This is a genomic window from Paramagnetospirillum marisnigri (genome assembly GCF_001650715.1).
Classification (GTDB): Bacteria; Pseudomonadota; Alphaproteobacteria; order Rhodospirillales; family Magnetospirillaceae; genus Phaeospirillum; species Phaeospirillum marisnigri.
This window is the reverse complement of the sequence record NZ_LWQT01000028.1, coordinates 1-114,319: the sequence shown is the minus strand read 5'-3', so window position 1 is coordinate 114,319 and position 114,319 is coordinate 1. Positions and strand designations below refer to the sequence as shown.

107 protein-coding genes and 1 tRNA gene (1 of these 108 cut by a window edge) are annotated in these 114,319 nt (G+C 65.7%); 55 read left to right on the top strand and 53 right to left on the bottom strand.

The genetic code is table 11. The features are described from left to right. The 13 genes from A6A04_RS02110 to A6A04_RS02050 all read right to left on the bottom strand — a co-directional run. Positions 1-1,929 carry the 5' end (the start) of an autotransporter domain-containing protein gene (locus A6A04_RS02110; RefSeq protein WP_068489597.1) on the bottom strand. The gene continues 3,540 nt to the left of window position 1, outside the view, so only the first 1,929 of its 5,469 coding nucleotides appear in the window; it begins with the start codon at positions 1,927-1,929; its stop codon lies off the left edge, out of view. 188 nt (positions 1,930-2,117) lie between these two features. Beyond that, positions 2,118-2,948 (bottom strand): dienelactone hydrolase family protein, encoded by an 831-nt coding sequence (locus A6A04_RS02105; protein ID WP_068489629.1) that lies wholly within the window; start codon positions 2,946-2,948, stop codon positions 2,118-2,120. 75 nt (positions 2,949-3,023) lie between these two features. After that, complete coding sequence (locus A6A04_RS02100) at positions 3,024-5,114, bottom strand: O-linked N-acetylglucosamine transferase, SPINDLY family protein (RefSeq protein WP_082914631.1); 2,091 nt, start codon at positions 5,112-5,114, stop codon at positions 3,024-3,026. Continuing rightward, positions 5,111-7,063, bottom strand: a complete 1,953-nt coding sequence (locus A6A04_RS02095; protein ID WP_082914630.1) for an O-linked N-acetylglucosamine transferase, SPINDLY family protein — start codon at positions 7,061-7,063, stop codon at positions 5,111-5,113. Before A6A04_RS02095 ends, A6A04_RS02100 begins: the two co-directional genes overlap by 4 nt. Further along, positions 7,045-9,312 carry a tetratricopeptide repeat protein gene (locus A6A04_RS02090; protein ID WP_082914629.1) on the bottom strand — a complete coding sequence of 756 codons (2,268 nt, stop codon included), beginning with the start codon at positions 9,310-9,312 and terminating at the stop codon, positions 7,045-7,047. Before A6A04_RS02090 ends, A6A04_RS02095 begins: the two co-directional genes overlap by 19 nt. Further along, positions 9,290-11,497 carry a tetratricopeptide repeat protein gene (locus A6A04_RS02085; RefSeq protein ID WP_068489593.1) on the bottom strand — a complete coding sequence of 736 codons (2,208 nt, stop codon included), beginning with the start codon at positions 11,495-11,497 and terminating at the stop codon, positions 9,290-9,292. Before A6A04_RS02085 ends, A6A04_RS02090 begins: the two co-directional genes overlap by 23 nt. Continuing rightward, a complete protein-coding gene (locus A6A04_RS02080; RefSeq protein ID WP_082914628.1) occupies positions 11,494-13,560 on the bottom strand; it encodes a tetratricopeptide repeat protein in 2,067 nt (688 codons plus the stop codon). The genes A6A04_RS02085 and A6A04_RS02080 overlap by 4 nt, the downstream gene beginning before the upstream one ends. After that, positions 13,557-15,620, bottom strand: coding sequence for an O-linked N-acetylglucosamine transferase, SPINDLY family protein (locus tag A6A04_RS02075; protein WP_068489591.1), 2,064 nt, complete (start codon positions 15,618-15,620; stop codon positions 13,557-13,559). The genes A6A04_RS02080 and A6A04_RS02075 overlap by 4 nt, the downstream gene beginning before the upstream one ends. A gap of 29 nt (positions 15,621-15,649) precedes the next feature. Further along, on the bottom strand, positions 15,650-16,876 hold the full coding sequence (locus tag A6A04_RS02070) for a tetratricopeptide repeat protein (protein ID WP_082914627.1): 1,227 nt from the start codon (positions 16,874-16,876) through the stop codon (positions 15,650-15,652). Further along, a complete protein-coding gene (gene rfbA / locus A6A04_RS02065) occupies positions 16,873-17,781 on the bottom strand; it encodes a glucose-1-phosphate thymidylyltransferase RfbA (RefSeq protein ID WP_068489589.1) in 909 nt (302 codons plus the stop codon). The genes A6A04_RS02070 and rfbA overlap by 4 nt, the downstream gene beginning before the upstream one ends. Then, positions 17,778-19,904: an O-linked N-acetylglucosamine transferase, SPINDLY family protein gene (locus A6A04_RS02060; RefSeq protein WP_156612427.1), complete on the bottom strand. Its 2,127-nt coding sequence runs from the start codon at positions 19,902-19,904 to the stop codon at positions 17,778-17,780. The genes rfbA and A6A04_RS02060 overlap by 4 nt, the downstream gene beginning before the upstream one ends. 39 nt (positions 19,905-19,943) lie before the next feature. Beyond that, complete coding sequence (locus A6A04_RS02055; RefSeq protein WP_156612426.1) at positions 19,944-20,492, bottom strand: hypothetical protein; 549 nt, start codon at positions 20,490-20,492, stop codon at positions 19,944-19,946. Positions 20,493-20,557: 65 nt separating this feature from the next. Continuing rightward, positions 20,558-22,681, bottom strand: a complete 2,124-nt coding sequence (locus A6A04_RS02050; RefSeq protein WP_082914626.1) for an O-linked N-acetylglucosamine transferase family protein — start codon at positions 22,679-22,681, stop codon at positions 20,558-20,560. 3 nt (positions 22,682-22,684) lie between these two features. On the opposite strand from A6A04_RS02050, the gene rfbC reads away from it, so the two are divergent. The 3 genes from rfbC to A6A04_RS02030 are packed head-to-tail and all read left to right on the top strand — an operon-like array spanning position 22,685 to position 26,295. Further along, positions 22,685-23,239, top strand: coding sequence for a dTDP-4-dehydrorhamnose 3,5-epimerase (rfbC, locus tag A6A04_RS02040; RefSeq protein ID WP_068489584.1), 555 nt, complete (start codon positions 22,685-22,687; stop codon positions 23,237-23,239). Then, complete coding sequence (locus tag A6A04_RS02035) at positions 23,236-24,213, top strand: NAD-dependent epimerase/dehydratase family protein (protein WP_068489583.1); 978 nt, start codon at positions 23,236-23,238, stop codon at positions 24,211-24,213. Before rfbC ends, A6A04_RS02035 begins: the two co-directional genes overlap by 4 nt. A 9-nt stretch (positions 24,214-24,222) precedes the next feature. Next, a complete protein-coding gene (locus A6A04_RS02030) occupies positions 24,223-26,295 on the top strand; it encodes an O-linked N-acetylglucosamine transferase, SPINDLY family protein (protein WP_068489582.1) in 2,073 nt (690 codons plus the stop codon). A 31-nt stretch (positions 26,296-26,326) separates the two neighbouring features. On the opposite strand, the gene A6A04_RS02025 is transcribed toward A6A04_RS02030, so the two are convergent. From A6A04_RS02025 to A6A04_RS23365, 8 genes are all read right to left on the bottom strand, one after another. Then, complete coding sequence (locus A6A04_RS02025) at positions 26,327-28,105, bottom strand: O-linked N-acetylglucosamine transferase, SPINDLY family protein (RefSeq protein WP_068489581.1); 1,779 nt, start codon at positions 28,103-28,105, stop codon at positions 26,327-26,329. 12 nt (positions 28,106-28,117) lie between these two features. Further along, positions 28,118-29,164, bottom strand: a complete 1,047-nt coding sequence (gene rfbB / locus A6A04_RS02020) for a dTDP-glucose 4,6-dehydratase (protein WP_068489580.1) — start codon at positions 29,162-29,164, stop codon at positions 28,118-28,120. Further along, complete coding sequence (locus A6A04_RS02015) at positions 29,164-30,108, bottom strand: NAD-dependent epimerase/dehydratase family protein (RefSeq protein WP_068489579.1); 945 nt, start codon at positions 30,106-30,108, stop codon at positions 29,164-29,166. The genes rfbB and A6A04_RS02015 overlap by 1 nt, the downstream gene beginning before the upstream one ends. A 1-nt stretch (position 30,109) precedes the next feature. Then, on the bottom strand, positions 30,110-30,547 hold the full coding sequence (locus A6A04_RS02010; protein ID WP_082914625.1) for a sugar 3,4-ketoisomerase: 438 nt from the start codon (positions 30,545-30,547) through the stop codon (positions 30,110-30,112). A gap of 36 nt (positions 30,548-30,583) precedes the next feature. Next, positions 30,584-32,581 (bottom strand): O-linked N-acetylglucosamine transferase, SPINDLY family protein, encoded by a 1,998-nt coding sequence (locus A6A04_RS02005; RefSeq protein WP_068489578.1) that lies wholly within the window; start codon positions 32,579-32,581, stop codon positions 30,584-30,586. An 8-nt stretch (positions 32,582-32,589) separates the two neighbouring features. Continuing rightward, on the bottom strand, positions 32,590-33,384 hold the full coding sequence (locus A6A04_RS02000; RefSeq protein WP_068489577.1) for a methyltransferase, TIGR04325 family: 795 nt from the start codon (positions 33,382-33,384) through the stop codon (positions 32,590-32,592). Positions 33,385-33,390: 6 nt separating this feature from the next. Next, on the bottom strand, positions 33,391-33,858 hold the full coding sequence (locus A6A04_RS01995) for an invasion associated locus B family protein (protein WP_068489576.1): 468 nt from the start codon (positions 33,856-33,858) through the stop codon (positions 33,391-33,393). Between the two features lie 101 nt (positions 33,859-33,959). Then, positions 33,960-34,088, bottom strand: coding sequence for a hypothetical protein (locus tag A6A04_RS23365; RefSeq protein ID WP_281196633.1), 129 nt, complete (start codon positions 34,086-34,088; stop codon positions 33,960-33,962). Positions 34,089-34,209: 121 nt separating this feature from the next. Here A6A04_RS23365 and A6A04_RS01990 point away from each other — a divergent pair, with 121 nt between their 5' ends. Next, the gene (locus tag A6A04_RS01990) at positions 34,210-36,021 is read left to right on the top strand and encodes an ABC transporter ATP-binding protein (protein ID WP_216636072.1); all 1,812 of its coding nucleotides are present in this window, start codon (positions 34,210-34,212) and stop codon (positions 36,019-36,021) included. A gap of 27 nt (positions 36,022-36,048) precedes the next feature. Here the strand turns inward: A6A04_RS01990 and A6A04_RS01985 are convergent, their stop codons facing one another. Beyond that, complete coding sequence (locus A6A04_RS01985) at positions 36,049-37,305, bottom strand: glycosyltransferase family 4 protein (protein WP_068489574.1); 1,257 nt, start codon at positions 37,303-37,305, stop codon at positions 36,049-36,051. A 109-nt stretch (positions 37,306-37,414) separates the two neighbouring features. Between A6A04_RS01985 and A6A04_RS01980 the strand changes: the two genes are divergently transcribed. From A6A04_RS01980 to A6A04_RS01950, 7 genes are all read left to right on the top strand, one after another. Then, a complete protein-coding gene (locus A6A04_RS01980; protein ID WP_082914622.1) occupies positions 37,415-38,443 on the top strand; it encodes a DNA-binding response regulator in 1,029 nt (342 codons plus the stop codon). Positions 38,444-38,497: 54 nt separating this feature from the next. Continuing rightward, positions 38,498-40,777: a CHASE domain-containing protein gene (locus A6A04_RS01975; RefSeq protein ID WP_068489572.1), complete on the top strand. Its 2,280-nt coding sequence runs from the start codon at positions 38,498-38,500 to the stop codon at positions 40,775-40,777. Between the two features lies 1 nt (position 40,778). Further along, the gene (locus A6A04_RS01970; RefSeq protein WP_068489571.1) at positions 40,779-42,011 is read left to right on the top strand and encodes an HDOD domain-containing protein; all 1,233 of its coding nucleotides are present in this window, start codon (positions 40,779-40,781) and stop codon (positions 42,009-42,011) included. After that, positions 42,011-43,177, top strand: a complete 1,167-nt coding sequence (locus tag A6A04_RS01965) for an HD domain-containing phosphohydrolase (protein ID WP_068489570.1) — start codon at positions 42,011-42,013, stop codon at positions 43,175-43,177. The genes A6A04_RS01970 and A6A04_RS01965 overlap by 1 nt, the downstream gene beginning before the upstream one ends. A gap of 123 nt (positions 43,178-43,300) precedes the next feature. After that, the gene (locus tag A6A04_RS01960; protein ID WP_068489569.1) at positions 43,301-43,603 is read left to right on the top strand and encodes a DUF1476 domain-containing protein; all 303 of its coding nucleotides are present in this window, start codon (positions 43,301-43,303) and stop codon (positions 43,601-43,603) included. Positions 43,604-43,636: 33 nt separating this feature from the next. Beyond that, positions 43,637-44,641 (top strand): TerC family protein, encoded by a 1,005-nt coding sequence (locus tag A6A04_RS01955; protein WP_068489568.1) that lies wholly within the window; start codon positions 43,637-43,639, stop codon positions 44,639-44,641. Then, on the top strand, positions 44,638-45,225 hold the full coding sequence (locus tag A6A04_RS01950; RefSeq protein ID WP_068489567.1) for an exopolysaccharide biosynthesis protein: 588 nt from the start codon (positions 44,638-44,640) through the stop codon (positions 45,223-45,225). Before A6A04_RS01955 ends, A6A04_RS01950 begins: the two co-directional genes overlap by 4 nt. Before the next feature lie 94 nt (positions 45,226-45,319). Here the strand turns inward: A6A04_RS01950 and A6A04_RS01945 are convergent. Further along, positions 45,320-45,396: transfer RNA gene (locus A6A04_RS01945), tRNA-Arg, on the bottom strand. A 284-nt stretch (positions 45,397-45,680) separates the two neighbouring features. Between A6A04_RS01945 and A6A04_RS01940 the strand changes: the two genes are divergently transcribed. Then, a complete protein-coding gene (locus A6A04_RS01940) occupies positions 45,681-46,781 on the top strand; it encodes a hypothetical protein (RefSeq protein WP_068489566.1) in 1,101 nt (366 codons plus the stop codon). 70 nt (positions 46,782-46,851) lie between these two features. On the opposite strand, the gene A6A04_RS01935 is transcribed toward A6A04_RS01940, so the two are convergent. Next, on the bottom strand, positions 46,852-47,334 hold the full coding sequence (locus A6A04_RS01935; protein WP_068489565.1) for a hypothetical protein: 483 nt from the start codon (positions 47,332-47,334) through the stop codon (positions 46,852-46,854). A gap of 164 nt (positions 47,335-47,498) precedes the next feature. Between A6A04_RS01935 and A6A04_RS01930 the strand changes: the two genes are divergently transcribed. The 8 genes from A6A04_RS01930 to A6A04_RS01895 all read left to right on the top strand — a co-directional run bounded on the left by A6A04_RS01930 (position 47,499) and on the right by A6A04_RS01895 (position 52,342). Beyond that, on the top strand, positions 47,499-47,837 hold the full coding sequence (locus A6A04_RS01930; RefSeq protein ID WP_068489564.1) for a cyclic nucleotide-binding domain-containing protein: 339 nt from the start codon (positions 47,499-47,501) through the stop codon (positions 47,835-47,837). 10 nt (positions 47,838-47,847) lie between these two features. Next, positions 47,848-48,291 (top strand): type II toxin-antitoxin system RatA family toxin, encoded by a 444-nt coding sequence (locus A6A04_RS01925; protein WP_068489563.1) that lies wholly within the window; start codon positions 47,848-47,850, stop codon positions 48,289-48,291. A gap of 33 nt (positions 48,292-48,324) precedes the next feature. Further along, positions 48,325-50,109 (top strand): DNA polymerase III subunit gamma/tau, encoded by a 1,785-nt coding sequence (locus A6A04_RS01920; protein ID WP_068489627.1) that lies wholly within the window; start codon positions 48,325-48,327, stop codon positions 50,107-50,109. Next, on the top strand, positions 50,106-50,429 hold the full coding sequence (locus A6A04_RS01915; RefSeq protein ID WP_068489562.1) for a YbaB/EbfC family nucleoid-associated protein: 324 nt from the start codon (positions 50,106-50,108) through the stop codon (positions 50,427-50,429). The genes A6A04_RS01920 and A6A04_RS01915 overlap by 4 nt, the downstream gene beginning before the upstream one ends. 168 nt (positions 50,430-50,597) lie before the next feature. Beyond that, complete coding sequence (gene recR, locus A6A04_RS01910; RefSeq protein ID WP_068489561.1) at positions 50,598-51,191, top strand: recombination mediator RecR; 594 nt, start codon at positions 50,598-50,600, stop codon at positions 51,189-51,191. A 104-nt stretch (positions 51,192-51,295) separates the two neighbouring features. After that, positions 51,296-51,802 (top strand): hypothetical protein, encoded by a 507-nt coding sequence (locus A6A04_RS01905; protein ID WP_068489560.1) that lies wholly within the window; start codon positions 51,296-51,298, stop codon positions 51,800-51,802. 43 nt (positions 51,803-51,845) lie between these two features. Next, a complete protein-coding gene (locus tag A6A04_RS22625) occupies positions 51,846-52,115 on the top strand; it encodes a hypothetical protein (protein WP_068489559.1) in 270 nt (89 codons plus the stop codon). Then, on the top strand, positions 52,112-52,342 hold the full coding sequence (locus A6A04_RS01895; protein WP_172822718.1) for a DUF2283 domain-containing protein: 231 nt from the start codon (positions 52,112-52,114) through the stop codon (positions 52,340-52,342). The genes A6A04_RS22625 and A6A04_RS01895 overlap by 4 nt, the downstream gene beginning before the upstream one ends. An 11-nt stretch (positions 52,343-52,353) precedes the next feature. On the opposite strand, the gene A6A04_RS01890 is transcribed toward A6A04_RS01895, so the two are convergent. Continuing rightward, entirely contained in the window at positions 52,354-52,986 is a 633-nt protein-coding gene (locus tag A6A04_RS01890) for a glutathione S-transferase family protein (RefSeq protein ID WP_068489557.1), read from the bottom strand. A 71-nt stretch (positions 52,987-53,057) separates the two neighbouring features. Between A6A04_RS01890 and A6A04_RS01885 the strand changes: the two genes are divergently transcribed. From A6A04_RS01885 to A6A04_RS01875, 3 genes are all read left to right on the top strand, one after another. Continuing rightward, entirely contained in the window at positions 53,058-54,446 is a 1,389-nt protein-coding gene (locus A6A04_RS01885) for a leucyl aminopeptidase family protein (protein ID WP_068489556.1), read from the top strand. Between the two features lie 95 nt (positions 54,447-54,541). Next, positions 54,542-54,913 carry a MarR family transcriptional regulator gene (locus tag A6A04_RS01880; RefSeq protein ID WP_068489626.1) on the top strand — a complete coding sequence of 124 codons (372 nt, stop codon included), beginning with the start codon at positions 54,542-54,544 and terminating at the stop codon, positions 54,911-54,913. Positions 54,914-54,997: 84 nt separating this feature from the next. Next, positions 54,998-56,047: an HpcH/HpaI aldolase/citrate lyase family protein gene (locus A6A04_RS01875; RefSeq protein WP_068489555.1), complete on the top strand. Its 1,050-nt coding sequence runs from the start codon at positions 54,998-55,000 to the stop codon at positions 56,045-56,047. A gap of 38 nt (positions 56,048-56,085) precedes the next feature. Here A6A04_RS01875 and A6A04_RS01870 read toward each other — a convergent pair whose 3' ends face one another. Then, positions 56,086-57,054, bottom strand: coding sequence for an NADPH:quinone oxidoreductase family protein (locus tag A6A04_RS01870; RefSeq protein ID WP_068489554.1), 969 nt, complete (start codon positions 57,052-57,054; stop codon positions 56,086-56,088). 132 nt (positions 57,055-57,186) lie between these two features. Next, positions 57,187-58,017: a hypothetical protein gene (locus A6A04_RS01865; RefSeq protein WP_068489625.1), complete on the bottom strand. Its 831-nt coding sequence runs from the start codon at positions 58,015-58,017 to the stop codon at positions 57,187-57,189. A gap of 118 nt (positions 58,018-58,135) precedes the next feature. On the opposite strand from A6A04_RS01865, the gene A6A04_RS01860 reads away from it, so the two are divergent. Continuing rightward, entirely contained in the window at positions 58,136-58,372 is a 237-nt protein-coding gene (locus A6A04_RS01860; RefSeq protein WP_068489553.1) for a hypothetical protein, read from the top strand. Positions 58,373-58,384: 12 nt separating this feature from the next. Here A6A04_RS01860 and A6A04_RS01855 read toward each other — a convergent pair whose 3' ends face one another. Then, complete coding sequence (locus tag A6A04_RS01855) at positions 58,385-59,416, bottom strand: hypothetical protein (protein ID WP_068489552.1); 1,032 nt, start codon at positions 59,414-59,416, stop codon at positions 58,385-58,387. 204 nt (positions 59,417-59,620) lie between these two features. Here A6A04_RS01855 and A6A04_RS01850 point away from each other — a divergent pair, with 204 nt between their 5' ends. Both A6A04_RS01850 and A6A04_RS01845 read left to right on the top strand, forming a co-directional pair. Further along, positions 59,621-60,649 carry a TAXI family TRAP transporter solute-binding subunit gene (locus A6A04_RS01850; RefSeq protein WP_245651055.1) on the top strand — a complete coding sequence of 343 codons (1,029 nt, stop codon included), beginning with the start codon at positions 59,621-59,623 and terminating at the stop codon, positions 60,647-60,649. 93 nt (positions 60,650-60,742) lie between these two features. After that, positions 60,743-61,822, top strand: a complete 1,080-nt coding sequence (locus A6A04_RS01845) for a hypothetical protein (RefSeq protein ID WP_156612425.1) — start codon at positions 60,743-60,745, stop codon at positions 61,820-61,822. Between the two features lie 29 nt (positions 61,823-61,851). On the opposite strand, the gene arsC is transcribed toward A6A04_RS01845, so the two are convergent. After that, positions 61,852-62,199, bottom strand: coding sequence for an arsenate reductase (glutaredoxin) (arsC, locus tag A6A04_RS01840; RefSeq protein WP_068489550.1), 348 nt, complete (start codon positions 62,197-62,199; stop codon positions 61,852-61,854). Positions 62,200-62,269: 70 nt separating this feature from the next. On the opposite strand from arsC, the gene A6A04_RS01835 reads away from it, so the two are divergent. Next, positions 62,270-63,604, top strand: a complete 1,335-nt coding sequence (locus A6A04_RS01835; RefSeq protein ID WP_068489549.1) for a mechanosensitive ion channel family protein — start codon at positions 62,270-62,272, stop codon at positions 63,602-63,604. Here A6A04_RS01835 and A6A04_RS01830 read toward each other — a convergent pair. Then, the gene (locus A6A04_RS01830; RefSeq protein ID WP_068489548.1) at positions 63,590-64,147 is read right to left on the bottom strand and encodes a regulatory protein RecX; all 558 of its coding nucleotides are present in this window, start codon (positions 64,145-64,147) and stop codon (positions 63,590-63,592) included. The genes A6A04_RS01835 and A6A04_RS01830 overlap by 15 nt on opposite strands. A 15-nt stretch (positions 64,148-64,162) precedes the next feature. Between A6A04_RS01830 and A6A04_RS01825 the strand changes: the two genes are divergently transcribed. Beyond that, entirely contained in the window at positions 64,163-64,975 is an 813-nt protein-coding gene (locus A6A04_RS01825; protein ID WP_068489547.1) for an ABC transporter permease, read from the top strand. On the opposite strand, the gene A6A04_RS01820 is transcribed toward A6A04_RS01825, so the two are convergent. Both A6A04_RS01820 and A6A04_RS01815 read right to left on the bottom strand, forming a co-directional pair. Then, entirely contained in the window at positions 64,957-65,631 is a 675-nt protein-coding gene (locus A6A04_RS01820) for a Crp/Fnr family transcriptional regulator (RefSeq protein WP_068489546.1), read from the bottom strand. The genes A6A04_RS01825 and A6A04_RS01820 overlap by 19 nt on opposite strands. A 13-nt stretch (positions 65,632-65,644) precedes the next feature. Next, the gene (locus tag A6A04_RS01815) at positions 65,645-66,979 is read right to left on the bottom strand and encodes a cytochrome-c peroxidase (protein ID WP_156612423.1); all 1,335 of its coding nucleotides are present in this window, start codon (positions 66,977-66,979) and stop codon (positions 65,645-65,647) included. A 141-nt stretch (positions 66,980-67,120) separates the two neighbouring features. On the opposite strand from A6A04_RS01815, the gene A6A04_RS01810 reads away from it, so the two are divergent. The 4 genes from A6A04_RS01810 to hslO all read left to right on the top strand — a co-directional run bounded on the left by A6A04_RS01810 (position 67,121) and on the right by hslO (position 70,553). Beyond that, positions 67,121-67,426 carry a nickel-binding protein gene (locus tag A6A04_RS01810; protein ID WP_068489544.1) on the top strand — a complete coding sequence of 102 codons (306 nt, stop codon included), beginning with the start codon at positions 67,121-67,123 and terminating at the stop codon, positions 67,424-67,426. Between the two features lie 153 nt (positions 67,427-67,579). Continuing rightward, a complete protein-coding gene (locus A6A04_RS01805) occupies positions 67,580-68,752 on the top strand; it encodes an aspartate aminotransferase family protein (RefSeq protein ID WP_068489543.1) in 1,173 nt (390 codons plus the stop codon). Beyond that, positions 68,749-69,651 carry an ornithine carbamoyltransferase gene (gene argF, locus A6A04_RS01800; RefSeq protein ID WP_068489542.1) on the top strand — a complete coding sequence of 301 codons (903 nt, stop codon included), beginning with the start codon at positions 68,749-68,751 and terminating at the stop codon, positions 69,649-69,651. Before A6A04_RS01805 ends, argF begins: the two co-directional genes overlap by 4 nt. Then, the gene (gene hslO, locus A6A04_RS01795; protein ID WP_245651054.1) at positions 69,648-70,553 is read left to right on the top strand and encodes an Hsp33 family molecular chaperone HslO; all 906 of its coding nucleotides are present in this window, start codon (positions 69,648-69,650) and stop codon (positions 70,551-70,553) included. The genes argF and hslO overlap by 4 nt, the downstream gene beginning before the upstream one ends. A 79-nt stretch (positions 70,554-70,632) precedes the next feature. Here hslO and ddpX read toward each other — a convergent pair whose 3' ends face one another. Then, positions 70,633-71,250 (bottom strand): D-alanyl-D-alanine dipeptidase, encoded by a 618-nt coding sequence (ddpX, locus tag A6A04_RS01790; RefSeq protein ID WP_068489540.1) that lies wholly within the window; start codon positions 71,248-71,250, stop codon positions 70,633-70,635. Between the two features lie 43 nt (positions 71,251-71,293). Here ddpX and tsaB point away from each other — a divergent pair, with 43 nt between their 5' ends. Continuing rightward, positions 71,294-71,938, top strand: coding sequence for a tRNA (adenosine(37)-N6)-threonylcarbamoyltransferase complex dimerization subunit type 1 TsaB (gene tsaB, locus A6A04_RS01785; RefSeq protein ID WP_068489539.1), 645 nt, complete (start codon positions 71,294-71,296; stop codon positions 71,936-71,938). Beyond that, positions 71,935-72,402 (top strand): GNAT family N-acetyltransferase, encoded by a 468-nt coding sequence (locus tag A6A04_RS01780; protein ID WP_245651053.1) that lies wholly within the window; start codon positions 71,935-71,937, stop codon positions 72,400-72,402. The genes tsaB and A6A04_RS01780 overlap by 4 nt, the downstream gene beginning before the upstream one ends. Positions 72,403-72,452: 50 nt before the next feature. Here the strand turns inward: A6A04_RS01780 and A6A04_RS01775 are convergent, their stop codons facing one another. Further along, positions 72,453-72,701 (bottom strand): sulfurtransferase TusA family protein, encoded by a 249-nt coding sequence (locus tag A6A04_RS01775; RefSeq protein WP_068489622.1) that lies wholly within the window; start codon positions 72,699-72,701, stop codon positions 72,453-72,455. Positions 72,702-72,798: 97 nt separating this feature from the next. Between A6A04_RS01775 and A6A04_RS01770 the strand changes: the two genes are divergently transcribed. The 4 genes from A6A04_RS01770 to A6A04_RS01755 all read left to right on the top strand — a co-directional run bounded on the left by A6A04_RS01770 (position 72,799) and on the right by A6A04_RS01755 (position 75,396). Beyond that, on the top strand, positions 72,799-73,218 hold the full coding sequence (locus A6A04_RS01770) for a MucR family transcriptional regulator (RefSeq protein WP_068489538.1): 420 nt from the start codon (positions 72,799-72,801) through the stop codon (positions 73,216-73,218). Positions 73,219-73,304: 86 nt separating this feature from the next. After that, positions 73,305-73,736 carry a Fur family transcriptional regulator gene (locus A6A04_RS01765; RefSeq protein WP_068489537.1) on the top strand — a complete coding sequence of 144 codons (432 nt, stop codon included), beginning with the start codon at positions 73,305-73,307 and terminating at the stop codon, positions 73,734-73,736. A gap of 47 nt (positions 73,737-73,783) precedes the next feature. Further along, complete coding sequence (locus tag A6A04_RS01760; RefSeq protein WP_068489536.1) at positions 73,784-74,605, top strand: GNAT family N-acetyltransferase; 822 nt, start codon at positions 73,784-73,786, stop codon at positions 74,603-74,605. Continuing rightward, complete coding sequence (locus tag A6A04_RS01755) at positions 74,602-75,396, top strand: lysophospholipid acyltransferase family protein (RefSeq protein ID WP_068489535.1); 795 nt, start codon at positions 74,602-74,604, stop codon at positions 75,394-75,396. The genes A6A04_RS01760 and A6A04_RS01755 overlap by 4 nt, the downstream gene beginning before the upstream one ends. A gap of 10 nt (positions 75,397-75,406) precedes the next feature. On the opposite strand, the gene A6A04_RS01750 is transcribed toward A6A04_RS01755, so the two are convergent. Next, positions 75,407-78,175 carry a [protein-PII] uridylyltransferase gene (locus tag A6A04_RS01750; protein ID WP_068489621.1) on the bottom strand — a complete coding sequence of 923 codons (2,769 nt, stop codon included), beginning with the start codon at positions 78,173-78,175 and terminating at the stop codon, positions 75,407-75,409. Between the two features lie 122 nt (positions 78,176-78,297). After that, positions 78,298-78,903 carry a cob(I)yrinic acid a,c-diamide adenosyltransferase gene (gene cobO / locus A6A04_RS01745; RefSeq protein ID WP_068489534.1) on the bottom strand — a complete coding sequence of 202 codons (606 nt, stop codon included), beginning with the start codon at positions 78,901-78,903 and terminating at the stop codon, positions 78,298-78,300. 148 nt (positions 78,904-79,051) lie between these two features. Between cobO and pstB the strand changes: the two genes are divergently transcribed. Both pstB and phoU read left to right on the top strand, forming a co-directional pair. After that, positions 79,052-79,816, top strand: a complete 765-nt coding sequence (gene pstB, locus A6A04_RS01740; protein ID WP_068489533.1) for a phosphate ABC transporter ATP-binding protein PstB — start codon at positions 79,052-79,054, stop codon at positions 79,814-79,816. Positions 79,817-79,836: 20 nt separating this feature from the next. After that, positions 79,837-80,547, top strand: a complete 711-nt coding sequence (gene phoU / locus A6A04_RS01735; RefSeq protein WP_068489532.1) for a phosphate signaling complex protein PhoU — start codon at positions 79,837-79,839, stop codon at positions 80,545-80,547. A gap of 9 nt (positions 80,548-80,556) precedes the next feature. Here phoU and A6A04_RS01730 read toward each other — a convergent pair whose 3' ends face one another. The 13 genes from A6A04_RS01730 to A6A04_RS01670 all read right to left on the bottom strand — a co-directional run bounded on the left by A6A04_RS01730 (position 80,557) and on the right by A6A04_RS01670 (position 94,355). Beyond that, on the bottom strand, positions 80,557-81,561 hold the full coding sequence (locus A6A04_RS01730) for an inorganic phosphate transporter (RefSeq protein WP_068489531.1): 1,005 nt from the start codon (positions 81,559-81,561) through the stop codon (positions 80,557-80,559). Between the two features lie 12 nt (positions 81,562-81,573). Continuing rightward, positions 81,574-82,188, bottom strand: a complete 615-nt coding sequence (locus A6A04_RS01725; protein WP_281196634.1) for a DUF47 domain-containing protein — start codon at positions 82,186-82,188, stop codon at positions 81,574-81,576. Between the two features lie 170 nt (positions 82,189-82,358). After that, positions 82,359-83,072, bottom strand: a complete 714-nt coding sequence (gene trmB / locus A6A04_RS01720) for a tRNA (guanosine(46)-N7)-methyltransferase TrmB (protein ID WP_068489529.1) — start codon at positions 83,070-83,072, stop codon at positions 82,359-82,361. A 6-nt stretch (positions 83,073-83,078) separates the two neighbouring features. After that, positions 83,079-84,245: a methionine adenosyltransferase gene (metK, locus tag A6A04_RS01715; protein ID WP_068489528.1), complete on the bottom strand. Its 1,167-nt coding sequence runs from the start codon at positions 84,243-84,245 to the stop codon at positions 83,079-83,081. 219 nt (positions 84,246-84,464) lie between these two features. Next, complete coding sequence (locus tag A6A04_RS01710; protein ID WP_407670235.1) at positions 84,465-84,983, bottom strand: helix-turn-helix domain-containing protein; 519 nt, start codon at positions 84,981-84,983, stop codon at positions 84,465-84,467. Between the two features lie 147 nt (positions 84,984-85,130). Beyond that, on the bottom strand, positions 85,131-86,693 hold the full coding sequence (gene lnt, locus A6A04_RS01705; protein ID WP_068489526.1) for an apolipoprotein N-acyltransferase: 1,563 nt from the start codon (positions 86,691-86,693) through the stop codon (positions 85,131-85,133). Next, entirely contained in the window at positions 86,690-87,616 is a 927-nt protein-coding gene (locus tag A6A04_RS01700; RefSeq protein WP_068489525.1) for a hemolysin family protein, read from the bottom strand. The genes lnt and A6A04_RS01700 overlap by 4 nt, the downstream gene beginning before the upstream one ends. Beyond that, positions 87,613-88,125 (bottom strand): rRNA maturation RNase YbeY, encoded by a 513-nt coding sequence (ybeY, locus tag A6A04_RS01695; protein WP_068489524.1) that lies wholly within the window; start codon positions 88,123-88,125, stop codon positions 87,613-87,615. Before ybeY ends, A6A04_RS01700 begins: the two co-directional genes overlap by 4 nt. Next, positions 88,122-89,099, bottom strand: coding sequence for a PhoH family protein (locus A6A04_RS01690; protein WP_068489523.1), 978 nt, complete (start codon positions 89,097-89,099; stop codon positions 88,122-88,124). The genes ybeY and A6A04_RS01690 overlap by 4 nt, the downstream gene beginning before the upstream one ends. Further along, on the bottom strand, positions 89,096-90,412 hold the full coding sequence (gene miaB / locus A6A04_RS01685; protein ID WP_068489522.1) for a tRNA (N6-isopentenyl adenosine(37)-C2)-methylthiotransferase MiaB: 1,317 nt from the start codon (positions 90,410-90,412) through the stop codon (positions 89,096-89,098). The genes A6A04_RS01690 and miaB overlap by 4 nt, the downstream gene beginning before the upstream one ends. A gap of 67 nt (positions 90,413-90,479) precedes the next feature. Continuing rightward, positions 90,480-90,866, bottom strand: coding sequence for a hypothetical protein (locus tag A6A04_RS01680; protein WP_156612422.1), 387 nt, complete (start codon positions 90,864-90,866; stop codon positions 90,480-90,482). A gap of 42 nt (positions 90,867-90,908) precedes the next feature. After that, positions 90,909-91,160, bottom strand: a complete 252-nt coding sequence (locus tag A6A04_RS01675) for a helix-turn-helix domain-containing protein (protein ID WP_068489520.1) — start codon at positions 91,158-91,160, stop codon at positions 90,909-90,911. Between the two features lie 318 nt (positions 91,161-91,478). Further along, complete coding sequence (locus tag A6A04_RS01670; RefSeq protein WP_068489519.1) at positions 91,479-94,355, bottom strand: DUF748 domain-containing protein; 2,877 nt, start codon at positions 94,353-94,355, stop codon at positions 91,479-91,481. 201 nt (positions 94,356-94,556) lie between these two features. Here A6A04_RS01670 and A6A04_RS01665 point away from each other — a divergent pair, with 201 nt between their 5' ends. From A6A04_RS01665 to dmeF, 7 genes are all read left to right on the top strand, one after another. Further along, complete coding sequence (locus A6A04_RS01665) at positions 94,557-95,126, top strand: HNH endonuclease (protein WP_068489518.1); 570 nt, start codon at positions 94,557-94,559, stop codon at positions 95,124-95,126. A 236-nt stretch (positions 95,127-95,362) separates the two neighbouring features. After that, positions 95,363-96,799 carry an Asp-tRNA(Asn)/Glu-tRNA(Gln) amidotransferase subunit GatA gene (gatA, locus tag A6A04_RS01660; RefSeq protein WP_068489517.1) on the top strand — a complete coding sequence of 479 codons (1,437 nt, stop codon included), beginning with the start codon at positions 95,363-95,365 and terminating at the stop codon, positions 96,797-96,799. Between the two features lie 13 nt (positions 96,800-96,812). Continuing rightward, positions 96,813-97,874: an asparaginase gene (locus A6A04_RS01655; RefSeq protein WP_068489516.1), complete on the top strand. Its 1,062-nt coding sequence runs from the start codon at positions 96,813-96,815 to the stop codon at positions 97,872-97,874. Next, positions 97,871-98,944 carry a serine hydrolase domain-containing protein gene (locus tag A6A04_RS01650; RefSeq protein ID WP_172822717.1) on the top strand — a complete coding sequence of 358 codons (1,074 nt, stop codon included), beginning with the start codon at positions 97,871-97,873 and terminating at the stop codon, positions 98,942-98,944. The genes A6A04_RS01655 and A6A04_RS01650 overlap by 4 nt, the downstream gene beginning before the upstream one ends. An 84-nt stretch (positions 98,945-99,028) precedes the next feature. Continuing rightward, a complete protein-coding gene (locus A6A04_RS01645; protein ID WP_068489514.1) occupies positions 99,029-99,526 on the top strand; it encodes a chemotaxis protein CheW in 498 nt (165 codons plus the stop codon). Between the two features lie 27 nt (positions 99,527-99,553). Continuing rightward, positions 99,554-101,974, top strand: a complete 2,421-nt coding sequence (locus A6A04_RS01640) for a methyl-accepting chemotaxis protein (protein WP_068489513.1) — start codon at positions 99,554-99,556, stop codon at positions 101,972-101,974. Positions 101,975-102,096: 122 nt separating this feature from the next. Then, a complete protein-coding gene (gene dmeF / locus A6A04_RS01635) occupies positions 102,097-103,068 on the top strand; it encodes a CDF family Co(II)/Ni(II) efflux transporter DmeF (protein ID WP_068489512.1) in 972 nt (323 codons plus the stop codon). Here dmeF and A6A04_RS01630 read toward each other — a convergent pair. The 4 genes from A6A04_RS01630 to A6A04_RS01615 form a co-directional block, all read right to left on the bottom strand. Beyond that, positions 103,052-103,318, bottom strand: a complete 267-nt coding sequence (locus A6A04_RS01630) for a FeoC-like transcriptional regulator (protein ID WP_082914616.1) — start codon at positions 103,316-103,318, stop codon at positions 103,052-103,054. The two genes, dmeF and A6A04_RS01630, sit on opposite strands and share 17 nt — an antisense overlap. Then, positions 103,315-105,636, bottom strand: a complete 2,322-nt coding sequence (gene feoB, locus A6A04_RS01625) for a Fe(2+) transporter permease subunit FeoB (protein WP_068489511.1) — start codon at positions 105,634-105,636, stop codon at positions 103,315-103,317. Before feoB ends, A6A04_RS01630 begins: the two co-directional genes overlap by 4 nt. A gap of 2 nt (positions 105,637-105,638) precedes the next feature. After that, positions 105,639-105,872 carry a FeoA family protein gene (locus A6A04_RS01620; protein ID WP_068489510.1) on the bottom strand — a complete coding sequence of 78 codons (234 nt, stop codon included), beginning with the start codon at positions 105,870-105,872 and terminating at the stop codon, positions 105,639-105,641. A 137-nt stretch (positions 105,873-106,009) separates the two neighbouring features. Beyond that, entirely contained in the window at positions 106,010-107,503 is a 1,494-nt protein-coding gene (locus tag A6A04_RS01615; protein ID WP_068489509.1) for a glycosyltransferase, read from the bottom strand. 103 nt (positions 107,504-107,606) lie between these two features. Here A6A04_RS01615 and A6A04_RS01610 point away from each other — a divergent pair, with 103 nt between their 5' ends. From A6A04_RS01610 to A6A04_RS01575, 8 genes are all read left to right on the top strand, one after another. After that, positions 107,607-108,455, top strand: coding sequence for an FkbM family methyltransferase (locus A6A04_RS01610; RefSeq protein WP_082914639.1), 849 nt, complete (start codon positions 107,607-107,609; stop codon positions 108,453-108,455). A 106-nt stretch (positions 108,456-108,561) separates the two neighbouring features. Then, positions 108,562-109,413, top strand: coding sequence for an aldo/keto reductase family protein (locus A6A04_RS01605; RefSeq protein WP_068489508.1), 852 nt, complete (start codon positions 108,562-108,564; stop codon positions 109,411-109,413). A gap of 262 nt (positions 109,414-109,675) precedes the next feature. Further along, complete coding sequence (locus tag A6A04_RS01600) at positions 109,676-110,155, top strand: 4Fe-4S dicluster domain-containing protein (RefSeq protein WP_068489507.1); 480 nt, start codon at positions 109,676-109,678, stop codon at positions 110,153-110,155. 13 nt (positions 110,156-110,168) lie between these two features. Beyond that, the gene (locus A6A04_RS01595; RefSeq protein ID WP_068489506.1) at positions 110,169-112,016 is read left to right on the top strand and encodes an aldehyde ferredoxin oxidoreductase family protein; all 1,848 of its coding nucleotides are present in this window, start codon (positions 110,169-110,171) and stop codon (positions 112,014-112,016) included. Between the two features lie 12 nt (positions 112,017-112,028). Beyond that, a complete protein-coding gene (locus A6A04_RS01590) occupies positions 112,029-113,282 on the top strand; it encodes an NAD(P)/FAD-dependent oxidoreductase (protein ID WP_068489505.1) in 1,254 nt (417 codons plus the stop codon). Positions 113,283-113,289: 7 nt separating this feature from the next. Then, on the top strand, positions 113,290-113,544 hold the full coding sequence (gene thiS, locus A6A04_RS01585) for a sulfur carrier protein ThiS (protein ID WP_172822716.1): 255 nt from the start codon (positions 113,290-113,292) through the stop codon (positions 113,542-113,544). Then, a complete protein-coding gene (locus A6A04_RS01580; RefSeq protein WP_068489503.1) occupies positions 113,541-113,834 on the top strand; it encodes a hypothetical protein in 294 nt (97 codons plus the stop codon). Before thiS ends, A6A04_RS01580 begins: the two co-directional genes overlap by 4 nt. A 183-nt stretch (positions 113,835-114,017) precedes the next feature. Further along, positions 114,018-114,319 (top strand): DUF485 domain-containing protein (locus A6A04_RS01575; RefSeq protein WP_068489502.1); only part of this gene is annotated, 302 nt, incomplete at its 3' end.

The following is a 114,319-nucleotide window of genomic DNA, read 5'->3' as shown; positions in this document are numbered from 1 at the left end:
CACGGTACCATCGGACGTGAAGGCCAATTCGCCAGCGCCGACATTGCCGCTGAACTGGACCTCGGCATTGTTGGCACCCGCCGAGACGGTGGCCAGGGTGGCGGTGGTGCCGATGGCGCCGCCGACCGTGCTGTTGCCCGCGAAGGTCACGTCGCCCTTGGACGCGGTGCCCGAGGTGTTGTCGACGTTGCCGCTAATGGTCGCGGCATCGGAGAGGCTGACGGTGCCATCAGAGGACAGCTGCAGCTCACCGGCGTTGACATTGCCGCTGAACTGGACTTCGGAATTGTTGGCGCCCGCCGAGACGGTGCCCACGGTGGCGGTGGTGCCGATGGCGCCGCCGACCGTGCTGCTGCCCGCGAAGGTCACGGCGCCGGACGAGGCGGTGCCCGACAGGTTGTCGATGTTGCCGGTCAGGGTGGCGGCATCGCTCAGGATGATCGATCCGTCGGAGGACAGGACCACTTCACCGGCGCTGATGTTGCCGTCGAACTGCACCGTGCTGTTGTTGGCGCCCGCCGAGACGGTGGCCAAGGTGGCGGTGGTGCCGATGGCGCCGCCAACGGTGCTGCTGCCCGCGAAAACCACATCGCCGCGTGAGGCGGTACCCGACAGGTTGTCGATGTTGCCCGACAGGGTCGCGGCATCGCTGAAGGTCACGGTGCCATCGGACGTGAAGGCCAATTCGCCAGCGCCGACATTGCCGCTGAACTGGACCTCGGCGTTGTTGGCGCCCGCCGAGACGGTGGCCAGGGTGTTGGTGGTGCCGATGGCGCCGCCGACGGTGCTGTTGCCGGCAAAGTTCAGGTCACCCCTGGACGCGGTGCCCGACAGGTTGTCGACGTTGCCGCTGATGGTCGCGGCATCAGCGATGCTGACGGTACCATCCGAGGACAGCTGCAGCTCACCGGCGTTGACATTGCCGCCGAACTGGACCTCGGCATTGTTGGCGCCCGCCGAGACGGTGGCCAGGGTGTTGGTGGTGCCGATGGCGCCGCCGACGGTGCTGTTGCCCGCGAAGGTCACGGCACCGGACGAGGCGGTCCCGGAGATGTTGTCGATGTTGCCGGTCAGGGTGGCGGCATCGCTCAGGATGATCGACCCATCGGAGGACAGGGCCAGCTCACCGGCGTTGATGTTGCCATCGAACTGAACCGTGCTGTTGTTGGCGCCCGCCGAGACGGTGGCCAGGGTGGCGGTGGTGCCGATGGCACCGGCGATGGTGCTGTCACCCGCGAAGACCACATCGCCGCGCGAGGCGGTACCCGACAGATTGTCGATATTGCCCGACAGGGTAGCCGACGCGCCGATGGTCACGGTGCCGTCGGACGAGAAGGCCAGCTCACCGGCGTTGACGTTTCCGTCAAACTGAACTTCCGAGTTGTTGGCGCCGGCCGAGACGGTGGCCAGGGAAGCGGAGGTGCCGATGGCGCCGCCGATGGTGCCCGAGCCCGCGAAGGTCAGGTCGCCGCGCGAAGCGGTGCCGGAGGTGTTGTCGACATTGCCGCTGACGGTGACGCCGCTGCTCAGCGAGATCGTGCCATCGGAGGAGAAGTTGGTGTTGATGGCGTTGATATTGCCGTCGAACTGAACCTCGGCGTTGTTGGCACCCGCCGAAACGGTATTCAGCGAATTGGTGGTGCCGATAGCGCCACCAACGGTGCTGTTGCCGTCGAACACCAGGTAACCGGTGCCGTCTGCTCCGGAACCGTTGTCAACGTTACCGGCGATGGTGAAGGTATCGGCCATGGTGAACGAATGATCGGTCGAGAATGTGATCGACCCAGCTTCGTTCGCACCACCAGCCACATCGCTGCCGTTGACCGTCTGATCCGCCGCTGCCGGCTTGGATGCGAACAGGGCGACCGCCGAAACACCAAACAGCAGGGCTTCCTTGCGCCCCAGAACGCTCATCCAACTGGCCTTCATCTCTCAAACTCCCCTTGAAAATTCCGTTATGGCGCCAGAGCGCGCAAAGGTACCAACAAAACTGATTACAGCTCATCTACCAGGACGAGCACCAGATGGCGAGCGGTTTTTTACAAAAATGCGCCGCAATGCGCCATGTGTTGCCGATCCGCCACACTCCGAGCCTCCAGGGTCATATCTTCGCAATATCAGGGGCATCGGGGACGATCCTTAACCACCATCCTCCATTGCTCGACCCAACCTTCGGTATGGGTGGCGCCGGAAAAGGTTTCGGATTTGACGCAAGAATCCGCCCCTGCCCGCACGGCGTAGCGGGACGCGACGAAGGGCGGCACCCATGGATCACGGCCACCGCTGTAATGGACTTGCGGCACCCGCGCCAGGGCCGGAGCCACGTCGATTGCATTGAGGGACTGGGGCATCTGCGACACACCATGATTGGCATGCAGGGCCACATGATCCAGATTGCCCGCCACGGTACGGATGCTGGCGACGTCGGTACGGCGGCTGGCCACCAGCACGGCGATGGCACCGCCGCCGGAATAGCCCACCAGATCGACTGCGGAAGCGCGCGAGCGGGCCTTGAGGTGGTCCACCGCCCGATTCATGGCGTCGACGACCTCGGGAGCGTAGCGCCGCCCGGTCCAATAGGACTCGTCGCAGCGGGCCTCGCGGTCCAGATCCACGAACTGGCACGGCCGGGCCACATAGGCCACGTTGCCGGAACCATCCTGGGCCGCCAGACGCAGTGCCAGGGGATCGGTGGGCGTAGGATTGATGGGCGGCCGTCCGCCGACCCAGCCCTTGCCGTCACCTTCGAAATACACGGTCAGCGATTGGCCGGGCGACTGGGCACGGATATAGGCGAGCAGGTTGAATCGCTCGGCGGCGACCACGGTTCGCGCCATGCCCGCCCTTGCGCCGATGGAATCGGCCAAACCGTTGCGATCCTCCACGGAACTGCAACCGGACAACGCGGCCAATACCACCGTGACAAGCGCTTTGGCGCTGGACCTCATGCTCACCTCGTACCAGGAAAGGGCCCAATCATCCGGCACCGCCACCACCACCGTCAAGAGTCGAATCCGGCCGGATCATGAATCTTTCCGTGTGCCGCACCACCGCTGCCATAGGCTCCGATAGGCCAGTTCAAGATTTGCCACCCCACCCGGCTCATCCATCAAAGGACTGCAAGACAGAATTTGTCTAAGAGTCTTCCGATAGCGCTGAAGTTTAGCTCGATTGGAAGCCAACTCGACGGCGATTCTGACATAGTCATCCATGGTGGTCGCCACCAGCTCGGAAAGATTAGCGTTTGACAACATGGACACACCGAAGCGCTGCCCGGGATGGTGCCCGGCCAATGACACCACCGGCACCCCCATCCACAAGGGAATCACGGTGGATGTCGCCCCGGTCACCGGAAAGCTGTCCAGGATCACCGACACCCGGCCATAGACCGGCCAGTGCAGGTTCCATCCGCCCCCCACATCCTCGAAGTCCACGCGCTTCCCCAGCGACGCAAGGCTCCGTCGATAATGTGCCAAAGCCTGGCGGTTACCGAAGCGGGGGTGCTTGAGCAGCAACCGCGAACCGGGAACCGCATCCAACATCCTCCCCCAGGCCGCCAGCACTGGTGCCGAATACCGCAAAGGCTCGGCAAAACAGGCAAACACTGGTGGCCCGTCCTCGCGCGGGGGAACCTCTGGCCAGTCGGCACGGGCACGAAACGGCATGAATGGCCCGGGTAGCCGCACCACCGACTCGGTGAAGAAGGCGTCGGTGCCCTCCGGAGCAATGTGACGGTCTGTAATGAAATGGCGGATGGCGGGCACCCCCAGGGTTCCGGCCATCCCGAGATGGTTGCCCAGTTGCACGGGCGCCGGCTCCAGCGAGAACATGGACAGACGATTGCCCCGGGAATGCCCGGCGCAATCCACCAGGATGTCGATGCCATCGATCCGGATCTGCTCAGCCAGGGCGGCATCATCCAAATGCTCGACCTCCCGCCACGTCAGGTCCAGCCCGCGAAGGCGCTCGCTGACCGCGTCGCGTATGCCTCCCAGCGCGTAGCAGAATACCGCGTATCGATTTCTGTCGTGCCCCTCCAGAACTGGTTCCAGGAAATAGTTGGCGGCGTGATCGCGAAGATCGGGCGACAGATACCCGACCCGGAGCATCCGCTCGGGATCGCGATCATTGGCGTGACGCGGAGGAACAACGGCCAACGGGGCATGCCGTTCGCCCCATTTGCGGCTTTCCTCCGCGATCTCCTCCCCCGAAACCTCGGGCAGGTAGTACAGGTTGAACAGCAGATTGCTGTTTGCCTTCGCATAGCCGGGATGGATTTCCACCGCTCGACGGAAGAAAGCCACGGCTTCCGCCGGACGTCCCAGGTCGGCGACGATATGGCCGAGATTGTTGCAGGCGTCGGCGTAGTCGGGATTGACCTCGAGGGCCCGACGATAGGAGGATTCCGCCTCGTCCAGCCGCCCCAGTTCAGCCAGGGCGCAAGCGGCATTGTAGTAAGCGGGAGCATGGGTGGGAAATGCTTCCATGCACCGACGATAGGCGGCCAAGGCTGCGGCACGCCGCCCCAGATCGGCAAGCGCGGCCCCCAGATTGCATAGCCCTGATGCAGTTTGACGTCGGGCCAGGGCCCGCTCGAACAGTTCGACGGCACATTCAAGGTTCCCACGGCGATAGGCCACGACCCCGTAGTCGTGCATGGCCGCAGCATCCGCAGGATTAAGCAGCAAGATGTGATCCAGAAGCGCTTCCGCCCGGTCGATCTGCCCGTCCGCCATGGCGGCCCGCGCTCCCCACAACAACAGGCTCAGTTCCCCCAGCAGCAGATGCGCCACGTCGGGATCATCGGGAACCAGGACAAAGGCGGACCAGACCGCGCTGGCGGCCCCCCGGGCTTCGCCGGTTCGGCGGCGGGCTAAGGCCAGGGCCAGCCACAGGACCACGTCCGTATCCAGGGCGCGGGCGACATTCTCCAGGACGCCCAGGGCGGCAGCGTCCTGCCCGGCCGCCAGATAGGCGATCCCCAGATTGATCGGGCAATTGGCGGGAGCCATCCCCTGGCTCAACTGATCACTATATGCCGCGATTAATGCCTCGGGCTCTCCCCCGCCCAAAGCAGCGAAAGCGTCACCCAGCCAGGACTCGAGATCACTCATTTCCGGTCTCCACCGGTATTGGCACAGGCATCGCGCCAGATGGTCCGCAAGGCCTTTTCCACCGCCCGTGCATGGCCCGGCCCGTCCAGCAATGGCGATTCCCGCAGCCGGTCGCGCAGGCTGCGCCGCAACTCCGCCAGCCGCTCCCGGTCATTCGCCAGTTCGGCCACCAAGCGCACATAGTCCCGGGGGGTTGCCGCCGACAGTTCCGGCAGGCCCGCGGCTGTCACCACCGCGGTCCCGAATCGTTGGCCCGCATGCCCCCCAGACAGCGTCACCACCGGCACTCCCATCCAGAGCGGGATCAACGCCGAGGTCGCGCCACTCACCGGCCAGGTGTCCAGCACAAGCCTCACCCGGCCATAGACCCCCATATGCGCCCCCCAGCCGCCCTTGACGCCCTCGAAATCCGCCCGATCCGCCACCAGGCCGAACAGGCCCCGCCAATAGGCCGCCATCTTGGGGTCGTCATAGGTTCCGTGCTTGAACAGCAGCCGCGACCCCGGCACCGCGTCCAATACCGAGCGCCACAGCTCCACCTGGGCGCCATCCACCCGCGACGGGTCGGAAAAGCAGCCCAGAACCGGCGGCCCGGTCGGCGCAGGCGCAACCTCGGGCCAGTCGGTACGCGGCAGGAAGGCACCGAAGCTCCCCTCTAGCCGCATCACCCGCTCGCTGAACTGGTCCTCGAAGCCCGGCGGCGTCAGGACCCCATCGGTCAGAACCCAGTCCATCCACGACAAACCGGTGCTGCCGCCATAGCCCAAAACCGCCGACACCTGCACCGGCGCCGGGCGCTCGGACATGGCCAGAAGCCGGTTGCCCTGGGTATGTCCGGCCAGATCGATCAGGATATCGATGCCATCGGCGCGGATGCGCTCCGCCAGGGTCCGGTCCCCCATGCGGTGAATATCCACCCAGCCATCGGCCAACGACCGAAGCCGTTCCGTCGTCTTGTCGGGACGCGCCGTCCCGGAATAGCAGATCACCTCCACCGCAGAACGGTCATGGCCCCGCAGCAGCGGCTCGCTGAAATAAGCAACCGCGTGTTCCTTGAAGTCCGGCGAGACATAACCCAGACGCAGCCGCTTGTCCGGGTCCCGCGCCAAGGGCCGCGCGCCCAGCGCCAAGGCCCTCGTCGCCTCCCAGCGACGCCCCTCGGCCAGCATTGCCCCACCGGTTGTCGCAGGGTCGAACAGCATGGTGAACATCACATTGCTGTGCGCCACGAACAGACCAGGCTCCAACTCCAGCGCCCTCCGGTAATGCGCTTGCGCCGACGGCCAATTCCCAAGGTCGCGGAGCAAATTGCCCAGGTTGTTATGCACCGCCGCCGACGCTGGATCGGCCGCATCCAGGGTTTCCACCGCCTCCAGCCTGCGGCCGAGGCGGCCCAGCGCCGAGGCCCGATTCACCAGGACAGTCGTATCGCTGGCGATGCCACCATCGGACATGGCTGTAACCTCCAAGACGTCGTCCCAGGCGTCAGCATCCACCAACAACTTCGACAGGGCCGCCCGGGCGGGCACGAACCAGGGATCGGCGGTTATGGCCCGTCGCAATAGGGACTCGGCCTCGACGATGCCACCTGTCTCCATTAGCAGGCTGCCTAGATTGGCCAGGGCGATGACATCGCCGCCATCTAGACGGAGTACCCGACGTAGTTCCGTCTCGGCATCGCTAAGCCGCCCCAGCGCCCGCAGCACCTGTGCGCGATTGACGCCATAAGGCAGGGATCCGGGCGCGGCCGCCACCGCCCGTTCGATCAGGACCAACCCATCGGCGTGCCACCCCCTCTGGTGGAGACAGACCCCCATCAGGTGCAGCAGCTCGGCATCCTCCGGCCACTTTTGCAGCAGACGGCGATAGATGGCCTCCGCCTCGGCGAGACGGCCAGCTCCATGGGCCGCCATAGCCGCTTCGCGTCCCCTCAATTCGCTGGCGTCCATGCCGTCAGGGTCTCCCCCCGTTGCGCGGCGTCCACCGCCGCCGCGATGAAGTCCTCGAACTCGCGCACCATGGCGACATTGTCGAACAGAATGACGGAACGCTCGCGGATGGTAGCGCGAACCGACTCTCGCCAGTCGGCGTCGCGGGCCAGTCGCAAGGCCTTGTCCACGTAATCGTCCACGTCACGGGCGACCAGATCCTCGAATCCCATGCGGCGGTACAGGCCCAACGACACTCGACCGCGCATGTAGTCACCCGGAAGGGTCACCACCGGCGAGCCCAGGGCCAGCGCCTCGTGGGTGGAATTGCCGCCGCTGAAATGGAAGGGGTCCAGGTTGACATCGGCCACCTTCAGCAGACTCATGAAATCCAGCCGTGACATCTGGGGCAAGAAGACGATGCGTTGCGCCACCGCCTCGCCGCAAGCCTTGGCCAGGCGCAGCTGCAGGGCCGGTCGCCAGGCTTCCATGGCCGAAGTGGTGATGTACAGCCAGCCATCGGGGTCCTGCGTCAGGATGCGCGCCACCGCCACGTCGAAATCGGGATGGAACTTCATCAGGTTCTGCGGGCAGACATAGATGTGTGCGTCATCGGGCAGTCCCAGCCGGGTGCGATCGCCCGGGGCCTCGTCCACCGGCGGGCGGGGATAGCAGGTGGGCAGATGGGCCAGCCGGATCAGGGTCTCGCTGTAATGGGCCTCGGCGCCGTCCGGCTCCAGCAAGCTGGAGGACAGGAAATAGTCCATGTTGGGGATGCCGGTGGTGTCGGGATGGCCCCAGGTGACGCACTGCACCGGCGCCAGTCGCGAGAAGGCCAGGAAATAGGTCAGCCCCACCATGCCGATCTCGAAATAGAACAAGGCGTCCAGTTCTTCTTCCATCACTGCTTGGCGGGCGCCGTCAAGGTTATTGGACAGGTAACGCACCTTGTCCGCCAACTGATCCATGGCGTCGGAGCGAGAGTCAGCGACACCACCCGGCCGGAAGAACACCAGTTCGAAACGGTCGCGGGACAGGTTGCGGATCAGGCCTTCGTTTAGATTGTCCAGGGTGCGGTTATGCAGATAGGAGCCGACGACACCCAGCCGGATTTTCTGCCCCTTCCCGCGCCGACGCGGCCGGGCGCAATGGGGCGCCACCGCATCAAGGCCAGGAACTGAATCGAGATAGAACCGAGCGAGATGCTGCTGAATCTCCACGTCATTGAAGTTGTGATAGCCCAGTCCAAAGCCGGTTTCACCCACCGTGGCCAAGGGATCGCGAATGACCACACCCTCGGCCCGAAGACGATCCAGACCGTCCTCGAGATTTCCGCGGTATTCAAGCATGGCCTGGACAGACGGATAAACCCGCGGGGCCAGCATCAGCGCCCTCAGTCCGTAGCCGCTGGGGCCTTCAATCGCCTCGGCGCGACGGCAGCAATCGCGAGCCTCCTCGATCATGCCACCCCGCTTATAGGCACTGGCCAGATTAAACAGGGTGGTGGTCGAGTCGGGCTCCAGTTCTAGTGCGCGCAGGTACAGGCCAATGCACTGCTGGACCCGATCAAGATTCTGGCTGGTGTTGGCAGCGTCCAGGGCCATGGCCAATTTGCCGAGGGCATCGGCATTCTCGGGATCAAGCGCCAGGGCGTTGACAAAGGCGTCGGTGGCCTCCGCCAGTCTTCCCAGGTCCATGTAGCCAATACCCAGGTTGCAGTGCATCTGGCAATCATAGGGGGCTGCCGCCACGGCATTGATGAAGCAGCGCAGCGCCTCGTCTGGACGGTGGCCGCGCGCCGCCGCGGCCAGTTGTGTCCAGGCGTCACTGCGACTCGGATCGGTGTCGGCGAGCGCAGCCCATACCGGCAAGAGATCACCGCCATATTGCGACCTCAGCGCCAAGAGAAGCTCCATGGCAGCCGAAAGTGCCTTGGTCGGCCGGGTCAGGGCCGGAGTCAATATCCGCTCCGCCTCCTGGTGACGTCCGCTGTCAACCAGAAGGGATGCCAAGTTGAGCATGGCCCCAGGATGGAGAGGATCGGCGGCCAGAGCCCGGCCATAGGCCAGTTCGGCATCGGTCCGCTTGTCGGCTTCATGCTGCAGCGCACCCAGTTCGAAGGCCAGACGCACATCGGAAGGCCGCCCCTCCGAGGCGCTTCGCAGCAGGCTTTCGGCATCGGCCCACTGCCCCTGCCCGACCAATTCCTGCGCCCTGGCAACAATGGTCGCAGCTTCTGCTTCCGGATCAGATGCCAGTTTCCAAGCCATGCTCCGCCTCGTTCACGCTGCCGCACCATTGCCGCCACATCCGGCGATATTCATCCTCGATGGCCCTGGTCACGGCAGTGGAATCCACGATCGGGCTGGAACGTACGGTGTTGCGCAAGCATTCCCGATAACGCTTCAGCCTGCCGCGATCCTCCGCCAACCCGGCTGCCAATTCCACATAGCCGTCATGGTCGACAGCGATCAGTTCCGGCACTCCAGCATTGGTCAGCATGCTGACACCGTAGCGTTGGCCCGAATGATGCCCCGCCAGTGTTACAACCGGCGCCCCCATCCAAAGCGGAATCAGGCTCGAGGTCGCCCCCGTCAGGGGAAAACTGTCCAATACCACCGAAACACGGCGATAGACGGACTCCATGTTGGCTGCCCAGCTCCCAGGAACGCCTTCCATTTCCAGGCGGTTTCCCAGGATGGAGAAGCGCTCCCGCCAGTACCGGGCCTGATCTGGATATTCGTAGGTCTTATGCTTCAGCAGCAGCCGCGATCCCGGTACCCGATCCAAAATCCGCCGCCACAACTCCAGGCTTACATCACCGATGCGGCTGGGTTCGGCGAAGCAGCCAAACAGCGGCGCGCCCTCGGGCAACGGCGAGACATCGGGCCAGTCCCCCCGCGGCAGGAAAGGCGCCACCACCGTGGGCAGACGGATCAGGGTCTCGGTGAAATGGTCGTCGTAACCGTCCGGAGTCAGATAGGGGTCGCTGAGAATGTAGTCCATGGCCGCAACGCCGGTAGTGGTGTCGTGCCCGACCAGGGTCGAAACTTGGATTGGAGCAGGCTTGCGCGCGAAGACATGCATGCGCATGCCGATGGTATGCCCAGCGCAGTCCACCAGGATGTCGATGCCATCGGCCTGGATCATGGCGGCGACATCATCGTCGCTCTTCTTCAGGGTGACCCGCCAGTGATCGGCCAAGGCCTCGAACCGCCGGGTAACAGCGTCCTCGTCCTCCACTTGTGAATAGCAGAACACCTCGAATCGGCTCCTGTCATGGGCCTGCAACAGCGGTTCCAGGAAATAGGCGACGGCATGGTTGCGGAAATCAGGGGACAGATAGCCGATGCGCAGGCGGCGTTCGAGGTCGGGAGTATTGGCGTGGGACAGCCGGGCGATATGGCCCAAGTGGCGGAGATCCCATTCGCGGTAGGAGTCGCGAAACACCCGTCCCTCCACTCGCCAGTCAGTCCGCAGACAGGCGATGATGTTATGGTGCAAGCCATAGTCATCCGGCGCCAGGGCCGAGCCACGGCGAAACGCCTCCAATGCTCGTTCCATCTCGCCAGCACCGTGATAAGCATTGCCCAATGCCTGGTAGGCTAGGGCGAAGTCAGACTTCAACTCCACTGCTCGCTCGGCGGCGCGGATGGCGGCGGAAATTCGCCCCATCAGCCGATATAGGCGGCTTAGATTGTAGAAGACATAGGGATTGTCGGGTGCCAGATCTGCGGCCCATTTCAGCATGGTCTCAGCCGGCCCCAACTGCTTGGCGTCCTGATAGACCAGACCAAGATGCAAGGCCGCATCGGAATGCATGGGCGCTTGGTCGAGAACCTCCTTGTAACCTTGGATGGCATCCTGGGTGCGGCCAACCTCGTGCAAGGAGCGAGCGCGCAAGAACAGCAGGTCTGTGTCGGCCGGGCTTAAGGCCACCGCCTTATTCAACGGCCCCAAAGCCTCGCTGAACTTGCCGCCGCGGACCAGCAACGCCCCCAGCCAGCCATTGAGATCAGCCGAATCTCCCTGGTCCGCCAACATCTGTGCACAACATTCCGCCGCCTCCGCCAGTCGGCCCTGCCCTTCCAGGCAGCGAGTCAAATTTCGGCGGGCCTCCAGCATTGCGGGATTCAGCCCAAGGGCTGTCAGAGCCGCAGACTCGGCCTCGGCCAGGCGGCCAAGCGCCAACAAAGCTGCGGCGAGATTGGACCAGCAGGTCGCCGAGGAAGCCAGAGCCAGGGAGCGCCGCATCAACTCGGCCGCCGACTCGGAATGGCCACACTGATGAGCCAGCATTCCCAGCATGTGCAAGGTGTCAGCATGCTCAGGAACCGCGTCCAGAATACGCCGATAGAGGACTTCCGCCTGGGCCAGCGCTCCATTCCGATGCCAGCCAAGTGCCCGGTCGTAGGCCTGGTCGATGGTCAGCGGATCGTCGCCGCTTCCACTCATTTCCGGTCTCCACCGGTATTGGCACAGGCATCGCGCCAGATGGTCCGCAAGGCCTTTTCCACCGCCCGGGCATGCCCCGGCCCGTCCAGCAATGGCGATTCCCGCAGCCGGTCGCGCAGGCTGCGCCGCAACTCCGCCAGCCGCTCCCGGTCATTCGCCAGTTCGGCCACCAAGCGCACATAGTCCCGGGGGGTTGCCGCCGACAGTTCCGGCAGGCCCGCGGCTGTCACCACCGCGGTCCCGAATCGTTGGCCCGCATGCCCCCCAGACAGCGTCACCACCGGCACTCCCATCCAGAGCGGGATCAACGCCGAGGTCGCGCCACTCACCGGCCAGGTGTCCAGCACAAGCCTCACCCGGCCATAGACCCCCATATGCGCCCCCCAGCCGCCCTTGACGCCCTCGAAATCCGCCCGATCCGCCACCAGGCCGAACAGGCCCCGCCAATAGGCCGCCATCTTGGGGTCGTCATAGGTTCCGTGCTTGAACAGCAGCCGCGACCCCGGCACCGCGTCCAATACCGAGCGCCACAGCTCCACCTGGGCGCCATCCACCCGCGACGGGTCGGAAAAGCAGCCCAGAACCGGCGGCCCGGTCGGCGCAGGCGCAACCTCGGGCCAGTCGGTACGCGGCAGGAAGGCACCGAAGCTCCCCTCTAGCCGCATCACCCGCTCGCTGAACTGGTCCTCGAAGCCCGGCGGCGTCAGGACCCCATCGGTCAGAACCCAGTCCATCCACGACAAACCGGTGCTGCCGCCATAGCCCAAAACCGCCGACACCTGCACCGGCGCCGGGCGCTCGGACATGGCCAGAAGCCGGTTGCCCTGGGTATGTCCGGCCAGATCGATCAGGATATCGATGCCATCGGCGCGGATGCGCTCCGCCAGGGTCCGGTCCCCCATGCGGTGAATATCCACCCAGCCATCGGCCAACGACCGAAGCCGTTCCGTCGTCTTGTCGGGACGCGCCGTCCCGGAATAGCAGATCACCTCCACCGCAGAACGGTCATGGCCCCGCAGCAGCGGCTCGCTGAAATAAGCAACCGCGTGTTCCTTGAAGTCCGGCGAGACATAACCCAGACGCAGCCGCTTGTCCGGGTCCCGCGCCAAGGGCCGCGCGCCCAGCGCCAAGGCCCTCGTCGCCTCCCAGCGACGCCCCTCGGCCAGCATTGCCCCACCGGTTGTCGCAGGGTCGAACAGCATGGTGAACATCACATTGCTGTGCGCCACGAACAGACCAGGCTCCAACTCCAGCGCCCTCCGGTAATGCGCTTGCGCCGACGGCCAATCCCCAAGATTGCGGAGCGTATTCCCCAGGTTGTTGTGGAGATGCCCTGCGACCGGGTCGGCGACGATGGCCGCCTTGTAAGCCTCCACCGCTTCCAGCTTGCGGCCGATACTGTCGAGAATGATGGCAAGGCTGTTGAGAACACCGGCATGGCCCGACCGCAGCCGTAGGGATCGCTGATAGGCTTGCACCGCCTCAAGCGGACGGTTTGCTCCCACCCAGGCGCGGCCAACATCATGGAGCCGCGAGGGGTCGCCTTGTGCCAACCGATCCGCTTCGGCCAAAGCCGCATCGGCCGAACGCCCCATATCTGCAAGAACGCTCCCCAAAGCTAGCCAGCAGCGCCACGGGTCATCGTCAAGCCGTGTAGCGGCGGCAAAGGAGTCGGCCGCAGCGGCCGGGTCGCCGCTTTCCCGGAGCAGTAGTCCTAGATTGTAATGGTAGGTGCCGTTATGGGGATCGGCACCGATGGCAGCGCGCCCGGCCTTGATTCCCTCGGCATGACGGCCGAACTGACGGCAAATTTCGGCGAAATTAGCCAAATGGCGCGCCGAAGGTGCCTCACTCATCTCCATCGAGCGCCGCACCAGACGGTAGGCAGTCGAGGAATCCCCCTCGAGATGACGGAGCAACCCAAGAGTATGCATGGCGTCGGCATGCCCTGGCCATCGGGCCAGCACAGCCCCCGCCACCGAAGCCGCCTCCCGGAAATGCCCTTCCCTTTGCAGGGCAAAGGCCGTCTGCAACTGTTCGTCTGCCGATGGCTCGTCGCTCATCTCCCTGCCTCGGCCAACCAGGCATGCCACACGTGGCGAAATGCCGCCTCCCACTGGCGGGCGGCCCCCTGGGCATCGCACAGGGCAGAGTCCCGCAGGGTCGGCCGCAGCGACGCGCGCAGCCGGGCCAGCCGGGTATCGTCGGCGATCAGGGCAGATCCCGCCGACACGAAGGCGTCGTCGCTCTCGGCTGCCAGATCGGCCAGCCCCAGGTTATGAAGGATGGGAGCCCCAAACCGCTGCAGTGTATGAGTTCCGACCCGAGACAACACCGGCACCCCCATCCAAAGCGGAATCAGACTCGAGGTCGCCCCCGCCGCGGGAAAGGTATCCAACATCACCCGAACTCGGCCATAAACATCCATGTTGCCGACCCAGCCACCGGGCAGCCCTTCGAATATCGCGCGATCGGCTATTGGGGCGAAGCGAACCGCCCAGTGCTCGGCCATGGCGTCGCTGCCATAGGCCTTATGCTTGAACAAGATGCGTGCCCCGGGAACCGCATCGAGCAGGCGGCGCCAAAGCAGCAGGGTCTGGCGGCTGATACGGGCGGGGTCACCGAAACAGCCGAACAGAGGCTGTTCCGGTACCGAGGCCACTGGTTCCGGCCAGAAGTCCTTGGGCTCGAACGGAGCGAAGACCTTGTCGAGCCTGATCACAGTCTCACTGAACTGACTGTCGCTTCCGGCCGGGGTCAGAAACGGATCGCCGATGAAGTAGTCCATCTCCCTCACGCCGGTCGTGCCGCCGTGGCCTAGGGGCGTGGTTATCTGGATGGGGGCCGGGCGACGCTTGAAGGCGGTCAAGCGATTGCCTCCGGAATGGCCGCCGCAGTCGACCAGGATGTCGATGGCGTCGGCGCGGCACATCTCTGTCAGCCCTTGGTCGTGGATGCCCTTGCTGTCACGCCAGCAATCGACACTGTCGCGAAACCAGCCGGTCACCACATCCTCGTTGCGGACCTCGTTGTAGCAGACGAGCTCAACGCGCGAGCGGTCGAACGCCCGGAACAGCGGCAGTAGGAAGTAACTGACGGCATGGTCCTTGAAATCGGCCGATACAAACCCGACGCGCAGCCGCCGGTCTGGATCCCGATCGTTGGCGAAGCTATGCTGGATAATGGGGGTGCGCATGGACTGGGCGCGATCCCATTCCCCACATTGGCGCAGCAGGGTTTCCCCGGTGGCGTCATGCATGTGGATCATCGCGAAAATGAGATTGCTGTGTGCGACGGCCTGCCCGGGGTTGACCTCGACAGCGCGACGAAAAATGTCCGCCGCCTCCTCGGCTCTGCCTTGCATCTGATAAATATTGCCGAGATTGCTGAGCGCGGCATCGTTGGCTGGCCGCAAGGCCAAGCACCGCTGGAGAATCGCCGTCGCCTCGAACAACTGGCCTCGGGAGGAATATGCCAGTCCCAGATTGTTCAGGGCCTCCACGAAATCAGCACGTAAGGCCAGTGCGCGCTGATAACAGGCGACCGCCTCGTCCACGCGCCCTGCCTTGCGATGCAGTTCGCCCAGACCGTTCAGCCCCTCGGGAAAGTTCGGGTCGAGCTTGAGCGCCTGATAATGGAAGGCTTCCGCCTCCTCCAATCGCCCAAACCTTTCCAGGGTGATGGCGTAATTATAGCTGTAGAGATGGTTGTCGGGCGTCAGCTCATAAGCCTTCTGGCGACAGATCAGGGCTTCATCCATGCGCCCCATTTCCTGAAGCAGATTGCCCAGGTTGTTGAAGGTTTCGCTTTGGTCGGGGTTCAGGGCCATCGCTTGCATCGCGGCACGCTCGGCTTCGACACCGCGCCCCACCCCGACCAAACTCAACGCCAGATGCTCGTGATAGGCGGCGTCGGTGTTCTTAATGGCGATGGCCTGGGTGATCAGATCGACGGCCGCGTGACAGTTGCCGGTCTGGAAGGCCACCAGCCCTAGAAGGTGAAGTGCGTCAGGCTGGCGCGGATCAATATCGAGTATCTGGCGATACAGATCCTCCGCCTCGCGCAACCCCCCGCTGTTATGATGTCGGATGGCAAGGGCCAATACTTCGGAAATGGACGGCATGGACGGATGATCCGCTAGGAGCTTGCCCGCTACGGGTTCGGGCTTTGTTGGGTAGGAGCGATATCCTCGACCATCAGGCGCCAGCGACCATCAGGCGAGGAGACAATCTGGCCTGTGGCATTGTCGCGAAGACTGACCCCCCCCATGTTCCAGGCTTTGAGCCACAACGAGGTATCCGCGCCCAGGCGGTCCTGGATATGGGCGCGCATCTTGTTGCCGACAATCTTTCGACCGAACAGATAATACAGTGCCGCCGAGCCCAGGCCCACGCCCAGCGCCCAAAGCTGTGGCAGCAGCCAGAACGATACCCCCCAGATGGTCACATTCATGAGCAACGCCCAGTTGGCATAGAATTCGACCTTAAGGGGTGAATGCGGCATGCGGAATGCTTCCACATCAATGAACATCTCCACATCGCCGCGTCGCACCGCCGTCAGCAGTTGCTCAAGCAAGACGGCGTCGCTCGGCTTGCGGGCCTCTGCCTCTTTGCGATACCCCTGGGTCTCGACCAGTTTTGGTTCTCCACGCTCGGCCCGTTCAAAATAGTCCAGCGCGCGGATAGGCTGCCCCAACTCCAGGCGGGCCAACCCGCAGGCAGTCAAAAGAGTGGATGATGATGGGGAACGCTCCAGCGCAGCCTTGGCCAGGGCTAAGGCTTCTTCAGCGCGTCCCCGCTTCAAGACAACCTGGGACAACCTAGCGACGGCGTCCGGGTTTCCGGGGTCTACGTCCACGCCACCACGGGCCGCCTCTTCCGCCTCGCCCATCAGTCCTTGATTCGTCAGGACCGTGCACAGATTGGCAAAGGAATCGCCAAGGGTGCGGTCGAGGGAGAGTGCCTTCCGGTAGCACTGGGCCGCTTCGGAGAATCGCCCTTGAGCCGACATGGCCAGACCCAGATTGTTGTGTCCGGCCGCATGATCGGGGGCAATGGTCAGGGCCCGGCGAAGAACTGCCTCGGCCTTGGCCGGCTGGCTCATGCTAAGGAAAACATTGCCAAGATTGCTGAGAAACACGGCCTGATCCGGTTTACGTTCCACCGCCAGCCCGATCAGCCGGGCCGCCTCGTCCAAATGGCCGGTGGCATGGGCCACCAGTCCCAGCAGATGAAGCCCATCGACATTCTCTGGATCCTGGTCGAGAACCACCCGGTACAGACGCTCCGCCTCGGCGATGTCTCCCTCGGCATGGCATCGCATCCCCTGGCCGATTAACTCGCCAATGGACTCCGCCTGCTCCTTCATGTCGAGATTCATGATCCGCTGACCGAGGGAGCGCCCTGGACCTTGCCCTTGAGGGACTGGCTGAGCTGGTGGACATAAGCGCCATAACTGCTGGCCGAGATGGACGCGGCGATGGCGTGGAGTTCGTCCAACCCGATGAAGCCCATACGCAACGCGATTTCTTCGAGGCAAGCCACGGCCAAGCCCTGGCGCTCCTCGATGGCCTGGACGAAAATCGAGGCCTGCAGCAGGGATTCGTGGGTGCCACTGTCAAACCAGGCGTAGCCTCGGCCCATTTCCTGGACCGCAAGGGTCCCGTTGGCCACATAGGTGCGGATCAGATCGGTGATCTCGGTCTCGCCCCGCACCGACGGCTTCAGCGAAGAAGCCATTTCCACCACTTCCGGTCCGAAGAAGTAAAGGCCGGTGATGGCCTCGTTGGAGACGAGTGTCCTAGGCTTCTCTACCACCTCCATCGGACGGCGAGCCTCGTCCCGCACCAGGACGCCATAGGCTTCCGGCGTACGGGTAACATAGGTGAAGATTGACGCACCCACCGTTTGGCGGCCAGCTTCACGCAGCAGTTCGGGTAGTCCGTGGCCAAAGAAGATGTTGTCGCCCAGGACCAGGGCGCAACGATCATCACCGATGAAGTCCTTGGCCAGGACGAAAGCCTGGGGAAGCCCCTCGGGCTTGGGCTGAATGGTGTAGCTGATGGATAGACCCAATCGGGCGCCATCCCCCAGCAGATTACGAAAGCTCGCTTGATCCTCGGGCCGGGTAATCACCAGGATGTCGCGAATCCCGGCCAGCATCAGTACAGACAAGGGATAGTAAACCATCGGCTTGTTGTAAACAGGCAGAAGCTGCTTGCTGACGCCCAGGGTCACCGGCCACAACCGCGTCCCCATGCCTCCCGCCAGAATGATCCCCTTCATATCCCAGACTCTCCCTTGGTCGTCTCGCACCACTGGCGCCAGATGGCGCGGAAATGCCGCTCGATCTCGCGAGCGAAGCCGAGGGCATCACACAGCGGTCCTTGCGCCAGTCTTGGCCGGAGCTCGCGCCGCAAACCGGCTAGCCGCTTGCGATCCGACGCAAGGCTCACCACCTGCTCCACATGCTCGTCCAAGGAATGTGCCACCAACTCATGCAATCCCGCGCCGCGCAGGATAGAACCGCCGAACCTCCCGACAGCGCACTCCCCAGCCAGGGACGCCGTGGGAATGCCCATCCAAAGTGGAATCAGGGTCGACGTCGCACCGGCAGCCGGGAAAGTATCAAGCGCCAGCGCGATTTGTCCATAGGCATGCATGTTGGCGCCCCAGCCCCCGGGCACCCCCGACAGGATCAGCCTTTCGCCCAGCGGAGCGAAATGCCTACGCCATGCCTCCTCTTGCCCCGACTCACCATAGGCGCCGTGCATCAGCAACAGCCGGGAGTCTGGAAGGCGGTCCAGCATCCGCTGCCACGCTTCGACGAGACTGCGACCGATACGGGCGGGATTTCCCAAGCAGGCCAGAAGCGGCGGCCCATCAGGCAGGGGGGTAACCTCGGGCAGGGCGGGATCGGGGCGGAAAGGAGCCGCAACCGGCAGCCGGAGGACGCGTTCGCTGAATTCTGCGTCGAAACCGTAAGGAATCAGGATGTCGTCGGCCAGCACATAATCGATGGCATCCAGACCGGTGGTGCCGCCATATCCGACCAGCCAGGACACCTGGATGGGGGCCGGCTTGCGGGCCAGTGCCCTTAATCGATTGCCCCCGGAATGGCCGGCACATTCCACCAGGATGTCTATGCCATCGGCCTGAATTTGTTCCACCAGCGCCACGTCGGATAATCCGAAGACATCGCGCCAGCCTTCGGACAGCGCCCGAATGGTGGCGGTTACCTCGTCATATCCGGGGTGGTCATGATAGCATATCACCTCGACCTGCCCCCGATCGTGGGCGTCGAGCAGGGGCGGAACCAGGCACCTCATGGCATGGTGGCGGAAATCGGGCGACAGATAGCCTACCCGGAGCCGCCGCTCCGGATCACGCGCATTAAGATAGATGCACCGGGCTGCCTCATGCCCCCAGGCCCGCCCCCAGTCCAGCGACTCGGCCAATTGATCACGTGACGTGCGGCCTTCTCGGTTCTGAAGGGTGAACAGAAGGCCACTATGCGTGGCCGGATCGGGGCGCAGAGACAGCGAGCGGCGGTAGGCAGCCTCGGCTTCCTCCACCAGGCCCAACGCCGTCAGCGCCCCCCCAAGATTGGAGAGCACTTGGGCATCGTCCGGATCGCCCTCCAGAATGGCTCGGTAGAGGCCGACCGCCTCGGCGTTGCGACCTTCGGCCAGCAACAGATTGGCAAGGTTGTTGGCCACCTGCCGGACTGGCCAATGGGCAAGCGCCCTTCGAAGGGTCGAGATGGCCTCGTCGCGGTCGCCGACGCGGGCCTGGGCATCGGCCAGACAAAGAAGGGCATCGAGATTGTCGCCATCTCGCTCGATCAGATTGGCGCAAATGGCAACGGCCTCGTCATGGCGTCCAGCCCCCACCAGCGCCATGGCAAGATTGACAGCGGCACCGGTCAGCGTCGGGGCCTGGGCCACCACCGGCTCGAGAACCTCAATCGCCTCGGCCCACTTGCTTCGCCCCAGCAGACACACTCCAAGATTATTACGGGCTTTCAAATGGTCGGGTTTGCGCCGCAAGGCGCGACGGAAGCAATCGCTGGCCTGATCCATATCCTGCTGCCCCATGAAGACAGCACCCAGATTGGACCAGACCTCGGGTTGTTCGGGATCGATGGACAAGGAGCGACGGATCAGCGCCTCGGCACCCGGCAGGTCACCCTCCATCTGTCGAATCAAGCCTTGAAAATGGCGAAGCCCTGCATGGTTGGGAAGGATGGCGGCCACACGGTCCAGCAGGGCCTCGGCCTCGGAGGTCCGCCCCTGGCTCAAGACGAGCAACGCATATTGGATCAGCCCGGCGGCGATCTCCTCGATCCGCTGTTCAGCACATCCCCTAAGAGCCTGGCGCAGGCTCTCCAACGCTTGATCGACACTCACTGCCGCCAAAGGAATGCCCCTATCCGACGACTGTGGAGATCAGCGCTGGAACATCTTGTCGATGCGACGGGACTTTCCGTCCGCCGAAACCATCCAGACCCAGGCACTGCTTCCCAGTTCGGAGGCAGGCACCCGCAGGTCGAAGCCAAAGTGTATCTTCTTCACCAGCTTCAGCGCGGCCGACACATCCGGGCGGGGCTCGCGGGGGACCACGGAGCCCACTACCTTGCCATCGCTGACCAGCAGCACCGTGGGAACCGGCTCGCCGACCCCGGTATCCGCCGCCCAGCCGATGAAGGAAACATTGCCGTCGACCATGGCGACCCGTTCAAGGTCACCCACCAGCTTCTGGTCGGTAGCCATGACCGTCCCGCCAGAGTTGACCAGACAGCCGTCACAGAAGGTATAGGCGATCTTGGTCACGGCAGCCGGAGCTGCCGAAGCCTCGCTAATTGTGGGCTGGGCCTGTCCGGTGGCGTTGGCCTGGCGGAAGTGATCCTGGATTTGTGACCACGGGCTCTTGTCGCCGGCGCAGCCTGATACCGAGAGAAGCGCTACGACCACAAACGCTATGACTGGCTTCACCATGACCTCACCCGGGAATTGGATTTCGCGACGCAGCGTAACAGCAATGACGCAACGGAATCCAGCCACTATTCCCCAAGGGGAAAGTCGATTGGGGCGGGCGGCAGACCGGCGCACCACCGCCGCCACATGACCCGGTAGGCGTCCTCCAGATGGCGGGTATAGCCGCTTCCATCCATCAGCGGCGAAGCCATGAAGCGCTCGCGCATCCCTCGACGAAGGTCCGACAGGGCGTCAATATCGCAGGCGAGCCACGCGACCTTGTCTATATAGGCCGGAGCGTCGGCAGTGATCAGGTCCGGCAATCCGATATTCGTCAGGTGGCACAGCCCTACCCGCGAGAAAGGTGTCCGCCCGTGACACGTCACGATCGGCACCCCCATCCACAAAGCATCACAGGTAGTGGTGCCGCCATTTGCAAAGAACGGATCCAGCGCGATGTCGATGGCGTGATAGGGGGTGTAGGGATCCGGAGACCATCCCACCAAAACGATACGATCAGGGTCGACGCCGCGCTGGACAAATCTGGCACGGGCATAGCGCTCGGCTTCGCGGTCGCCCAGCCCCTTCCACTTCAGCATCAGCTTCGCGGTGGGAATTCGCCGTAAAATGGCCGACCAGGCATCCACGGTGCTCTCGCCGATCTTGGCGAAATTGTTGAAGCAGCCGAAAGTGACATAGCCGTTGGACCGGAACGGCGGTTCCGGTGATGGCGCCACGTCAGATCGATGCGGACGATAGGAGACGTGGACCTGGGGCATGCGCACCAGGGACTCCGAATGCCAGGCATCGGCCCAAGGGGGGGCGAATATGGGATCCATGATGCGGTAGTCCATGGTCGCCACCCCGGTGGTGTTGGGATACAGGGGATGGCTGACCTGGATTGGAGCGGGGCGAAGACCGAACATGGGCAGACGGCTATTGCCCATATGGCCGGCGCATTCCACCAGAATATCGATCCCGTCATCCCTGATCCTTGCGGCCAACGCTTCGTCGCTTTCCTCCTGGCAGCGGCTCCAGTGGTCGGCCACTCGCCGAAATAGCTCCGTATAAGGATCGTCGACCGCGCGATTGAAATAACAGAATATCTCGAACCGGGACTTGTCGTGATGTTCCAGTACCGGCAAGACGAAGTGCGAGCAGGGGTGAAGACGGAAATCTGGCGATACATAGCCGACCTTCAGCCGCCTGTTGGGATCGCGGGCATTGGCGTGTTCCGCGAACGGCGTCTTATTCGCCGCCACATGCCGCCTGCCATAGTCGAGATGCTCCTGGAACACCTGATCGGGATCGGAGGTTTCGTCGAAACACAGGCAGAACAGCAAGGCGGAATGAGCTTCCTTGAAACCGGGGTCGATCTCCATGGCCTTGCGATACGACGCGATCGCATCAGCAAGACGCCCCTGATCTTGATAGATCATGCCTATATTGTGATGGACTGAGGCTGTTTCGCCCAGTTCCAGCACTCGGCCATAGGCCCGCATGGCCTCGTCAAGCCGGTGCTGATGGTAGAGAACCCCCCCCAGATTATTGAACGACACCACCAGATTCGGATCGGCATCTGTTGCGGCCCGGTAACAGATGGCCGCATCCTCGAAGCGCTCCTGGCGTCCCAGGATGCAGCCCAGATTATGCCAGGCTCCGGCATGGTTGTCGTCCATCTGGACCAGGGCATAATAAGCGGCGGCGGCTTCGTCGCTCCGTCCCAGCAGTTCCAACGCCAAAGCCCGGCGGAAGAGTGCATCCGTGTTATCAGGCGACATGCTAAGCACAAGGTCCCAACAGCCAAGCGCCTCATCCACCCGTCCTATGGATTGCAGGGCATGCCCAAGGATGGTCACATGCGCGGAGCTATGCGGCTCCAGTTCTATCGACCGCCTGATGACGCTAACAGCATCTTCGTAGCGCTGCCTCTCAATATAGAATGTCGCCAGCCAATAGCGCGAATCGGGATCATCGGGATCGGCGTCGGCCAATTGGCGATACAGGACCTCGGCCTCGGCCAGACGTCCGGCATGATGATGTTCCAAGGCCTGTTCCAACACGCTCGGCACCAAACCATCCTCCTGGTCCTGTTCGCAGGCGGCAGTGTGCACCGCCTCCGCCTTGGGCTCAAGCCCGCGACGGAGCCATGGACCGGGCGCGAAGTGGGCGTGTATATAGAATGAACCCCTCGGCCCGCCGGAAACCATCCCATGAATGTCCTGACCACCACCCTGTCCGGCCTGTTGCTGCTGGAGCCCAAGACCTTCGGCGATTCGCGCGGCCGCTTCTTCGAAAGCTGGAACGACCGCCGCTTTCGCGAGGCGGGCATCGCCGAGAGTTTCGTCCAAGACAACGTCTCGGTGTCCTCGGGCCGGGTGGTGCGGGGCTTTCACTTCCAGCGCCGCTTTCCCCAGGGCCAGTTGGTGTTCCTGACCGAGGGCGCCATTCTCGATGTCTGCCTCGATATCCGCCCGGGCTCGGCGACCTTCGGCAAATGGGAGAGCTTCGAGCTGACCGCCGAGACCGCCCGCCAGGTCTACATGCCGCCGGGCTTCGCCCATGGCTTCGCCTTGCTGAGCGAGCGCGCCACCGTCCATTACAAATGCACCGACTACTACCGCCCCGACGACGAGGGCGGCATCGTCTGGAACGACCCCACCCTGGCGGTGCCCTGGCCCATCGCCGATCCGGTGATCTCGGCCCGCGACGCCGCCTTTCCCAGCTTCGCCGAGCATTGCCGCCGCCTGGAGGCGGAAGGGGCATGAGCCGACGCCTGACCGAGTTCTACCAGGATCGCCCGGTGCTGGTCACCGGCGCCGCCGGTTTCGTCGGTTCGGCCCTGGTCGGACGCCTGAGCGAACTGGGCGCCCGGGTCCGGCGCCAGTCGCGTCGTCCCTTCACCCCCCGCGATGATGTCGAGGATGTCATCGGCGAATTGCAGGACCAAGACTTCTGCGACCGGCTGATGGACGGTATCGACGTGGTGATGCATTGCGCCGCCCAGACCAGCGTCTATCAGGCCGAGGCCGACCCGGTGGCCGACCTGATGACCAATGCGGGCGCGCCGATCCGGCTGCTGGAGGCCGCCCGCAAGCATGGCCGCAAGCCCAGCCTTGTCCTGGCCAGCACCGCCACCACCGCCGGGCTGCCTGAGCAATTGCCGGTGACCTTCGATACCCCGCCCCGCCCGGTCACCGCCTATGATACCGGCAAGCTGGCGGCGGAAGCCTATCTGGCGCTGTATGTCCGCCTGGGCCATGTCCGGGGCGGCGCCCTGCGCCTGGCCAATGTCTACGGCCCCGGCGTCGGGTCGTCGGCCGCCGATCGCGGCATCCTCAACAAGGTGCTGAAGCGCGCCCTGGACGGCGCCGGGATCACCTTGTTCGGCGATGGCGACTGGGTGCGCGACTATGTCTATATCACCGACGTGGTCGAGGCCTTCGTCATGGCCGGGGCGGCGGGAGCGGCCCTGGACGGGGCAGGCTATCTGGTCTGTTCCGGCGAGGGCCACACCGTGGCCGAGGCCTTCGGTCTGGCGGCCGAGGTGGCGCGCGCCCTCACCGGCCGGGCGGCGACCATGACGGCGACGCCGCCGCCGTCCAATCTGTCGCCCATCGAGTTCCGTAATTTCGTCGGCGAGTGGGAGGCCCTGGCCCGCGCCACCGGCTGGCGGCCCCGCATCGGCCTGCGGCAAGGTCTGGAGCTTACCGCCCGTGCCTTCCTCGCCGCCGAGAGCTGAGGAGATCGCATGGATGATCCCCGGCACGTGATGGCTGAAGCCATCGCCGCCCGCCAAGCGGGTGACCTGTCCGCCTCGGCGCGATGGGCGGCGCGTCTGGCGGAACTGCTTCCCGCCGAGCCGGTGGTACGACAGTTCCAGGGCGAGGTTCTGACTGAGTTGGAGCGCCTGGACGAAGCCCTGGCCGCTTTCGAGCAAGCCGTCGCCCTGGCACCCGCCGAGGCGGGAATGCACCGGGCCTGCGCCTTCCTGGCAGTACAATGCGCACGGCCAGACACAGCCCTGGTCCATCTCGAGGCCGTGGCGGCCCTGGGCCAGGAAACCTCCGACGATCTCGCCAACCGGGCCGACGCCCTGGTCGCACTGGGGCGGGGCCAGGACGCCATCGAGGCTTATGGCGCCTTGCTGCGCCACCGGCCCGACTCCGTCGACGCCTTGATCGCCCTGTCCAGCCAGTTGATCCAGGCACGGCGCCATGCCGAGGCGGAACCGATCCTGCGTCACGCCCTGACCCTGTCCCCCGATGACGGCGGTGCCCTGACCAATCTGGCCCTGGTCCTGCTGCATCGCGGCGAGGCCGACGAGGCCCTGGCACTGGCCCGGCGCGCCACCGAACGCACGACACCCCATCTGGCCGCCCTGCTGGCGCGGGCCCAGGCCGAGCACCGGCTGGGCCATGCCGTGGCCGCCCAGAATATGGTGGACGCGGCCGAGAGGCTGGCTCCCGAGGGCAATGTCTATATCGCCGATTGCGCCGCCACCACCCTGACCGCCCTGGGGCGGGTCGACGAGGCCATCCTTCGCCTGCGCCGTACCTTGGCGACGCCGCAGAGACTGCCCGCCAATATCCTGAGCAGCGTCACCGGCAAGCTTCTGTTCTGCCTGCAATACGTCCCGGACCTTCCCGCCGCCGCCATGGTGGCCGAGGCCCGTGCCTGGAACCGCTTGGCCATCGGCATCACCCCGCTCGCCCCCGCGCCGCGATCATGGGAGCCCGAGCGGCGGTTGCGCATCGGCTATGTCTCGGGCGATTTTCGGCAGCATGCCTGCGCCTTCTATATCGAGCCGCTGCTGGCCCATCACGACAAGAGCCAGGTCGAAGTCTTCTGCTATTCCGACGTGGTGGTGGAAGATTCCCACAGCCAGCGCATGCGGGCCTCGGCCGATCACTGGCGACGGACGGCGGGGCTGACCGATGCCGCCCTGGCCGAGGCTATCTGCGCCGATGGCATCGACATCCTGGTGGATCTGGCGGGCCATACCAGCGACAACCGGCTGTTCGCCTTCGCCCACCGCCCCGCCCCGATCCAGGTAGCCACCCTGATCGGCTATTCCGCCACCACCGGGGTGGATGCCATGGACACCCTGCTAGGCGATCCCTTCCTGACCCCTATGGGCTGCGAGGCCGAGTTTACCGAGACCGTCCATCGGCTGCCACGCATCATCGCCCCTTTCCTGCCCGATGCCCGCTGGCCCGACCCAGCGCCGGAGCCGCCGGAACGAACCGTCTTCGCCAGCGTCGCCGATCCCGCCCGGTTGGATGCCCGCACCATCGCCCTGTGGGCACGGCTTCTGGACGCGGTGCCGGACTCCCGCATCCTGGCCAAGCACAACCTGTTCGATGACCCCGAGGCGACGGAACTGTGGCGCCGCCGCCTGGGCGAACTGGCCGGGCGGGTGGATATCGAGGGCATTCCCGGCGGCTGGGGCCGCAACATGGGATTCTATGGCCGGGTCACGGCGGTGCTGGATTCACCGCTGCATTCCGGCAATACCACCGTGCTGATCCCGCTGTGGATGGGTGTGCCGGTGATCAGCCTGCCCGGCCCCAATGCCTGGCAGCGGGCGGGTGCCTCGATCCTGAGCAATGCCGGGCTGGCCGATCTGGTGGCCAGGGACGACGCCGACTATGTGGCCATCGCCGCCCGGTTGGCCGCCGATCGCGGGCGACAGATCGATCTGCGCCAAAGCTTGCGCCCCCGCCTGCGGTCCTCGCCGGTCTGCGACGGGCCGCTGGTGGTGGGCGATATCGAGGCGGCCTATCGCGGCCTGTGGCGCCAGGCCTGTCGCCGACAGACCTGACTGGTTCGGCCACGTGTCGCATGCATGACGCTCATGGACGCTGCTCCGCGCACCAGAGTTGCCAGATGTCGCGGTAGGCACGTTCCAGATCGTCGGCATGGGTTCTGTAGTCGGTCAAGGAGGAACGCAGCCAGATGTCGCGCAAATTGGCACGGTAGAAAGAGAGACGCTCGGGATCGGCCGCCAGGGCTGCGCAGATGGCCACATAGTCGTCCTCGCCATGGGCGCACAGTTCGGGCGTGCCCAGTCGCAGGTGACGGTTGGCGGTATTGCGGCCGTGCAGTTCCGGTCCAACCAGAGTCACCACCGGGCATCCCATCCAGATAGCATCCTCGGTGGTTCGCCCGCCCCCGAACGGCAAGGAATCAAGGAAAATGTCGACCTGATTATGGGCCAGCAGATGATCTTCGTAGGATCCCATATGGCCGAGGAGACTCAGACGCGACGGGTCAATACCGAACCGGGCGACCCTGGCCCGGAGGTGGTCAGCAAATCCCGGAGTATCGATTTTTCCTCCTTTAATCAGTAGCCGGGCATTTGGAACCATTGCCATGACCCGGGTCCACAGAGTGAGCGTCTTGTCGGAAAGCTTGGCCGGATTGTTGAACGATCCAAAGGTGACATGACCGTTTTCCAGGCATGGCGGCGGGGCGATCCTGGGGGCAATGGCATATTCGGTCGTCACGAAGCCGTGTTCCAAGCGATAGAGTGTCTCCACCGCGAATTCCTGCAGGCTGTCGTCGAAATCCAGCCAACGATCGACGAACATGTAGTCGAAGCTGCGCATGCCCATGGTTGGCGAATTGCAGGTGTAGTTCACCTGAATGGGAGCTGGCTTTCGCGCGAAGACTAGCAGGCGGTTGTCGGCCCAATGCCCCATCGGATGCACCAGAATGTCGATTTCCCGCTCGCGAACTAGATCGGCGACAGCATCATCATCCATCTTGTGGATGAATACGAAGTCATCGCAAGCCTCCATGACCTTGCGGGTAACGGAATCCGGTTCGGGCACATGCGCAAAAACGTGCACGGAGACCTTCGAACGGTCATGTTCGCGCAGCACGGGCAAGATATTCATCATCAGGATATGCCCGCGGAAATTCGGTGACAGATAACCGATCCGCAATACCCGATTCGGATCAGGGGAGTTGCGGTGCGGCTTGATCCGGCCTCGGAAAAGCGGCTCGTAGGCCTCTCCAAACTCCAGATGGGCCTCGAAAACCTGCCGGGCCGAATATGTGCTGACCATCATGATGGTCACCAGCATGTTGCTGAACATCCACGCCGCATCCGGGTGGCGGGCAAGGCCCTTGCGATAGGTGGCGATGGATTCCTCGAATCGCCCCGCCTCACTGTAGACACCCGCCAGTTCAGCGAACAGGTAGACATCGTCGCAACCCAGGGCCAGAGCCCGCTCAAGTATGGCGATAGCCTCGTCGGTTCGGGTGGGATCGCCCAGCAGCAACTGACCTAGACGGCCGATCAGGTCGGGAGCCGGTTCTGGCAGCAGTGCAATGATCCGTTCCAGGTGCGACGCCGCCTCCAAGGGACGGTTGAGCGCCACCAACATTTCCACAGCATTGGAATGGAAGACGGGCTCGCTCGGGGACTTGGCCGTGGCCGCTTGAACCAGGGCGGCCCCGGCCGCCCTTTCTCCCTGCCCGAACAGCGCTATTCCCAGGCCGTTAAGCGCCTCGGGCAAATCGGGGAACTGATCGAGGATGGCACGGTAAAGCATTTCCGCCTCGGCCGCCGATCCTTCGGCCTGACATTGGGCGGCCTGGGTGAGGGCTTCGCCGACGGTAGCCATCTCGTGCCCAGATCAACCCGTACCGCGCCGGGCGCGGGCCTCGGCGTCGATGGCCTCGCGCCAGGCGGTGTTGTCGAGATACCAGCGGATGGTGGCGGCCAGCCCATCCTTCAGCGTCCAGCGGGGCGCCCAGCCCAGTTCGGTCTTCAGCTTGGTGATGTCGGTGGCATAGCGGCGGTCGTGGCCGGGCCGGTCCTTGACATGGGTGATCAGCGATTTGTGCGGCGCCCAGGCCACATTGGGCTTCAGCTCATCGAAGGCGGCGCACAGGGTGAGGACCAGATCCATATTGGTGGATTCCGCCTCGCCGCCGATGCAATAGGTCTCGCCGACGCGGCCCTTCTCGCCGATCAGGCGCAGCGCCCGGGCATGGTCCTCCACATGCAGCCAGTCGCGGATCTGACCGCCATCGCCATAGATGGGAATCGGCTTGCCCTCGGCCATGTTCAAGATGGTCAGCGGGATCAGCTTTTCCGGATACTGGCGCGGGCCGTAATTGTTGGAGCAGTTGGTGATGACGCAGGGCAGGCCGTGGGTCTTGACCCAGGCCCGCACCAGCAGGTCGGCCGAGGCCTTGGAGGCGGCATAGGGCGAGTTCGGCTGATAAGGCGAGGTCTCGCGGAACATGTCGCCGGGCTCGAGCGAGCCATAGACCTCGTCGGTGGAGACATGGACGAAGCGGAACCGCTCCTTCGCCGTGCCCTCCAGCCCCCGGTAATGGGCCAGGGCGCATTCCAGCAGCACGAAGGTGCCGACGATATTGGTGGTGATGAATTCGCCCGCGCTGTCGATGGAGCGGTCCACATGGGACTCGGCGGCCAGATGGAACACCATATCCGGCTTGAACTCGGAAAACAGCCGGGTCATGGCGGCGCGGTCGGCGATGTCCTCCTTGGCGAAGGCATGGCGGGGGTCGTCCAGCACGCCGTCCAGATTCTCCAGCCGACCGGCATAGGTCAGCTTGTCCACCGTCAGCACCGTCCCGTCGGTTTCCGCCATCAACTGGCGGACCAGGGTGGAGCCGATGAAACCGGCGCCGCCGGTGACCAGCGCCCGCATCACTTCGCTCCGTTGTTCATGTTGCGCAGCAAGGCGATGGTCTCGGCCAGGGCGGTCTTCAGGTCGCCCTTGAAGGTGAAACCGGCCGCCAGCATGCGGGTGTTGTCCACCTCGTAGGACAACTGGTTCATGATCTTCTCGTCCACGAAGGTGACATCCAGGTCCGGCACATGGGCGCGGATGGCGTCGACCACGTCGCGCACGGTGTGGTTGGAGGTGACCACGTTGTAGACGCGAGCGTCGAACATCCGGCGCTCGATGGTAAAGGCCACCGCCTCCACCGCGTCGCCCAGGTCGAGATAGGGCCGCATCTGGTCATAGGCGGTGCGCCAGACCGTGACCTTCTGGCCCAGCACCGCCTGCCAGCAGAACTTGTTGACGGCGGTGTGGAAGCGCATGCCGGGCGAGACGCCGAAAATGGTGCCGAAGCGGAAGATGGTGGCCTTCAGCCCCTGTTCCGCCGCCAGCCGCATCACCAGCGCCTCTTCCCGCAGCTTGGTCTCGGCATAGGGGCTTTGCGGCGCCAGGTCGGAGGCGTCGCAATCCTCGTCCACCCGGCTTTTCTGGGTGCCGTAGACGCTGGTGGACGAGGCGGTGATCAAGGGCGCGCCCACCTTGACGCAGGCCAGGGCAACGCGCTCGGTGATGCCGTAATTCTCGCGCTCCACCTTCTCGCGGTTGCCGAAGCTGCCCGCCGCATCGGTGATGGCGGCCAGATTGATGACCGCGTCGGCGCCCGCCAGCAGCGGCTCCAACTCGCAGGTGGTGGCGTCGGCCTCGACGAAGCGGTAGCGGCCCTCGCCCGGCAGATTGAACAGCGAGGGATAGCGCTGGGTCGCCAGGCTGTCGATGATGACCACCTCGGCGCCGGGAAAGCGCTGCGGCAGGGTGCGGATCAGGCGCGAGCCGATATGGCCCAGGCCGCCGGTGACGACGAAACGCATGTTATTCCCCTTTCCCCTGGGCGCGATAGGCCAGGAAATCCTCGTAATTCCGGAAATAGTCCGACTCGTCGTAGGGCTGGTCGCACAGCACCGTCAAGAGGGACTCGGCATCGTAATCCTGGGCCGCCCAGATCCCGGCGGGGATGAACAATCCCTTGCCCGGCGTGTCCAGAACCGTCACCGACTTGTCGGTGCCGTCGTCGCAGATGACCTCGATCCGGCCGATCTGGCAGACCAGGACCTGGTTGCACCGTCTGTGGGCGTGCTCGCCGCGATGGGTCGGCTGGTCGGCATGGACGGTGAAGACCCGCCGGATCGCCATGCCCACCCGGCTGTCCTCCATCACCGCCAGCCAGTCGCCGCCGAGATCGCCCATCACCGGCAGGGTTACCAGCCGCAGATCGGCGAGACGGGGCAGCGTGGGAAAAGTGTCGGTCATGGCATCGGTCCTGCCAGTGGCGGTTGCCCCGCCTGTTTACCCGGTTATGACCAGAGTGTCATCAGGACAGCTCTGCCTTAGCCAGCGCCGCCACAGGGCGCGGTAGACCCGCTCCATCTGGCGGGCTTTCAGACGGCCATCGCACATGGGGGAGGCCGCGATCCTTTGGCGCAGCCCGGCGCGCAGATCGGCCAGCCGCGCCGGATCAGCCAGCAGCCGGACGCATTTGTCCACATAGTCGTCGGGTGTGGCCGCCACCAGCTCCCCGTCCAGCTTCAGGGTGGTCAGCATGGAGGCGCTCCAGCGGCTCATGAAGGTATCGCCCAGCAGCGTCATCACCGGCACCCCCATCCACAGCGCCTCGAATGTGGTGGTGGCGCCGTTGAAGGGGAAGGGATCGAGGGCAAGGTCCAGACCGCCATAGCCCGCCAGATGGGACTGGGCATCGTCCATCCCCCCCCGCATGTCGATACGGCCCAGGTCGATGCCGTGCGCGGCCATGGCCGCAGTGACCCGGCCCGCCACGGCCTCGCTGCCGAACCAGCCCTTGTATTTCAGGCGCAGCCGCGCCGTGGGCAGCGCCTCCATCAGCCGTGCCCACAGGGCCAGGGTGGCGTCGCTCAGCTTGGCCGGATTGTTGAAGCTGCCCAGGGTGGGATAGTCATTGTCCAGCATGGGGGGCGGCGCCACCGGCGGCGCGTTGTCCATGGGATAGCGGATATAGAGACTGGGCAGACGGATGGGCCGTTCCGTGAACAGTTCGGTGCCGCGCCGGGGCGTCTGCACCCGGTCGGTGATGAAGGCGTCCATGGCCGTCATGCCGCTGGTGGCGGCATCCCAATAGCTGATCTGGACGGGGGCCGGGCGCAAGGCCGCCACCAGAGGCCGGTTCTTGTCGAACCGCCCGGCCAGGATCACCAGCACGTCCACCCGATCAGCTCGAATCTGCTCGGCCACCGCAGCATCATCCAATCCCACCGTCGAGCGCCAAAGCGCGGCCCGGGCCATGAAACGCTCCGACAGGGCATCGGGCGCCACAACCTCGGCGTAGAAGCACAGTTCCACCTGGTCGGGATCATGGACTTCGATCATCGGCAGCAGATTGAACGCCACCGGATGGGTCCGCAAATCCGACGACAAATAGCCGATCCTGAGCCGCCGACCGGGATCGCGATCATTATCGAAACGCACCGCCGAGGGATAGAGCGGGGCGGCGTAAAGTGCCTCGAACCGCCGATTCTCGGCGAAACGCTGCTCCGGCGTCCAGTCTGGCTGATAGGTGATGGCCAGCAGCAGGTTACGGAAGGCCGATACCGAATCCGGCATAAGCTCCTGCGCCCGGAGCAGATGGACCATGGCTTCCTCGGCCCGGCCGACATCCTTCAAGACCAGCCCCAGATTGTTGTGCCCGTCGGCGGAATCCGGATTCAATTCCAATGCCTGCTGGAAATGACTGATGGCGCCATCCAGGTCGCCCGTCTCAAGCAGGGCGGCACCAAGATTCAAGATCAGTTCCACCGCTCCGGGAAAGGCTGCACGCGCCCGGCGCAAGACTTCGATCGCCTCGTCCGTCCGCCCCAACCGGGTCAGGACGATGCCGAGATTATTGTAAGCGGCACAAAAACCTGGAGTCAGGGCGACAGCACGCTCGAACCCTACCACCGCCTCCGCCAGGTTGCCGCGATCCCGCAGCAGCACCGCCAGATTGTACCAGGCGTCCGCGTATTCTGGTTCCAGCACCAGGGCTTCGCGATAACTGGCTTCCGCCTCCTGGCGCCGCCCTGTTTCCATCAAGGCGTTGCCGAGGCCGAAATGGAAGCGGGCCATGCCATCATTCCCCGCCACCGCCTGGCGCATCAGGCCGACGGCGTCCTCGCCATGCCCGCGATCAAGGGCAATCAGACCCAGATGGTAATTGGCGTCTCCGTGATCGGGCACCGCCTGCACGATGGCCCGGTACAGCACCTCGGCCTCGACCAACCGTCCCGCCAGATGAAGCAGGATGGCCTGCTCCAGCGCCTCGTCGACGGTCATGGCGGGCCTCAGCTCGAGGACGCGTAGGTGGCGACGATGTTGCTGGAAAAGCCCAGACGGCATTCCGGCGGAAAATTATCCATGGGATAGGGACCGGGCTTGCCCAGATACACACCCTCGTAGCGGCTGCGGAAGACAACCTCGCAACCAAGCCCTTTCAGGACATCCAGAACCTCGCCCAGATTCCAGAACCAGTGGCGCATGCGCCGCTGGTAATAGACCTGAACCGAGGCGAAGGTGGGAATATCACCGGCGGGCAGGTCGGACAGCACCAGATAGCGCGGCCCGAACCGCAGCAGACGCGCCAGCATACCGCGCCAGTCCTCGATATACTGGAGCGCGCTTCCGGCATGGACGATGTCCGCCCTGACCGGAACCTCGTCAAGATCGTCGTGAAAGAACAGGTCGGCGACATCGGCGAAGACCCGCCGCCCCAACTCGCAGACGGATGTGTTCTCGACGCAATGGAATTCCAGCGCCCGCCCTGTGACCAAGGCGGCCCGGACTCCGGCATAGGAATTGGCGAGGCCGCCGCCGAAATCGACGATCCGCAAGGGACCATCTCCCACGGGAGTCAGCCCCGCCACCACCGCCAGCGGGTATTCCCGACTGAGGGCGGCGGTCGGAATGCTGCCGCCCGAGCGCAAAGCCGCCAGGGATGCCTCACCTCGGGCCGCCATCTTGCCCAGCCATTCCTCACCCTCGAAGGCGCCCTCGCCCCCGCCCAATACCGCGTCGGCGGCGGGAGCGGCGGCGAAGTCCGGGAAGATACCTTCCCAGATATTGAAACCTAGCGCGGTCATGGCCCCTTACTTTATCGCGGCAAGGCCATCGGCAAGACCGATCGGCGACACGGCGATAGACACCGATTTGCGCCCCACTTCCTGCATTAGGCCGATAACAATCTGCTTGGACTTGCGCAATGCCTCAATGGTGGCGTTATCGAGTGGAGCAACAGCCATGCAGCCGTTTTGCAGGCACTTGATCAGAGTCAGGGTGTATTCCTTGCCATCCACGGCCATCAAGATGTTGGCGGGAAGAAACGTGCCCAACGGAACAATGGTCGACACGCCGAACTCACCCTTAGAGCCGATACGCCCGAAGGCAATCTCCAGCAGCCGGACACCGCCATCCACAGTCTGGATCTGATTAAGAATGCATTCTGAATCCTTCGACTTGCCACACCGGGCAACCCAGTCACCGAACTTCTGACCGTCCTTGGGGGCTGCCTCGGCCACGCCACCGGCAAACAGGCCAAAGGCCAGGGCGGCGGCCATCACAACGCCTCTCATCCAATCCAATCGCATTTTTCCTGTCCTCTTGCCCTTGAAAAGCCGGGGGGGAGTATGCCCAAGCCACCAACGACCGGCAAGGCCGGTCAAAATCCCATGCCGATGCCACAGCGACCATAACTGCCGGAATTGCTTCCCGCCGCCGAGCAATTGCCGCAGGCGGCCAATCCCATGGTCACCAGCAGCACCATGGCAATCCTTGCGAAGCGCGCCATTGTCGCCTCCAGTCCCGTTCAGATTGCAGCTGTTATGACAGGTCCGCTTCCACGCCGCAATTCCCCGTCACCTCCCGTGGCCGAGTTGGAAATCCCCTCATCCCGGTCTATGGTGCGGCCTATGACCATGCCCGTCCCGCCCTTTCTTCACTACCGCGACTTCAACGGCGGCCATATCCCCCGCACGGCCCTGGCCTTCCTGGCCCGTTTCCTGCTGTCGCGCTTTCGCTGGCGCATCGTGGCGCTGGTGCTTGGCACCCTGGGCGGCATCGGCCTGATGACGCTGGAACCGTTGTTCCTGCGCGATTTGGTGGAGGCGCTCCGCCTCGGCGATCTGTCCGATCCCTGGACACCGGCGGTCTGGACGCCGTTCGGGCTGGTGGCCGGGGCCTGGGTGATTTCCGCCACCTTCAACCGCGTGCGCGAGATCATTGACATCCATACCTCGCCGCAACTGCGCTACGAGGTCCAGACCTGCCTGTTCTCCTATCTGATCGAGCATTCGCCGGAATACTTCCACCGCAATTTCGCCGGGCGGCTGGCCCAGAAGGTCAAGCAGGCGGGCCAAAGCACCGCCGCCCTGCTGTCGGTGGCCTTCAACGAAATGGTCCGGGTGGTGGCGGTAGTGGTGATCGGATTCTTCGTGGTCGGCCACGACCATCCCCAGTTCGCGGCGGTGATGCTGGGATGGACCATCGCCTTCGTGGCGGCGGCGGTGATGCTGTCGCGCCGCTGCCTGGCCCTGTCGCGCGAATTCTCCAATCAGATGTCGGCCTCCACCGGCACCATGGTCGATGTGATCGGCAATGCCGATGTGGTGCTGTCCTTCGCCCGCGCCCCCCATGAATGCCTGCAGGTGGCCCGCGCCGTGCTGGGCGAGCGCGACGCCTCCATCCGGCTGCGCTGGTTCCTGACCCTGATGTGGGCGGTGCTGTATACCGCGCTGGTCCTGTTCCAGATCGTCATGATCGCCCTGGCGGTGCGCGAGACAGTGCTGGGCCGCATGGTGGTGGGCGAGACGGTGATGGTGGTCTCGCTGTCGGCCATCCTGTTCAACAATATCTGGGGGCTGGCGGCGCGCATGCTGGAATTCCTGGAGGAGCTGGGAGTGCTGGACAGCGCGCTGGACAGCATCTTGTCGCCCCATGCCATCGTCGACGCCGCCGAGGCCCGGCGGCTGGAGGTCAGCGAGGGAGCCATCGGCTTCGAGCATGTCTCGTTCCGCCATCTGGACGGCAACCCGGTGTTCGACGACCTGTCCTTCCGCGTCAGGCCCGGCGAGAAGATCGGGCTGGTGGGACCGTCAGGCGCGGGCAAGAGCACCCTGGTCCGCCTGATCCAGCGCCACTACCAGCCCCAGTCGGGCCGCATCGTCATCGACGGCCAGGACATCGCCGCCGTCACCCGCCTGTCCCTGAACGAGGCGGTGGCCGAGGTGCCGCAGCAGCCGGGTCTGTTCCACCGCTCCATCGCCGAGAATATCGGCTATGCCCGGCTGGATGCCGGACCGGAAGCCATCCGCGCCGCCTCGACCCAGGCCCATTGCCACGGCTTCATCACGAGGCGGCCCGAGGGCTATGACAGTCTGGTGGGCGAGCACGGCATCCAACTGTCGGGCGGCGAGCGCCAACGTGTCGCCATCGCCCGCGCCCTGCTGAAGGATTCCCGCATCCTGATCCTGGACGAGGCCACCTCGGCGCTGGATTCCGAGACCGAGGCCCATATCCGCGAGGCGCTGTGGCAGTTGTTCGAGGGCCGCACCGTCATCGCCATCGCCCACCGGCTCTCCACCATCAGCCGCATGGACCGCATTCTTTACCTGGAGGGCGGCAGGATTCTGGAAGAGGGCAGCCACGACGCCCTGCTGGCGCTGAACGGCCGCTATGCCAGCCTGTGGCGGCATCAGGCGGGAGGGTTTCTGCCGGAAACCTGATCCGGCATTTGATGTGCTTGAAAGAGCCTACCCCTCGACGGTTCCGGCCCGCTGCGGCCCCTGGCCCGCCACCACCAGTTCCAGGGCCTGGATGAACAGCTCGGCCTGGCGCTCGCGGGTGTGCAGCGGCGCCGCAGCCAGACTGGCCGCCGCCAAGCCCCGGCGCAGGACCTCGTCGGATTCCAGCCGCCGCGCCGCATCCGCCAGCCCTTGCGGATCGGCGGCGGGCACGAACAGCCCGGCCTTGTCCGCCTCGATGATGTGCGAGGCCTCGCCCCGGGGCGCCACCAGCAGCAGCGGCAGGCCCATGCCCATGGCCTCGAAGATCTTGGACGGGATCACCTCGGCGAAGGCGGGGGAATCCTTCAGATGCACCAGCGCCACGTCGCAGACCGACCAGACGCGCGGCATCATTTCCTTGGGCTGGGGCGGGCCGAACACCACATTGTCGAGGCCGCGCCGCTTCGCCTCGTCCATCAGCATCTGCCGTTCGGCCCCGGAACCCACCAGCAGGAATTTGACGCGCGGCGCATCCTTCAGGCGTTCGGCGGCGTCCAGCACGTTGATCAGCCCATGGGCCATGCCATGGGTGCCCACATAGCCGATGACGAAGGCATCGGTCAGCCCCCACTGGGCCGCCAGCTCCGCGTCACGCGGCCGGGGCGCGTAGCGCGGCAGGTCGACGCCGTTGATCACCACCGCGATCTTGGCCGCCGGGATGCCGCGTCGGATCAAATCGTCCTTGAACGCCCGGGTCAGGGCCACCACCGCCGCCGAGCGGCGATAGAGGAACAGTTCCAGCTTCTCCAGCCAGCGGATGACCAGACTGTCCTTCATGGCGCCCACGGCGGTGATGGAGCGCGGCCACAGATCGCCCAGTTCGAACACGAAGGGCACGCGGCGCACGCCCGCCAGCGCCCAGCCGCCCACGGCGGCGAAGAATTGCGGGCTGGTGGAGACCACCACGTCTGGCTTGGCCTCGAACAGCCCGGCGACGAAGGCGGTGACCATGAAGGAGACGAAATCCAGGATGCGCTTGGCGAAGCCCTCGTTGGGGGCGATATAGGTCTTCACCCGCACCACCCGGATGCCGTTGAGCTCGCTTACCTGCCGCCAGCGGTTCTCCCAGCCCTCGAACAGCTTGCCGCCTGGGAAATTGGGGGCGCAGGTCAGCACCGTCACCTGATGCCCGGCGCGGACCCAATACAGGGCGCGTTCCGACACCCGCGTGGCGGCGGCATTGGTTTCTGGCGGGAAATTCTCGGTCAGGAACAAGATGCGCATGCCCCTTTCCTACCCCAAACCACGGACGGCGTCATCCCAATGAGCCGTATATTTGCAAGACAATCATTGAGTGATCGGCCCGGCATGCTTACCTTGGTTATATGTCGACATGGATAGAAAGACCGATCGGGTGAGCAGGAAGGCCAGGATCATGTTCGTGGATGACGAGGTGCGGGTGCTGGATGCCCTGCGCCGGTCGTTGCGGCGCCACGAGGATCGCTGGGAGATGGAGTTCATCTCCGATCCCCTGGCGGCGGTGGCCTCGTTCGCCGCCCGGCCCACCGATGTGGTGATCACCGATATGAAAATGCCAGGCCTCAACGGCATCCAGACGCTCAGCGCCATGCGCAAGACCAAATCCACCGCCAGTTTCATCGTCCTGACCGGCACCGCCGACCTGCGGACCGCCATCGACGCGATCAACCAGGCGGAGATTTTCCGCTTCTTCACCAAACCCTGCCCCTCCTTCCTGCTGGTGGAGGGGATCGAGGCCGCCCTGGCCGCCAAGACACCGCCGCCCACGGCCCCGGCCGCCGCTGGCATCGGTGAAACCGCCCTGGACCGGTTGCCGGTGGCGGTTCTGGTGGTGGATGCCGAAAGCCGGGTCCTGTTCATGAACCGTCGCGGCGGCGCCCTGTGCGCCCAGGAAGACGGCGTCATCCTCGGCGCCCGCAAGGTCTGTCGCGCCACCACCCCGCCCGAGACCGCGCGTCTGCATGCCCTGATCGCCTCCGCCATCAAGGATGGCGAAGGCGGTGTCATGGCGCTGGGCCGGGTCAAGGCCGGGCCACTGTCGGTGGCGGTTACCGCCCTGGACGCAAGCGACGGCGGCAAGGTGGCACTCTATATCAGCGACCCCGAGGACCACCCCATTCCCCCGGCGGAAAATCTGGCGCGGCTGCTGGACCTGACCCTGGCCGAGGCCCGCCTCGCCCACGCCCTCGCCGAGGGACTGGCGCTGGAAGAGGCCGCAGGCGCCCAGGGCATCACGGTCGGAACGGCGCGGGGCTATCTGAAGCAGATTTTCGGCAAGACCGGAAAGTCGCGTCAGGCGGAACTGGTCCGCCTGATCCTCAGCCTGCCCGTCACCCTTCCACATGGCACCCTCCCAAACGGGAGTGCCCTGGACCGGGCTTGAATTCCAGGATGGCGATAAGGAAACAGCCAAGCTGTCGGGTACCGGAGTCATGTCATGCAGGCGATCTCATCCGCCAAAGTCATCCGCCAACTTCTTCCCATGGCCCTGGTGGGACTGACGGCCACGACGCTGCTGTTCGCCATCGTCTTCGTCACCGAGACCTCCAACGTGGAGAGTCGGTTCCGTGAACTGGCGGACCAGAGAATCATCGCCATCCGCGCCAACATCGCCATCGCCCAGGGCAGCGTCGATCTCGTGGCGGGGCATTTCGCGGTGGCGCCGCCCGGCACCACCAGCCGGGAAGACTTCTCCCAGTTGGTGGAACCAACCCTGGCCGCCCATTCCTTCATCCAGGGCTTGTCCTGGAACCCCCGGGTCCTTCGGCGGGATCGTGACGCCATCGAAGCCGCCGCCCGCCGGGATGGCCTCGCCGATTTCCGCCTGACCGAACGCGACAGCGACGGCAAGCCACAGCCGGTGGCAGAGCGCGAGGAATACATCCCGATCCATTACATGGAGCCCATCGCCGCCAATATGAAGGCGCTGGGATTCGATCTGGCCTCCCATCCGGTTCGCCGCCAGGCCCTGGCCCAAGGCCGAGACCTTGGCCGTCCCCAGGCCACCGGGCGCATCACTCTGGTGCAGGAGAATGCCGATCAATACGGCGTCCTGGTCCTGGCCCCGGTGTTCGGCAAGGCGGGGCCCCGTGGTCTGGATTCCAATCGTCGCAATCTGACCGGCTATGTCTCGGGCGTGTTCCGCATCGGCGACCTGATCAATGCCTCCACGGCCTCGATCGCCATGGCCTCGGCCATGCCGCTGGTCGACATCCACCTGTTCGACATGAGCGGCCCCGAAGGTGAACGCCGCCTGCATCCGCGTTTGGGGGCCGCCAATCCGGAGGAATTGACCAAGGGACCGCACGTCTCGGAAACCTTCCTGATGGCCGGAAGAAGCTGGGTGCTGGTGGCCACCCCCAGTCCGGCTTTCGTCGCCGCAAGCCGCCCGATGGCGGCCTTCGCCATGCTGGCGGTCGCGCTGCTGGCCACCGTCTTCTATCTCTCCTTCCTGAAAGGCCGCATCACCCAGGCGGAAATCGCCACCGCCTTCGCCCGTGAGGTGGAGCGCGCCAAGCGTCGCCTGAGCCAGGCCCAGCGCATCGCCCGGCTGGTCAGCATGGAACTCGACCCCGATCGCGGCGAATTCAAAGCCGGGGAAGGGGCCGCGGAGATGCTGGGGCTGTCGCCGGGCACGGAGTGCGGCTCGTTCGACCTTATCCTGCCCAACGTCCATCCCGGCGACCGCACCATGCTCCGCCAGGCCCTCAGCCGGACGGCGGTGGTGGGAGTGGACGTTGAATTCCGCATCCGCGCCGATGATGCGTGGCGGAGCGTGCATGCCATGGCCGGCGAAGCCGATGCCGATGGTCGCGGCATCATCATCCTGCAAGACGTCAGCGCAAGGCGCGCCGCCGAGGAGGAAAGGGCGGCCATGATCGAACGCATCGCCGAATCCGACCGCTTCGAGGCGCTGGGCACCCTGGCGGGTGGCATCGCCCACGAGATCAATACCCCCACCCAATATGTGGGCGACAACATCACCTTCATGAAGGACGGTCTGGGACCGTTGTTGGATCTCGCCCGCGCTGCCCGCGCGGCGGACCAGGGCGGCGCCTGGGAGCCGGTGGCGGAGAAGGCCCGCGGCCTCGACCTGGATTTCCTGGCCGCCGAACTGCCCACCGCCGCCGATCAGGCCCTGGACGGCACCGCCCGCATCGCCAAGATCGTCCAGGCCATCAAGGAATTCTCCTATCCCAGTTCCAAGACCCCCCGTCCCGTCGACCTGAACCATCTCATCGACGTGGTGGCCACCGTCACCCGCAACCAGTGGAAATACGTGGCCGAGCTGGAATACGACCTGGCCCCCGCCTTGCCCAAGATCCAGGCCATCGAGGGCGAGATCAATCAGGTCCTGGTCAACCTGATCGTCAACGCCGCCCAGGCCATCGCCGAACATCCCGGAACCGAGCCCGGCCGCATCGTGGTCCGCACCCGCGCCATGGACGACCTGGTGGAACTGTCGATCCGCGACAACGGCCCCGGCATCGCCCCCGAACACCTGAAGCATATCTTCGAGATGTTCTTCACCACCAAGGCACCGGGCCAGGGCACCGGCCAGGGGCTGGCCATCACCCGCGCCATCCTTCACCGCCATGGCGGTCAGATTTCCGTTGAGTCCTCCCCCGGTTCCGGGGCCTGCTTCCTTATTCATCTCCCCATCGAGGCTCGGGGCGCCAATGCCCAGGGTCTGGCGGCCCAGCCCCACGGAGCGTGATATGACCTTGGCCAAACCAACCATCTTGTTCGTGGATGACGAAAAGGGCGTCCTGGACGGTTTGCGCCGCAGCCTCTATGCCCAACGCGACGAGTGGAATCAGGTCTTTGCCGTGGGTGGTCAGGAAGCCGTGGCCATCTTGGAAAAACAGGCCCTGGACGTGGTCATCACCGATATGCGCATGCCCGGCATGGACGGGGCGACCCTGTTGGACCGGGTCCGGGCCCTGCAGCCCGAGGCGGCCCGTATCGTGCTGTCGGGATTCTCCGTGCGCGAGGCCATCTTCCGCACCGTCGGACCGGCGCATCAGTATTACGTGAAGCCCTGCCCGCCCCAGACCCTGGTGGAGGCCATCCGCCGCGCCCTGGCGGTCCGCCGGGCGCTGCGTTCGCCGCCCTTGCTGGCCCTGGTGGGAGGCGCCACCTCGATCCCCGCCTTGCCCAAGGCCATCACCGAGCTGTTCAGCGAATTGCAGTCGCCGGAAGGCTCGGCGGCCGAGGTGGCCCGCATCATCGCGCAGGATGTGGGGCTGACGGTCAACCTGCTGAAGCTGACCAATTCCGGCTTCTTCTACATTCCCTCCGCCGTCACCGACGTGTTGCAGGCCGTGAAGATGCTGGGCTTCGAGATGGTCCGCGCCCTGGCAGTGCTGGCCGGGGTGTTCGAAAGCTTTTCCTGCGCCGGGATCGACTGCCAGGCGGTGAAGCAGCTTGAGCGGCGCAGCCTGGAAATCGGCGCCCTGGCGCGGGGTATCGCCGAAAGCGGCAACGCGCCGCGCTCGGCGGTGGAGCAAGCCCAATGCGCCGGCATGCTGGCCCATGTGGGATCGCTGCTGCTGTTCGCCCAATGGCCGGGACCGGTGGCGGAGTTGCGCAAGGATCTCGACCGATCGGGCGGCGACATCATCACCGCCGAGCGCACCGCCCTGGGCGCCAGCCATGCCGAACTGGGCGGCGTGCTGCTGGGCCTGTGGGGCTTCACCGACCCGGTGGTGGAAGCGGTGCTGTTCCACCACCATCCCAGCAACTGCGCCTTCCGATCGAGCTGCACCGACGCCCCCATCGCGGCGGTGCACGCCGCCCAGCACCTGATCAAACCGGTACCGGAGGGAAAGGACGCCAAGGAACACTGGGAATCCGGCCTGGACTTGGAATTCCTGTCAGAGATCGGCGCCGTCTCCAAGGTGGCCGACTGGGCCGAATTGGCCACATCCATCCGCAAGGAGTACGAGTGATGGCTGACTTCAGCGAGAAGATCCTCTTCGTCGACGACGATGCCAATCTGCTGGCGGGATTGCGGCGCCTGATGGGCCAGAAGTTCTCCATCACCACCGCCGAGGGCGGCATCGAGGCCCTGGGCAAGTCCAAGACCGAAGGCCCCTTCGCCGTGGTGGTCTGCGACATGCGCATGCCCGGTATGGATGGGGTGGAAGTGCTGCGGCGGCTGCAAGACTCCGCCCCCGATACCGTGCGCATCATGCTGACCGGCAATGCCGACCAGAAAACGGCGGTGGAGGCTATCAATAGCGGCCAGATCTTTCGCTTCCTCAACAAGCCCTGTTCCATGGCGGGATTGAGCGAGGCGGTGGGGGCGGGCATCCGCCATTACCGGCTGGTCACCGGCCAGCGCGCCTTGCTGGAGGGCACCCTGGCGGGCAGCGTCGCCCTGATGGGAGAGGTGCTGTCCCTGGTGGCGCCGGAAAGTTTCGAACACTCGCTACGCCTGCGCGCCTGGGCTTTGCAGGTCGGAACCCATATGGGGCTGGACACCATGTGGGACCTGGAGCTGGCCGCCTCGCTGGCCCGGATCGGCGAGATTTCGCTGCCGCCGGAAGTGCTGGCCCGCAACCGCTCAGGCCAGCGGCTGACCGCCACCGAGGAAGAGATGATGGTCCGCGTGCCGGAGACCGGCGCCGGGCTGGTCCGCAGGATTCCCCGCATGGAAACCGTGGCCGAAGCCATCTTGTACCAGGGCAAGTGGTTCAATGGCGACGGCGTGCCCCAGGCCGGCAAGAGTGGCACCGACATCCCCGTCAATGCCCGCATCCTGCATGTGCTGCTCGCCCTCAACGATGTCAGCGGCGGCAGTCTGTCGCGGGCCAGCTTCACGGCGCTCGGCCGCATGAACGGACGTTTCGACCCCGCCATCCTCAATGCCGCCGCCGCGTCGCTCAGCGCCATGACGTCCGACGAGGCGGCCTTCTCCCGCATGGAGGTGGCCGGCAGCGGCCTGTTGCCCGGCGACCACCTCGAAGCCAGCCTGGAAACCGACACGGGCAAGCTGGTTCTGGCGGCGGGCCAGACCATCACCGATGCCCTGTTCATGCGCCTGCAGAATCTTCACAAGATGTACACGTTCCGTGAGCCCATCCGCATCCGGCGCGCCGTTCGGCAACGCTGATAGCCTATGCCTATCACTTGAATAGGAACCCTCGACCTTTCCTATGATTGGGATTCTCCCCACCTCCCATGAGACGGGTCGGCCTTGGGCCACACCCGGAAACCTCATCACGGGAGAACCGGCATGTTCACGCAATCCTCCGCCCACAACAGCAAGATCGCCCACGACCACGATCGCGCTTTCCGCATCCGCACCCGCGGCGTGAAGGCGGCCGGGCTGTGGGCCGCGGGCCAGATGGGCCTGTCCGGCGACGCGGCCCAGGACTATGCCCGCGCCCTGGTCCTGGCCGATTTCGAGGAGGTGGGCGACGAGGACGTCATCGCCAAGCTGCGCCAGGATCTGTCTGGCGTGGGGATCACCGAGGCCGAATTGCGGGTGCTGCTGACCCATTGCCTGGCCGATGCCGAACGCAGCCTGGGATCGTAACCCCAGGAATCACAACCAACAACGGAGGCCATCATGGACTGGTTGACCGCATTATTGGCGGATCCGTTCCTGGGAAAACCAACCTGGGTCTGGCTGGTGTTCCTGGCCGTGGTGGCCATTCTCCTGACCCTTGATCTTGGCGTGCTTCACCGCCGCAGGCGCGAAATCGGCGTCACGGAAAGCCTGTTCCTCAGTCTGGGCTACATGACGGTCGGCGTTGCCTTCGGCGCCTGGGTGTGGTGGGGCATGGGAAGCGAGGCCGGCATCAACTATCTGACCGGTTTCGCCATCGAGAAAAGCCTGGCGCTGGACAATATCTTCGTCATTTCGCTGATCTTCACCTTCTTCGCCATTCCTCGCCAATACCAGCACCGGGTGCTGTTCTGGGGCATCCTGGGGGTGATCGTCCTGCGCGGCGTGATGATCGGACTGGGCGCCGCCCTGGTCGAGCAGTTCGCCTGGACACTGTGGATCTTCGGCGGCTTCCTGGTGATTACCGGCCTGAAGATGCTGGTGGTGACCAACCACGATACCGCCGATCTGGCCGACAATGCCGTGCTCGGCTTCCTGCGCCGCCATCTCAGGGTCACCGATGGATTGCGCGACCATCACTTCTTCGTCCGCGCCCCCGACGCCCAGGGTCGTCTGGTGTGGTGGACGACGCCGCTGTTCCTCTGCCTGGTGCTGGTGGAACTGGCCGACATCGTCTTCGCGGTCGACAGCGTGCCCGCCATCTTCGCCATCACCACCGATCCCTACATCGTCTACACCTCCAACATCTTCGCCATCCTGGGGCTGCGCGCCCTCTACTTCGCCCTGGCCGCCATGATGCACCGCTTCGTCTATCTGAAATACGCCCTGGCGCTGATCCTGGTGTTCATCGGTGGCAAGATCTTCTGGGCCCAGGCCTTCGGCAAGCCTGACCCCGCCCTGTCCCTGGCCGTCACCCTCGGCCTGATCGCGGGCGGCATCGCGGTCTCGCTGTGGAAGACCCGCATGGCGACGACGGCCGTGCCGGAAAAGAGCGCCGCGGAATGATCCCTCCGCGTTCCCTGGCGCTCAGCCTGTCCCGCCTCCGTCGCCTGGGAGGGCCTTCCGGCCCGACCCTGGCCGAGGCGGGACAGTTCCTGGCCGAGCGCTCGACCCTGCTGGTGATGCTGCTGATGGCCGCCCTGGCGCTGGTGCCGTCACCGGGGCTGCCGCTGGGCCTGGTGGCCGGACTGGGTATCACCTGGCTGGCCCTGTCCTCCCTGGGCGGCGGGCAGGCCAGCCTTCCCGCCAGCCTGTCCAACCGCGCCCTGCCGCGCCCGATCCTGGAAGCGGCCTTGCGCCGCCTGGTGCCGCTGCTGCGTCGGGTGGAGCGTCGCGCCCGCCCCCGCCTGCCCCATCTGGTGGTGGGGATCGGCGGCGCCATCGCCCTGGTGGGAATCGGCCTCCAGGGCCTGCTGCTGGCCCTGCCGCTGCCCTTCGGCAATCTGCCTCCCGCCGCCGCCATCGTCGTTCTCGCGGCGGGATTGCTGTGGCGGGACGGTTTGGGCGTGCTGGCCGGGCACGCCCTGTCACTGGCGTCGTTCGGCGTGATCGGCGGGCTCGCCTGGGTCGCCATCTCCCTGGGCAGTTGATCCTGGCGGGCGGGGACGCTCCGATGGCACCAAAAGCCAAAACCCCGCCACCAGGGGTGCGGGGTTTCATGGGCCTGATAGACCTTTAGGGAAATGGCGCGCCCGGAAAGACTCGAACTTCCAACCCCCAGATTCGTAGTCTGGTGCTCTATCCAATTGAGCTACGGGCGCTTTCTCCGTCACCCGAGCGTTGCCGCCCAAGCGAGGACGCGGACCTTACACAAACGTCACTGCCCCTGCAAGAGCGAAAATCACGATTTTGCTCACCCCCAAAGCTTATGGACTCATTTGAGGTTTAGATACCATCCATCGAAATGCGGACTTGTGGCCCGCTGTTCATTTGCGTAAAATCCGGCCCAAAGTTTGCGGGGGACAGTCACTATTCATTCTAAGGAATGGCCTGGCGCCCGTCGGTACTTGTCGGAATTGGCGAAGCACAAGGATCAGCAATCCCAATGGCCCTGAAAAAGACCCATGCCGCCGCCCTGTGCGCGGCCCTTCTGGCGGGCGGATGCTCGTTCGCCGAGGACGCGCTGTTCCCCGACACCGGAACCGGCGCCCCCACGCAAGCCGCCGATGCCTATGGTACCAGCGGCCCGCCCATGATGGGGTCGTCTGGCTATGAGCCGGTGACCGTCAGCCCCGGATCACCCACCGGCACCTTCGTCGGCGCCAAGGTCGCGGCCCTGCGCGGCGACCTGCAGGCGCTGCAGGCCACCCTGGCCCGCCAGAACCAGTCGCTGCAGCAGATCCGCAACGAGACGGTTCAGGATTCCCAGCGCTATCACGGCACCGTTGCCGCCATCAATGCCCGCCTGCAGGTCGGCACCACTCCGGGCAATCCGATCCTGCAGCAGCAGTGGAACGCCGCCCAGAGCGAGCTGGACCGCATCACCGACGACGTGCTGAAGATGAACCGCCTGACCAACGAGGTCACCTCCTCCTCGACCTTGGCCGGCTATCTGCTGGATTCCGTGCGCGCCGCCCGCTCGCTGTCGGGCGCGGTGGACGAGGATCACCGTCAGCTCCGCATCCTGGAAGACGAGACCAACCGCACCGTGGTGATGGTCGAGCGCCTGCTGTCCGAGCTGACCAGCGATTCCATCCGCCAGCAGCAATACGTGGCCTCGGAAAAGCAGAACCTCAACACCCTGGCGCTGGGCATCAAGAACGGCGCCATCTTCGGCGGTGGCCTTTCCAACCGCCTGGGCGGCGGCTATGACGCGGCTCCGGCCGGTCGCGCCATCGCCTCGGGCGAGATGCCGCTGGTCACCATCCGTTTCGACCGCCCCAATGTGAATTACGAGCCCGCGCTCTATACCGCCATCAAGAGCGCGCTGGACCGTCGCCCCAATGCCACCTTCGACGTGGTGGCGGTGGCTCCGGCCGGAGCCACGCCGGGCGCCCAAGCCCTGGCCGCCACCAATGCCAAGCGTAACGCCGATTCGGTCCTGCGCTCGCTGACCAACATGAACCTGCCCGCCAGCCGGGTGCGCAGCACCTCGACCACCAGCCCGTCGGCCCAGACCGGCGAAGTGCAGGTCTTCGTCCGCTGATCGGGTCTTCGTTCAGGAAAAAGCCCCGGACCATCGGTCCGGGGCTTTTTTCATTCCCCCATGGCTTTTTTCATTCCCGGGGAATGGCCAGCATGTCGGGCAGCAGGCCGTCGAAGATCAATTCCTCGATCACGGTATCGACGATGCCCCGCGCCAGCCGGGACGCGCCGGCACTGCCCAGCATCATGGTGAAATAGGGCCGCAGCAAATCGGGAGTGGAGACATGCTCCACCGCCTGGCCCCGCGTATTGCGCCGGATCGGCGACAAGGTATTGATATGGCCCAGCGCCAGTTCCTGCAGCGCCGCCTTCAGCAGCCCTTCCAGGGTATTCTTCTCCAGCAGCGCCTGATACTGGGGATTGTCGCGTTCGCGCGCCGCCCAGGACGGATCGGTCGAGCCGCTTTGCCCCACCTGGCCGTCCAACTGCTCGATCAGCTTGCCCACCTTGCGGGCGGCCGACAACTCCTCCTCCTCGGTGCAGCCGTTGACCGTGGTCATGGCCATCAGCGCCCGCAGGCGAGCCAGGGAATGGGCGCGGTCATCGGCATTCATGCCGGGACTCCCAGGTTGAAGATCGCCAAGAGGAGACAATATGCAGTCATGGGGCAAGTCTAAGACGACGGCGCCACGCCTGTCGATGGTCTCCTTTCTCCTTGGGGGGTGACTCTGGGGCCGAATACGAATAAAGTCGAAACAGGCGAAGCTGGGGTGGCGGCATGCGTAACGACAGAATTCTCGAACGCAAGGTCTTTTACGCCGGGGCGAAGATCTTCAATGAAGGCGACTCGGGCGACCGCGCCTATCTGATCCAGGATGGTCAGGTGGAGATCATCAAGCACGGCATGACGATCGCCACCATCGGCAAGGGCGAGCTGTTCGGCGAGATGGCGCTGGTGGACGACCAGCCACGCATGGCCAGCGCCAAGGCGCTGTCCGACGTGTCCTGCATCATCATCTCGCGCGATACCTTCCGCGACAAGCTGTCCAAGGCCGATCCCTTCATCCGCGGCCTGCTCAACATCTTCGTCCGCAACATCCGCAATCTGACCCGTTAGGACAATATCCATGGCGGTGCTGGCCGGAGGCTGGGTGGTGGAGTTCCCCCACCACGACGCCCCCGCCCTGTTCGCCGTGGCCGCCGACATCGAATCCTATCCCCGCTTCCTGCCCTGGTGCCGCCTGACCCGCATCCGCCTGCGCGACGGCGACCGCTGGGAGGTGGACAACCTGTTCGGCGCCGGACCGATCCAGGCCCGCTTCCGCTCGACGGCGTTGCTTGACCCGCCGCACCGGCTGGAGATCACGTCGCGCGACGGGCCGTTCCGGCAGTTCCGGCTGACCTGGCGCTTCCTTGGATTGGAGACGGGCGGCTGCCGGGTCGAGGCCGATTACCGCATGGAGCTGAAATCCGGCCTGCTGGCGGCCCTGGCGGGGATCTCCATGCCCGAGGTGGAACGCCGGGTGGTACAGAAGTTCAAGGAGAGGGTCAGGCTGATCCATGGACGGTAGCCTTCGCCGACGCCGCGATATATCTTGGGCGCCATGAGCGACGGCCCCGCCCCCACTCCCTATCGCGTCCTGGCGCGAAAATACCGGCCCACCGACTTCGCCGGCCTGATCGGCCAGGAAGCGCTGGTCCGCACCCTGTCCAACGCCATCCAGTCCGGGCGCTTGGCCCATGCCTTCGTGCTGACCGGCGTGCGCGGCGTCGGCAAGACCACCACGGCCCGCATCATCGCCCGCGCCCTCAACTGCGTCGGCATCGACGGCAAGGGCGGCCCCACCATCGAGCCCTGCGGCGTCTGCGAGCATTGCCGCGCCATCGCCGAGGACCGCCATGTCGACATCCTGGAGATGGACGCCGCCAGCCGTACCGGCGTCAACGACATCCGCGAGATCATCGAGGGCGTGCGCTATCGCCCGACCTCGGCCCGCTTCAAGATCTACATCATCGACGAAGTCCACATGCTGTCGACGGCGGCGTTCAACGCCCTGCTGAAGACCCTGGAGGAACCGCCCGAGCATGTGAAATTCGTCTTCGCCACCACCGAGATCCGCAAGATTCCCGTCACCGTGCTGTCGCGCTGCCAGCGCTTCGACCTGCGCCGGGTGGAGATGGACGTGCTGGCCAAGCACTTCGCCGCCATCGCCGTCAAGGAAGGCGCCGAGATCGAGGAAGCGGCGCTGAAGCTGGTAGCGCGGGCCGCCGATGGCTCGGTGCGTGACGGGCTGAGCCTGCTGGACCAGGCCATCAGCCATGGCGCCGGGCTGGTCACCGAGGCCCAGGTGCGCGACATGCTGGGCCTGGCCGACCGCGCCCGGGTGTTCGACCTGCTGGACGCGGTGATGAAGGGCGAGATCGCCCCGGCCCTGGACCAGATGGCCGACCAATACGCGGCGGGCGCCGACCCGGCGGTGGTGCTGCAGGACATGCTGGAACTGGTGCACTGGCTGACCCGCCTGAAGGTCACCCCCGACGCCGCCGAGGCCGCCACCGCCTCGGAGACCGAGCGGGTCAGGGGCCGCCAGATGGCCGACGGCCTGTCGCTGGCCGCCCTGACCCGGGCGTGGCAGATGCTGCTGAAGGGTCTGGCCGAGACCCGCAATGCCCACAACCCGTTGCAGGCGGCCGAGATGGCGGTGGTCCGCCTCGCCTATGCCGCCGAACTGCCCACCCCGGCCGAACTGGTGGAACAGCTGCGCGCCAATCCGCCATCGCCGCAGCCGCCGCGCGGCCCCGGTGGTGGTGGCGGAGGCGGTTTCGTCGGTGGCGGCGGTGCCGATGCGGTTTCCGGCCAGCATGTGGGCGGCAACGGCTCCGGCGGCGCCACCGCCTTCAAGATGCAGCCCGCGCCGCAGGCGGCGCCGGTCCAGCTTCCCGCCATGCCCGCCAGCCTGGCCGAGGTCGCCGCCCTGTTCGCCGAGAAGCGGGAAGGCATCATCGCGGTGCAGTTGCGCACCCAGGTCAATCCGGTGTCGTTCGAGGCCGGGCGCATCGAATGGCGCCAGCATTCCACCGCCGCCGCCGACCTTGCCCCCAAGGTGGCGCGGATGCTGTCGGAATGGACCGGGCGGCGCTGGACGGTATCGCTCAACACCTCCGACCCGTCCGAGCCCACCCTGGCCGAGCAGGAGGCCGGCGCGGAACTGCGCCGCCGCCAGGACGCCGCCGAGCACCCCCTGGTCAAGGCGGTGCTGGACGCCTTCCCCGGCGCCGCCATCGAGGCGGTGCGCCAGTTGGAGCCCGAGATTCCAGTCGAGGCCATGCCCGACGAGCCCGAGTCCATGATGGACCCCGAGATGTTCCCAGGAGAGGAAGACCTATGAAGAACCTTGGCAACCTGATGAAGCAGGCGTCGCAGATGCAGGCCAAGATGGCCGAGATGCAGGCCAAGATGCAGGAGATCGAGGTCACCGGTTCGGCCGGGGCCGGCATGCTGCAGGTCACCTTGAACGGCAAGTTCGAGATGAAGAAGGTCAAGATCGACAAGTCGCTGGTGGACCCCAACGATGTCGAGGTCTTGGAGGACCTGCTGCTGGCCGCCTTCAACGACGCCAAGACCAAGGCCGAAAGCCTGATGGCCGAGGAAATGGCCAAGCTGACCGGCGGCCTGTCGCTGCCCGAGGGCTTCAAGCTGCCGTTCTGAGGGGAAATTCAGTCGTTCTGGGTCCGCCTCATCACCGTCACCCCCGGGCCTGACCCGGGGGTCCAGGGATTGCCGGGTCAAGCCCGGCAATGACGACATGAGGGAATGCGTCCAGTCTGCTCCAGCAATTCCCAGGTTCTTACCCGCAAGGACCCTTACGGTAACGAAATGGTCGGACCCGAGATCGAGCGCCTGATCCAACTTCTTTCGCGGTTGCCCGGACTGGGACCGCGCTCGGCGCGGCGTGCCGCCCTGCGCTTGGTGGAGCGGCGGGAAAGCCTGCTGATCCCCCTGGCCGCCGCCATGGCCGAGGCCGCCGACAAGGTCAAGACCTGCCCGGTCTGCGGTAATTTCGACACCGTTACCCCTTGCGCCATCTGCGCCGACCCCCGCCGCGACGCCTCGCTGCTTTGCGTGGTCGAGGATGTGGCCGCCCTGTGGGCCATGGAACGCACCGGCAGCTTCAAGGGCCGCTACGCCGTCCTCGGCGGCCTGCTTTCCGCCCTGGACGGGGTGGGCCCCGAGGACCTGGGCATCGCCCGACTGGTGGAGCGCGCCCGCGACGCGGCCGTGGCCGAGGTGATCCTGGCCACCCCGGCCACGGTAGAGGGCCAGACCACCGCCCATTACATCGCCGACCACCTGGCCGATTGCGCCGTCTCGGTCACCGGCCTGGCCCATGGCGTGCCGGTGGGCGGCGAGTTGGACCACCTGGACGAGGGCACCATCACCGCCGCCCTGCGGGCAAGACGTCGGTTCTAGCCCATCCTTGACGTCCTCGCTTTCCTCACGGCAATATCAGCAGCCAAAATACGATTGCATTTAGATCGTATCTATTAAAAATTGCCGATTTGAGGGTCACTGGGATGCTTCATCGCCTGATTTGCCTGGGGGTCGTGGTGATGCTCGGCGCCTGCGCCAGCTCCAGCGAAAAATTCCAGATGCCCAGGGCCGAAGTCCGGGGCGACCTGTCCCGCCTGGTTCTGTACCGCACCGGGATCAATCTTGGCTTCGGCGAGGAGAATTCCGTCTCGCTGAATGGCGGCATCGTCTGCTTCATCTCGCCCGGCGAGGTCATGGTGCGCGATATCCGCCCTGGCGAGTACCGCCTTGCCCTCGATAATCCCTCCACCCCCGGAACATCGGTCATGAACTTCAAGGCGGAACCGGGCAAGACGGTCTATATCTCGGCCGCACCCAATGCGCGTCGGGTCGCCGCCTCGGCGGCTCTTGGCTTTATCGGCACCTTGCTCAGCGCGGACAAGAGTTCATCCCGAGGCGGCAACACCTTCATCGAACAGGTCACCGCCGAAGTCGCCAAACCGGAACTGGAGCAGTTATATCGCTGCTCCTGCGCTCCGCCGGGCTCGTGAGCGGCCCCATCACCGCCACGCCTCGTGCCCGACGGGGGTTCTGATGAATCTGCCGGATCGCCTGCCCCCGCCCCCGTTCTGGCGCACCCGCTACTTCGCGCTTTCTGTCATGGCCCGCCCGGACCGTCGCATGATCGATCCGATCATGGTAGTCTCGACTCTCAACGCGCCGTTTCGCAAGGAGCGGGAACCCAGCGGCCGGATACGGCACTGGGGTTGGATCGACGACCTGAACCAATGGCTGCGGGTCGTCACCCTGGACGATGGCCAAACGGTGCACAACGCCATGCTGGATCGGGATTTCTCGCCATGACGAGCACATCACCGGTGATTTACGACCCATCCACCGACAGCATGTACGTCACGCTGCGGGAAGGTCGCGTCGCCCACACCATCACCCATGACGAACGCGACTTCGCCATCGACATGGGCGAGGATGGCGAACCCATGGGCTACGACATCCAGTTCGCCAGCCGCCACCCCGATGTCATCGCCGAGGCGCTGCGACTGCTTCAGCAAGGCGGGCGGCGCGCGGCTTAAGCGGCCTTTCCCTATTTCGCCCCTGCGATCCACTCCCTGACTTCCGCCATGCCCAGGATGGCATCCACATAGGCGGCCGACACCGCCCCCACCGGCAGATGGTAGGTGCGCACCCGGCTGGCCACCGGGGCGAACATGGCGTCGGCGATGGAGAAGCGGCCGAACAGAAACGGCCCCCCCCCGCCTTCACCTCGACCCCCGAAGTGCGCCCGGCAATCGGTCCAGATGGCGTCAATGCGGGCGATATCGGCTTTGACCTCGTCATTGATTTCGGCCAGGGGCAGGTCGGCCAGCACATCCATGGAGCAATCGCGGCGCAGCGGCATGAAGCCGGAATGCATCTCGGCCGAGACGCAGCGTGCGACGGCGCGGGCCTGGGCGTCCTCGGGCCACAATCCGGCCTCGGGGAAGCGGTCCGCCAGATATTCGCAGATGGCCAGGGAATCCCAGACCTTGAAGCCGTCGTCGTCCAGCAGCGGCACCTTGCCAGAGGGCGACCATTCCAGGATTTGCGCCTTGGTCTCGGGCTGGCGCAGGGCGATTTCCACCTCGGCGAAGGGAATCCTGGCGACCTTCAGCGCCAGCCAGGGACGCAGCGACCAGGTGGACCAGCGCTTGGTACCGATGACAAGGGTAAGGGCCATGACGGATTCTCCGGTGACGTGGAATGCGAAATATTGTCTAAGGAAAGGATGGAAGAACAGGAGGATTTGGCGTGCCGGAGCATCTGATCGAAGCCGACGCCCAGGCCATCGAGATTACCGCCCTCAGGAAATCCGAGCTTTCGGGCTGGCTTGACCCCCAGCCCGACCGGCTGCGCGGCTGGATCAAGGCCACCGGTTTTTGCGCCGAACCGGGCAGCGTCTGCCTGGTGCCCGGCGAGGATGGCGGGCTCGACCGGGTGCTGTTCGGTCTGGCCGAGGATGCCGACCTGTGGGCTTATGCCGCGCTGCCCGCCAAGCTGCCCGCCGGCGCCTATCGCCTGAGCCCGGAACCGCCCCCACCCCTGGCCGAGCGTGCCGCCCTGGGCTGGGCGCTCGCCACATATGCCTATGAACGCTACAAGAGCAAGGCCGCCAAGCCGCCGCCCCGGCTGGTCTGGCCCGAATCCTGCGACCGCGCCCGCGTCGAGGCCGCCCATGACGCCATCGCCCTGGTGCGCGATCTGGTCAATACCCCGGCCTCGGACATGGGACCGGCCGAGCTGACCCATGCCGCCGAGAGGCTGGCCGCCCGCTTCGGCGCCCAATGCCGGGTGGTGGTCGGCGATGGGCTGCTGGCCGAGAACTATCCCGCCATCCACGCGGTGGGCCGCGCCGCCGCCTCGCACCGCCGCCCCCGGCTGGCCGACCTGACCTGGGGCGACGAAGCCAACCCCAGGCTGACCCTGGTGGGCAAGGGCGTGTGCTTCGACACCGGCGGCCTCGACCTCAAGCCGTCCTCCAACATGAAGCTGATGAAGAAGGATATGGGCGGCGCCGCCCATGTCCTGGGGCTGGCCTCGATGATCATGGCCGCCCGGCTGCCGGTGCGGCTGCGGGTGCTGATTCCGGCGGTGGAGAATTCCGTCTCGGGCGACGCCATGCGGCCGCTGGACGTGCTGGCCACCCGCAAGGGCCTGACCGTCGAGATCGGCAATACCGACGCCGAAGGCCGCCTGATCCTGGCCGATGCCCTGTTCGAGGCCAGCCGCGACAAGCCAAAACTGCTGATCGATTTCGCCACCCTGACCGGGGCGGCCCGCAGCGCGCTCGGCCCCGACCTGCCCGCCCTGTTCACCGACAACGAGCAACTGGCCCGCACCCTGCTGGACGCCGGAGACGCGGAATCCGATCCGCTGTGGCGGCTGCCGCTGCACAAGCCCTATCGCCGCATGCTGGACAGCAAGGTGGCCGATCTGGTCAACGCTTCGGACTCACCCCATGCCGGGGCCATCACCGCCGCCCTGTTCCTGCAGGAATTCGTCGATCCCGACATCGCCTGGGCTCATCTCGACGTGCTGGCCTGGAACGGATCGTCGCGGCCCGGACGGCCCGAGGGCGGCGAGGCCCAGGGCCTGCGCGCCGTCTTTGCCGCCATCGCCAAGCTGTTCCCGGCCAAATGACCTGAATGACATTTTGCCAACCGGCCATATGGGCCATTGCCGGATGCCTCCGCCTCCGCTAAAAAGATTTCGTCGTCGCAACGAACAGGCGGATGATGGGCATCAATCTCAAGGCAGTGCAGGCGCTTGACCTCTGGCGCGGAGCCATCGTCGAAAGCGTCCGCCGCGATGCCCCCGACCTGTCGGCCCGCCAGATGGCGCTGTTGCTCACCGTCTATCTGACGCCGCCCCCCCACACGGTGCGGGGCCTGGCCGCCACCTTGAACATCTCCAAGCCCGCCATCACCCGCGCGCTGGACCGCCTGACCGAGTTCGGTCTGGTCAAGCGCAAGGTCGACGACCAGGACCGCCGCTCGGTGCTGATCCAGCGCACGGTCAAGGGCTCGGTGTTCCTGCGGGAGTTCGGCGACATCATCGTCACCGCCGCCGCCGCGGCCGGGGAAAGCGCCACAACCGGCCAGACGTAACCCGACGCCGTTTCTCCTTGTGCGACGCGGTATGACGCAGCATTATTGCGGCCCGACCGAAATCGCCGCAAGAGGATTGCGCATATGACCACCAAGCCGCCCCGGAAGTTCTTCGAGCCGCTCGCCATCGGCGCGCCCGCCCCCTATCGCGAATTGCCGGTGCGCCTGGAGCGCATGATCCATTTCTTCCCGCCCCATAACGAGAAGATGCGGGCCAAGGCCGCCGAGATCGGCAAGACCGTCGATGTCCTGCTGGGCAATCTGGAAGACGCCATCCCCGCCGACGCCAAGGAAGCGGCGCGCGCCGGTTTCATCGAGGTGGCCAAGGCCTGGGACAATCCCAATACCGGGCTGTGGACCCGCGTCAACTGCCTCAACTCGCCCTGGTTCCTGGACGATGTCACCACCATCGTCGCCGAGGCGGGCGACAAGGTGGACGTGGTCATGCTGCCCAAGGTGGAAGGCCCCTGGGACATCCATTATCTCGACCAGTTGCTGGCCCAGCTGGAAGGCAAGCATGGGGTCAAGCGTCCCATCCTGATCCACGCCATCCTGGAAACCGCCCTGGGCGTCGAGAACGTGGCCGCCATCTGCCAGGCCAGCCCGCGCATGCACGGCATCAGCCTGGGACCGGCCGATCTGGCCGCCTCGCGCGGCATGAAGACCACGCGCGTCGGCGGCGGCCATCCCTTCTACGGCGTGCTGGAGGATGCCGCCGAGGGCAAGCCCGCCCGCACCCTGTTCCAGCAGGACCTGTGGCACTACACCGTCGCCAAGATGGTGGATGCCTGCCAGTCGGCGGGGATCAAGGCCTTCTACGGCCCGTTCGGCGACTTCTCCGACGATGCCGCCTGCGAGGCCCAGTTCCGCAACGCCTTCCTGCTGGGCTGCGTCGGCGGCTGGAGCCTGCATCCCAAGCAGATCGAGATCGCCAAGAAGGTATTCAGCCCCGACGTGGCCGAGGTGCTGTTCGCCAAGAAAATCCTGGACGCCATGCCCGACGGCACCGGCGCGGTGATGATCGACGGCAAGATGCAGGACGACGCCACCTGGAAACAGGCCAAGGTCATGGTCGACCTGGCCAAGGCGGTAGCCGCCAAGGACCCGGAGATGGCCAAGGCCTACGGCTGGTAAGAGTAGGGGGAGCGCGGGCGTCTCGCCCGCCTCCCGCTCTACGCCACCGTCAGGACGATCTTGCCGGTGGCGGCGCGGCCCTTCAGCATCTCGATGGCCGTCACCGCCTGATCCAGCGGCAGCACCTTGGAGACATGGGGCTTCAGCTTGCCCGCCGCCCACCAGTCCAGCGCCTCGGCCATGGAGGACCTCACCAGGTCCGGCGCCAGCTTGCGATAGGCGCCCCAGTAATAGCCGATCACGGTGACGTTCTTGACCAGCAGGATATTGGCCGGAATCTGCGGCACCGTTCCGCTGGCGAAACCGATGATCAGGATGCGGCCATCGGGCGCGATGGACCGAAGCGAGGCGTCGAAGACCGAGCCGCCCACCGGATCATAGATCACGTCGGCGCCCCGGCCGCCGGTCAACTCCTTGACCCGCTCGCGGATATCTTCCGATTTGTAGTCGATGCCGAAATCGGCGCCATGCTCCAGGGCCACCGCCACCTTGTCGGGTCCGCCCGCCGTGCCGATGACGGTGGCGCCCAGCGCCTTGCCCAGCTCGACGGCGGTCAGGCCGACGCCCCCGGCAGCGCCGTGCACCACCAATGTCTCGCCCGGTTTCAGCCCGGCTTTCACCAGCCCCAGATGCGAGGTGCCATAGGCCACCGGGAATCCGGCGGCGGTGACGAAATCAAGCTGGTCGGGCAGCACATGCACATCGGTCCAATGGGCCACCGCTTCCTCGGCGAAGGCGCCGCCGGTCACCGTCACCATCACCCGGTCGCCGGGCTTGCAGGTGGTCACCCCCGCCGCCACCTCGGTCACCACCCCCGATAGTTCCATGCCCGGAACGAAGGGCGGCTCCATCTTTTCCTGGTACTTGCCCCCAGTGATCAGCGAATCGGCGAAATTGACCCCGGCGGCATGGACCTTGACGCGGACGCCCTCGGGGATCAGGACGGGGGCGGGGAATTCGGTCACCTCGAGGGGCTGACCGAAGGCGGGACAGACGACGGCTTTCATGGGATGGTCTCGGGGTTGGTGCGTGAATGGGCTCGCTCTCTTCCCTTTCGTCACCCTCGGGCTCGACCCGAGGGTCCATGGATGGCCGGATCAAGTCCGGCCATGACGAAGGTAAAATGGGCTCGGGCTATGTCATATCGTCGGGTGGCCGGGGGCTTTCTTCTGCCACTGCCAGGACTGCTTCAGCATGGTGAACAGCACGATCTCGGTCAGTTGCGCCCGGCTCATCTCCGAGGCCATGGCCCCCCTGGCATGATTGATCAGGTCGCGCGGCGCCTTGGGCGACGACAGCAGATTGGTCATCAGCTCCTTGCGCACCAGCGGCGGGTATTTGAGGATTTCGCCCAGCAGCGACACCTTGACCATCATGGGAATGTGCTCGGAGACGAACAGGCGGTCGACGCACAGGGAATAGATGCCGAAATCCAGCTTGCCCGCCACGGCACGGGTGAATTCAAGGAATTCCTCCAGGAAGCCACCCTGGGAGATCTTCTTGTCCACCAGCAGCTTGATCACTTCGAGGAAGGCGCGATAGCGGGTGCGGGCCGGGCCGATGGTGCCCCCCAGCTCGGCCGCCAGTTCGCGAATCTGGGAGTCGCGGAAATTGGCGGCGATCAGCGCCTCGGCCGATTCGCGCGCCGCCGAGTCGAAGGCGGTTTCCTCGATCAGCTCGAACAGGCGCTCGTATTTGCGGCGATCGGCGGCCTTGACCTTGCTGGCCGCCACCGACAGCGGAATGATGGCGGCGCGGGCCACCTGGCCGTCGCGGGCGACGATGGCCGCCATGGACATGGCGGCGAAGTCGACCACATTGCCGTTCAGCAGGTCGTCGGTGATGACCAGCCGCTCGCCCGGAGCGATGCTGAGATTGGTGTTGAGCGACCCGCATTCCATGAAATGGGCGGCCAGATCAAAGGGTCTGGCCGCTGGGGGAGCGCCCGGCGCGGCGTATGGTGTAGCCATCGGGTCATTCAGCCACAAGATCATGTCGCGGGCAAGGAGATTGCGCCGACATTCACTTCCTGGAAAGGATCATGGGTGTTAAATTGAGCCCGATATTTGGAGATGGAGTCGGCCTGTCATGGTGGATACTTCGCGCGGCATCGGATTGGCTCCCCCATCGGGGGGGGTCTCCAACGTCCGCGAAACCTTCAGCCGCAACGACCGCACCGCGCGCAGCACCGTCGCCATCGGCCCCGGCATCGAGGGAACCTCCCCCAACGGCCCGCGCGGCCGACGCATGCTGGCCGCCAATACCCCAATCGAAAGCCTGGACCGCTTCGCCCCGCGCGGCACCTATCTCGACCTGCTGATCTGAACGATCCGCGTCTCAGCTCTGGGACTGGAACTTCTTTTCCACGTCGCGGATCAGGTCGATGCCCTGGATCATCTCGGTCATCATGAAATCGGCCCGCTTGATGGGACCGCCGGAATTGGGGCGGGGGAACATGCGGGCGAAGGCGCTCATCTTCACCGTCAGGCCGCACAGGGCGGCGCCGATGGTGACGTGATAGCGCTCGATCATGCTCTTGACCGAGCGGAACTCATCCTGGGAGATGTTTTCCCACATTTCGCGGGTGCGCTTGTCGAACACTTCCAGCCGACCGGAAATGGACGAACTGATGGAGTTGATGCTCTCCTCGATCAGGTCGCAGGTCTTCATCAGATTGATGTTCTGCTTCAGCTGGAAATGGCTGCGGATCGGGGTCATGGACTGGACGCAGGCGGTGAAATAGGGCTCCAGCCGGTCCAGGCAATGGCGGAAATACGAAAGCGACATGAAAGTGTCGCCATAGTCTTCCAGGAAACGCGGAACGTCGAAAATATCGATGTTCAGGCTTTCCGCCATGGTTTCCAGGCGCTGGCGCGCCTTCTTGATGTCGGGATCGCGGAACAGCTTCATGAGGTCGTCATAGCTGTCGACCTGCACATCCTCGCCGGAATAGATCATCTTCATCAGCGGCCGGGTGAACATGATCATGTAGCGGGTCAGCTCGGCCGCCTTATCCGGCGACAGCTTCAAGGCGGCGTAGTCGTTGACCGGAATGCCGTGCTCGCGCAAGCTGATGCGCAGCGAATAGACGTCGTAGCTGGGCAGCAGCGCTAGGCGGCGCAGGATGCCGAGATCGGGATGGACCTGGTCCACCGGCCAGCCGAACATGGCGGGCAGCGCTTCCACCTCCACCTGTCCCGAACCGGTCTGGGCGTCGGCGAAAATCTCCACCGCGCTGCGCAGGCGCACGTTCTTGATCAGCTTCGCCGCCTGGAGCGCCGGAGTCTGCAACGGGATAATCGACAGCGGCAGCACGAACATGGAGTCCATGTCGCTGTCGTTTATGGGCTTCAGGCCATCATCATCCATTCGGACGGAATTCCCCCAAACCAGTCCAGCCCATATTCTGCCTGCTTTGACGCCGATCGCAACGAAGAAGATGTGTCCGAAGCCACCCGAATACGTTGGGATGGGTCACATACATGAGGATTTGTTGATATGAATGGGCTATTGTCATGGTCGCCCACCGCCCAGGCGGGACGGCCAAACAAATGGATCCAGGGGGGATTCCGCGTGAGGACCAACATCCTTCGCCCGCGCCGCATGGCGCTCTGTCTCGCGGCCGTGCTGGCCGTGCTGGCCGGTCTGGGCCATGCCATGGCCCAGGACCTCCGCTTCTTCCAGATCGGCACCGGCCCCATCGGGGAAACCCGGTTCGCCTTTGGCGGGCTGATCGCCAACGCCATCAGCAATCCGCCGGGATCCCGCGATTGCGACAAGGGCGGCGCCTGCGGCGTGCCTGGCATGGTGGCGGTGGCCAAGTCCACCAACGGCTCCATCGCCAATATCGAGGCGGTGGCCGCCAAGCGCCTGGATGCCGCCCTGGTGCAGGCCGACATCGCCTATTGGGCCTATCACGGCACCGGCATCTACAAGGGCAAGGGCGCGGTCCAGACCCTGCGCGCCATTGCCATGCTGTATCCGGAAAGCCTGCATCTGGTGGCCCGCAAGGATGCCAAGATCGCCTCGGTGCGCGATCTCAAGGGCAAGCGGGTCAGCTTCGGCGACAAGGACTCCGCCGAGATGGTGCATGGCCGCCTGCTGCTGGGCGCCTTCGGACTGACCGAGGCCCAGGTCAAACTGGTGCAGCAAAAGCCGGGACCGGCGGCAGACGCCCTGGCCTCGGGCCAATTGGATGCCATGCTGGTGGTGGACGGCTATCCCGTCCCCATCCTGAACGAACTGGCCCAGCGCACCGATCTGGTCCTGGTGCCCATCGCCGGCCCGGAGATCGACAAGCTGCGGACCCAGAATCCGTTCTTCACGGCATCGACCATTCCCGCCGAGACCTACAAGGGCATCGCCGCCGAGGTGAAGACCCTGGATGTGGGCGTCGCCCTGGTCACCGGCGCCGCCCAGGCCAATGACCTGATCTATGGCGTGACCCGCGCCCTGTGGCACCCCAGTACCCAGAAGCTGCTGACCGAAAGCCATCCCCGCGGCAAGCTGGTGCATCTGTCGGCCAGCGAGTTGGACCGCCTGGGCATCCAGTTGCATGGCGGCGCCTCGGCCTATTACTTCGACACCGGAGTGATCAAGTAGGTCGATCTTGGGTCTTCACGATGGTCGCGCCATGGCGTAAGCTCGCCGAAAAGGAGTTATTCGTTCACCCTTGACCGGGAAGGATCTCGGCGGATGAACTCGGTTGATCCCGCCCCGTCACCGGATGTTTTGGGCTTTATACATTCCATTCTGGGAACCCCGGACCAATTGAGCGCATCCGAGGCTTTCCTCGGCCGCCATCCCCAATGCGCCGAAGATCTCGCCCAGAACTGCCGTGCTCTCGGCAACCATTGGGCCAGCCTTCATTTCCTGGCGAAAGCCTCGGCGAATGGGGATGAACGTACCGGGCTGGTCCGCGAGGCAATGGCATCCCTGGGCGACCAGGCGACGCGATCATCATGGATCTTCAAGCTTAACCTGGCCGAGATCGATACCATCCAGGCCGAAGCCCTGTCCCGCGCCCGGTCCGCCTTCGAACAGGGCCGCATGGCCGAAGCCGACGATGCTCTGCAACTTCTTCACTGCCTGAGAAACCCCTTCATGCCCCCCCTCACCCCTTTGAGGGATTTACTGGAGACCGGAGAGAACGCCCAGGAAGATGATGATCCCGGTCCGCCGTTATTTGACCCCGACGCGCCCCCCTGCATCGACTATAGCGACGTGGACTCGCCGCGGCGTCTGGAATTTGCCCGTTTGATCGCCGATCTGATGCCCCCCGATGGCATCTGCCTGGAAATTGGCTGCTATGACGGGGCCGTCATCCAAGCCGTCGGCAAGGAAATGTCGCGCCGCGGCGAAGGATGCGCCCTGTTCGGCATCGAGCCGACCAAATCAGTCGTCGCCCTGGCGCGTAAGCGGACTCCTGGCCTGATGATCATGGCGGGCAATGTCGCGCAGATGGCGGAAGGCCGGCTGAACGACCGGCTTCCCCAGATCATCGACGTGATCTGCCTGTCGGCGGCATGCCAGCTTCTGTCCCCGGCTGAGTTGGTATCCGTCTTTGACTTTGCCCGACAACGATCCGCAAACGTGGCCATCGCCGACGATGTGGTGAATCTGGATGGAACCAGAAGCCTTCGCCGAGGAGTCTACCGTCTGCATCCCTTCCGGGCCGTCTTGGCGCAATGCGGACTCGCCATACGGACCGTCACCATGGTCCCCGAGGTCAGCCGGGCGTATAGCGGCTATATCGTCGCGGCAAGCTCCCAATAAGAAGGAGGAGAAACAGCTGTCGCGCCCCCCTACAAGATCCCCAGCACGTTTTCCGGCGGACGGCCCAGGGCGGCCTTGTCGCCCTTGACCACGATGGGCCGCTCGATGGCAATGGGATGGGCGACCAGCGCCGCGATCAGGGCGCCGTCCTCAAACAGGGCCGGATCGAAGCCAGCGTCCAGCGCTTCCTTGCGCCGGGTGATCTCCACCGGCCGCTTGCCCAGCAGGGCCAGGATGCGGGTCAGCTCGGCCACGCTGGGCGGCTCCTTCAGGTAGTCCACGATCCTGGGAGCGATGCCCTTGCCCTCGATCAGCTTCAAGGTGTCGCGCGACTTGCCGCAGCGGGGGTTGTGGTAGATGGTGACCTGGTCCGACATGCCGTATCCCTTGATTTAAGCCATTCCGGCGGCCATGGTGTGCGCCACGATCCGCCGACGGGGACGCGCCATGAGCCTGACTTCCACCTATAGCCCGCTGAAGCGGCTGCTTGCCAGTCTGAACTTGGCCAGCCTGATCTTGGTCGTGCTGCTGGCCGCCCCGGCCCTGGCGGCCGCCCCCGCGCCGCCCTCGGCCGCGGATGCCGCCCGGCTGGCCGCCACCCTGGAAGACGCCAAGGCGCGCGACGCCCTGATCGGCCAGTTGAAGCTCTTGGCGGCCGCAGAGACCGCCAGCCGCCCCGCCCAGCCCGGCCTGCTGGAACGGCTGTCGGACAAGGCAGGTGACCTGCGGGTCGGACTGGCCACCTTGGCCATCTTCGTCCTGGCGGTGGGACTAACCCATGTGGAACGGCGACTGGTCAACCGGCTGCTGGCGGCGGGACTGGCCGAAAGCCGCGCCAACCGCTATCTGTCGCTGCTGCACCGGATTCTCCGGGTGCTGATCGCCGTTATCGCCGGGCTGGCCCTGGCACAGCTCTGGGGCTTCGACCCCGCCAGCCTGCTGGATTCCCAGGTGGGGCGGCAGGTGGCCTCGACCCTGGTGCATATCGCCGTGGTGCTGGTGGGCGCCCTGGTCTTCTGGCACCTGCTCAACACCTCCATCGAACGCTACCTGACCGCCACCGATTCCGAGGGCAATTTGCGACAGCGCTCGGGCCGCGCCCGCACCTTGCTGCCGCTGGCCCGCAACGCGGTGTTCGTGCTGCTGGTGGTGATGGTGGTGCTGATCCTGCTGTCGGAACTGGGGGTCAACATCGCGCCGCTACTGGCCGGTGCCGGTGTGCTGGGCATCGCCATCGGCTTCGGCTCGCAGAAGCTGGTCCAGGACATCATCACCGGTGTCTTCATCCTGTTCGAGGACACTATCGCGGTCGGCGATTCGGTCAAGCTGGGCGAGCATGTGGGCACGGTGGAAGCCATCTCCATCCGCGCCATCCGCCTGCGAGACGCCAATGGCAGCCTGCATACGGTACCGTTCAGCGCCGTGACCACGGTGGTCAACGCCACCAAGGGCTTCAACTACGCCCTGCTGGATGTGACGGTGGACCTGGGCGAGGACACCGACCGGGTCGTCGCCATCATGGAGGAACTGGGAGGCGAGCTTCAGGCCGACACCAAATGGGGCAGCTATATCGCCGAGCCCATCGAGGTGCTGGGGATGGAAAAGCTGGATGCCACCGGCGCCATGATCCGCGCCCGCATCAAGACCACCCCCGGCGACCGGGCCGCCCTGATTCGCGAGTTCAACCGACGCATCAAGCGGCGGTTCGACGCCGAGGATATCGACCTTCCGGTCGCCTCGCTGCGGGTCAGCCTGATCGGCGGCGCCTCAACTGCCCAATAGGGACTCGGGGTCGTCGGCCTCCACCACGGCGCGGCAGATCTCGAAAGAGAACCCCGCCCGGCCCAGGGCGGCCAGATCCTTCATCCGGAATTCCGCCCGCTTGTCCGGAGCGCGATACGGCCCCAGGCGACGGCGGCGCGCCAGGGCCAGGGCGGCCACCAGATCGGGATCGGCGGCGGACTCGCGCAAGCCGGCCAGCGCCGCCTCGGCGGCTTCGGCCTCGACCCCCTTGGCCGACAGGGCGGCCCGGATCAGCCGCAGCGAGCCGCCGCGCCGGTGCAGCGAGCGGGTCTTGGTCTCGGCATAGGCGGCATCGTCGAGATAGCCCAGCCGGGCCAGCTTCTCCAGCACGACCTCCACCTGCGCCTGGGCCTCGGCGGCCTCGCCGCCGTGATGGGCCAGCGAGCGCTCGACCTTGCGCATGAGCACCCGGCGCAGATTGGCCCTGGACGAGGCGTAGCGTTCGAGATAATGCAGCGAGGCATTCTCGAGATAGGATGCGGTGATCCTGGGCGGCGGGCGCCGTTCGGTCCTGGTGTTCATGAAGGCGAGCTTAGCATGACGGACAATGCCGATCCCCGGGTCTTGCAGCCCCGTTCCTATGGCGCGGTCAACTGGCTGGGCGCCAGGACCTTGTTCATGAAGGAGGTGCGACGCTTCCTCAAGGTCTATTTCCAGACCATCATCGCCCCGGTGGTGACCACCTTGCTGTTCCTGGCGGTCTTCGCCCTGGCGCTGGGGCCGGTGGCGGCCCAGGTCAAGGGCGTGCCCTATGTCCAGTTCCTCGGCCCCGGCCTGATCATGATGGCCATGGTCCAGAACGCCTTCGCCAATACCTCGTCCTCGCTGATCATCGCCAAGGTCCAGGGCAATATCGTCGACATGCTGATGCCGCCGCTCACCGGCACCGAACAGACCCTGGCGGTGGCCATGGGCGGCGTGGCGCGCGGATTGGCGGTAGGGGTGGCGGTGGGTCTGGTCATGGCGATGTTCGTGCCCATGCCGGTGCACAATCCCGGCCTGATCCTCTATCACGCCGTCATGGGGTCGCTGATGCTGTCGCTGCTGGGCATGATGGGCGGCATCTGGGCCGACAAGTTCGACCACATGGCCGCCGTCACCAATTTCATCGTGACGCCGCTGTCCTTCCTGTCGGGCACCTTCTACTCCATCGAGCGGCTGCCCGAGGGCCTCCATCTCTTCGCCGTGCTCAACCCCTTCTTCTACATGATCGACGGCTTCCGGGCCGGATTCATCGGGGTGTCGGACGGCTCCACCGCCGTGGGCATCGCGGTGGTCGCCGCCGCCGATCTGGTGCTGCTGGCCATCACCTGGCGCATGCTGTCGACGGGCTACAAGCTCAAGGGCTGATCCTCGTCCCGCGCCAGATTGGCCAGGGCAGACGGCCGCAGCAGCGAAATCCGTCCCCGCCCGGTCCGGATCAGGCCGCGCTGGGCCAAACGGCTGGTCAGCCGCGCCACCACCTCGCGGGTGGTGCCGATATGATCGGCGATATCTTGCTGGGTCTGGCGAACCTCCCGGGTGCCCGAGGCCCGTACCAGCAGGAAATTGGCCAGCCGCTGCTCCACGGTGCAGGCGTGGACCTGATCCAGTTCCGCCATCAACCGGAACACCAGGGTCGACAGGGTCCGCACCGTCAGGTCGCGGATCACCGCCTCGTCCTCAAACAGGCCGCGATACAGCCGACCGGGCACGATGGCCACGGCGGAGTCCGCCTCGGTCTCGACCCAGGCGGGATAAAGCAGGTCGTTGAACAGGCTGTTCATGGCCAGGACGCAGGTCTCGCCCGGCCGCAGCAGATACAAGGTGGCTTCCTTGCCGCCGGGCAGCAGGGTGAAGACCCGCAGCCGCCCCGCCAGGACGAAATAGGCCCCCGATACCTCCTGCCCCTTCTCGACGATGGTCTTGCCCGCCGGAAAGCGATGGGTGACGGCCCCCTGCGCCAGCCGTTGCCGCCCCTGGGGCGAAAGCCCCGCGAAGGCGGCGATGTCGCCAAGTGTGGTCATGGGATGAGTGTGGTCATGGGATGCGGGCCGCCCCCCGGGAAAGGCTGTCGCTGGTCAGCGCGTTCAGGAAAGAGACGATATCGGCGATATCCTGCTCGCTCAGCACCAGCCGGTCAACCACGCGGAACCGCTCCTCGGCGGCCGACCAGCGCGGCACCCGCCGCAGGCCGGGATCATTGCTGATGACCGCCCCCAACTGGGTGGTGGCCATCACCCGCACCGCCTCGCTCAGGTCGCCGACCGCGCCGTTATGGAAATACGGTGCCGTCAGGGCGACGTTGCGCAAGGATGGAATCCGCCAGATGCCATCGGCCGCCGCCTCCCCCGCCCGGCCCTTGTCGGCCCCCAGCCCATGGGAGCGGGCCAGGGGCGAACGGCTGGCCAGCAGCGGCGCATAGGGGTTGCGGGGACCGATCAGGCTGGCGCCGCTGAAATTGGCGCCGGAATGGCACATGACGCAGCCCACCGCCTGGAACAGCCACATGCCGCGCTGTTGGCCCGGGCCCAGGGCTTCGGCGTCACCCGAGACGAAGCGGTCATAGGGGCTGTCGGCGGTGATCAGGCTGCGCTCGAAGGCGGCGAGGGCCTGGACCACCCGGCGCATGCTGACCGGCCGGTCGTCGCCGAAGGCCTGGGCGAAGGCTTCGCGGTAGGACGCGTCCGCCCCGATCCGCTCCTCGATGGCCTGGGCCGAGGGCATGCCCATCTCGTCGGGATTGAGCGGCGGCCCCATGGCCTGTTCCTCCAGCGATCCGGCCCGGCCGTCCCAGAACAGCCGGGCCTGGAATGCCGCGTTCCAGACGGTGGGAGCGTTGCGCCGACCCGGCACATGGGTGACTCCGATGGCGGTGGCCCGCCGGTCGGTGCCCGCGCCGAGGCCAAGGTCGTGGCAACTGGCGCAGGACACGGTGCGATCGATGGACAGGATGGGATCGTGGAACAGCCGCTGGCCCAGCGACACCTTGGCCGGCGTGGCGGGATTGTCCGGCGGGGACGGCGCCACCGGGGGCAAGGCCTTCCAGACATGGCCGGGGGCGGCGTCGGCGGATGGGGCGAAGGCATCGGGGGACTCGGCCGACACCATGGCCGTTGCGGGGGGTGGCACCAGCGGCGCGATGGTCTGTTCCGGAAAGCTGGAAAGGGTCAGGATAATGACCAGCTTCAGGCTGAAGGCGATCACCCCCGCTCCCAGCGCCGCCCCCAGGAACCATTTGCCGCCCCCGTCCAGGACAGCCCCCAGCCCCGCCGCCGGGGCCAGATCGGCACGCACCAGCAGCACCAGGGCCGTGGTGGCGAACAGGACCACCGCGCCGCCATAGCCCAGCACCGTGGATAGATCGGCATTCATGATGGCCTCCCCCATGGTCTTCCGTGAGATCCACAGGCTAGCCCCGACGGTCCCGCGCTTCTGTAGCCGAGGATACAGATCGGGCCGGGCTGGAGCGTTAGGGTTCCCTCCATCCGCAACCCGGCGCCCAGGAGACAGACCATGGATGCCCTGAAGCTTTTCATCGATACCCACGACAAGGACCGGGGAACCTTTCCCGATGGCCTGACCGAACCGCAATTCGCCGACTTTTTCGATCAGTACCAGGCCGCCTGCCAAGCCGAGGGCGTGGTGGTCATGCAGGTCGGAGTCGGCCTGGGCGACGGCCGCGCCTTCTGCCTGACCCTGGCCCCCGACGCCGAGGCCGTTCGCCGGGCGCATCAACGGGTGGGATTACCCTTCGACTCCATCACCGAAGTGCGCATGGCCGCTCCCGGCAATCTGTTCCGACCGCGGAAAGCCGCCTGATTCCGCCGCCGCCGCCGGGGGTTTCCGCCCCCGGCGGTTGACATTGGGCCGATTCTTATCGATACTCCGCCGCTTTCCATGAGCGCGTCTGTGGTTTTCGCTCGTTCGAGCGAGCCCCCCGGTATTGCAGCCCAGGCGTTCGGGAGAGCGGAAATGGTTCCAGTGGTGATGCCGACCTATGCGCGTGCCGACCTTGCCTTCGAGCGGGGCGAGGGCGCCTATCTGTTCGCCACCGATGGCCGCCGCTACCTGGATTTCGGTTCTGGCGTCGCCGTGACCGCCCTGGGCCACTGCCATCCCCGGCTGGTGGCGGCGCTGAAGACGCAGGCCGCCCAGCTGTGGCACTGCTCCAACCTCTACCGGGTGCCGGGCCAGGAACGGGTCGCCGCCAAGCTGGTGGAAAACACCTTTGCCGATACCGTGTTCTTCTGCAATTCCGGGGCGGAAGCCATGGAATGCAGCATCAAGATGGCGCGCAAGTTTCACCATGCCGACGGCCATCCCGAACGCTTCCGCGTCATCTGCGCCGAGGGCGCCTTCCACGGCCGCACCCTGGCCACCGTGGCGGCGGGCGGCCAGAAGAAGCATATGGAGGGTTTCGCCCCGGTGGTGGAGGGTTTCGACCACGTTCCCTTCGGCAATCTGAACGCTCTGCGGGCCGCCATCACCCCCGAGACCGCCGCCATCTGCGTCGAGCCGGTCCAGGGCGAGGGCGGCATCATCCCCGGTGATCCCGATTACCTGCGCCGCCTGCGCGCCACCGCCGACGAATTCGGCCTGCTGCTGATCTTCGACGAGGTCCAGACCGGCATGGGCCGCACCGGATCGCTGTTCGCGCACCAGCCCCTGGGCGTGGTGCCCGACATCATGGGCGTGGCCAAGGGTCTGGGCGGCGGCTTTCCGGTCGGCGCCTGCCTGGCCACGGAAAAGGCGGCCAAGGGCATGACGGCGGGCACCCATGGCTCCACCTTCGGCGGCAATCCCCTGGCCATGGCGGTAGCCGAGACCGTGCTGGACGTCATGCTGGACCCCGGTTTCCTGGAAGGCGTCGCCGCCAGGGCACGGCGCCTGCGGGCGCTGGTGGAGGAGGCCTGCGGACGCTTCCCCGATCTCATCGAGCAGGTGCGCGGCACCGGCCTGATGCTGGGCATCAAGCCGCGCATTCCCAACACCGATCTGATCGGTCGGCTGGCCGCCAATGGCCTGCTGACCGTCGGGGCGGGCGACAATGTGGTGCGGCTGCTGCCGCCCTTGATCATCGGCGACCAGGAGATGGACGAGGCCGTCCGCATCCTGTCCCGCACCCTAGGCGAGGTGGCGCTTTGAGCTCCGGACCGAAACATTTCCTTGATCTCGATCTTTTCGATACCCAGACCCTGCGCCATATCCTGGACCTGGGCGCCGCCTTCAAGCGTGGAGCGGGCAACCCCGCGCCCGCGGCGGGCAAGATCCTGGCCATGATCTTCGAGAAGCCCTCCACCCGCACCCGCGTCTCGTTCGAATCGGGCATGAAGCAGATGGGCGGCGACGTCATCATGATGGCGGCGGGCGACACCCAGTTGGGCCGGGGCGAGACCATCGCCGACACCGCACGGGTGCTGGGCCGCTTCGTCGATGCCATCATGATCCGCACCGATGACCCGGCCAAGCTGACCGAGATGGCGGCCCATGCCGGGGTCCCGGTGATCAACGGCCTGACCGACTCCTCCCATCCCTGCCAGGTGATGGCCGATGTCATGACCTTCGAGGAACATCGCGGCTCGCTGGCGGGCAAGACCGTGGCCTGGATCGGCGACGGCAACAATGTCGCCGCCAGTTGGCTGCACGCCGCCGGACATTTCGGCTGCGCCATCCGGCTGGCCTGCCCGGCCTCGCTGATGCCGTCGGCGACGGCGGTGGCCTGGGCCAGGGCGCGCGGCGCCACGGTGGAACTGACCAGCGACCCGGCCGAGGCGGTGGCGGGCGCCCATCTGGTGATGACCGATACCTGGGTCTCCATGGGCTGCAAGGATGCCAACCGGCATCAGGTCCTGGCGCCCTATCAGGTCAACGAGGCGCTGATGGCCAAGGCCGACGCTTCCGCCCTGTTCATGCATTGCCTGCCCGCCCATCGTGGCGAGGAAGTCACCGACGCGGTCATGGACGGCCCCCAATCGGTGGTGTGGGACGAGGCCGAGAACCGCATGCATGTCCAGAAGGGCATTCTGAGCTGGTGCCTGGCGTGAGCCCTGCCCTCGATCAGGTCCTCGCCTTTTCGGTAGGCGGTGGCGCCGTGCGCGGCCGTCTGGCCCGCCTGGGTCCAGCCCTGGACACCATCCTGGACGATCAGCACGGTTATCCCGGCCCGGTGGCGGCGCTGCTGGCCGAGACGGTGGCCCTGGCGGTGGCGCTGGCCAATGCCATGAAATTCGACGGCATCTTCACCCTGCAGGCCCAGGGCAAGGGGCCGGTGTCGCTGCTGGTGGCCGATGTCACCAGTTCGGGGCAGATCCGCGCCCATGCCCGTTTCGATGCGGAGCGTCTGAAAGGCGTCGGGATCGAGGCCTTCGGCTCGGTGCCGCGCCTGCTCGGCGAGGGCTATCTCGCCTTTACCGTCGACCAGGGGCCGGACACCGAACGCTATCAGGGCATCGTCGAGCTGACCGGCGAGACCCTGGAAGACTGCGCCCGGACCTATTTCAAGCAATCGGAACAGTTGGACACCGCCGTGGACGTGGCGGTGCGCCCGTCGACCGCCGAGCATGGCTGGCTGGCCACCGCCCTGATGATCCAGCGCATGCCCGCCGACGCGGCCAACGGCCCGATCCTGGTGGCCGAGGATGCCGAGGAAGGCTGGCGCCGTGCCGAGATCCTGCTGGGCAGCGTCAAGCCGGGCGAAATGCTGGACCCCGGCCTGGCGCCCGAGACGCTGCTGTATCGCCTGTACCATGCCGACCAGCTTCAGGTCTTCGCGCCCAAGCTGTTGGAAGCCCGCTGCCGCTGCTCGCGCGAACGGGTCAAGGCCACATTGGGCTCGCTGCCCGCCGCCGATCTGGCCTCGCTGGCCGATTCCGCAGGCAATATCATCGTCACCTGCGAGTTCTGCCGCACCGACCACGCCATTCCGGTGACGGAGTTGGGGAGTTAGGAGTCCCTCCGAGCCTGCTGGCATCGGCTTTTCATTTCGTCACCCTCGGGCTCGACCCGAGGGTCCATGGATGCCCGGATCAAGTCCGGGCATGACGAAGTGGGAGAGGGCCAGACTCTAGAGCGGCGAGCCCCATCATGCCGTCCGCCCCCAGCACCGCGTCGGACAGCAGCGGATAGTCTTCCCTGGCGCGGGGAAGCTGGTAGTGCCACCACTCATGGGGATTGATCTCCCATCCCGCCGCCGCCATCAGCCCCGCCAGGACAAGGCGGTTGCGCTGGGCCTCCACCGTCACGTCGAGGCGGGCATGGTGCGAGCGTGGCGTGAATTCGTCGAAGGCGGTGCCCATGTCCAGCACCGTGCCGCTGGCCCTGTCCAGCAGGTCGAGATCGACGGCGACGCCGCGCGAATGGGCCGAGCCCAGCTTCGGGTCGGCGAGGAATTCCGGATCGGGGGTATGGGACCACAAGGCCCATTGCGCCTCGGTGGGACGATAGGCGTCGAGCACCCGCAGGCGCAGGCCCAGCGGTCGCGCCAGATCCACCGCCCGCGCCAGCCCCCGGGCGGCATGGGCATGCAGCCAGCATCCGGCATCGGGGCGATAGACCGGATGGGTGGTGAAATTGTCGGGCGTGGCATAGGCCAGGGCAATGTCGAGATCGAAATCGCGGGCATCGATACGGACCAGCGGGAACATCTTCGTCCTTTCCTTTATTTCCGACCGGCAGTATAGCGGCCCCATGATCGTCCTTGCCATCGACAGCTCGACCTCCGCCTGCTCGGCCGCCCTGTGGCGCGACGGCACCGTGCTGGCTTGCCGCCTGCGGGCCATGGCTCGCGGCCAGAGCGAGGCCCTGCTGCCCATGGTCGCCGAGATCATGGCCGAGACCGGTCTGGATTTCGCGGGCCTGGACCTGCTGGCCGTCACAGTCGGACCGGGGGCCTTCACCGGTTTGCGCATCGGGCTGGCGGCGGCGCGGGGCCTTGCCCTGGCGGCGGGCCTGCCGCTGGCGGGCGTCTCGACACCGCTGGCGGTGGCGGCGGCGGTGCCCGAGGCCGAGCGCCAGGGACGCACCCTCCTGGCGGCCGTGGAGTCGCGGCGCGATGAATGCTGGGTCCAGGCCTTCGCCTCCGATCTGACGCCCCTGGGCGAGGTGACGGCGCTGCTTCCCGCCCAGGCCGCCGGTCTGGTCAGCGGCCCCGTGGTGGTGGCGGGCGACCGGACGGCCGACCTGCTGCCCCATCTGAGCGATGCCGTGGCCGCCAGCTCGCCGGGCTATCCCGACGCCGCCGTTGTCGCCGCCCTGGCCGCCCGGCTGTGGCGCGAGGGGCGGGCGCTGCCGCCCGAGCCGCTGTATCTGCGCGCCCCCGACGTGACCCTGTGAGCACGGTGGAGTTGGTTCCCGCCGGCCTGGTTCATGCCGAGCTGCTGGCCGGCATGCACAAGATCTGCTTCGCCCAGCCCTGGAGCGTCGCCTCCATGGCCGAGGTGCTGACCATGCCGGGCGCGGAGGGACTGATCGCGGTGGATGGCGGCTCAATGACCCCCACCGCCGAGCCCCCCGGCCCCGCCGGTCTGGTGCTGTGGCGCCAAGTGCTTGACGAGGCCGAGATCCTCACTATTTCCGTGTTGCCGCCCTGGCGCCGCCACGGGCTGGGTCGGCGCCTGCTGCAAGCCGCGCTGGAGGCGTCCAGGACCGCCGGAGCCGCATCCATGTTCCTGGAGGTGGCCGCCGACAACCATCCCGCCCTGGCGCTCTATGGCCGCATGGGTTTCCATGAAATCGGCCTGCGTAAGGGATACTACGGAGGTATCGACGCGGTGGCCATGCACTTAGAACTTGCCTGAGACTTAATCCAAGGTGGTCAAGCCGCAATATCCATACTCAGGTAAAGGCCTTATTTCTTGCGAACCAGCAGACGGTGAATCCCTGTATCGCCTTCCCCGTCCTCGCGGATCGTAGAGATGATTTCATGTCCAAGCTCGATCAAGGAACGGGGAACGTTCCCAAGGGGTTCGGCGCCTTTGAGACGGACTTCCAGGAGCTCTCCAGACACCATCCGCTCGACCCGTAACTTGGTCTTGACGAAGGTCATCGGGCAGACCTCCCCCGTGATGTCAAGGCTGTAGTTTGGCTTCTCAGTCATGCGATTTTTGTCACTTTTGTTGTTGGTAATGGATATTGCCATGATCCAGTGAAAGTTTTATATAGGGCCATCCGTTGAATATGGAGGCATGCTCTCGATGTTGGAGCGTTCGAACACCAGCGACCTGCTTGCGCTCACCACTGAGATCGTGGCCGCTCACGTCGCCAACAATAGCGTCGCGATCAGCGATCTTCCCCATCTGATTCAGGAAGTCTACCGGACCCTGTCCTCGGTGGGTAACGTCCCCGTCGTCCCCGAGCGCCCGCAGCCGGCCGTGGCCCTGAAGAAGTCGGTGACCCCCGACTACATCATCTGCCTGGAAGACGGCAAGAAGCTGAAGATGCTGAAGCGGCATCTGAAGACCGCCTATAATATGAGCCCGGAAGAATATCGCGACCGCTGGGGCCTGCCCGCCGACTATCCCATGGTGGCGCCCAACTACGCCCAGCATCGCTCGACCCTGGCCAAGAAGATCGGCCTGGGCACCAAGCCGCGCAAGCGCAAGCGCGCGGTCTGACCTTCTGACGGGGCCGGTGCGGGCTGGACATTGTCCACCATCGGCCCCATGATTCCGTCCCGCCACCCACTTTGACGGATTCTGCCATGGTTTCGCGGATCGAGCAGCGCTGCATCGACAAGGGCATGAAGATGACCGACCAACGTCGAGTTATCGCCCGCGTGCTCTCGGATTCGGCCGACCACCCCGATGTGGAGGAGGTCTATCGCCGGGCCACCGCCATCGACCCCCATATCAGCATCGCCACGGTCTATCGCACCGTGCGGCTGTTCGAGGAAGCCGCCATCCTTGAACGCCACGATTTCGGCGATGGCCGCGCCCGTTACGAGGAAGCCGCCGGCGACCATCACGACCATCTGATCGATATGCATTCTGGCAAGGTGATCGAGTTCACCAGCCCGGAAATCGAGGCCCTGCAACGCGAGATCGCCAAGCGCTACGGATTCCGGCTGGTGGGTCATCGCCTGGAACTCTATGGTGTTCCATTGACTTCCGGTGACAAAGCGGAAGAAAAATAAGTCTTCGGCCCGGGGGAGTGGGCCGCAACGACGGCATCAGGGATAGAATGCAATCCAATGTTCCGAGCGGCGAGGCTGCGGATCGCCTGGAAGTCAGGCTGGCCGCGACTCCTGAGGAAATCGCGGCGGCCCAGGCCCTGCGTTTTCGCGTCTTTTATGACGAGATGGGAGCCAAGCCCACCGACGCCATGCGGGCCCGCGGCATCGATTTCGACGAATTCGACGCCATCAGCGACCATCTGCTGGTCATCGACCGCGGCAAGGGCAGCGGTCCCGATGGCGTGGTCGGCACCTACCGCCTGATCCGCCGCAAGGTGGGCGAGGCCTTTGGCCGTTTCTACACCGCCGGTGAATACGACATCTCCAATATCCTGGCCAATGGCGGCAACTTCATGGAGCTGGGGCGGTCCTGCGTCGACGCCGACCATCGCACCGGCGCCACCATGAAGAAGCTGTGGGACGGCATCGCCGCCTATGTCTTCGACCACGACATTGAACTGATGTTCGGCTGCGCCAGCCTGCCGGGCACCGATCCGGCCGCCCTGGCCGTCCATCTCGGCTATCTGCACCATTACCATCTGGCGCCGGAATCCCTGCGCCCCCGGGCGCTGCCCTCGCTTTACGTCGACATGAACCTGACGTCCAAGGACAGCCTCAACCCGCGGCGCGCCTTGGCCGAGCTGCCGCCGCTGATCAAGGGCTATCTGCGCCTGGGTGGTTTCGTCGGCGACGGCGCGGTGATCGACCACCAGTTCAACACCACCGATATCTGCGTCATGGTCAAGACCGACCTGATCACCGCCAAATATCGCGCCCATTACGACCGCACCGCCCGTGACCCCGCCGCCGAGGACGGCCTCAGCCCATGATTTCCCCCCTGTTGGGCGGCCTGCGGTTTTCCGCCTTCGTCGTCTGGACCCTGCTGGCGCTGGTGCCATTCCTGGTGATCCGCCCCATTCGCCGTGATCTGGCGGCATCCTATGTCCGTGGCTATTGGAAAGTGGTCACCCGCCTGATCGGCTATACCGTCATATCGCGCGGCGCCCCGCTGGAAGGGCAAGGCCCGGTGCTGTTCATTCCCAACCATTCCAGCTATCTCGACATCATCGTGCTGGGCAGCCTGCTGAAGGCCTTCTTCGTGGCCAAGGCCGAGGTGTCGGGCTGGCCGGGCTTCGGCTTCCTGGCCCGCATTTCCCGCACCGTGTTCATCGAGCGCCGCCCCGGCGCCACGGCGCGCGAGCGCGACAATGTCCGCACCCGCCTGGATGCGGGGGATTCCCTGGTTCTGTTCGCGGAAGGGACCAGCAATGACGGCAACCGGGTGCTGCCGTTCAAGAGCTCGTTCCTGGCGGTGGCCGAGGGCGAGGTGACGCCACCCGGCGGCCAACCCAGGCCGGTGATGGTGCAGCCGGTCTCCATCGCCTATACCCGCCTCGACGGCTTCCCCATGAGCCGGGCGCTGCGTCCCTTCGTCGCCTGGTATGGCGACATGACCCTGGCGCCCCATCTGATCGGCGCCCTGGGCCTGGGCCGCATCACGGTGGAAGTGGAATTCCACGCCCCGGTGACCCTGGCCGAACTGGGATCGCGCAAGGAACTGGCCATCCACTGCCACAAAACCGTGGCCCACGGCGTTACCAGGCTGCTGGCCGGGCGCTGAACCCGCCCGGCTACTGCGCCGCCTCGGCGGCCAGCGCCGGGTCTTCCAGGGCCTTGAGCAGGCTGGCCTTGATCTGGTCCAGCTTGCGGCCATGCTCGATCTTATGGCCGAACACGTCCTTGACATAGAACACGTCCACCACCCGCTCGCCATAGGTGGAGATGTGGGCCGAACTGATCTGCAGCCCCAGGCTGGTCATGGCATTGGTGATGTCGTAGAGCAATCCGGGACGGTCGCGGCCATTGACCTCGATGACGGTATGGGAGCGTGACGGCTTGTTGTCCAGCAGGGCGCGGGGCGGCACCTTGAAGACATGGGCGCGCGACGGCAGCTTGCCCTTGCGCGCCGCCAGTTCCCGGTCCAGGCGCAGGCGGCCGGACAGCACCTGCTCGATGCAGGCCGACAGCTTGGCCAGCTTGGCCGGAGAGTCAAAGGCGCCACCATCGGAATCCTGGATGCAGAAGGTATCCAGCGCCATGCCATTGGCCAGGGTAATGATCTTGGCGTCGACGATATTGGCGCCCGACACCGCCATGGCGCCCGCGATCTGCGAGAACAGGCCGGGATGGTCGCCGGTATAGACGGTGATCTCAGTCACGGCGCGCAGGCTGTCGACCCGGGGCTCCACCGTCAGCGGCGCGCGCACCGCCTCGGCCTCCCGCACCAGCCGGGCATGACGCAAATGGATCGGCGTGTCGAAGGTGGTCCAGTAGCTGGGATAGCCACGTCCCTGATGGGCCTCGATCTCCTCGGCCGACCAGCCCAGCCGCTCCAGCTCGGCCCGCAGCCGGGCCTGGGAGGCCTTGACCCGGGTGGAATGGGCGACGCTGGCCAGGCCGCCGGTCATGACGTCCAGCGCCCGCTGGTAAAGCTCGCGCAGCAGACCGGCCTTCCAGGCGTTCCACACCGTCGGCCCCACCGCGCGGATATCGGCCACGGTCAGGCACAGCAGCAGCTTGAGGCGTTCCGGCGACTGCACCAGGGCGACGAAATCCTGGATGGTCTTGGGATCGTCGATATCGCGCTTGAAGGCGATACGGGTCATGGACAGGTGTTCGCGTACCAGCCAGGCGCTGGTCTCGGTCTCTTCCTCGGTCAAGCCTAAGCGCGGCCCCAGCTTCATCACCACCTCGGCCCCCAGGGTGGAATGGTCGCCGCTGCGCCCCTTGGCGATGTCGTGCATGAACACCGCCACGTACAGGGCGCGCCGCGACACCAGCTGATTGATCACCTCGCTGCTGGCGGGGGCTTCGGCCTTCAACTCGCCCGCCTCCAGCGAATGCAGCACGCCCAGCGCCTGCACCGTGTGCTCGTCCACGGTGAAGACGTGGTACATGTCGTATTGCATCTGCGCCACCACCCGGCCGAAATCGGGGATGAAGCGGCCCAGCACCCCGGCCTCGTTCATATGGCGCAACGCCACTTCCGGATTCTTGCGCGAGGTCAGCATATCGACGAACAGGCGGTTGGCCTCGGGATTGCTCCGCACCGTCCCGTCGATGCGCTTCAGCGAGCGATGCACCCGGTCCAGGGCTCGGGGGTGGATGTCGACCTCGTGTTCCAGGGCGGTATGGAACAGCCGGATCATGGCCACCGGATCGGTCTCGAACTGGTCGTCGGCGGTAACGTCCAGGCGGCCGCCGTCCAGCACGAAGCCCGCCACATTGGTGGGCTTGGCCGCGAACAGGCGGCTGAGCTGGAGACGGCGCGGCTTGCGCTTGTGCTGCTCCTCGGCCAGGGCGCAGAACAGCCGCGTCAGGTCGCCGACCTCCTTGGCGATCAGGAAATAGTGCTTCATGAAGCGCTCGACGCCCCGCGCGCAGGGCCGGTCGGCATAGCGCATGCGCACCGCCATTTCCGGCTGCACGTCGAAGGTCAGGCGATCCTCGGGCCGGTCGGTGAGATAGTGCAGGTGGCAGCGGACCGTCCACAGGAAGGCCTGGGCCTTGATGAAGCGCCGAACCGCCGGGCGCGAGATGATGCCGGCATCGGCCAACTGACCGATATCCGAGACCCGGTACATATACTTGGCGATCCAGTACAGCGTGTGCAGGTCGCGCAAGCCCCCCTTGCCCTCCTTGACATTGGGCTCCAGCACATAGCGGGAATCACCCATCTGGGAGTGGCGGGAATCGCGCTCGGCCAGCTTGGATTCCACGAATTCCACGGCCGTATTGGCCATGATCTCGTTGACGTAGCGGCTCCACAGCTCGTTGAACAGGCCCTGGTCGCCCCACAGCCAGCGCATCTCCAGCAGCGCCGTGCGGATGGTCAGGTCGCCCTTGGCGTTCCTGATGCAATCCTCGGCCGAGCGGGTGGAATGCCCCACCTTCAGCCCCATGTCCCACAGCATGTAGAGGATGTATTCCACCACCTGCTCGTGATAGGGCACCCGCTTGTAGGGCAGCAGGAACAGCAGGTCGATATCGGAATGGGGCGACAGCTCGCCCCGGCCATAGCCGCCCACCGCCACCAGGCTCAGCGCCTCGCCCGAGGTGCGCACGCCCTGGGGAAACTCATGCTCGGCAGCGAAGTCGTGGACCAGACGCACGATCTGGTCGATCAGGAAACAGTTCTCGCGCACCGTCCGCGCGCCCTCGCCGCAGGCCTCGAAGCGGCGGCGGACCTCGGCCCGGCCCTGGGTCAGCACATCCTTGAACAGCGCCAGGATTTTCTGGCGGCGCTTGTTCTTGGGCTGGTCCTCGGCCGCCAGTTCCCCCAGGCGCGCGATGATCGCTCGGCGGTCGATGATGGCGCGTTGATCGATGATCTTGGTCATGGCGGCAAACACACGCGGCAGGAAGGAATGGGGAGGCGATTATAGGGGGCGCCCGGCAAGGCGAGCCAGATCAATTCGACACGCTTTCAAGCAACCCCGTCCGGCGCTTAAAAAAACGGCATTTAGAACTCCACCCCTTTCTGGGCCTTGATGCCGTCCTTGAACGGATGCTTCACCATGGTCATCTCGGTCACCAGATCGGCGGCCTCGATCACGGCGGGCTGGGCGTTGCGGCCGGTCAGCACCACATGCTGGCCCTCGGGCCGCGCGGCCACCGCCGCCAGCACCGTGCCCAGCGACAGGTATTCGTAGCGCAGCGCCACATTCAGCTCGTCCAGGATCACCATGCCATAGGACGGATCGGACAGCAGATCCGAGGCCAGCTCCCAGGCCCTGGCGGCGGCCTCCATGTCGCGGGCCCGGTCCTGGGTTTCCCAGGTGAAGCCCTCGCCCATGGCGCGGAAGGTGACCAGATCGCCGAACCCTTCCATCACCCGGCGCTCGGCGGTATCCCAGGCCCCCTTGATGAACTGGATGATGCCCACCTTCATGCCGTGGCCGACACAGCGCATCGCCATGCCGAAGGCGGCGGTGGACTTGCCCTTGCCCGCGCCGGTATGGACGATCACCAGGCCCTTGGCGCCGGTCTTCCTGGCCATCAGCCTGTCGCGCGACGCCTTCTTCTTGGCCATCTTCTCGCGGTGTCGCAGATCGGAATCCTCGGTCATGGGGCGCCTTTGTCTGGATTGCGTTCGGTCGATCTCTAATATGGGGCCGCGGTGAGGCTTCCGCCACGACACAAAAGCTTCATTCTTTTTGCGTTGCGTCGCCGGGCCCCACCGCTATAACCGGGAGCCGGAGCCGAAGGAATAGACAATGTCCGACCCCAAGATGACCGCGCGCAGCCTGGCCGTCCACTATGGCGACAAGCTGGCCTTGAAGGAGGTCGACCTGGACATCGCCGCCAATCAGGTCACCGCCCTGATCGGCCCGTCAGGTTGTGGCAAGTCGACCTTCCTGCGCTGCCTCAACCGCATGAACGACACCATCGACACCTGCCGGGTGTCTGGTCAGGTCACCTTGGATGACGAGCCGGTCTACGGCCCCGACGGCATCGATCCGGTGCTGCTGCGCGCCCGGGTCGGCATGGTGTTCCAGCGCCCCAATCCCTTCCCCAAATCCATCTATGACAATGTGGCCTTCGGGCCGCGCCTGCACGGCCTGGTGGCCGAGGGCGACGAGATGGATGCCGTGATCCAGCGCAGCCTGGAACGCGCCGGCCTGTGGGCCGAGGTCCATGACCGGCTGGCCGAACGCGGCACCGGCCTGTCGGGCGGCCAGCAGCAACGCCTATGCATCGCGCGCGCCATCGCGGTGGAGCCCGAGGTGATCCTGATGGATGAGCCATGCTCGGCGCTGGATCCCATCGCCACCGCCAAGGTGGAGGAACTGATCGACGAGTTGAGGGATTCCTTCACCATCGTGATCGTGACACACTCCATGCAGCAGGCGGCCCGCGTGTCGCAGTTCACCGCCTTTTTCCACCTGGGCAAGATCATCGAGGTGGGCGCGACCGAGCAGATTTTCACCGCGCCCGCCAATGACCTGACCCAGGGCTACATCACCGGCCGATTCGGCTGAGCCCCCGGGAGCGTCGCGCCATGCCGCATATCGTGAAATCCTACGACATCGAGCTGGGCAGGCTGGAAGACGGCATCGCCCGCATGGGAGGCCTGGCCGAATCGCAGTTGGCCAGCGCCCTCGACGCGCTTGAATCCCGCGACAGCGAACTGGCCGGTCGGATCATGCGATCGGACGCCGAAGTCGATTCCTGCGAGGCCTTCGTCAACGAACAGACCATCAAGGTGCTGGCGCTGCGCGCCCCCGTCGCCGACGACCTGCGCACCGTGGTCGGCGCCCTGAAGATCGCGGGCGAGATCGAACGCATCGCCGATCTTGCCGCCAATGCCGCCAAGCGTTCGCTGGTGCTGAACCAGTTGCCGCCGGTGGCGCCCATGCGTTCGCTGGTCCGCCTCGGCCGCCTGGCGCTGGCCATGGTCAAGGAAGTGCTGGACGCCTATCTCGGCCATGATGCCGAACGCGCCCTGGCGCTCCGGGACCGCGACCAGGAACTGGACGACGTCTATTCCGCCCTGTTCCGCGAAATCCTGACCTATATGATGGAAGATCCCAGGACCATCACGCCCTGCACCCATCTGATGTTCATCGCCAAGAATTTCGAACGCATCGGCGACCACGCCACCAATGTGGCCGAGCTGACCCATTTCCGCGTCACCGGCAAGGCGGTCACCGAGCAGCGGACCAAGAAGGACGTCTCGTCCTTCATCGGCGCGGAACCGCCCACGGACTGACGGCCCCTCCTACCAGATCTTGGTGGACAGCCAGTAGAACAGGGCGGCGATGGAGCCCGACGCCGGGATGGTGATTACCCAGGCGATGACGATATTGGCCGCGATGTTCCAGCGCACCGCCGACAATTTGCGCGCCGCGCCGACACCGACGATGGCGCCGGTGATGGTATGGGTGGTGGACACCGGAATACCCAGCCAGGTGGCGCCGAACAGGGTGATGGCACCACCGGTTTCGGCGCAGAAGCCTTGAACCGGCTTCAGGTCGGTGATCTTCGAGCCCATGGTCTTGACGATGCGCCAGCCGCCGAACATGGTGCCCAGGCCCATGGCCAACTGGCAGGTGATGGCGACCCAGAACGGCACATGGAAGGTCGGTCCGATCATCCCCTGGCTGAACAGCAGCACGGCGATGATGCCCATGGTCTTCTGGGCGTCGTTGCCGCCATGGCCCAGGGAATACATGGCCGCCGAGAAGAACTGCAGCACCCGGAAGCGCTTGTCCACGGCGAAGGGCGTGGTGCGGCGGCAGATCCATGACACCGACAGGATCAGCAGCATGGCCAGGATCAGGCCGATCATGGGCGACATGACGATGGCCGAGCCGGTCTTCATGAATCCGGCGGGAACCAGGGCGTCGAAGCCGCCCTTGGCCAGTCCGGCTCCGGCGATGCCGCCGATCAGGGCATGGGAACTGGACGAGGGAATCCCCATCAGCCAAGTGATGACATTCCAGGCGATGGCCCCCATCAGGGCACCGAAAATGACATTGGTATCGACGTAGCTGGGGGCGACGATACCGGTTCCCACCGTCTTGGCCACGCTGGTGGTGAAGAACAGGATGGCGATGGTGTTGAAGAAGGCCGCCCACAACACCGCGTATTTGGGCGACAGCACCCGGGTGGACACCACGGTGGCGATGGAATTGGCGGCGTCGTGCAATCCGTTGAGGAAATCGAAGATCAGCGCGACGATGACCAGCGCCACGATGATGGGCAGGGCGACGGAACCGTCCATGGCATCCGCCTCCTAGACCTGCTCGATGACGATGGTCTCGATGACGTTGGCCACGTCGTCAAAGCGATCGGACACCTTTTCCAGCCGCTGATAAATCTCTTTCAGGGTGATCAGGCGGACGGGGTCCTTCTCGTTGGCGAACAGGATTCGCAGACCCTCGTGCTGGCGCTTATCGGCGGCGCTTTCCTGGCGGCCGATATCGTCGCACAGCTTGTTGATGGCTTCGGCGTTCTTAGTGACCTCGTGCAGCAGCGGAATGGCCTCGCACAGCAGGCGGGCGCACTCGACAATGCCGGTGGCCAGCGCCTGCATGTCGGGGGTGAAGGACTTGACGCCGTAAAGGTCGACCCGCTGGGCCACATCCTCGATGCCGTCGACGGTATCGTCCATGGTGGTGATCAGGCTGTGAATCTGGTCACGGTCGAAGGGGGTGATGAAGCTGCGATGCAGGGCCTGCAGGGTCTGGCGGGTCAAGGCATCGGCCTCGCCCTCATAGGCGCAGATCTGCTTGAAATGCAGCGCCATGTCGGCGCCATCGGCCATCATCAGTTCCAGTTCCTTGGCGGCGGCATGCACCTTGGCGGCATGCTGGACAAACAGGTCCACGAACCTCTCCTCCTTGGGCATCAAGGAGCGGAACAGGCGGAAAAACATCGGAAAACCCCTGGCAGTTTCGCTGCACCCGATCACGGGTGCGCATTCCATACCATAGATGACAAATTTGTTACATGACGGAGTTGCCCCCAGCCCTCAACCGGCACGCAGTCCGGCCATGACCTCAAGCGTTGGCGCGCGTTCTATCGCGCCTTGCGGCGGTACAGGAAGAAGGTGGGATGCTTGCTGGCCAGGCATTTCTGCTCGTAGCGGGTGACCGGCCAATCGGCGGGCAGCAACGAGCGGTCGGTGGTGGCTACCACCTTCTCGAAATCCGGATGGGCTTCCAGGTGGCGCCCGGCCCACTCCACATAGACCGGATCGTCGCTGGCGACCCGCAATTGGCCGCCATCGGCCATCAGCCGCGCCAGATGGTCCAGGGTTTCCGGACCGATAATGCGGCGTTCGGCATGCCGGGTCTTGGGCCAGGGATCGGGAAACAGCACGAAGACGCGGCCCAGCGCGGCGTCGGGCAGGGCCGGGAACAGCAGTCTTATATCCTCGGGGAACAGCCGGATGGTCTCGATGCCACGGGCCTGGATATGGGCCAGCATGGCGGCGACGCCGTTCCTGAACACCTCGGCGCCGATCATGCCGATGCCGGGATGGGTTTCGGCAAGTTCGGCGAGATGCTCGCCATTGCCGAACCCGACCTCCAGCCAGACCTCGGAGACCGGGCCGGGGAACAGCAGGGCGGGGTCGATGCGGTCATCGGGGCCGGGCACGCCGATGGCCAGACGTGGCAACAACCCGTCGATCAGGCCAAGCGCGTTGCGTCGCAGCGTCTTGCCCCGCCTGCGGCCGAAAAAGCGCGGCCGCAAGGCGGCCGCGCTCGACGGATCGTCCGTGTCGCTCATGGCGGCTCAGAAAGCCTTCTTGAGCTGCTCCACCAGGTCGGTCTTCTCCCACGAGAAGCCGCCATCGGCGTCCGGGCTGCGGCCGAAATGGCCGTAGGCGGCGGTACGGGCGTAGATGGGCTTGTTGAGGCCCAGATGGGTGCGGATGCCGCGCGGCGACAGGTCGACCAGCTGCTGCAGCACCACGGCCAGCTTGTCCTCGTCCACCGTGCAGGTGCCCGAAGTGTCCACATAGACCGACAGCGGCTTGGAGACGCCGATGGCGTAGGACAGCTGGATCACGCACTTTTCGGCCAGACCGGCGGCGACCACGTTCTTGGCGAGGTAGCGGGCGGCATAGGCGGCCGAGCGGTCGACCTTGGTCGGGTCCTTGCCCGAGAAGGCGCCGCCGCCATGGGGAGCCGCGCCACCATAGGTGTCGACGATGATCTTGCGGCCGGTGAGGCCGGTATCGCCGTCGGGACCGCCGATGACGAAGCGGCCGGTCGGGTTGACGTAGAACTGATCGTCGGCCGGCATCCAGCCCTCGGGCAGCACGTTCTTCACATGCGGACGGACGATTTCCTTGATGTCGGCCTGCGACAGGCCATCCACATGCTGGTGCGACACCACCACCGAGGTGGCGCGGACCGGCTTGCCGTCACGGTATTCCAGGGTGACCTGGCTCTTGGAGTCGGGCAGCAGCTGCGGCGCGGCGCCGGAATGACGGGCCTCGGCCAGGCTCTTCAGGATTTCGTGGGAGTAGTAGATGGGAGCCGGCATCAGCACCGGGGTCTCGTTGCAGGCATAGCCGAACATGATGCCCTGGTCGCCCGCGCCCTCGTCCTTGTCACCGGCGGCGTCGACGCCCTGGGCGATGTCGGCCGACTGGGCATGGAGATGGTTCAGCACGGTGGCGTTCTTCCAGTGGAAGCCATCCTGCTCGTAGCCGATTTCCTTGACCGCGTGACGGGCCAGTTCCTCGACCAGCGCGGCATTCACCGAAGCGGGACCGCGCACTTCGCCGGCCAGGACGATCAGGTTGGTGGTCACCAGGGTTTCGCAGGCCACGCGGGCAAAGGGATCGGCACCCAGGAACGCATCGACGACGGCATCGGAAATCCGGTCGGCGACCTTGTCGGGATGGCCTTCGGACACGGATTCACTGGTGAACAGGAAATTCTTTTTGGACACGGGCAAGCCCTCCTAGATCCAATCAAATTGGGACCTGGGGCATCAGAAGCTCGAAATGCCATCGTGATGCACCCACTTAGCCGGTTTAACGTGGCGGCAAGCGGTCAAAATCTCCACGGGAAGTGGCTTGATCCACCTCCGGACGGTTCTTCTGACAGGGGTCGGGCGCCCTCGTCAAGACGAATCGCCGAGCCCCGTCAAAACATCGGAAAAGTAGGGTTATTTCTTGGTTTCCGGCACCGCCGCCAGGGCCTTGGCCAGCTCGTAGACCCGCTTCCTGACCTGGGGATCGGGGATGGAATAATAGGCTCGGACCAGTTCCAGGGTCTCGCGCCGGGCCAAGGGGTCCGCCTCGAAGGCGGCAGGGTCCTCCGCCAGCCCCGAAGCGCCATGGGCAATGGCCAGCGGGCTCATGTCGCGAACCTCGTCGGACATGTCGTCATAGAAGAAGGATACCGGCACGTCGAGCACGCGGGCCAGATCGAACAGACGCGAGGCCCCGATACGGTTGGCGCCGCGCTCGTATTTCTGCACCTGCTGGAAGGTCAGGCCGATGGCCTCGCCCAGTTTTTCCTGGCTGAGTCCCATCAGGGTCCGGCGCAGACGCACCCGCGCCCCCACATGAACATCCACCGGATTGGGCTGGCCCGATGGCATCCGTCCCCGGCGCATCGATCCCTTGGCACGGGTCGGCTTGGCTGTGGCGGGCGGGCTTGAAGCGGGCTTGCTGGCAGGCATGCGCATATCCTAAAAGTCGGCTATCGCATGATAACGATGACCGATAGTTGCGCCAAACCATACCGCCACGTTTGTATACAAGTCAACACGTGATAAGGGTGTCCCTCCCAATGAGGGACCCCTCATAGAGTCCAAATGGGAAGCGGGCTATCCACGGGTCCGGCGGACCGCGCCCAGATGCAGGCAGACCAGCATCAGGATGAACACCGCCGCATTGCCAAACCGGGCATAGGGCGGCGGATCGATGGATTTGGGCAGGGGCGCGTCGACCACCCCCTTGGCGCCCAGCGGCAGCCGGGCGATCTCGCGGCCATAGCCGTCGAACACCGCCGAGATGCCGGTATTGGCGGCACGCGCCAGCGGCAGACCTTCCTCGATGGCGCGCATGCGCCCGGCGGCCAGATGCTGGAAGGGACCGGCGGAATAGCCGAACCAGCCGTCATTGGTCATGGCCACCAGCCAACGCGGCCGCTCGCCCTTGGGATCGACCACCTCGCCGGGAAAGATAGCCTCGTAGCAGATCAGAGGGCTGAACGGCGGCAGGCCCGGCACCGTCAGGGTGCGCGGCCCCGGCCCGGCCGAGAAATCGGTGCCGCCATGGGTGATCTTGGCGATGGGCAGGATGGCGCGCAACGGCACGTATTCGCCGAAGGGAACCAGATGGGCCTTGTCGTAGACACCGACGATCTCGGCGGCCGGAGTCACGGCGAACAGGCTGTTCCAGATTTGCAGGGGCTCGACGCCGCGCGGCGTGATGCGCGGCGCCCCGGTCAGCAGCAGCCCGCCCGGCGGTGCCGCCTCGGCGGCCATGGCGCGGTGGGGGCCGTCGAGGTCGAGAAAATAGGAGGCGGCGGTCTCGGACCAGATCACCGTGGTGATGGTCTCGAATCCGGGCGAGCGGCTCAGCGCCACATGCTCGCGCAGATGGGCCTCGCGCAGGTCGTCCTTCCACTTGTTGCCCTGGGGGGTATTGGCCTGGACCAGGCGCAACCGGATCCCCGGCTCCATGGTGTCGGGCGCGGCCAGATCGGGCGCCCCGGCGAGACGGACGGTCCCGCCGATCCAGCCCGCCAGCGGCAGACCGACCACCAACGCGACCACGCCAAGCTGGGCCCTGCGCGACAGCGGCGCGCTCAGCAAGGCGGGCGCCATGGCGGCCACGGCGGTCAGCAGCGACAGCCCCCAGACTCCGGCGACGGCGCCGAATTGCAGCACCGGCAGCGACACATCCCAGACCGATCCCAACGGGTTCCAGGGAAAGCCGGTCAGCACCCAGGATTTCAGCCACTCCGCCAGGGTCCAGGCCACCGCCAGCCCCAGGATGCGGCCGGGGCCGGAAAAGCGCAGCAGCCGCACGCTCAAGGTGGCGGCGCCGACAAAGGCGGCCACCAGCCCCGACAGGCCGAACACCGCGAAGGGGATCATCCAGCCGAAGCGCAGCGGGTCCACCAGCAAGGCGTTGCTGATCCAGTAATAGCCCACGGTGAACCAGCCCATGGCCCACCACCAGCCGACCCCGAAGGCGGCCTTGCGGTTGGGCGCGGCGTCGAACATCCAGACCAGGGCGGGAAACGCCACCAGCAAGGTCGGCAGGGCATGCACCGGCGGCAGGGCCATGGCAGCCAGGGCGCCCAGCAGGAACAGCACCAGACGGCGGCGCCATCCGGTCAGGGACTGGAGGCGGTGGGCGATTCGCTGTACCAGGGTCATGCCTGTTCGATCTCGCTTTCGGCGGAAGTGCTGATGCGGCGGACCCGCACCCGCTTGACCCGGCGCGGATCGGCGTCCAGGACCTCGAATTCCAGCCCGGCGGAATGGGTGATCAATTCACCACGCGACGGCACCCGCCCGGCGACGAAGAACACCAGACCGCCCAGGGTCTCGACCTCTTCCCGCTCCTCCTCGGTCAGGACGTCGCCCATCTTCTCCTCGAAATCGGCGATGGGTGTACGGGCGTCGGCCTCGATGACGCCGCCGTCCAGATCCACCATGTCGGGCTCCTCGTCGGCATCGTGCTCGTCCTCGATCTCGCCGACGATCTGTTCCACCAGATCCTCGATGGTGACCAGCCCGTCGATGCCGCCGTATTCGTCCACCACCAGCGCCAGATGGGCCCGCTTCAGACGCATGTCCAGCAGCAGATCGGTCACCCGCATGCTGGGGGCGGCGAACTGCACCCGGCGCACCATGCGCGGCAGGTTGAACGGCTTGCCCTCGCCGAGGACCGCCAGCAGGTCCTTGATGTGAACCATGCCGATGACATCATCCAGGGTGCGGCGGTAGACCGGCAGGCGGGAATGGCCGCATTCGATGAACAGCTTGATCAGGTCGTTGAGCGGAGTGCGGGCCTCCACCGCCACGATATCGGCGCGGGGAACCCCCACATCGGCGGCGGTGACATCGCGCAGATGCAGGATATTACCCAGCAACTGGCGTTCATGGTCATTGATGGGGATCTCGGCATCGTCGCGATCCTCGATCAGTTCTTCCAACGCTTCGCGCACGGTCTCGCCGCCCCGCGGGCGGCGTCCCAATCGCAGCCAGCCACGCACGGCCTTGATCAGGGACTCGTCGGATTTCTTCGTGGCCGCCCCGCTGTCGCGAGGCGGGCTACTGCCACCCGGGTCGTTCATGGCCCTTCGTCTTCCTCTTCATCTCCGTAGGGATCGGCAATGCCCAGCGACGCCAGCAAGGCGGATTCCAGCGCCTCCATCTCGATGGCTTCTTCCTCGTCCTCGTGGTCGAAGCCCAGCAGGTGCAACACGCCATGGATCACCAGATGGCTGAAATGATCCTCGAGGCTCTTGCCCTGGTCGCTGGCCTCGGCGGCGCAGGTCTCGAAAGCCAGGATGACATCGCCCAACAGCAGCGGCGCGCCTTCGACCAGCGGCGCGTCCTCCTCATCCAGGGCCGCGAAGGACAGCACGTTGGTGGGGGCATCCTTGCCGCGCCAGCCCTTGTTCAGCGCCCGCACCGCCTCGTCGTCGGCCAGGACGATGGACAATTCCACCACGCCGTCGGGCAGGTCCACCGCTTCCAGCGCGGTGGCGGCCAGACGGCCGCAACGGGCCTCGGCGTCGGGCAGGCGGGCCTGCCACTGGGGACTGTCCAGACGGACATCAATGTCGATGGTGGTGGTCACGGCGAGGGCTTTTCCTTTCGCGTCCGCTCCACTTTATCGTAAGCGCGAACGATGCGTGTGACCAGATCGTGACGAACCACGTCCTTGTCGGTGAAGCGGATGAAGCGCACGCCTTGCATGCCGTCCAGGATTTCCATGGCGTCGCTCAGCCCCGAGCGCACCCCGGGCGGCAGGTCCACCTGGCTGGGATCGCCGGTCACCGCCATGCGGGAATGCTCACCCATGCGGGTCAGGAACATCTTCATCTGCATGGTGGTGGTGTTCTGGGCCTCGTCCAGGATGATGAAGGAATTGGCCAGGGTGCGGCCGCGCATGAAGGCCAGCGGCGCCACCTCGATCTCGCCCGCCAGCAGCTTCTTGGCCACCTGATCGCCGGGCAGCATGTCGTAGAGCGCGTCATACAAGGGCCGCAGATAGGGATCGACCTTGTCCTTGAGGTCGCCGGGCAGGAAGCCCAGGCGCTCGCCCGCCTCCACCGCCGGACGCGACAAGATGATGCGGTCCACCTCGCCCGCCACCATCATGGCCACCGCCTGGGCCACCGCCAGATAGGTCTTGCCGGTTCCGGCCGGTCCCAGGCCGAAGGTCAGGTCGGCCTGATCCAGCGCCCGGATATACTCGGCCTGCATGGGAGTACGGGCGGCGATATGGCGCTTGCGGGTGCGGATGACCGGCGGCCCGCCGCCCGCCTCGGGGCCATCGGGCTCTCCCACCATGCGCAGCGCCGCGTCCACGTCGGCGGTCTCGATATGGCCCTGGCGCCGCGCCAGGTCGTAGAGCCGATCCAGCACCGAGGCCGCCTCGTCCACCAGATCGGGGGTGCCGGAGATGCTCACGGTATTGCCGCGCGCGTCCAGCGCCACCCCCAGCCGGGCCTCGATGCGGTCGAGATTGGCGTTATGGGGACCGAACAGCACCTGGGCCAGGGCGTTGTCCTGGAATTCGCGCAGCCGGGACTGGCCAGCCTCGCTCACGTCGGCACCGCCTCGAGCGAATTGGGATGAAGCGCGGTGATGCGCAAATTGACCACCGAGCCGATGAGATGGGCCGCCGCCTTCACATGCACCGGCTGCATATAGGGCGAGCGCCCCACCAACTGCCCGGCATGGCGGCCGGGACGGTCCAGCAGCACCCGCATCTCGCGCCCGACACAGGCGCGGTTGAAGTCCTCGGTCTGGGCCAGCAGCAGGGCCTGCAACTCGGCGAGGCGCTCCTCCTTCACCTTCTCCGGCACCTGATTGGGCATCAGAGCGGCGGGGGTGCCGGGACGCGGACTGTACTTGAAGGAATAGGTCTGCACGAAGCCCACCCGGCGCACGATGTCCAGGGTCTCGGCGAAATCGGCGTCGGTTTCGCCGGGAAAGCCGGTAATGAAATCCGACGACAGCGCCAGATCGGGTCGGGCCGTTTTCAGCCGCTCGGCGAGGCGGAGATAGACGTCGCGGTCGTGGCCCCGGTTCATGGCGGCAAGAATACGGTCGGACCCCGATTGCAGCGGCAGATGCAGGAAGGGCATCAGTTGCGGCAGATCGGCATGGGCGGCGATCAGGTCGTCATCCATGTCGCGGGGATGCGAGGTGGTGTAGCGCAGCCGCTCCAGCCCCTCGACCTCGGCCAGGGCGCGCAGCAAGCGCCCCAGGCTCCAACCGTCGTCGCTCCGCCAGCCGTTGACGTTCTGGCCCAAAAGCGTGATCTCACGCACGCCCTGGGCGGCCAGGGCGCGGGCCTCGGCCAGCACGGCGCTGGCGGGCCGGGAATACTCGGCACCGCGGGTATAGGGCACCACGCAGAAAGTGCAGAACTTGTCGCAGCCTTCCTGCACCGAGAGGAAGGCGCTGCTGCCCTCGGCCCGCGCCTCGGGCAGGAAATCGAATTTGGGTTCGGCCGGAAATTCGGTGTCCAGCACCGCGCCCCCGGCCCGGGCGGCCTGGGCCACCATCTCGGGCAGGCGGTGATAGGTCTGCGGCCCCAGCACGATATCGACGAAGGGCGCGCGGCGCAGGATTTCCTCGCCCTCGGCCTGGGCGACACAGCCCGCCACCGCCAGCACCATGCGCCCACCGGCCTGGGCCTTGGCGGCCTGCAGCTTCTTCAGGCGGCCCAGTTCCGAGAACACCTTCTCGGCCGCCTTCTCGCGGATATGGCAGGTATTGAGGATGACCATGTCGGCGTCCTCGGGCCCATCGGCCGAGGCATAGCCCAGCGGTGCCAGGACATCCGCCATGCGGGCGGAGTCATAGACGTTCATCTGGCAGCCGTAGGTTTTGACGAAGAGTCTTTTTGCCAAGGTCGTTCGCGGGCGGAGAATCCGCTCCTTCAGTCTGGGTCGGAGGCTAGCATCCCCGGCCCCAGAGTCAAGGATTCCCGACATCCGCGCCAGATTCGGCCCGGCGCAGATTGCGGATGCAGTCCTGGATGCGGGTTCGCTCGCCGCCGTGCCAGGACTCGTCCATGCCACCGCGCCCCAGCCAGCGCCCGAACAGCGCCAGCACCGAATCGGGGGCTGGGCGCGCGTTCCCCTGGCGTGGGGCCAGGGCCCGCAGACAGTCCGAGGCACAGATGATCATGTCGGCCAGCAGGTGATCGCGCAACAGCCCGAACTGGCTGTTGGTGGCATAGTCTTGGGCGGCCTGATCGATGCGTTCGCCTGTCACGCACACCCGGTACATCACCGCCATGACCGCGCGTTCGAACCGGCGCTGCTCGCTTTCATCCGGTGGGGCCTGCTCGAAACGACTCATGTCCAGCAAAGGCCTACCCCCGATTCCGTCCATGGCGGGTGATCACTCACCGACCGAGTCGACCGGTTGCGACACCCGGTTGGGAATGATTCCATGGAAGATGGCCAGGGCCACGGCATGGGCCCGGGTCGAAGCCTTCAGCTTCTTCATGGCATTGTTGATATGGAAATTGGCGCCACCGACCGAGATACTGAGGTGACGCGCGATTTCCTTACTGCTGAGGCCGGACGAGACCAGTGAGAGCACATCACGTTCACGGTCCGTCAACAGCTCATGCGAGCCGGAATCATCCAAACCTTCACCTGCGACTAAGGAAACAACACTTATGGATGGAGAATAGGTGGGGTGTTGGCGCGCAATCAAGCAACAAGTCTCGACCTAGCAATTCAACCAGTTCAACTCACTTGAAGTGAATTTCATATACGTTCTAAATATCTATGCAAATCATGTATTTTTGAAATAAATATGTCATCTTATTGAATAAATTTCCGATTATTTACGCCGAGACCATTTCCAGACACAAAATAGCCTGCCTCGCGATTCAGGCTTGTATACGGCGTGACTTGCGCCCGATCGCCGAACATCGTGAATAGACAGCAACAGCCCGCCAACTCACAGAAGCAGATCGACCCGAGGCCCCTTGCCACCATCGGCCTCGATCTCGGCGCGGCAGGCGAACACCCGTCCAGCCTCGACCCCGGCGCCATCCACCAGGAACTGCTTGGCCAGGGTCACCCGGCTGTTGGCCAGATTGATCAGGCTGTCATGGTCCGGGGTTCCGGCCTCGGCTTCCTTGCGCTCGATGCCGACCAGGCGTTCCAGCCGGGTCAGCAGCGGCCGGTCCTCGGCCCGGCGCCGCGCCACCAGGGCGGGCCAATCGGCGCCATCGGCCTTGCCGCACAAGGTGATGGTGAGGCCCGGCCGCTCGCGCAGCAGATGGGCGACATCCTCCAGGCGGCGACGATGATCGTCGTTCAGGACCGAGGTCCCGGGCGCGAAGTCCAGCGGCGATAGCGACAGGGCGGGACCGTCATTGGCATCCATGGCCAGTTCGATCAGCGCCGCCAGGGGAAAGGCCAGCTTCAGGGTGGTCAGCACGGTGGCTTTCATGGCCCCCGCCACCGCCTGGGAGACGGCATCGCTGACATCAAGGTCGGGATTGGCCAGATCGCCACGCACCGGCAGCGACAGGCGGATACGCCCCTCGCTGTCGCGCAGCAGGTTCAGGACCGTTTCCAGCGGCATGTCCAGCTTGCGGACCATGGGAGCGTTAGGATCGGGAGGCGCGATGGCGAGATTGGCCAGATCCACCTCCAGCTTGCCGTCCAGCTTGCCGCCCCTGGCCCCTCCGGAGAAACTGCCGCTGAACTGGCCGGTGCGAAGATGCACGCCCAGCCCCTCGGCCAGATAGGGAGAGAGCGGCGGCAGTTCCAGCGCCTTGATGGTGCCGTCCAGCCGCCCGCCGGGCACATCGGCGAAGGGGTGGACCACGCCGGTCAGGCCGACGCTGGCCCCTCCCACTTCCGCCTTGATCACGAAGGGGCTGTCGCGATCGGGCTTGGCGCTGTCCAGATCGGACAGGGTGACGTCGAGGCCGTTGACGTCCAGCCGCACCCCCTCGCCCAGACTGTTGTCGCGAAACAGGACCCGGCTGCCGCCGCCCACCTGCAGCCGCCCCAGGGAAAGGGCGGGCATGCGGGACTCGCTGGCGGACTTGGCCGCACCGCCGTCGCCGCCGCCACCGGAAGGCAGCCCCACCCAATTGCCATCGGCGGCGCGGGCTATGCGCGCCGTCATGCCATCGAGACGAATATCGGAAACCGCCAAGCCGCCATCGGCGGCCAGGGAGGGATGGTCCAGGCGCAGGGCGCGCGCCTCCAGCCGCCAGGAATGGTCGCCCTTGCCCCGGCCCTTGCCTTCGCGCCGCACCGCCGCCATCCCCGAGGTGATCAGGCGTTCCGCGGCGACGGCCCCGTCGCGGGAAATGGCAAGATCGGCAAGGTCGACCTTGTCCATGGCCAGCCAGTCCATCCCCTTGGCGGGCTCTTTCAGCGATATCCCCTCGCCCTTCAGCTTGAGGCGTCCGGCCAGGGGAAGCTTGCCCTTGGCACCGAAGTCCACTTGTCCGTCCAGGTTGAGATGACGATGGGCATAGGCAAAGTCGAAGCCCTTGAAGGCCAACGGCCCCAGCTCCAACCGACCCTCCGCCCGGCCCGAGGGCTCGCCCGCGCCGGGGGCCAGTTCCAGGCGACCGGTCCAGGCGGCGGCGTCCGGCGTGACGTCGAGCCCGGCCGCCAGCACCTTGGCCCCGGCCAGCCGGGCGGCACCGCGCCAGTCCAACTTGCCGTCCCAGCTCAGCTCAGGCGCGTCCACCACCAGCGAGGCCGCCGAACCGCTGTCGCTCCCGTTGCTCCCCGCCAAACCCTGGGCCTCGAGCCGGGCCGACAGGCCGAGCCGCCCGCCGCGCCAGTCGGCCTTGTCCACCTCCAGTTTCAGACCCGCCAGCTTTCCCTGCGCCTGATCGTGACGAATGGCCAGGGCCGAAGCCGACACCTCCCCCGCCAGGGACAGCGTCTCGCCATCCCAGACCCCGCGCCGCACATCCAGGGCAAGGGACCCGGCGCCAGCCTTGACCGGCGCGGCCAGGGTGAATTGCTCCAGTTCCACCCGTCCGTCGCCCCCGATCCGCAAGCCACCCGCCGCCATGGCCCCCTTCAGCGACGCCACCAGCGAGAGACGCCCGGCCAGTCCCGCCGCCCCGGCCTTGGCGGCAACGCTGTCCAGCCCGGCCAGATCAAGGCCTTTCATGCGCGCATCCAGCGCGAAATCGGGTTCATCGGCGAAAGGCCGCAGACTGCCGCGGGCATCGATCTCGGCGCCGTTGAGACTGCCGCTGAGCGCCACCACCACCGCCTGGGCCGGGCGGCGGCTGTTGAGATGCTCCACCACCAGCCGCGCCACCGCCACGTCGAGAGTGGTCGGGCCATCGGTCAGACGCAGGCGGCTGTCGGTCAGTTCCAGGCTGGCCACGTCAAAGGCCCAGGCGACGGAATTTGACGATTCCGGTGCCGAGCCCGCCAGGGCCAGGGGCAGGCCGTCGACGATGAAACCCTTGCCATCGGCGGCGCGGGTGACGTGGATCTCGACCCCCGACAGGGCCAGTCTCTCGATCACCACCCGCTTGTCCAGCAGTGGCGCCCACTGGAACCGCAGATCGAAGTCCTTGATGCCCAGGACATCGCCCAGGGCCGGGCGGGCCAGCATGCGCCTGATCACCACATTGCCCTGGAACAGCGACAGGTCCGCGTCCTCGACCCCGACCTCCACCATGCCGAGATCGCGCAGGGCCTTGACCAGCCCCCAGCGCAGCCCGGCATCGGGAACCACGGTGACCATCAGGGTCGCCACCATGGCGACAGCCGCCATCAGCGCCGCCAGTACATGCCGCCGCCGGATCTGCCAGCCCCACAGGGTCCTGCCCACAAGCACGGTCGCCCTCCATCAACTTCCGGTATTCCGACATAAAGCACCGAAACCGGCAAGGGCAGGATTCACCGAACCATCACGAAGAGGGGTATGGATTAACACCCTTGAATACTATATTTTGCGCTTACCTGAGAAAGGGAGAGACGATTGGTCGCCATCGACTGTCATCTTGCCTTGATATCGGTGCGGATGGAGGCCTGAGCCATGGGCCATCTTGCCGCCACCGAGCTGAAGACCCTGGTGCTCAACGCGGACATGCAGCCGCTGAGCTGGGGGCCGCTGTCGGTGTGGTCGTGGCAGGATGCGCTGGTGGCGGTGCTGCAGGAGCGGGTGCATCAGGTCTGCGCCTATGACATCGAGGTCCATTCCGCCAGCCGGGCCTTCCGCATTCCCAGCGTCGTCGCCCTGAAAAGCTTCCATGTGCGGAAAAGGGTCTCCTTCACCCGCTATCACGTTTTTTTGCGCGACCGCATGCGCTGCCAATACTGCGGCCGCACCTTCCAGCCCCGCGACCTGACCTTCGACCACGTGGTGCCACGCTCGCGCGGGGGCAAGACCACCTGGGACAACATCGTCACCTGCTGCCACGCCGACAATCTGAAGAAGGGGGCCAAGACCCCGCGCGAGGCGGGGATGCGCCTGCTGCGCCCCCCCTTCGAACCCAATCCCCACCAGTTGGACATGGCGGCCAAGGGCTGCGCCGACCACTCAGAGACCCTGCACGAGACCTGGCTCGACTTCCTGTACTGGGACATCGCCCTGCTGGAAGAATAATCTGCCCGGCGTCGAGGGACATGGAAGCCCGCCTTGGGCGGGCGCTTGGGCCGTTGAGGCCCCGCGTAGCGCGCCTGAAGCGCAGCGAAAGGCCAAAGCGAAGCGTAGCCAAGCGCCCGGAGGGCGCGCCCGGCGTCGAGGGACATGAATAAGGAACCCGGCCGTTGGCTTTCCGGGCGGCTGTGCTATAAGCTCCACTCCCTGGATTGAAGCGGCCCCGAGAGTGTGAAACGAGCATGAGCGCGCTGATCGACCTGACCCTCGCCGGTATCCGTACCGGCCTCGCCAAAGGCGAATTCACGGCCACCGAGCTGACCCGCGCCTATCTGGCGCAGATGGACGCCACCCGGGACCTCAACGCCTATATCACCGAGACCGCCGACCGGGCCCTGGCCGCCGCCAAGGACGCCGACGCCCGGCTGCAGTCGGGCAATGCCCGGCCCCTGGAAGGCCTGCCCCTGGCCATCAAGGACAATTTCTGCACCAAGGGGGTGCTGACCACCGCCGCCTCGCACATCCTGGACGGCTTCGTCCCCCCCTATGAATCCACCGTGACGTCGAAGCTGTGGGACGCGGGCGCCATCTTGCTGGGCAAGACCAACATGGACGAGTTCGCCATGGGCTCCACCAGCGGCACCAGCTATTACGGCGCCCCCAAGAATCCGCATAAGCGCCCGTCCGACGGCGCCACCGTGGTGCCGGGCGGCTCGTCCGGCGGCTCCGCCGTGGCGGTGGCGGCCAAGACCTGCGCCGCCGCCATCGGTTCGGATACCGGCGGTTCCATCCGCCAGCCCGCCTCGCTGTGCGGCGTGGTCGGCATCAAGCCGACCTATGGCCGCTGCTCGCGCTTCGGCATCGTCGCCTATGCCTCGTCGCTGGATCAGGCCGGCCCCATCACCCGCAGCGTCGAGGACGCCGCCATCGTGCTGCAGGCCATCAGCGGCCATGATCCCAAGGATTCCACCTCGGTGCCGCAGTCGGTGCCGGATTTCGAGGCACTGCTGGGCAAGGGCGTCAAGGGGCTGCGCATTGGCATTCCCAAGGAATACCGGGTGGCGGGCATGCCCGCCGACGTGGAACGCGCCTGGGCCGAGGGCATCAAGCGCCTGGAAGCGGCGGGCGCCACCGTGGTGGATGTCAGCCTGCCCCATACCAAATACGCCCTGGCCGCCTATTACATCATCGCCATGGCCGAGGCCTCGTCCAATCTGGCCCGCTATGACGGTCTGCGCTTCGGCCTTCGGGTGCCGGGCAAGACCCTGGACGACATGTACCGCAAGACCCGGGCCGAGGGTTTCGGCGCCGAGGTCCGCCGCCGCATCCTGATCGGCACCTTTGTGCTGTCGGCCGGTTACTACGATGCCTATTACGCCAAGGCGCAGAAGGTGCGGGCGCTGATCCGCGACGACTTCCTGGAAGCCTTCAAGACGGTGGACGCCCTGCTGGTCCCCACCTCGCCGGTCTCGGCCTTCCCGCCGGGCGAGCACGCCGAGGACCCGGTGGCCATGTGGCTGGTGGACATCTACACCATCACCGTCAACCTGGCCGGCCTGCCCGCCATTTCGGTTCCCGGCGGCTTGGCCGACGACGGCCTGCCGCTGGGCCTCCAGGTGATCGGCCGCCCGTTCGACGAGGCCACCGTCCTGGAAGTGGGCCGGGTGGCGCAAGCCTGATCCGGCCCGAACCATGACCGCCGCCCGGGTCCTTGTCCTTTATACCGGCGGCACCATCGGCATGGTTCCGGCCGACCCTGCCGATCCCGCCAGCCCGCTGGTCCCGGCCCCGGGCGAGCGGCTGGCCCGGCATCTGCCCAATCCGCTGGACGGCGTCGCCTGGGATCTGGTCGGCCTGACCGATGACCGGGGACAGCCGGTGGAGCCGCTGGATTCCTCCGACATCTCGCCCCGGCATTGGCCGTGGATGGCGCGGTCCATCGCCGCCGCCCAACTCGCCTATGACGGCGTGGTGGTGTTGCACGGCACCGACACCATGGCCTATACCGGCTCGGCCCTGGCCTTCCTGCTGCGCGACCTCGCCAAGCCGGTGGTGCTGACCGGCGCCCAGCATCCCCTGACCACTCCCGGCGGCGACGGCGCCGTCAATTTCGCCAATGCGCTCCGCATCGCCGGAACCAAGGCCAGCGGCCTGCCGCCGGTGCCCGAGGTCAGCCTGTGCTTCGGCGATGTCCTGTTGCGGGCCTGCCGCGCCACCAAGGTCAGCACCAGCGCCGGGAACGCCTTCGCCAGCCCCAACCATCCGCCGCTGGGCCGAGTGCGGGACGGGATCATCCGCATCGAGCCATCCCTGCTGCGTCCGCCGCCAGCGGTCGAAACCGCATGCCGCGCCGATGCCGCATTGGAGCCGGGCGTGGTGATCGCCACCCTGTCGCCCGGCCTGGGGGGCGCCGCCCTGGGGGCCTTGCTGGGGCACGATTCGGTGAAGGGCTGTGTGCTGCGCGGCTTCGGCAGCGGCAACGCCCCCGCCGATCCGCATCTGCTGGAAGCGATCCGGCGGACAGTGGCGGCGGGCAAGCCGGTGGTCGGCGTCTCGCAATGCCTGGAGGGCATGGTGGAAACCGGGCGCTACCACAGCGGACTCGGCCTGGCCCGGGCTGGCGTTCTGGACGGGGGCGACATGACCCCGGAAGCAGCCCTGGCCAAGCTGATGTGGCTGCTGCCCCAGTCCGATGGCGAGAGCCTGCGCCGGGCCATGGCCGCCGATCTGCGCGGCGAGAGGACGCCGTCATGAGAGCAACCTTGTCCGCGCTGTTGATCATGGCCGCCACGATGGCGGCGGGTCCGGTCCAGGCCGCCGATCTGGCGGGAACCCTGTCGGAACTGGCGGCGAAATTCCGGTTTCCCGGCGCGGTGCTGCTGGTCTCCGGCCCCGGCGGCGTCGAGACCGCCGTCACCGGCCATGCCAATCTGGCCAGCCGCGTCCCGGTGACCGAGGCCACCCGGTTCCACGTGGCCTCGGTGGGCAAGATGCTGACCGCCGTGGCGGCATTGCAATTGGTGGAGGAAGGGCGCCTGTCCCTGGATGCCCCGGTTCGCCCCTTCCTCGACGAGCGCGAGGCCGCCCGGCTGACCCATGTGGACAAGGCCACCGTCTCCGACCTGCTGACCCATACTTCCGGCCTGCCCGACTGCCTGCGCAACGGCCTGTTCTCCACCCCCGAGCATCCCAATATCCGCTGGACCGCCTCGGAGGCGCTGCGCCTGGGCCAATGCCGCCCGGCGACGACGCCCGGGGCCTATGCCTATTCCAACACCAACTACATCCTGCTCGGCCATCTCCTGGAACTGTCGGACAAGGCGGAGCTAGCCGACATCCTGGCCCGGCGCGTCCTGACCCCGCTCGGCATGGCCGACAGCACTGCCATGGTCGATCCCGCCGATGCCCTTCTGGCCCGGGGCTACCGCCCCGCCAGCGAAACCGGCGGCAGGCGCGACGCCAGCCACCTCGCCTGGGCCACCCGCCTGGGCGACGCCCCCCTGACCGCCACCGCCCGCGACCTGGAACGCTTCATGAGCAGCCTGTTCCGCCCCGACCGTCCCCGGGTGTTGCCGCCCCGCATGCTGGCAGCCATGGCCATCGAACGCGCCAGCGCCGATGGCGAGGGCTATGGCTGGGGACTGCAGGTGGTGCCCACCGACCGGGGAATCCGCCTGGGCCACAGCGGCCGCTTCGCCGGGTTCTGCGCCGAGGCCTGGTACTACCCCGACCAAGACCGGGTGGTCATCCTCTTGGCCAATGGCGACGAGCATACCCAGGACGACCCCATGGACCTGATCGAGGAACGGATCATGACTGACTAAAGCGATACAAGGCAGCCATTGACTCTGGGCGCCAATCTGCAACCCTTGCCGAAAGATATAAAACTCTTCCAGGGAGGGAAGCGCATGGCAGAGACCGCCACGTCCGATGCCTTTGCCGCGCAGACCGCGGAATCGGCTCGCCAGTTCATCTCGTTCACCGTCGGTGGCGAGGAGTATGGCGTGGACATCATGGCCATCCGCGAGATCAAGGGCTGGACCCCGGCCACCCTTCTTCCCGAAGCCCCGGATTATGTGCGTGGCGTGATCGATCTGCGGGGCGTCATCGTTCCCATCATCGACATGCGGACCCGCTTCCATGGCGGCACCACCGAGGCGACACCGCGCCACGTCATCCTGGTGGTGGCCATCGACGGCGCCATGGTCGGCCTGCTGGCCGATGCCGTGGTCGACATCGTCACCGTCGCCGCCACCGATATCCAGCCCATTCCGGAGATGGACCACCGGCAGCACTGCAGCTTCCTGGCCGGTATCGTCTCGGTGGAAGGACGCATGGTCGTGGTTCTCGACCTGCATCACCTTCTCGACAATGACCCCGCTATCCTCGCCCAGGCCCAGGCCTGAGCCACAGCCGTATTTCGGAGAGCAGACATGAGCAATGGCCTGACCGTCAAGAAACGCATCCAGGGCGGTTTCCTGCTGATTCTCGTCTTCCTGATCGCCGTGGCCGGCATCGCCTACTGGGGCTCGTCGTCGACCCAGCGCCAGGTCAAGGCCTATGCCGAGATCACCAACAATATGAGCCGCATCCAGGACGTGGACGGCAATGTCAACGAGATGCGCCGCCTGGTGGCGCTCTTCATCTTCACCGGCGAAGACAAGCTGATCGAAAGTGTCAAGGCCACCCAGGCCCTGATGCACAAGGATCTGGAGGCCGCCATCGCTGCCACCTCCAATCCCGAGCGCAAGGCCAATCTGCAGCGCATGATCAAGCTGCTTGAGAGCTATTCCGCCAACTTCCTGAAAGTGGCGGAGTTGCGGGAAAAGCGCGACCAGCTGGTGGAAACGGTCATGAACCCGCAGGGTCAGCGGGCACGCGTGCAGTTGACCGAGATGCTGGACGCCAGCCTCGCCCGCAAGGACTTCGAGACGGCAGCCTATATCGGCAAGCTTCAGGAAACCCTGCAGTTGATGCGCCTGAACGCCAATCGCTTCCTGAGCACCCCTGACACCAAGCTCATCGAGACCTTCACCAAGCAGGCCGGCGAGGCCACCGGACAGGCGGCAGCGGCGGCGGCGGCGGCCAAGGACCTCCAGACCCGCAAGACCCTGGACGGCATTGCCCAAACCATCGAGCAGTACAAGACCGCCTTCGGGGACGTCACCAGGGCCATCCAGGACCGCAATAAGCTGGCCTTCACCGTCATGGCGGGCGAGGCCCAGGAATTCGGCGAGTTGTCGGAAAAGACCGTCAAGTCGCAGAAGGCCGCCATGGCCGAACTGGAAGCCGGGACCTTCGCCCAGTTGGACAAGACCGAGCTATTCACCCTGATCGGCTCGATCATCGCCGTGGTGCTGGGACTGGTCTTCGCGCTGCGCATCTCGGCCGGCATCGTCAATCCGGTCTCCGCCATGACCCATGCCATGGGCGCCCTGGCCGAAGGCAAGCTGGACACCCAGGTGCCCGCCCTGGACCGCTCCGACGAGATCGGCGAGATGGCCAAGGCGGTGCAGGTGTTCAAGCAGAACGGCATCGACAAGGTCCGCATGGAGGCCGAGCAGAAGGCCGCCGAGGAGGCCCAACGTCAGGCCGAGGAGGAACAGCGCAAGCGCGAGGCCGCCATCGTCGCCGAGGTGGCGGAGGTGGCCAAGGCCGCCAGCCAGGGCGACCTGGACCGCCGCATCGACCTCGACGGCAAGTCGGGCTTCCTGCTCAATCTGTGCGAGGGCGTCAACAATCTGGTCAATCTCACCGGCATCGCGCTTCGCGATGTGGCCGACGTGCTGTCCTCGGTGGCCCAGGGCGACCTGACCCGACGCATCACCAATCCCTATGCCGGCCTGTTCGACCAGTTGAAGGGCGACGTCAACAAGACGGCGGAAAAGCTGTTCGAGATCGTCACCAACATCAACCAGTCGGCCAGCCAGATCGGTTCCGCCGCCTCGGAGGTCTCGGCGGGCAGCCAGGACCTGTCCGAGCGTTCGGAACAGCAGGCCAGCGCCCTGGAAGAAACCGCGGCCTCCATGGAAGAACTGGCCGCCACCGTGCGCCAGAATGCCGCCAACGCCCAGCAGGCCAACCAATTGGCGGCCGGTGCCCGCGAAACCGCGGCCTCGGGCGGACAGGTGGTCAATGACGCCATCAGCGCCATGACCAGCATCGAGGCGTCCAGCCAGAAGATCGGCGACATCGTCGGCATGATCGACGAGATCGCCTTCCAGACCAATCTGCTGGCGCTCAACGCGGCGGTGGAAGCCGCCCGGGCCGGTGACGCCGGCAAGGGCTTCGCCGTGGTCGCCCAGGAAGTGCGCAACCTGGCCCAGCGTTCGGCCCAGGCGTCGCGGGAGATCAAGACCCTGATCGGCCAGAGCACCGGCGAGGTCAAGAACGGCGCCGAACTGGTCAAGGGCGCGGGCAAGACCCTGGAAGACATCCTGTCGGGGGTCAAGCGTGTGGCCGACATCGTCGCCGAGATCGCCGCCGCCTCGGCGGAACAGGCGGCGGGGATCGATCAGGTCAATTCCGCCGTCACCCAGATGGACGAGATGACCCAGCAAAATGCTGCCCTGGTGGAGGAAAGCACCGCCGCCGCCCATTCGCTGGAGGTTCAGGCCCAGGAGCTGAACCGGTTGATGAGCTTCTTCCATGTGGGTGAATCCAGCGCCCAGGCGGTTCAGGTCGCGACGTCGCGACCGGCGCCGACCCCGGCCAGAGTGGCCGCCCCGGCCAAATCCGCGGCGAAGAAGCCCGCCGCGGGGCAAAGCCATCTCGCCAAACTTCATTCCAAGGGAACGGAAAAGGCCGCCCCTTCCAAGGCAGCCTCCGGTAAGGACGATTGGGCCGAATTCTGACGGCCCTAGGACCGGGCCGCTGACCTGACCCCCGGGCAGGCGGCGGGCAAGGGCGAATTCCTCGCAATTGCACGCCGCCGCCGAGGGGCTTATGCTTTCCGCAGGCGGCACCAGGAGCGGAAATGCATATTTACTGCATGGATCACTACCACCATTCCCATGCCGCTAGCGGTGATTCGCGCGGGGCGGAGCGGCGTATCCGCCTGGTGATGATCCTGACCCTGACCTGCATGGTGGCAGAGATCGGCGCGGGCTGGGCCTTCGGCTCGCTGGCGCTGCTGGCCGATGGCTGGCACATGGGCAGCCATGGCCTGGCCCTGGTCATCGCCCTGTTCGCCTATGCCTTCGCCCGCCGCCATGCCGGTGATCCCAGCTTCACCTTCGGCACCGGCAAGGTCGACGCCCTGGGCGGCTTCACCAGCGCCGTCGTGCTGGGCGGCGTGGCCATCATGATGGTCTGGGAGGCAGTCTCGCGCCTGCTCCACCCCACTCCCATCGCCTATGGCGAGGCCATGGTGGTGGCGGTGATCGGCCTGGTGGTCAATCTGGCCAGCGTCCTGATCCTGGAACCGCCCGGCCACGACCACGGCCACCATGATCACGGCAAGGACGGCCATGACCACCCTCATCACGCCGAGCAGGGCCACAGCTTCCGCGCCACCTATCTGCATGTGATGGCCGACCTGCTGACCTCGCTGGGCGCCATCGCCGCCCTGGGGGCGGGAATGGGGCTGTCATGGGCCTGGATGGACCCGCTGGTGGGTCTGGCGGGGGCGGTGGTGATCGGGATATGGGCACGGTCCCTGATCAAGGGCACTGCACGGGTCCTGCTGGACGAGGCGGAGAATCCGGCGCTGATCGAACGCAGCCGCGCCCTGATCGAGGCCGATGCCGACAACCGGGTGGCCGACCTGCATCTGTGGGCGATCCAGCCCGGGCGGCTGGCCGCCATCGTCACGGTTGTCACCCACTATCCCCGGCCGCCGGAGCATTACAAGGCGCTGCTGGCCGCCATTCCCGACCTTCACCATGTCACGGTGGAGGTGCGGACCCATGGCGGCGAGCCATGCCTGCCGGTCAATGGCCTGGGGTGATGCCGCAACCGCCCGGGGCGGGGTTGGCCTCGCCCACCCATTCATAGACCTCTTCGGTCCGCATGGCGCAATGGCAGCCGCTGGCGCAGGCGCCGCCATCCAGCCGCCGCACCCGGCCCTTGGCCTGCCAGTGGCCCAGCGCCTGGCGCACCGCCTCGGGGTTGGAACCGAAATGCAGGGCGATCTCACCCAGGCTGGCACGATGACGCTCCCGCAGCAGCGCCTTCACTTCGGTCAGGGTCAGACTCATGGCGATGCCTCTGCCGCGACGCCGCGCGCCCGCCCCGCCACGCCCAGCAGCAGGATGGCCGAGACCAGCACCAGGGCGCAGCCCCCCAGCCAGGCCGAGGCGGCCAGGGGATGGCGGGCGAAGGTGGCGCCCTGATAAACCGCCACCGAGGTCATGTAGCCCAGCGAGGTGGTCCAGGCGGCGGCGAAGCAGGTCCAGCCCAGACCGGCCTCGTGGCGGATGGCGCCCATGGAGGCGACGCAAGGCGTATAGAGCAGGATCAGCACCATATAGGCGAAGGCCCCGGCGGCCCCATCGAAGCGGCTGGTCATGGCGCCGAACACCCCGCCTTGCACCTTCAACTCGGTGGCCGCCTCGGCGGCATCGCCGATATAGGAGACGTTCAGCCCCAGGGGGTCGCCCAGGGATTCGGCGATCTTGGCGAATTTGGCCGGAACGGTGGCCGCCGCCGCCGCCAGCTTGTCGCCCAGGCCAAGGCGATCCACCGCCGCCGCCGGGGCGGTGCCGTCCTCGGCGCTGGCCTGGGCGTACAGGGAATTGAGGCTGCCCACCACCGCTTCCTTGGCGAAGATGCCGGTGAACAGGCCCACGGCGGCGGGCCAGTTCTCGTCGGTGAGGCCGATGGGATAGAACACCGGGGTGATGGCCTGGCTGACCGCCGCCAGCACGGAGTCGCGGCTGTTCTCCTTGCCGAAGCTGCCATCGGTGCCCAGCGCGCTGAAGAAGGCCAGCACGGTGACGATGGGCACGATGATCTGCCCGGCGCGGAAGACGAATTCGCGCAGGCGCTGCCAGGCCTGCAGCACCACGGTCCGAAGGGTCGGCAAGTGATAGGGCGGCAGTTCCATCACGAAGGGCGAAGCCTCGCCCCGCAGCAGGGTCAGCTTCAGCACCAGCCCGGTCAGCACCGCGAAGGCGGTGCCCAGCAGGTAAAGGGCGAAGACCACATTCTGGCCGTTCTCGGCGAAGAAAGCGGCGGCGAACAGGGCATAGACCGGCAGGCGGGCGCCGCAGGACATGAACGGCGCCATCAGGATGGTCAGCACCCGGTCGCGGCGGCTTTCCAGGGTCCGCGTCGCCATGATGGCGGGCACGTTGCAGCCGAAGCCGACGATCAGCGGCACGAAGGACTTGCCCGGCAGGCCGATGGCCCGCATGGCGCGGTCCATGACGAAGGCGGCGCGCGCCATATAGCCGGAATCCTCCAGGAAGGACAGGAACAGGAACAGCGAGCCGATGATGGGAATGAAGGTGGCCACGGTCTTGATGCCGCTGCCCATGCCGGTGGCCACCAGCACCACCAGCCATTGCGGCAGGCCCAGCGCCTCGAGCCCCTGGCCGACGCCGTCCATGAACAGCGCCTCGGCCGACTGGCCGAAGAAATCGACGAAGGCGCCGCCCACCTTGATGGTGAACAGGAACATCAGATACATGGCGAACAGGAAGACCGGCACGCCGAGGAAGCGGTTCAGCACCACCGTGTCGATGCGCCGGGTCAGCGCCAGCGAGATGTTGCGCGGCTGGTGGAAACAGGCGGCCATGACGGTGGCGATGAAGGAATAGCGGCCGTCGGCGATGATGATGTCGGCTTCCTCGCCGCAGCTGTCCTCGATGGCCTGGCGCTGGCACTCGATCTCCACATCCAGGGTCCCCGCCGCCAGCGCCTCGGCGAAGCTGTCGCCTTCCACCAGCTTGAGCGCCACCCAGCCCGCATCCACCTTGCGGGCGGCGGCGGGCTTGGCCATCACCGGCGCCAGGGCGGCGCGGGCATCCTCCACCGCGTCGGCATGGACCGGCTGGACCTGGGGAACGCGGCGCGCCTTGCAGGCGGCGGCGATGGCCGATTTCAACTCGGCGACGCCCTTGCGGCGGCTGGCGATGATGGGCACCACCGGGCAGTCGAGAGTCTTGGACAGGGCGTCGATATCGATGCGGATGCCGGTCTTTTCCGCCAGATCCATCATGTTGACCGCCACCACCATGGGCACCCGCATCTCCAGCAGCTGGCTGGTGAGGTACAGGTTGCGCTCCAGGTTGTAGGCGTCGACGATATTGACCACCACCTCGGGCTCGCCCGACAGGATGTAATCGCGGGAAACCCGCTCATCCTCGGAGCCCTTGGACAATCCGCCGATCATGTAGATGCCGGGCAGGTCCACCAGGTCATAGGCCTCGCCGTCCAGGCGATAGGTGCCCAGCTTCTTCTCGACGGTGACGCCGGGCCAGTTTCCCACCTGCTGGGTCGAGCCGGTCAGGACGTTGAACAAGGTGGTCTTGCCGCAATTGGGATTGCCGACCACCGCCACCACATGGGCCATATTCAGACTCTCACGGCCTTGAGAATGGAGGCTTCAGCCTTGCGCAGCGTCAGGGTGAAGTTGCGGACCTTGATCTCCACCGGATCGCCCAGCGGCGCCACCCGGGTGACCGAGAACACCGCCCCCGGAGTCAGCCCCATGGCCAGCAGCCTTTGGCGATAGTCGCGCTCGCCCTTGGCGAAGCCCGTCACCCGGGCCGACTCCCCCGGCTTCATGTTCTGCAAGGAAACATCCATTCCGGCTTCGTCCCAACTTTGACATGCGAGGGATTCGCAAATTCATTTGCAGTCATAAACCATGGGAAAACTATGGTCAAGCCGAGGCCGCCGCAGACCTCCCATGTGCGGGAAGGAGACAGCCTCACACTTCGGGTCTAGCCGAACAGGTGCTTGTCCAGATATCCCATGATCTTGTCGTCGGAATAGCGGTCGCGGGCGAACTGGAAGCCGCGGCGACGGATGGATTCGGCTTCGGCGGGATTGCGGGCGATGAACGAGGCGATCTCGCGCAGTTCAGCGTAATTGGCGAAGGACAGATAGTGTTCCCCGGCGGTGAAATAGAAGGAGATATCGTCGGTCTCCTCCTGCACCAGCAAGGCCCCGGCGTGAATAGTCTCGAAGGCGCGACCGGTCAGGATGCGTGTCTCGTTCAACCTCATGGAAAAGTTCAGGCAGCACCCCGCGAGTTCGAGGCGCCGCATATAGGCTCGATAGCTTTCCATCACGTCGAGCCCATCATCGGCATGGGTGGACAGCCGGGTTTCGATCGGCAGGCCATCGCGCCGGGCCGCCGCGATCCAGAACGCACGATGCCAGTTGTAAAGCTGGATGGCGCCGATGAATTCGATGCCGCCGGTCAGCGGCACATCCGGCGCCCCCACGGCGCCTCCCATGGGGTAGGGACCTTCGAACACCTTCGCCGCCAGGGCGGCATCGCGATAGAGCGGCGACGCGGGAAACAGGTTCCAGATACAGTCGACCAGCCCGGCGGCCCGGATGATGGCCTCTGCGGACAGGGCCCAGGGATCATAATAGGCAACCACGACCTTGAGCGCGGGCATGTCGCGTTTGAGCGCCTTGACCACCTCGACGCAATTGCGGGTGGAGCCATCGGCGAAGAACTCGTCGAGGACCAGCACATCGGCGGAGCGAGCCCGGCAAAGATCGGCGATCTTCCGGTATTCCTCGTCCAGTTCCCGCCCCGGTGTCATGGTCCGCATCGGCACGAAATCCGTGGTCCAGCCATAAGCCCGCATGGCCGTCACAAGTCGCGGGCCAATATCGTGTTCCCTGCTGCCGGGCCGGATGAAATAGAGATACTTGCGAGCCGCCACCACCGCGCGCCGCGCCATGCCCGGCGACCGAGGGCCGCAGAATTCAATCGGCCGGACTGGGGTCCGGCGGCGGCAAGACGCCGATCCGAAGGCCGCGTCCATCCCTGGCGACACCAGTTTCCATGCGTCGAGGAGCGACAACACATCGTCAAGGCGATCCGCCTTGAACAGGTTCATGGTCGCGAACGCGACCATCGGCTCCATGGCGTTCCGGAGCTGATCCCTGGCCGTGGACTCCGGGGGAAGCTGGCGGCGCAGCTCGGCCAAGGCGGAGGCGCACCGCCGTCCATTGCTGAACATGAGCGATCCGACGAATTCCACCATCCGCATGGCGGGACTGTCGCCCCCCATCTCGATGACGGCCACCACCACCGTATAGCTGGCGGCCATGCGCTGGGTTTCGAAAACTTTCCAGAACAGGGTCTGCTGCTGGTCCGGCCCCAGCCCCGAGGCCTTTACCCAGTCGAGCATCTCGCTATAGTTCTTGCTGTCGTCGAGTGCGATCACCCGAGCAAGAACGCCGTCCACCACCATCGCAAGCCCCCGCTGATCCGGCATTTCCAAGATGATTGCATGCCCACTTGGCCGCCGCGTCAAGATGATTGGAGCCCGGAACCGCGAGCATCGGAGCGGATAAGTGACCAAACACGTTTCATTCTCGGAAATCACCAAGACCAATCTGCGGATCAAACTGGTCGATATCGGCGCCAATCCCATCCTGGGCAAGCCGCCCTATGCCCCGCTCATGGATGTTGGCGAGGCCGACGTGATCGGCTTCGAGCCCAATCCGGAGGCCCTGGCCAAGCTCAACGAGATGAAGGGACCGAACGAGACCTATCTGCCGCACGCCATCGGCGACGGAACGCGACGGGCCCTGCATATCTGCCAGGATGGAGGCATGACATCGCTGCTCGAACCCGATCCCAAGGTGCTCGATCTCTTCCACGGATTTCCGGATTGGGGCGCCGTCATCGCTACCGAGGAGATCGATACCGTCCGTCTGGACGACATTCCGCAAGCCAGGGGCGTCGACTATATCAAGATCGACATCCAGGGCGGTGAATTGATGGCCCTTGCCAGCGGACCGGACTGCCTGGCCTCCACCCTCCTCATTCAATGCGAAGTCGAATTCATGCCCATGTACCGGGACCAGCCGCTGTTCTCGGAAGTCGAGCAGTTCCTGCGTGGGCACGGCTTTATGTTTCATCGCTTTTTCCCGGCGGTCAGCCGGGTCATTCGTCCGATGAAGGTGAAGAACGACATCCGCGCCGGATTGAGCCAATTGGTCTGGGCCGATGCGATTTTCATCCGCGACATAACGAAACTCGACCGCCTTTCCGATATCCAGCTTCTGAAATTGGCGAAGATTCTGCACGAATGTTATCAATCCATTGATGTCATTCTCTATCTTCTTCTCGAATATGATCGCAGGTGCTCGACCGCCATCGCCGATGCCTATAAGCGCTTCCTCATGACCCTGGGGTGACACCCTTGTCCCCGCCATCCGTCCCCCAGCCGGCTCATTGGACTCCGACCGCCCCGATCCCCATGTATGGAAGGGGCCATTCCATATCCGAAGGCGGCGAGACACCATGACGGAGCAACGCGACACCTGGACCTCTGCCCAAGGCGTGGAGATTCCCCGCATTGTCTATGGCACCGCCTGGAAGAAGGAGCGGACGGCGGCGCTGGTGGAACAGGCCCTGCGCCTGGGCTTTCGCGGCATCGACACCGCCTGTCAGCCCAAGCATTACGACGAGGCGGGAGTGGGCGCCGGACTCGCCGCCGCGCGGGCCGCCGGAATTGAGCGCCAGCATCTCTACCTGCAGACCAAGTTCACCCCGCTGTCGGGCCAGGACCCCAGCCGTATCCCCTATGACCCCACCGCCAGCCTGGCCCAGCAGGTGGCGCAGTCCTTCCAGCGCTCCCTGGCCAATCTGGGGACAGAGAGGCTGGATTGCCTGGTGCTGCACTCACCCCTGGCCAATCCCTCCGACCTGCGCGAGGTCTGGCTGGCCATGGAGGCCATCGTCGATGCGGGCGGCGCCCGGCAACTGGGCATCAGCAACTGCTACGATCCGGCGGTGCTGCGGCACCTGTACGAGAATTCCCGGATCAAGCCCGCCGTGGTGCAGAACCGCTTTCACGCCGCCACCCATTTCGACCGCTTCATCCGCGATTTCTGCAATCGCAACGGACTGATCTATCAGAGTTTCTGGACCCTGACCGCCAATCCCGACATCCTGTCCCACGCGACCCTGAAGGACCTCATGGCCAAGCATGGCCGCACCGCGCCGCAGATCCTGTTCCGCTATCTGAGCCAATGCGGTGTCGTGCCCCTGACCGGCACCACCTCCGCCACCCATATGCGCGAAGACCTGGACATCGTCAATTTCAGGCTCGATGACGGCGACTGCCAGGCGGTGGCGGCACTGTTGCGATAGGGGCTGAATTCATCCATGGCGTGTCCATTCCGATCACGCGCCGGGTCGGATAGGCGAAATTACGCGTTTTCTCCGGACCACGCCAAAACACCAGAAATACAATCATTCGTTTGCCGAATGTCGGCCAGCGGGCACTCCGTGCTATCATGGGGCCAATTCCAGTTCGGTTGAGTGTCGGCGCGGCAGTGACAATCCTGCCAAGGACCGAGGCTGTTCACGGCGCCGTCCGCAGAGACGGCGTGACAAGCAAGGGAGCGAACGGATGCAACGAGCCCTCCTGATCCTGCCGGAAAAATGCACCGGCTGCCGCCAATGCGAGATGGCCTGTTCCTTCGAGAAGGACCGCAGCTTCAATCCGTCCAAGTCGCGGATCCGGGTCTTCGACATCCATTCCCAGGCCCGGTTCATCCCCTATACCTGCACCCAGTGCAGCCAGGCCTGGTGCCTGCACGCCTGTCCGGTGGATGCCATCCGGGTCGACCTGTCCCTGGGCACCAAGGTGGTCCACGACAGTCTGTGCGTCGGCTGCAAGGTCTGCACCATCGCCTGTCCCTTCGGCACCATCAATTACAACGCCGACAGCGGCAAGGTGGCCAAATGCGACCTGTGCGGCGGTGATCCGGCCTGCGCCAAGGCCTGCCCCACCGGGGCCATCACCTATGTGGACGCCGAGCAGACCGGCTACGGCAAGATGCGGCACTGGGCGGTGAAGACCGACACCCAGACGGCGGCACAGGTATGAGCGGGAGGCGACCATGAGTTGGACTGGCAAGTTTCTTCGCATCGACCTGAGCGCCGGAACCGTCAAGACCGAGGCGCTCAACCGTGATTGGGCCCGGCAATATCTTGGCCAGCGCGGCCTGGCCACCAAGTATTTCACCGAGGAGGTCGACCCCAAGGTCGAGCCCCTGGCCCCCGAGAACAAGATGATCTTCACCACCGGCCCGCTGACCGGCACCGCCGCCTCCACCGGCGGGCGCTATTCGGTGGTGACCAAGGGGCCGCTGACCGGCTGCATCGCCTGCTCCAACAGCGGCGGCTTCTTTGGCAACGAGTTGAAGAACGCGGGCTGGGACATGATCATCGTCGAGGGCCGCTCGCCCAAGCCGGTCTATCTGTCCATCGAGAACGAGACCGTGGAAATCCGCGACGCGAGCGCCTATTGGGGCAAGACAGTGTGGGAGACCGAAAACGGCCTGAAGGCCGATCACCAGGACCCGCTGCTGCGGGTGGCCTCCATTGGCGCGGCGGGCGAGAAGGGCGTGCTCTACGCCTGTATCGTCAACGACCTGCACCGGGCCGCCGGGCGCTCCGGCGTCGGCGCGGTGATGGGCTCCAAGAACCTGAAGGCGGTGGCGGTGCGCGGTACCCGCGGCGTCCGGGTCAAGGACCCCGACCGCTTCATGGCCGTTGCCACCGAGCAGAAGAAGGTGCTGGCCGACAATGCCGTCACCGGCCAGGGCCTGCCCAAATTCGGCACCCAGGTGCTGATGAATGTCATCAACGAGCTTGGCGCCCTGCCGACGCGCAATTTCCGCGAGGTGCAGTTCGAGGGCGCCCACAAGATCTCGGCCGAGGCCATGCACGAACCCCGGCCCACCGACGGCAAGCCCAATCTTGCCACCAATGGCGCCTGTTTCGGCTGCACCATCGCCTGCGGCCGCATCTCGCGCATGGATCCCGGCCATTTCTCCATCACCTCGCGACCGCAATACAGCGAGCCGTCGGGCGGCGTGGAATACGAGGCGGCCTGGGCCATGGGCTCGGATTGCGGCGTCGACGACCTGGAAGCCTGCACCTTCGCCAATTTCATGTGCAACGAGCACGGCATCGACCCCATCTCGTTCGGTTCCACCCTGGCGGCGGCCATGGAGCTGTACGAGACCGGCGTGTTGACCAAGGAAATGACCGGCGGGGTCGAACTGAAATTCGGCTCGGCGGAGGCCCTGGTCAAGATGGCGGAGCTGACCGGCCGGGGCGAGGGCTTCGGCTTGGAACTGGGCCAGGGCTCGCGCCGGTTCTGCGCCAAATACGGCCATCCCGAACTGTCCATGACGGTGAAGAGCCAGGAATTCCCCGCCTATGACCCGCGCGGCATCCAGGGCATGGGGCTGACCTATGCCACCTCCAACCGGGGCGCCTGCCACCTGCGCTCCTATACCGTCGCGTCCGAGGTGCTGGGCATCCCGTTCAAGACCGACCCCCTGTCCACCGATGGCAAGGCCGCCCTGGTCAAGGCGTTCCAGGACGCCACCGCGGCTTTCGACGCCTCGGGCATCTGCATCTTCACCACCTTCGCCTGGTCGCTGGAGAATCTGGCGCCGCAGCTGGATGCCGCCTGCGAGGGCGAGTGGACCCCGGAGGTCTTGCTGGAAGTGGGCGAACGCATCTGGACCCTGGAACGCCAGTTCAATCTGGCGGCGGGCATGACCGCCAAGGACGACACCCTGCCCAAGCGGCTGCTAAAGGACGCGGCCAAGACCGGCCCGGCCAAGGGGCTGACCTCGGGGCTGGACAAGATGCTGCCCGAATACTACCAGCTGCGCGGCTGGACCCCGGACGGCGTGCCGACGCCCGAGACCCTGTCCCGCCTGGCGCTGTGAGGGGGCCACGCCATGCATCATGTCATCATCGGCGCCGGCCCCGCCGGTGTCACGGCGGCGGAGACCCTGCGGCGCGAGGCCCCCGCCGATAACGTCACCCTGATCTGCGGCGAGCCGGGACCGCCCTATTCCCGCATGGCGATTCCCTATGCCCTGGCGGGCAAGATCGGCGAGGACGGCACCCGGCTGCGCCAGCGTGACGGCCATTTCGAGTCCCTGGGCATCGCCGTGCGCCACGACCGGGTCACCGCCATCGATGCCGCCGCCCACCGCCTGACCCTGGCCGAGGGCGGCAGTCTGGCCTATGACCGCCTGCTGATCGCCACCGGTTCGTCCCCCGCCCGCCCCTCCATCCCCGGCCTGGACCTGCCCGGCGTCCATGCCTGCTGGACCCTGGAGGACATGCGCAAGGTCACCGCCCAACTGCGCCCCGGCACGCGGGTGCTGCTGCTGGGGGCCGGGTTCGTCTCCTGCATCATTCTGCAATCCCTGGTCCAGCGCGGCGCCGTCGTGACGGTGAGCTGCGGCTCGTCCGGGCGCATGGTGCGCTCCATGATGGACGAGACGGCGGGCGGCCTGATCATGGCCTGGTGCCGGGCCAAGGGCGTCACGGTGCTGACCGGCGGGCGGCCCAGCGCCATCACCAGCGCCGCCTCCGGCCTGCTGACCACCCTGGATTCCGGCCTGACCGCCGAGTCCGACCTGATCATCGTCGGCACCGGCGTCAAGACCAATACCGGCTTCCTGGCGGGCAGCGGCATCGAGCTGGACGAGGGCATCCTGGTGGATGGCTGGCTGCAGAGCAGCCTGCCCGATATCTATGCCGCCGGGGACGTGGCCCAGGGCCTCAATCTGTGCACCGGCGCCCGCGAGGTCCACGCCATTCAGCCCACGGCGGTGGAGCATGGCCGCGTCGCCGCCCTGAACATGGCGGGCAAGCCGACGCCGTTCGGCGGCAGCCTGTCCATGAATACCCTGGACACGCTGGGCCTGATCTCGTGCTCATTCGGCCTGTGGATGGGCAAGGAGGGCGGCGAGCAGGTGCGCCTGCTGGACGCCGGGCGCTTCCGCTATCTGCGGCTGGAACTCTTCGACGGGCGGCTGGTGGGGGCCAATACCGTGGGCATGACCAACGAAATCGGCGTGATCCGGGGGCTGATCCAGACCCGCATCCGGCTGGGCGGCTGGCTGGAGCGGCTGAAACGCGACCCGTCGCGCCTGGCCGAGGCCTATGTGGCCTGCGCCCAGGGGCTGGCGGCGGAGTAGCCCGGCCTTGCCCCGCGTCACCCTGAAGCTGTTCGCCCTGTTGGGCGCCCGCCTGCCGCCGGGGTCGGTGGCCAATGCGACCGAAGTGGTGACGGCGGAGGGGACCTGCGTCGCCGATATCCTGTCCGGATTCGGGCTGACCGACCGCGAATGCCATCTGGTTCTGCTCAACGGCAATTTCGTGCCGGTGGACGAGCGGGCCTCGACCCGAGTGACAGAGGGCGACGCCGTCGCCGTCTGGCCCCCCATAGGCGGCGGATGAGCCCGTCGGTCGAGCGCGTCGCCTCGCTGAGCCCGGAAGAGTTCCGCCGTCATCTGCCCCTGGCCCTGCGCGGCCTGGATCACGCCTGGGTGTCGGAGTCCGAGGTGACGGTGGCGGCCAGGGGCTGCCGGGTCGCCATCCATGTGGAGGAACTGCCGCCGCTGGCCCTCTCAGAGGTCCTCAGCCTGCCGCGCTGCCGTATCCGGCTGGAGTTCAGCGGCGACGACCCGGCGGCCTGGGCCGCCTTCCTGGCCGCCTATGACCGCGCCTTCCAGCGCGGCGGCGGCTGATGGGCGGATTCCACGGCTCGCCGGAGCCTGCCGAGTTAATGCTGCCGTCATCTGTGCGCAATCTTCCTCCTGTAGGCTCACCCCCGAGTTGTTCCGCCCTGATCCTTGCTGGGGGGCGGCGCGTCCAACAATGTCTTCCGGAGTCACCCTGGCTAACCGGACAATGGCAGGGGAGCAGCAATCATGAGTTCAGCCAATAAGCCAACGGCGGCGCATCTCGCGAGCGTCGACCATATTCGGAATAATCCGAAATTCGCCGAACTGGTCCGCAAGCGTACCGCGTTTTCGTGGTTTTTGTCGGCCATCATCCTGGTGATCTATTTCGGCTTCATCGCCATCATCGCCTTCAACAAGGCCTGGTTGGGCACTCCGCTGTCGGCCAGCGGCGTCACCACCGTAGGATTTCCCATCGGCGTGGGCGTCATCCTGAGCGCCATCGCGCTCACCGGCATCTACGTCTATCGCGCCAACGGCGAATTCGACGA

Bases quoted from the DNA above. Each gene is read 5' to 3' on its own strand.
- A6A04_RS02105 (WP_068489629.1), bottom strand. From the start codon at position 2,948: ATGAGGTCCAGCGCCAAAGCGCTTGTCACGGTGGTATTGGCCGCGTTG.
- A6A04_RS02100 (WP_082914631.1), bottom strand. From the start codon at position 5,114: ATGAGTGATCTCGAGTCCTGGCTGGGTGACGCTTTCGCTGCTTTGGGC.
- A6A04_RS02095 (WP_082914630.1), bottom strand. From the start codon at position 7,063: ATGGACGCCAGCGAATTGAGGGGACGCGAAGCGGCTATGGCGGCCCAT.
- A6A04_RS02090 (WP_082914629.1), bottom strand. From the start codon at position 9,312: ATGGCTTGGAAACTGGCATCTGATCCGGAAGCAGAAGCTGCGACCATT.
- A6A04_RS02085 (WP_068489593.1), bottom strand. From the start codon at position 11,497: ATGAGTGGAAGCGGCGACGATCCGCTGACCATCGACCAGGCCTACGAC.
- A6A04_RS02080 (WP_082914628.1), bottom strand. From the start codon at position 13,560: ATGAGCGACGAGCCATCGGCAGACGAACAGTTGCAGACGGCCTTTGCC.
- A6A04_RS02075 (WP_068489591.1), bottom strand. From the start codon at position 15,620: ATGCCGTCCATTTCCGAAGTATTGGCCCTTGCCATCCGACATCATAAC.
- A6A04_RS02070 (WP_082914627.1), bottom strand. From the start codon at position 16,876: ATGAATCTCGACATGAAGGAGCAGGCGGAGTCCATTGGCGAGTTAATC.
- rfbA (WP_068489589.1), bottom strand. From the start codon at position 17,781: ATGAAGGGGATCATTCTGGCGGGAGGCATGGGGACGCGGTTGTGGCCG.
- A6A04_RS02055 (WP_156612426.1), bottom strand. From the start codon at position 20,492: ATGGTGAAGCCAGTCATAGCGTTTGTGGTCGTAGCGCTTCTCTCGGTA.
- A6A04_RS02050 (WP_082914626.1), bottom strand. From the start codon at position 22,681: ATGGTTTCCGGCGGGCCGAGGGGTTCATTCTATATACACGCCCACTTC.
- rfbC (WP_068489584.1), top strand. From the start codon at position 22,685: ATGAATGTCCTGACCACCACCCTGTCCGGCCTGTTGCTGCTGGAGCCC.
- A6A04_RS02035 (WP_068489583.1), top strand. From the start codon at position 23,236: ATGAGCCGACGCCTGACCGAGTTCTACCAGGATCGCCCGGTGCTGGTC.
- A6A04_RS02030 (WP_068489582.1), top strand. From the start codon at position 24,223: ATGGATGATCCCCGGCACGTGATGGCTGAAGCCATCGCCGCCCGCCAA.
- A6A04_RS02025 (WP_068489581.1), bottom strand. From the start codon at position 28,105: ATGGCTACCGTCGGCGAAGCCCTCACCCAGGCCGCCCAATGTCAGGCC.
- rfbB (WP_068489580.1), bottom strand. From the start codon at position 29,164: ATGCGGGCGCTGGTCACCGGCGGCGCCGGTTTCATCGGCTCCACCCTG.
- A6A04_RS02015 (WP_068489579.1), bottom strand. From the start codon at position 30,108: ATGCGTTTCGTCGTCACCGGCGGCCTGGGCCATATCGGCTCGCGCCTG.
- A6A04_RS02010 (WP_082914625.1), bottom strand. From the start codon at position 30,547: ATGACCGACACTTTTCCCACGCTGCCCCGTCTCGCCGATCTGCGGCTG.
- A6A04_RS02005 (WP_068489578.1), bottom strand. From the start codon at position 32,581: ATGACCGTCGACGAGGCGCTGGAGCAGGCCATCCTGCTTCATCTGGCG.
- A6A04_RS02000 (WP_068489577.1), bottom strand. From the start codon at position 33,384: ATGACCGCGCTAGGTTTCAATATCTGGGAAGGTATCTTCCCGGACTTC.
- A6A04_RS01995 (WP_068489576.1), bottom strand. From the start codon at position 33,858: ATGGCCGCCGCCCTGGCCTTTGGCCTGTTTGCCGGTGGCGTGGCCGAG.
- A6A04_RS23365 (WP_281196633.1), bottom strand. From the start codon at position 34,088: ATGGCGCGCTTCGCAAGGATTGCCATGGTGCTGCTGGTGACCATGGGA.
- A6A04_RS01990 (WP_216636072.1), top strand. From the start codon at position 34,210: ATGACCATGCCCGTCCCGCCCTTTCTTCACTACCGCGACTTCAACGGC.
- A6A04_RS01985 (WP_068489574.1), bottom strand. From the start codon at position 37,305: ATGCGCATCTTGTTCCTGACCGAGAATTTCCCGCCAGAAACCAATGCC.
- A6A04_RS01980 (WP_082914622.1), top strand. From the start codon at position 37,415: ATGGATAGAAAGACCGATCGGGTGAGCAGGAAGGCCAGGATCATGTTC.
- A6A04_RS01975 (WP_068489572.1), top strand. From the start codon at position 38,498: ATGCAGGCGATCTCATCCGCCAAAGTCATCCGCCAACTTCTTCCCATG.
- A6A04_RS01970 (WP_068489571.1), top strand. From the start codon at position 40,779: ATGACCTTGGCCAAACCAACCATCTTGTTCGTGGATGACGAAAAGGGC.
- A6A04_RS01965 (WP_068489570.1), top strand. From the start codon at position 42,011: ATGGCTGACTTCAGCGAGAAGATCCTCTTCGTCGACGACGATGCCAAT.
- A6A04_RS01960 (WP_068489569.1), top strand. From the start codon at position 43,301: ATGTTCACGCAATCCTCCGCCCACAACAGCAAGATCGCCCACGACCAC.
- A6A04_RS01955 (WP_068489568.1), top strand. From the start codon at position 43,637: ATGGACTGGTTGACCGCATTATTGGCGGATCCGTTCCTGGGAAAACCA.
- A6A04_RS01950 (WP_068489567.1), top strand. From the start codon at position 44,638: ATGATCCCTCCGCGTTCCCTGGCGCTCAGCCTGTCCCGCCTCCGTCGC.
- A6A04_RS01940 (WP_068489566.1), top strand. From the start codon at position 45,681: ATGGCCCTGAAAAAGACCCATGCCGCCGCCCTGTGCGCGGCCCTTCTG.
- A6A04_RS01935 (WP_068489565.1), bottom strand. From the start codon at position 47,334: ATGAATGCCGATGACCGCGCCCATTCCCTGGCTCGCCTGCGGGCGCTG.
- A6A04_RS01930 (WP_068489564.1), top strand. From the start codon at position 47,499: ATGCGTAACGACAGAATTCTCGAACGCAAGGTCTTTTACGCCGGGGCG.
- A6A04_RS01925 (WP_068489563.1), top strand. From the start codon at position 47,848: ATGGCGGTGCTGGCCGGAGGCTGGGTGGTGGAGTTCCCCCACCACGAC.
- A6A04_RS01920 (WP_068489627.1), top strand. From the start codon at position 48,325: ATGAGCGACGGCCCCGCCCCCACTCCCTATCGCGTCCTGGCGCGAAAA.
- A6A04_RS01915 (WP_068489562.1), top strand. From the start codon at position 50,106: ATGAAGAACCTTGGCAACCTGATGAAGCAGGCGTCGCAGATGCAGGCC.
- recR (WP_068489561.1), top strand. From the start codon at position 50,598: ATGGTCGGACCCGAGATCGAGCGCCTGATCCAACTTCTTTCGCGGTTG.
- A6A04_RS01905 (WP_068489560.1), top strand. From the start codon at position 51,296: ATGCTTCATCGCCTGATTTGCCTGGGGGTCGTGGTGATGCTCGGCGCC.
- A6A04_RS22625 (WP_068489559.1), top strand. From the start codon at position 51,846: ATGAATCTGCCGGATCGCCTGCCCCCGCCCCCGTTCTGGCGCACCCGC.
- A6A04_RS01895 (WP_172822718.1), top strand. From the start codon at position 52,112: ATGACGAGCACATCACCGGTGATTTACGACCCATCCACCGACAGCATG.
- A6A04_RS01890 (WP_068489557.1), bottom strand. From the start codon at position 52,986: ATGGCCCTTACCCTTGTCATCGGTACCAAGCGCTGGTCCACCTGGTCG.
- A6A04_RS01880 (WP_068489626.1), top strand. From the start codon at position 54,542: ATGGGCATCAATCTCAAGGCAGTGCAGGCGCTTGACCTCTGGCGCGGA.
- A6A04_RS01875 (WP_068489555.1), top strand. From the start codon at position 54,998: ATGACCACCAAGCCGCCCCGGAAGTTCTTCGAGCCGCTCGCCATCGGC.
- A6A04_RS01870 (WP_068489554.1), bottom strand. From the start codon at position 57,054: ATGAAAGCCGTCGTCTGTCCCGCCTTCGGTCAGCCCCTCGAGGTGACC.
- A6A04_RS01865 (WP_068489625.1), bottom strand. From the start codon at position 58,017: ATGGCTACACCATACGCCGCGCCGGGCGCTCCCCCAGCGGCCAGACCC.
- A6A04_RS01860 (WP_068489553.1), top strand. From the start codon at position 58,136: ATGGTGGATACTTCGCGCGGCATCGGATTGGCTCCCCCATCGGGGGGG.
- A6A04_RS01855 (WP_068489552.1), bottom strand. From the start codon at position 59,416: ATGGATGATGATGGCCTGAAGCCCATAAACGACAGCGACATGGACTCC.
- A6A04_RS01845 (WP_156612425.1), top strand. From the start codon at position 60,743: ATGAACTCGGTTGATCCCGCCCCGTCACCGGATGTTTTGGGCTTTATA.
- arsC (WP_068489550.1), bottom strand. From the start codon at position 62,199: ATGTCGGACCAGGTCACCATCTACCACAACCCCCGCTGCGGCAAGTCG.
- A6A04_RS01835 (WP_068489549.1), top strand. From the start codon at position 62,270: ATGAGCCTGACTTCCACCTATAGCCCGCTGAAGCGGCTGCTTGCCAGT.
- A6A04_RS01830 (WP_068489548.1), bottom strand. From the start codon at position 64,147: ATGAACACCAGGACCGAACGGCGCCCGCCGCCCAGGATCACCGCATCC.
- A6A04_RS01825 (WP_068489547.1), top strand. From the start codon at position 64,163: ATGACGGACAATGCCGATCCCCGGGTCTTGCAGCCCCGTTCCTATGGC.
- A6A04_RS01820 (WP_068489546.1), bottom strand. From the start codon at position 65,631: ATGACCACACTTGGCGACATCGCCGCCTTCGCGGGGCTTTCGCCCCAG.
- A6A04_RS01815 (WP_156612423.1), bottom strand. From the start codon at position 66,979: ATGAATGCCGATCTATCCACGGTGCTGGGCTATGGCGGCGCGGTGGTC.
- A6A04_RS01810 (WP_068489544.1), top strand. From the start codon at position 67,121: ATGGATGCCCTGAAGCTTTTCATCGATACCCACGACAAGGACCGGGGA.
- A6A04_RS01805 (WP_068489543.1), top strand. From the start codon at position 67,580: ATGGTTCCAGTGGTGATGCCGACCTATGCGCGTGCCGACCTTGCCTTC.
- ddpX (WP_068489540.1), bottom strand. From the start codon at position 71,250: ATGTTCCCGCTGGTCCGTATCGATGCCCGCGATTTCGATCTCGACATT.
- tsaB (WP_068489539.1), top strand. From the start codon at position 71,294: ATGATCGTCCTTGCCATCGACAGCTCGACCTCCGCCTGCTCGGCCGCC.
- A6A04_RS01775 (WP_068489622.1), bottom strand. From the start codon at position 72,701: ATGACTGAGAAGCCAAACTACAGCCTTGACATCACGGGGGAGGTCTGC.
- A6A04_RS01770 (WP_068489538.1), top strand. From the start codon at position 72,799: ATGTTGGAGCGTTCGAACACCAGCGACCTGCTTGCGCTCACCACTGAG.
- A6A04_RS01765 (WP_068489537.1), top strand. From the start codon at position 73,305: ATGGTTTCGCGGATCGAGCAGCGCTGCATCGACAAGGGCATGAAGATG.
- A6A04_RS01760 (WP_068489536.1), top strand. From the start codon at position 73,784: ATGCAATCCAATGTTCCGAGCGGCGAGGCTGCGGATCGCCTGGAAGTC.
- A6A04_RS01755 (WP_068489535.1), top strand. From the start codon at position 74,602: ATGATTTCCCCCCTGTTGGGCGGCCTGCGGTTTTCCGCCTTCGTCGTC.
- A6A04_RS01750 (WP_068489621.1), bottom strand. From the start codon at position 78,175: ATGACCAAGATCATCGATCAACGCGCCATCATCGACCGCCGAGCGATC.
- cobO (WP_068489534.1), bottom strand. From the start codon at position 78,903: ATGACCGAGGATTCCGATCTGCGACACCGCGAGAAGATGGCCAAGAAG.
- pstB (WP_068489533.1), top strand. From the start codon at position 79,052: ATGTCCGACCCCAAGATGACCGCGCGCAGCCTGGCCGTCCACTATGGC.
- phoU (WP_068489532.1), top strand. From the start codon at position 79,837: ATGCCGCATATCGTGAAATCCTACGACATCGAGCTGGGCAGGCTGGAA.
- A6A04_RS01730 (WP_068489531.1), bottom strand. From the start codon at position 81,561: ATGGACGGTTCCGTCGCCCTGCCCATCATCGTGGCGCTGGTCATCGTC.
- A6A04_RS01725 (WP_281196634.1), bottom strand. From the start codon at position 82,188: ATGCCCAAGGAGGAGAGGTTCGTGGACCTGTTTGTCCAGCATGCCGCC.
- trmB (WP_068489529.1), bottom strand. From the start codon at position 83,072: ATGAGCGACACGGACGATCCGTCGAGCGCGGCCGCCTTGCGGCCGCGC.
- A6A04_RS01710 (WP_407670235.1), bottom strand. From the start codon at position 84,983: ATGCCTGCCAGCAAGCCCGCTTCAAGCCCGCCCGCCACAGCCAAGCCG.
- lnt (WP_068489526.1), bottom strand. From the start codon at position 86,693: ATGACCCTGGTACAGCGAATCGCCCACCGCCTCCAGTCCCTGACCGGA.
- A6A04_RS01700 (WP_068489525.1), bottom strand. From the start codon at position 87,616: ATGAACGACCCGGGTGGCAGTAGCCCGCCTCGCGACAGCGGGGCGGCC.
- A6A04_RS01680 (WP_156612422.1), bottom strand. From the start codon at position 90,866: ATGAGTCGTTTCGAGCAGGCCCCACCGGATGAAAGCGAGCAGCGCCGG.
- A6A04_RS01665 (WP_068489518.1), top strand. From the start codon at position 94,557: ATGGGCCATCTTGCCGCCACCGAGCTGAAGACCCTGGTGCTCAACGCG.
- gatA (WP_068489517.1), top strand. From the start codon at position 95,363: ATGAGCGCGCTGATCGACCTGACCCTCGCCGGTATCCGTACCGGCCTC.
- A6A04_RS01655 (WP_068489516.1), top strand. From the start codon at position 96,813: ATGACCGCCGCCCGGGTCCTTGTCCTTTATACCGGCGGCACCATCGGC.
- A6A04_RS01650 (WP_172822717.1), top strand. From the start codon at position 97,871: ATGAGAGCAACCTTGTCCGCGCTGTTGATCATGGCCGCCACGATGGCG.
- A6A04_RS01645 (WP_068489514.1), top strand. From the start codon at position 99,029: ATGGCAGAGACCGCCACGTCCGATGCCTTTGCCGCGCAGACCGCGGAA.
- A6A04_RS01640 (WP_068489513.1), top strand. From the start codon at position 99,554: ATGAGCAATGGCCTGACCGTCAAGAAACGCATCCAGGGCGGTTTCCTG.
- dmeF (WP_068489512.1), top strand. From the start codon at position 102,097: ATGCATATTTACTGCATGGATCACTACCACCATTCCCATGCCGCTAGC.
- A6A04_RS01630 (WP_082914616.1), bottom strand. From the start codon at position 103,318: ATGAGTCTGACCCTGACCGAAGTGAAGGCGCTGCTGCGGGAGCGTCAT.
- feoB (WP_068489511.1), bottom strand. From the start codon at position 105,636: ATGGCCCATGTGGTGGCGGTGGTCGGCAATCCCAATTGCGGCAAGACC.
- A6A04_RS01620 (WP_068489510.1), bottom strand. From the start codon at position 105,872: ATGGATGTTTCCTTGCAGAACATGAAGCCGGGGGAGTCGGCCCGGGTG.
- A6A04_RS01615 (WP_068489509.1), bottom strand. From the start codon at position 107,503: ATGGTGGTGGACGGCGTTCTTGCTCGGGTGATCGCACTCGACGACAGC.
- A6A04_RS01605 (WP_068489508.1), top strand. From the start codon at position 108,562: ATGACGGAGCAACGCGACACCTGGACCTCTGCCCAAGGCGTGGAGATT.
- A6A04_RS01600 (WP_068489507.1), top strand. From the start codon at position 109,676: ATGCAACGAGCCCTCCTGATCCTGCCGGAAAAATGCACCGGCTGCCGC.
- A6A04_RS01595 (WP_068489506.1), top strand. From the start codon at position 110,169: ATGAGTTGGACTGGCAAGTTTCTTCGCATCGACCTGAGCGCCGGAACC.
- A6A04_RS01590 (WP_068489505.1), top strand. From the start codon at position 112,029: ATGCATCATGTCATCATCGGCGCCGGCCCCGCCGGTGTCACGGCGGCG.
- A6A04_RS01580 (WP_068489503.1), top strand. From the start codon at position 113,541: ATGAGCCCGTCGGTCGAGCGCGTCGCCTCGCTGAGCCCGGAAGAGTTC.